This is a genomic window from Arcticibacter sp. (assembly GCF_053551015.1).
In genome coordinates this window covers 288,087-369,594 of record NZ_JBMQOB010000015.1, presented here as the reverse complement: position 1 = coordinate 369,594, position 81,508 = coordinate 288,087, and the positions used below count along the sequence as shown (strand labels likewise).

The 81,508-nt window shown below is 44.6% G+C and carries 66 protein-coding genes and 7 tRNA genes; 46 read left to right on the top strand and 27 right to left on the bottom strand.

The annotated features are described in order from the left end of the window. Window positions 1-81 precede the first annotated feature (81 nt). The 12 genes from ACO1NU_RS09900 to ACO1NU_RS09845 all read left to right on the top strand — a co-directional run bounded on the left by ACO1NU_RS09900 (window position 82) and on the right by ACO1NU_RS09845 (window position 13,222). Window positions 82-153, top strand: a tRNA-Thr gene (locus ACO1NU_RS09900). Between the two features lie 61 nt (window positions 154-214). Next, window positions 215-1,402, top strand: coding sequence for an elongation factor Tu (gene tuf / locus ACO1NU_RS09895; protein WP_448818305.1), 1,188 nt, complete (start codon window positions 215-217; stop codon window positions 1,400-1,402). Window positions 1,403-1,504: 102 nt separating this feature from the next. Next, a tRNA-Trp gene (locus ACO1NU_RS09890) sits at window positions 1,505-1,575 on the top strand. 15 nt (window positions 1,576-1,590) lie between these two features. After that, window positions 1,591-1,788: a preprotein translocase subunit SecE gene (gene secE / locus ACO1NU_RS09885; RefSeq protein WP_448818304.1), complete on the top strand. Its 198-nt coding sequence runs from the start codon at window positions 1,591-1,593 to the stop codon at window positions 1,786-1,788. A 12-nt stretch (window positions 1,789-1,800) separates the two neighbouring features. After that, on the top strand, window positions 1,801-2,343 hold the full coding sequence (gene nusG / locus ACO1NU_RS09880; RefSeq protein ID WP_448818303.1) for a transcription termination/antitermination protein NusG: 543 nt from the start codon (window positions 1,801-1,803) through the stop codon (window positions 2,341-2,343). A 71-nt stretch (window positions 2,344-2,414) separates the two neighbouring features. After that, on the top strand, window positions 2,415-2,858 hold the full coding sequence (gene rplK, locus ACO1NU_RS09875) for a 50S ribosomal protein L11 (RefSeq protein WP_448818302.1): 444 nt from the start codon (window positions 2,415-2,417) through the stop codon (window positions 2,856-2,858). A gap of 20 nt (window positions 2,859-2,878) precedes the next feature. Beyond that, window positions 2,879-3,577 (top strand): 50S ribosomal protein L1, encoded by a 699-nt coding sequence (rplA, locus tag ACO1NU_RS09870; RefSeq protein ID WP_407430226.1) that lies wholly within the window; start codon window positions 2,879-2,881, stop codon window positions 3,575-3,577. Window positions 3,578-3,579: 2 nt separating this feature from the next. Beyond that, on the top strand, window positions 3,580-4,098 hold the full coding sequence (gene rplJ, locus ACO1NU_RS09865) for a 50S ribosomal protein L10 (RefSeq protein WP_448818301.1): 519 nt from the start codon (window positions 3,580-3,582) through the stop codon (window positions 4,096-4,098). A 56-nt stretch (window positions 4,099-4,154) separates the two neighbouring features. Continuing rightward, window positions 4,155-4,532 (top strand): 50S ribosomal protein L7/L12, encoded by a 378-nt coding sequence (gene rplL / locus ACO1NU_RS09860; RefSeq protein ID WP_448818300.1) that lies wholly within the window; start codon window positions 4,155-4,157, stop codon window positions 4,530-4,532. Window positions 4,533-4,680: 148 nt separating this feature from the next. Then, window positions 4,681-8,487, top strand: a complete 3,807-nt coding sequence (gene rpoB, locus ACO1NU_RS09855) for a DNA-directed RNA polymerase subunit beta (RefSeq protein ID WP_448818299.1) — start codon at window positions 4,681-4,683, stop codon at window positions 8,485-8,487. 75 nt (window positions 8,488-8,562) lie between these two features. After that, a complete protein-coding gene (rpoC, locus tag ACO1NU_RS09850) occupies window positions 8,563-12,849 on the top strand; it encodes a DNA-directed RNA polymerase subunit beta' (RefSeq protein WP_448818298.1) in 4,287 nt (1,428 codons plus the stop codon). A 61-nt stretch (window positions 12,850-12,910) separates the two neighbouring features. After that, window positions 12,911-13,222 (top strand): DUF3467 domain-containing protein, encoded by a 312-nt coding sequence (locus tag ACO1NU_RS09845; protein WP_448818297.1) that lies wholly within the window; start codon window positions 12,911-12,913, stop codon window positions 13,220-13,222. A gap of 36 nt (window positions 13,223-13,258) precedes the next feature. On the opposite strand, the gene miaA is transcribed toward ACO1NU_RS09845, so the two are convergent. From miaA to ACO1NU_RS09820, 5 genes are all read right to left on the bottom strand, one after another. Further along, on the bottom strand, window positions 13,259-14,173 hold the full coding sequence (miaA, locus tag ACO1NU_RS09840; protein ID WP_448818296.1) for a tRNA (adenosine(37)-N6)-dimethylallyltransferase MiaA: 915 nt from the start codon (window positions 14,171-14,173) through the stop codon (window positions 13,259-13,261). An 18-nt stretch (window positions 14,174-14,191) separates the two neighbouring features. Then, on the bottom strand, window positions 14,192-14,842 hold the full coding sequence (locus tag ACO1NU_RS09835) for an IS1096 element passenger TnpR family protein (RefSeq protein ID WP_448818295.1): 651 nt from the start codon (window positions 14,840-14,842) through the stop codon (window positions 14,192-14,194). 77 nt (window positions 14,843-14,919) lie between these two features. Further along, window positions 14,920-16,332 carry a CCA tRNA nucleotidyltransferase gene (locus ACO1NU_RS09830; protein WP_448818294.1) on the bottom strand — a complete coding sequence of 471 codons (1,413 nt, stop codon included), beginning with the start codon at window positions 16,330-16,332 and terminating at the stop codon, window positions 14,920-14,922. A 120-nt stretch (window positions 16,333-16,452) separates the two neighbouring features. Further along, on the bottom strand, window positions 16,453-17,016 hold the full coding sequence (locus tag ACO1NU_RS09825) for an L-threonylcarbamoyladenylate synthase (protein WP_448818293.1): 564 nt from the start codon (window positions 17,014-17,016) through the stop codon (window positions 16,453-16,455). 205 nt (window positions 17,017-17,221) lie between these two features. After that, window positions 17,222-18,040 (bottom strand): 2,3,4,5-tetrahydropyridine-2,6-dicarboxylate N-succinyltransferase, encoded by an 819-nt coding sequence (locus ACO1NU_RS09820; RefSeq protein ID WP_448818292.1) that lies wholly within the window; start codon window positions 18,038-18,040, stop codon window positions 17,222-17,224. A 170-nt stretch (window positions 18,041-18,210) separates the two neighbouring features. Here ACO1NU_RS09820 and ACO1NU_RS09815 point away from each other — a divergent pair, with 170 nt between their 5' ends. Further along, window positions 18,211-18,612, top strand: coding sequence for an RNA-binding S4 domain-containing protein (locus tag ACO1NU_RS09815; RefSeq protein ID WP_448818315.1), 402 nt, complete (start codon window positions 18,211-18,213; stop codon window positions 18,610-18,612). Between the two features lie 99 nt (window positions 18,613-18,711). On the opposite strand, the gene ACO1NU_RS09810 is transcribed toward ACO1NU_RS09815, so the two are convergent. Beyond that, entirely contained in the window at window positions 18,712-19,311 is a 600-nt protein-coding gene (locus ACO1NU_RS09810; RefSeq protein ID WP_448818291.1) for an OmpH family outer membrane protein, read from the bottom strand. A 152-nt stretch (window positions 19,312-19,463) separates the two neighbouring features. Here ACO1NU_RS09810 and gyrB point away from each other — a divergent pair, with 152 nt between their 5' ends. Then, entirely contained in the window at window positions 19,464-21,422 is a 1,959-nt protein-coding gene (gene gyrB / locus ACO1NU_RS09805) for a DNA topoisomerase (ATP-hydrolyzing) subunit B (RefSeq protein ID WP_448818290.1), read from the top strand. 102 nt (window positions 21,423-21,524) lie between these two features. Here the strand turns inward: gyrB and ACO1NU_RS09800 are convergent, their stop codons facing one another. From ACO1NU_RS09800 to ACO1NU_RS09770, 7 genes are all read right to left on the bottom strand, one after another. Beyond that, entirely contained in the window at window positions 21,525-21,902 is a 378-nt protein-coding gene (locus tag ACO1NU_RS09800) for a group III truncated hemoglobin (RefSeq protein ID WP_448818289.1), read from the bottom strand. Continuing rightward, on the bottom strand, window positions 21,895-22,320 hold the full coding sequence (locus ACO1NU_RS09795; RefSeq protein WP_448818288.1) for an aspartyl protease family protein: 426 nt from the start codon (window positions 22,318-22,320) through the stop codon (window positions 21,895-21,897). The genes ACO1NU_RS09800 and ACO1NU_RS09795 overlap by 8 nt, the downstream gene beginning before the upstream one ends. After that, complete coding sequence (mdh, locus tag ACO1NU_RS09790; RefSeq protein ID WP_448818287.1) at window positions 22,320-23,246, bottom strand: malate dehydrogenase; 927 nt, start codon at window positions 23,244-23,246, stop codon at window positions 22,320-22,322. The genes ACO1NU_RS09795 and mdh overlap by 1 nt, the downstream gene beginning before the upstream one ends. A 93-nt stretch (window positions 23,247-23,339) precedes the next feature. Continuing rightward, window positions 23,340-25,622, bottom strand: a complete 2,283-nt coding sequence (gene tamL / locus ACO1NU_RS09785) for a translocation and assembly module lipoprotein TamL (protein ID WP_448818286.1) — start codon at window positions 25,620-25,622, stop codon at window positions 23,340-23,342. After that, window positions 25,615-30,672, bottom strand: a complete 5,058-nt coding sequence (locus ACO1NU_RS09780; RefSeq protein ID WP_448818285.1) for a translocation/assembly module TamB domain-containing protein — start codon at window positions 30,670-30,672, stop codon at window positions 25,615-25,617. Before ACO1NU_RS09780 ends, tamL begins: the two co-directional genes overlap by 8 nt. Window positions 30,673-30,842: 170 nt before the next feature. Next, window positions 30,843-31,823 (bottom strand): type I phosphomannose isomerase catalytic subunit, encoded by a 981-nt coding sequence (locus ACO1NU_RS09775; protein WP_448818284.1) that lies wholly within the window; start codon window positions 31,821-31,823, stop codon window positions 30,843-30,845. Window positions 31,824-31,887: 64 nt separating this feature from the next. Then, a complete protein-coding gene (locus tag ACO1NU_RS09770) occupies window positions 31,888-32,016 on the bottom strand; it encodes a hypothetical protein (RefSeq protein WP_448818283.1) in 129 nt (42 codons plus the stop codon). A 65-nt stretch (window positions 32,017-32,081) separates the two neighbouring features. Here ACO1NU_RS09770 and ACO1NU_RS09765 point away from each other — a divergent pair, with 65 nt between their 5' ends. Next, window positions 32,082-33,347: a DEAD/DEAH box helicase gene (locus tag ACO1NU_RS09765; RefSeq protein WP_448818282.1), complete on the top strand. Its 1,266-nt coding sequence runs from the start codon at window positions 32,082-32,084 to the stop codon at window positions 33,345-33,347. Between the two features lie 76 nt (window positions 33,348-33,423). Here ACO1NU_RS09765 and ACO1NU_RS09760 read toward each other — a convergent pair whose 3' ends face one another. After that, window positions 33,424-33,567 (bottom strand): hypothetical protein, encoded by a 144-nt coding sequence (locus tag ACO1NU_RS09760; protein WP_448818281.1) that lies wholly within the window; start codon window positions 33,565-33,567, stop codon window positions 33,424-33,426. 293 nt (window positions 33,568-33,860) lie between these two features. On the opposite strand from ACO1NU_RS09760, the gene ACO1NU_RS09755 reads away from it, so the two are divergent. Further along, entirely contained in the window at window positions 33,861-34,088 is a 228-nt protein-coding gene (locus ACO1NU_RS09755; RefSeq protein ID WP_448818280.1) for a hypothetical protein, read from the top strand. Window positions 34,089-34,101: 13 nt separating this feature from the next. Here ACO1NU_RS09755 and ACO1NU_RS09750 read toward each other — a convergent pair whose 3' ends face one another. After that, a complete protein-coding gene (locus tag ACO1NU_RS09750; protein WP_448818279.1) occupies window positions 34,102-34,992 on the bottom strand; it encodes a magnesium transporter CorA family protein in 891 nt (296 codons plus the stop codon). Window positions 34,993-35,134: 142 nt separating this feature from the next. Between ACO1NU_RS09750 and ACO1NU_RS09745 the strand changes: the two genes are divergently transcribed. The 3 genes from ACO1NU_RS09745 to ACO1NU_RS09735 all read left to right on the top strand — a co-directional run bounded on the left by ACO1NU_RS09745 (window position 35,135) and on the right by ACO1NU_RS09735 (window position 41,924). Next, entirely contained in the window at window positions 35,135-36,913 is a 1,779-nt protein-coding gene (locus ACO1NU_RS09745; RefSeq protein ID WP_448818278.1) for an aminopeptidase P family N-terminal domain-containing protein, read from the top strand. A gap of 235 nt (window positions 36,914-37,148) precedes the next feature. Then, a complete protein-coding gene (locus tag ACO1NU_RS09740; protein ID WP_448818277.1) occupies window positions 37,149-40,232 on the top strand; it encodes a SusC/RagA family TonB-linked outer membrane protein in 3,084 nt (1,027 codons plus the stop codon). A gap of 9 nt (window positions 40,233-40,241) precedes the next feature. Further along, window positions 40,242-41,924, top strand: coding sequence for a RagB/SusD family nutrient uptake outer membrane protein (locus tag ACO1NU_RS09735; RefSeq protein ID WP_448818276.1), 1,683 nt, complete (start codon window positions 40,242-40,244; stop codon window positions 41,922-41,924). Window positions 41,925-42,008: 84 nt separating this feature from the next. Here the strand turns inward: ACO1NU_RS09735 and ACO1NU_RS09730 are convergent, their stop codons facing one another. From ACO1NU_RS09730 to ACO1NU_RS09720, 3 genes are read right to left on the bottom strand one after another with little or no spacing between them, the layout of a single operon-like run. Further along, window positions 42,009-42,941, bottom strand: coding sequence for an EamA family transporter (locus ACO1NU_RS09730; protein WP_448818275.1), 933 nt, complete (start codon window positions 42,939-42,941; stop codon window positions 42,009-42,011). 8 nt (window positions 42,942-42,949) lie between these two features. After that, window positions 42,950-43,522, bottom strand: coding sequence for a DMP19 family protein (locus tag ACO1NU_RS09725; protein ID WP_448818274.1), 573 nt, complete (start codon window positions 43,520-43,522; stop codon window positions 42,950-42,952). Window positions 43,523-43,560: 38 nt separating this feature from the next. Continuing rightward, window positions 43,561-43,983, bottom strand: coding sequence for an META domain-containing protein (locus ACO1NU_RS09720; RefSeq protein WP_448818273.1), 423 nt, complete (start codon window positions 43,981-43,983; stop codon window positions 43,561-43,563). A 120-nt stretch (window positions 43,984-44,103) separates the two neighbouring features. On the opposite strand from ACO1NU_RS09720, the gene ACO1NU_RS09715 reads away from it, so the two are divergent. After that, entirely contained in the window at window positions 44,104-45,618 is a 1,515-nt protein-coding gene (locus tag ACO1NU_RS09715) for an ATP-binding protein (RefSeq protein WP_448818272.1), read from the top strand. A 56-nt stretch (window positions 45,619-45,674) separates the two neighbouring features. Here ACO1NU_RS09715 and ACO1NU_RS09710 read toward each other — a convergent pair whose 3' ends face one another. Then, window positions 45,675-46,910 carry an NADP-dependent isocitrate dehydrogenase gene (locus tag ACO1NU_RS09710; protein ID WP_448818271.1) on the bottom strand — a complete coding sequence of 412 codons (1,236 nt, stop codon included), beginning with the start codon at window positions 46,908-46,910 and terminating at the stop codon, window positions 45,675-45,677. 145 nt (window positions 46,911-47,055) lie between these two features. On the opposite strand from ACO1NU_RS09710, the gene ACO1NU_RS09705 reads away from it, so the two are divergent. Beyond that, window positions 47,056-47,505 (top strand): hypothetical protein, encoded by a 450-nt coding sequence (locus tag ACO1NU_RS09705; RefSeq protein WP_448818270.1) that lies wholly within the window; start codon window positions 47,056-47,058, stop codon window positions 47,503-47,505. On the opposite strand, the gene ACO1NU_RS09700 is transcribed toward ACO1NU_RS09705, so the two are convergent. Further along, complete coding sequence (locus ACO1NU_RS09700; protein WP_448818269.1) at window positions 47,502-49,358, bottom strand: DNA polymerase III subunit gamma/tau; 1,857 nt, start codon at window positions 49,356-49,358, stop codon at window positions 47,502-47,504. The genes ACO1NU_RS09705 and ACO1NU_RS09700 overlap by 4 nt on opposite strands. Window positions 49,359-49,494: 136 nt before the next feature. Here ACO1NU_RS09700 and rpsF point away from each other — a divergent pair, with 136 nt between their 5' ends. Genes rpsF through mtgA form a run of 4 tightly spaced genes read left to right on the top strand, consistent with a single transcriptional unit; the run spans window position 49,495 to window position 51,372 of the window. Continuing rightward, window positions 49,495-49,869, top strand: coding sequence for a 30S ribosomal protein S6 (gene rpsF, locus ACO1NU_RS09695; RefSeq protein ID WP_448818268.1), 375 nt, complete (start codon window positions 49,495-49,497; stop codon window positions 49,867-49,869). Further along, window positions 49,869-50,132 carry a 30S ribosomal protein S18 gene (gene rpsR / locus ACO1NU_RS09690; protein ID WP_106290311.1) on the top strand — a complete coding sequence of 88 codons (264 nt, stop codon included), beginning with the start codon at window positions 49,869-49,871 and terminating at the stop codon, window positions 50,130-50,132. The genes rpsF and rpsR overlap by 1 nt, the downstream gene beginning before the upstream one ends. A 16-nt stretch (window positions 50,133-50,148) precedes the next feature. Continuing rightward, entirely contained in the window at window positions 50,149-50,592 is a 444-nt protein-coding gene (rplI, locus tag ACO1NU_RS09685; RefSeq protein ID WP_448818267.1) for a 50S ribosomal protein L9, read from the top strand. Window positions 50,593-50,649: 57 nt separating this feature from the next. Beyond that, complete coding sequence (mtgA, locus tag ACO1NU_RS09680; RefSeq protein WP_448818266.1) at window positions 50,650-51,372, top strand: monofunctional biosynthetic peptidoglycan transglycosylase; 723 nt, start codon at window positions 50,650-50,652, stop codon at window positions 51,370-51,372. 13 nt (window positions 51,373-51,385) lie between these two features. On the opposite strand, the gene ACO1NU_RS09675 is transcribed toward mtgA, so the two are convergent. The 4 genes from ACO1NU_RS09675 to ACO1NU_RS09660 form a co-directional block, all read right to left on the bottom strand. After that, a complete protein-coding gene (locus ACO1NU_RS09675) occupies window positions 51,386-51,856 on the bottom strand; it encodes an ABC transporter ATPase (protein ID WP_448818265.1) in 471 nt (156 codons plus the stop codon). 35 nt (window positions 51,857-51,891) lie between these two features. Continuing rightward, complete coding sequence (locus ACO1NU_RS09670) at window positions 51,892-53,190, bottom strand: anaerobic sulfatase-maturation protein (RefSeq protein ID WP_448818264.1); 1,299 nt, start codon at window positions 53,188-53,190, stop codon at window positions 51,892-51,894. Next, complete coding sequence (locus tag ACO1NU_RS09665; protein ID WP_448818263.1) at window positions 53,187-54,170, bottom strand: hypothetical protein; 984 nt, start codon at window positions 54,168-54,170, stop codon at window positions 53,187-53,189. The genes ACO1NU_RS09670 and ACO1NU_RS09665 overlap by 4 nt, the downstream gene beginning before the upstream one ends. A gap of 300 nt (window positions 54,171-54,470) precedes the next feature. Then, entirely contained in the window at window positions 54,471-55,352 is an 882-nt protein-coding gene (locus ACO1NU_RS09660; protein WP_448818262.1) for a helix-turn-helix domain-containing protein, read from the bottom strand. Window positions 55,353-55,878: 526 nt separating this feature from the next. Between ACO1NU_RS09660 and ACO1NU_RS09655 the strand changes: the two genes are divergently transcribed. The 10 genes from ACO1NU_RS09655 (at window position 55,879) to ACO1NU_RS09610 (ending at window position 66,160) form a co-directional block, all read left to right on the top strand. Next, window positions 55,879-58,965 carry a SusC/RagA family TonB-linked outer membrane protein gene (locus ACO1NU_RS09655; RefSeq protein ID WP_448818261.1) on the top strand — a complete coding sequence of 1,029 codons (3,087 nt, stop codon included), beginning with the start codon at window positions 55,879-55,881 and terminating at the stop codon, window positions 58,963-58,965. A 30-nt stretch (window positions 58,966-58,995) separates the two neighbouring features. Then, window positions 58,996-60,615 (top strand): RagB/SusD family nutrient uptake outer membrane protein, encoded by a 1,620-nt coding sequence (locus tag ACO1NU_RS09650; protein ID WP_448818260.1) that lies wholly within the window; start codon window positions 58,996-58,998, stop codon window positions 60,613-60,615. Window positions 60,616-60,678: 63 nt separating this feature from the next. After that, a complete protein-coding gene (locus ACO1NU_RS09645; RefSeq protein ID WP_448818259.1) occupies window positions 60,679-61,008 on the top strand; it encodes an L-rhamnose mutarotase in 330 nt (109 codons plus the stop codon). 73 nt (window positions 61,009-61,081) lie between these two features. Continuing rightward, window positions 61,082-62,734 (top strand): alpha-L-fucosidase, encoded by a 1,653-nt coding sequence (locus ACO1NU_RS09640; RefSeq protein ID WP_448818258.1) that lies wholly within the window; start codon window positions 61,082-61,084, stop codon window positions 62,732-62,734. A gap of 176 nt (window positions 62,735-62,910) precedes the next feature. Next, window positions 62,911-62,986: transfer RNA gene (locus ACO1NU_RS09635), tRNA-Phe, on the top strand. 43 nt (window positions 62,987-63,029) lie between these two features. Beyond that, window positions 63,030-63,104: transfer RNA gene (locus ACO1NU_RS09630), tRNA-Val, on the top strand. Window positions 63,105-63,317: 213 nt separating this feature from the next. Next, window positions 63,318-64,235: an alpha/beta hydrolase family protein gene (locus tag ACO1NU_RS09625; protein WP_448818257.1), complete on the top strand. Its 918-nt coding sequence runs from the start codon at window positions 63,318-63,320 to the stop codon at window positions 64,233-64,235. Window positions 64,236-64,252: 17 nt separating this feature from the next. Next, window positions 64,253-65,872, top strand: a complete 1,620-nt coding sequence (locus ACO1NU_RS09620; protein WP_448818256.1) for a family 43 glycosylhydrolase — start codon at window positions 64,253-64,255, stop codon at window positions 65,870-65,872. A 95-nt stretch (window positions 65,873-65,967) separates the two neighbouring features. Then, a tRNA-Phe gene (locus ACO1NU_RS09615) sits at window positions 65,968-66,043 on the top strand. 42 nt (window positions 66,044-66,085) lie between these two features. Further along, window positions 66,086-66,160, top strand: a tRNA-Val gene (locus ACO1NU_RS09610). A 746-nt stretch (window positions 66,161-66,906) separates the two neighbouring features. Here ACO1NU_RS09610 and ACO1NU_RS09605 read toward each other — a convergent pair. Next, complete coding sequence (locus ACO1NU_RS09605; protein WP_448818255.1) at window positions 66,907-67,134, bottom strand: hypothetical protein; 228 nt, start codon at window positions 67,132-67,134, stop codon at window positions 66,907-66,909. A gap of 341 nt (window positions 67,135-67,475) precedes the next feature. Between ACO1NU_RS09605 and ACO1NU_RS09600 the strand changes: the two genes are divergently transcribed. The 6 genes from ACO1NU_RS09600 to ACO1NU_RS09575 all read left to right on the top strand — a co-directional run bounded on the left by ACO1NU_RS09600 (window position 67,476) and on the right by ACO1NU_RS09575 (window position 75,913). Next, window positions 67,476-68,024 (top strand): hypothetical protein, encoded by a 549-nt coding sequence (locus ACO1NU_RS09600; RefSeq protein WP_448818254.1) that lies wholly within the window; start codon window positions 67,476-67,478, stop codon window positions 68,022-68,024. Window positions 68,025-68,134: 110 nt separating this feature from the next. After that, window positions 68,135-69,721: a type I restriction-modification system subunit M gene (locus tag ACO1NU_RS09595; RefSeq protein ID WP_448818253.1), complete on the top strand. Its 1,587-nt coding sequence runs from the start codon at window positions 68,135-68,137 to the stop codon at window positions 69,719-69,721. Window position 69,722: 1 nt separating this feature from the next. Continuing rightward, window positions 69,723-70,946, top strand: a complete 1,224-nt coding sequence (locus ACO1NU_RS09590) for a restriction endonuclease subunit S (protein WP_448818252.1) — start codon at window positions 69,723-69,725, stop codon at window positions 70,944-70,946. 129 nt (window positions 70,947-71,075) lie between these two features. Then, on the top strand, window positions 71,076-73,943 hold the full coding sequence (locus tag ACO1NU_RS09585) for a type I restriction endonuclease subunit R (protein WP_448818251.1): 2,868 nt from the start codon (window positions 71,076-71,078) through the stop codon (window positions 73,941-73,943). A gap of 9 nt (window positions 73,944-73,952) precedes the next feature. Next, complete coding sequence (locus tag ACO1NU_RS09580; protein ID WP_448818250.1) at window positions 73,953-74,879, top strand: endonuclease NucS domain-containing protein; 927 nt, start codon at window positions 73,953-73,955, stop codon at window positions 74,877-74,879. A 437-nt stretch (window positions 74,880-75,316) separates the two neighbouring features. Beyond that, entirely contained in the window at window positions 75,317-75,913 is a 597-nt protein-coding gene (locus ACO1NU_RS09575) for a hypothetical protein (RefSeq protein WP_448818249.1), read from the top strand. 756 nt (window positions 75,914-76,669) lie between these two features. Here ACO1NU_RS09575 and ACO1NU_RS09570 read toward each other — a convergent pair. Both ACO1NU_RS09570 and ACO1NU_RS09565 read right to left on the bottom strand, forming a co-directional pair. Further along, window positions 76,670-77,659: a hypothetical protein gene (locus ACO1NU_RS09570; RefSeq protein WP_448818248.1), complete on the bottom strand. Its 990-nt coding sequence runs from the start codon at window positions 77,657-77,659 to the stop codon at window positions 76,670-76,672. A gap of 69 nt (window positions 77,660-77,728) precedes the next feature. Then, window positions 77,729-78,859, bottom strand: a complete 1,131-nt coding sequence (locus tag ACO1NU_RS09565) for a tyrosine-type recombinase/integrase (RefSeq protein WP_448818247.1) — start codon at window positions 78,857-78,859, stop codon at window positions 77,729-77,731. Window positions 78,860-78,912: 53 nt separating this feature from the next. Here ACO1NU_RS09565 and ACO1NU_RS09560 point away from each other — a divergent pair. The 5 genes from ACO1NU_RS09560 to ACO1NU_RS09540 all read left to right on the top strand — a co-directional run bounded on the left by ACO1NU_RS09560 (window position 78,913) and on the right by ACO1NU_RS09540 (window position 81,504). Then, window positions 78,913-78,985 (top strand) — tRNA-Phe (locus tag ACO1NU_RS09560). Window positions 78,986-79,132: 147 nt separating this feature from the next. Continuing rightward, window positions 79,133-79,498: an ISAon1 family transposase N-terminal region protein gene (locus ACO1NU_RS09555; RefSeq protein WP_448818246.1), complete on the top strand. Its 366-nt coding sequence runs from the start codon at window positions 79,133-79,135 to the stop codon at window positions 79,496-79,498. Then, window positions 79,479-80,207, top strand: a complete 729-nt coding sequence (locus ACO1NU_RS09550) for an ISAon1 family transposase (protein WP_448818314.1) — start codon at window positions 79,479-79,481, stop codon at window positions 80,205-80,207. The genes ACO1NU_RS09555 and ACO1NU_RS09550 overlap by 20 nt, the downstream gene beginning before the upstream one ends. Before the next feature lie 106 nt (window positions 80,208-80,313). Next, entirely contained in the window at window positions 80,314-80,784 is a 471-nt protein-coding gene (locus ACO1NU_RS09545) for a RagB/SusD family nutrient uptake outer membrane protein (protein WP_448818245.1), read from the top strand. A gap of 297 nt (window positions 80,785-81,081) precedes the next feature. Then, on the top strand, window positions 81,082-81,504 hold the full coding sequence (locus tag ACO1NU_RS09540; protein ID WP_448818244.1) for a VOC family protein: 423 nt from the start codon (window positions 81,082-81,084) through the stop codon (window positions 81,502-81,504). Window positions 81,505-81,508: the final 4 nt, after the last annotated feature.

Genomic DNA, 81,508 nt, shown 5'->3' with positions numbered 1-81,508 from the left:
TAACAATCAGCAGTCGGCAGTATGCCGTTTGCAGTTTTGTGTTTCAGGGTACTGAGAATCAAACTGCGGACTGACGGATAAGCCGATGTAGCTCAGCGGTAGAGCACTTCCTTGGTAAGGAAGAGGTCATGGGTTCAAGTCCCATCATTGGCTCGGTTAAGGTATATAATCAAATACAATAAAAATAAAATTAACCTACTAATTAGTATAAAAAATGGCAAAAGAAAAATTTGACCGCAGTAAGCCGCACTTAAATATCGGTACAATCGGTCACGTTGACCACGGTAAAACTACTCTTACTGCAGCTATCACTAAAGTATTAGCTGATGCTGGTTTATCTGAGGCTCGTTCATTTGATTCTATTGACTCTGCTCCTGAGGAGAAAGAGAGAGGTATCACTATCAATACTGCACACGTTGAGTATTCTACAGCAAACCGTCACTACGCACACGTTGACTGTCCAGGTCACGCGGATTACGTAAAGAACATGGTTACTGGTGCTGCTCAGATGGACGGTGCAATCCTTGTGGTTGCTTCTACTGATGGTCCTATGCCACAAACTCGTGAGCACATCTTGTTAGCTCGCCAGGTAGGTGTACCAGCTCTTGTTGTTTTCATGAACAAGGTTGATATGGTTGACGATCCAGAGTTGTTAGAACTAGTTGAAATGGAGATCCGTGAACTATTATCTTTCTACGATTTCCCTGGTGATGACATTCCAGTTATCCAAGGATCTGCTTTAGGTGGATTGAATGGAGATGACAAATGGGTTGCTAAAATCATGGAGTTAATGGACGCTGTAGATAGCTACATTCCAATTCCTCCACGTTTGACTGAGCTTCCTTTCCTTATGCCTGTTGAAGACGTATTCTCGATCACTGGTCGTGGTACTGTAGCAACTGGTCGTATCGAAAGAGGTGTAATCAACTCAGGTGAGCCTGTTGAAATCTTAGGTATGGGTGCTGAAAATCTTAAATCAACTGTAACAGGTGTTGAGATGTTCCGTAAGATCCTAGACAGAGGTGAAGCTGGAGACAACGTAGGTCTATTGTTACGTGGTATTGAGAAAACTGATATCCGTCGTGGTATGGTTATCTGTAAACCAGGTTCAGTAACTCCTCACACAGATTTCAAAGCTGAGGTTTACGTATTATCTAAAGCTGAAGGTGGACGTCACACTCCTTTCTTCAACAAATACCGTCCTCAGTTCTACTTCCGTACAACAGACGTAACTGGTGAGATTTCATTAGGAGAAGGTGTTGAAATGGTTATGCCAGGTGACAACGTTACAATCACTGTACAGTTGATCAACGCTATCGCAATGGAAAAAGGACTTCGTTTCGCTATCCGTGAAGGTGGTAGAACAGTAGGTGCTGGTCAGGTAACTGAAATCTTAAAATAGTAAGAACGAGCTTTAGGGCTTATTCAGAATACATTACAAAATACTCAGGTCAGCCTGAGTATTTTGTTCTAAAAAGTCTACAACCGGTTAAACGGTTGTTATACGGGCATAGTTCAATGGTAGAATAGAGGTCTCCAAAACCTTTGATCAGGGTTCGAATCCTTGTGCCCGTGCTAAAGTTTGCAAATATGGCTAACGTAGTTGAGTTTCTTAAAGATTCATATGAGGAAATGACCCAAAGGGTGTCATGGCCGACCTGGAGTGAATTGCAGAATTCTGCAGTGATCGTCCTGGTTGCCTCAGTTATTATCGCCCTTCTAATTTTGGCGATGGATGAATCTGTAGGTAACTTATTGAAGTTATTTTATAGATCAGTTGCTAACTAAATGAGTGCTATTATGAGTGATCAGCTGAAGTGGTATGTTGTACGTGCAGTTAGTGGCAAAGAAAAAAAGGTAAAGCAGTATCTTGAAGCCGAGATTAACCGTCTTGGTATTTCGCATTTATTACCTCAGGTATTGATCCCCATGGAGAAGTACTACCAGATGAGGGATGGAAAGAAAATAGCTAAAGAACGTAATTATTATCCAGGGTATGTTTTAATTGAAGCCGTGTTGGACGGTGAGTTGGAGCATATCATTAAAAATATTAACAGCGTTATCGGTTTCCTGGGAGACAAGAGCGGTAATGCTGTTCCGATGCGCCCGGCTGAAGTAAATCGTATACTCGGTAAAGTAGACGAGATGACTCAGCAGAGTGAAACTATGAACGTTCCTTATTACGTTGGCGAAAACGTGAAGGTAATGGACGGACCATTCAACGGTTTTACAGGTGTTATTGAAGAAGTTAATGAAGAGAAGAAGAAGCTAAAGGTGATGGTTAAGATCTTCGGACGCCGTACTCCTCTCGAACTTAACTACATGCAGGTAGAAAAAGAATAATATATTCTATAAGAACTTAAATGTTACAGCTTCCAACTTACTAACATTGAGTAATAAATAAATAAACAAAAATGGCAAAAGAGGTCAGTGCGTTAGTAAAATTACAGATCAAAGGTGGCGCCGCAAATCCATCACCTCCAGTAGGACCTGCATTGGGTGCTAAGGGTGTGAACATCATGGAGTTTTGCAAGCAGTTCAATGCTCGTACCCAAGATAAGCCAGGTAAAGTATTACCGGTTGTAATTACAGTCTATGCTGATAAGTCATTTGATTTTATCATTAAAACACCTCCGGTGGCTATCCAGTTAATGGAAGCTACAGGTCTTAAGAGTGGTTCTGCAGAGTCTAACCGTAAAAAGGTAGCTTCTGTAACCTGGGAACAGGTAGCAACTATTGCTAGTGATAAAATGCCTGACTTAAACGCCTTTACTGTAGAGTCTGCTATGAAAATGGTAGCTGGTACAGCACGTAGTATGGGAATTACCGTTTCTGGTAATGCACCCTGGAACAGTTAATTAATTAAATCAGTTAAGAAGTGGCTAGATTATCAAAAAATCAAAAGAAGGCACTCTCCAAAATTGAGGTTGGGAAGGCGTATTCTTTACAAGATGCTTCGGCTCTTGTTAAAGAAATCACTACAACCAAGTTTGATGCTTCAGTAGATATCGACGTTCGTTTAGGCGTTGATCCACGTAAAGCAAATCAGATGGTTCGTGGTATCGCAACTCTTCCTCATGGTACAGGTAAGACTGTTCGCGTTTTGGCTTTAGTAACTCCTGATAAGGAAGAAGAAGCTAAAGCTGCAGGAGCAGACTTTGTGGGTCTGGATGAGTATATTTCTAAAATAGAGGGTGGATGGACCGACGTGGATATCATCATCACCATGCCTAGTGTTATGGCAAAAGTAGGTAGACTTGGACGCATTTTAGGTCCGCGTAACCTGATGCCGAACCCTAAGTCTGGAACTGTTACAACCGAGATCGGTAAAGCAGTAACAGATGTAAAGGCTGGTAAGATCGATTTCAAGGTTGACAAAACAGGTATCATCCATACGTCAATAGGAAAGGCATCTTTCAGTGCTGATAAGATCTACGATAATGCTTTAGAAGTAATTCAAACATTGTCAAGATTGAAACCTTCAGCAGCTAAAGGAACATATTTCAAGAGCATTCATATCTCTTCAACTATGTCTCCTGGAATCCAGGTTGAAACTAAATCAGTAGGGGGAATCTAATCATGAGAAAAGAAGAGAAACAAGAAATTGTTCAGTCCCTTACCGAACAGATCAAAGAATACGGTAATTTCTACATCACCGATACTGCTGATCTTTCAGTAGCGAAGATCAATACGATTCGTCGTAAGTTTTTTGAAAACGGAATTTCGATTCAGGTTGCAAAGAACACCTTGATCCGCAAAGCAATGGAAGGCGCAGGTTTAGACTCAACTGAGTTTGACGGTGTATTAAAAGGTTCTTCTACCATTATTTTCACTACAGTAGCAAATGCTCCTGCTAAGCTGATCAAGGAACTTAGAAGATCTGGTGAAAAACCACTTTTAAAGGGTGCTTACATTGACAGTGCTGTCTTTGTTGGTGACGCCCAGCTGGATGCGCTTGCAACGCTTAAATCGAAAGAAGAGCTTGTTGGTGACATTATCGGATTACTACAATCTCCTGCTAAGAACGTTATCTCTGGACTTAAGTCTGGTGGTGCGAAGATTGCCGGATTAGTTAAAACATTACAAGAAAGAGGTTAAGTAGAACACCTGTAAGTTCTACACACAAAAAAGTATTATATTAAAATTTAAATACAATGGCAGATTTAAAAGCGTTTGCTGAACAATTAGTAAACTTGACTGTAAAAGAAGTTAACGAATTAGCTCAGATCCTAAAAGATGAATATGGTATAGAGCCTGCTGCTGCTGCAGTAGCAGTTGCTGCTCCTGCTGCTGGTGATGGACCTGCTGCTGCTGAAGAAAAAACAGCGTTCGACGTGATCCTTAAAGAAGCTGGTGGTCAGAAATTAGCTGTTGTTAAATTAGTAAAAGACCTTACTGGTCTTGGTCTAAAAGAAGCTAAAGACTTAGTAGACGGCGCTCCAAAAGAACTTAAAGCTGGTGTTACTAAAGACGAAGCTGAAGCTCTTAAGAAACAATTAGAAGAAGCAGGAGCTGTAGTTGAGGTTAAGTAATTTCTCAACTCAATAATTTTTTACTTTAGACTCCGGTTTTCACCGGGGTCTATTGTTGTTTGTATTATACCCAAGTTGTCCGACTTGCAACAGGGGTACTAGAATGCCTAAAGAAGTCACAGTTTTGATAAACTAAAATCGTAATCCATTGGCAACCAAAAATCAAAGCGAAAGAATAAACTTTGCAACCAGCAGACACGTGATCGATTATCCCGATTTCCTGGATGTGCAACTGCAATCTTTCAGGGAGTTTTTTCAGCTCGAAACTACCTCTGACAACCGTCACCAGGAAGGATTGTTTAAGGTTTTTGCTGAGAACTTTCCGATCTCTGACTCAAGAAACATCTTCGTTTTGGAGTTTCTTGATTATTTCATAGATCCGCCGCGTTATGACATACAGGAATGTATTGAGCGTGGTTTAACTTATAGCGTTCCCTTAAAAGCCAAATTGCGCTTGTCATGTAACGATGAAGAGCATGAGGATTTTGAAACAATCGTACAGGACGTATATCTGGGTACTATCCCGTATATGACTCCTAAAGGTACGTTTGTTATCAATGGTGCAGAGCGTGTAATTGTATCTCAGCTCCACAGATCCCCGGGTGTGTTCTTCGGCCAGAGCCGTCACACGAATGGTAGTAAATTATACTCCGCCCGAGTGATACCTTTTAAAGGTTCTTGGATCGAGTTTGCAACAGACGTGAACAACGTCATGTATGCTTACATCGACCGTAAGAAAAAGTTCCCTGTAACCACCCTGCTCCGTGCAATTGGTTATGATTCGGATAAAGATATTCTTGAGCTATTTGAACTTGCTGATGAGGTTAAGGTTAGTAAATCAGGCTTAAAGAAATTTATTGGCCGCAGGCTTGCAGCAAGGGTTCTTAAGAAGTGGGTAGAAGACTTTGTGGATGAGGATACTGGTGAGGTTGTTTCTATCGACCGTAATGAGATCATCCTTGAACGCGAGACTGTTCTTGATGAAAACCACATCGATATGATCATTGATGCGGGTGTGAAGAGTGTTATCCTTACAAAGGAAGATGCTTCTAACAACGCGGATTATTCGATCATCTATAATACCCTGCAGAAGGATACCTCCAATTCGGAGAAAGAAGCGGTAGAGCATATCTATCGTCAACTTCGTAACGCAGAACCACCTGATGAAGAAACTGCACGCGGTATTATTGACCGTTTGTTCTTCTCAGATAAGAGATATGATCTGGGTGATGTTGGTCGTTACCGCATTAACCGTAAGCTTAAACTGACGACTTCAGAAGAAACGAAAGTGCTTACAAAAGATGATATCATCGCTATCGTTAAATATCTGATCAAACTGATCAACTCTAAAGCTGAGGTGGATGATATTGACCACTTATCAAACCGTCGTGTACGTACGGTAGGTGAGCAGTTATACGCCCAGTTTGGTGTTGGTCTGGCTCGTATGGCCAGAACGATCCGTGAGCGTATGAACATTCGTGATAACGAGGTGTTCACACCAACAGATCTGATCAATGCCCGTACGCTGTCATCGGTAATCAACTCTTTCTTTGGTACCAACCAGTTATCTCAGTTCATGGATCAAACCAATCCACTTGCTGAGATTACCCACAAGCGCCGTTTGTCGGCCTTAGGTCCCGGTGGTCTTTCCAGAGAGCGTGCTGGTTTCGAGGTTCGTGACGTTCACTATACTCACTATGGTCGTCTTTGTACTATTGAGACTCCTGAAGGTCCGAACATCGGATTGATTTCGTCTCTTTGTGTACATGCGAAGATTAACAACTTAGGTTTCATTGAAACTCCTTATCGTAAGGTGGATAATGGCCGGGTTGTAGTGGAAGAACCTGTTATCTACTTGTCGGCGGAAGATGAAGATGGAAAAACCATCGCTCAGGCTAACGCTCACTATGATGAGAACGGGGTATTCCAAACTCCAAAAGTAAAGTCTCGTTTTGAAGGTGACTTCCCGGTAATTGAGCCGGAAAGACTTGACCTGATCGACGTTGCTCCTAACCAGATCACGTCAATTGCGGCTTCCTTGATTCCGTTCCTTGAGCATGATGATGCTAACCGTGCCCTGATGGGTTCGAACATGCAGCGTCAGGCAGTACCTTTACTTCGTCCGGAAGCACCTGTAGTAGGTACAGGTCTTGAAGGTAGAGTTGCACGTGACTCCCGTACACTGATCAATGCAGAAGGCTCAGGTGTTGTTGAGTATGTTGATGCGAATGAAATCCGCATCATCTATGATCGCAACGATGATGACAGACTGGTTTCTTTTGACGGAGAATCAAAATCATATAGCTTAATTAAATTCAAGAAAACCAACCAGAGCACTTGTATCAACCTGAAGCCTATTGTTACCAAAGGGCAACGTGTTGAAAAAGGTCAGGTGCTTTGTGAGGGCTATGCGACTCAGGACGGTGAATTAGCATTAGGTAGAAACCTGAAAGTGGCGTTCATGCCTTGGCAGGGTTTCAACTTTGAGGATGCGATCGTTATTTCTGAGCGTGTTGTTTCTCAGGATATTTTCACCTCTCTTCATATCGAGGAGTTCGAACTTGAAGTTCGTGACACGAAACGTGGAGAGGAAGAACTGACTCCGGATATTCCTAACGTTTCTGAAGAGGCGACTAAGGACCTTGACGAGAATGGTATCATTCGCGTAGGTGCTGAAGTAAAAGAAGGTGATATCCTGATCGGTAAGATTACGCCTAAGGGTGAATCTGATCCTTCACCGGAAGAGAAACTTCTTCGTGCCATCTTTGGTGACAAAGCTGGTGATGTGAAAGATGCTTCATTGAAAACGCCTCCTTCTATCAAGGGTGTGGTTATCGATACCAAGCTGTTTTCACGTGCTAAGAAGACTTCAAAGGCAGAAGAGAAGGCTCAACTGGAGAAACTGGATACTGCTCATAACAGAGCGGTGAAGAATCTGAAGGATAGCCTGATCGATAAGTTGTTCACTATTGTTAACGGTAAGACTTCTCAGGGAGTTTACAACGTGTACAAAGAGCTTCTTGTGCCTAAGGGTGCGAAGTTTACTCAGAAGATGCTTACTGAGTTGGAGTTTGCTAACATCAACCCAACAAAGTGGACTACGGATGAGGACAAGAATGAACTGATCAAGCAATTGCTGCACAATTATAATATCAAACTTAACGAGGAGCTTGGTGCTTACAAGAGAGATAAGTTTGCGATTAGTGTAGGGGATGAGCTTCCGTCGGGAATCGTTCAGATGGCTAAAGTTTATATTGCCAAGAAGCGTAAGCTGAAAGTAGGTGATAAGATGGCAGGTCGTCACGGAAACAAGGGTATTGTTGCGAAGATCGTTCGTGACGAGGACATGCCTTTCCTTGAAGATGGAACACCGGTTGATATTGTTCTTAACCCATTGGGTGTACCTTCCCGTATGAACCTTGGACAGATCTACGAAACTGTTCTTGGTTGGGCTGGTAAAGAACTCGGACTGAAATTTGCTACTCCGATCTTTGATGGTGCGAGTCACCTCGAGGTTGATGAGTGGATTGCAAAGGCAAAGCTTCCTTCTTCCGGTCGTACATATTTATACAACGGATTAACAGGTGATCGTTTTGACCAGCCAACAACAGTAGGTATTATCTACATGCTGAAACTTGGACACATGGTTGATGACAAGATGCACGCACGTTCAATCGGTCCGTACTCACTGATTACACAGCAACCTTTGGGTGGTAAAGCCCAGTTCGGTGGTCAGCGTTTTGGTGAGATGGAGGTTTGGGCACTCGAAGCATTTGGTGCAGCGAACATTCTGCAAGAGATACTAACCGTTAAGTCGGATGATGTGGTAGGTCGTGCTAAAACTTATGAAGCGATTGTTAAGGGCGAAACCCTTCCAACGCCTTCAGTTCCTGAATCTTTCAACGTATTGGTTCATGAGTTAAGAGGTTTAGGTTTAGATATCACGTTAGATTAGTTAAAAGTTTAAAGCTGGAAGCGGCTAGTACTGCTTCCGGCTTTATACTTTACACTTTTAACTTTAATAAAAGCTATGTCTTATAAAAAGGATAATAAAATAAAAAGCAATTTCACCTCGATTACGATCAGTCTGGCGTCTCCGGAATCAATTCTGGAGCGTTCAAGCGGTGAAGTTTTAAAACCTGAGACGATTAACTATCGTACCTACAAACCGGAGCGTGACGGTTTATTTTGTGAGCGTATATTCGGTCCGGTAAAGGATTACGAATGTCATTGCGGTAAATACAAGCGTATTCGTTATAAAGGTATTGTTTGCGACCGTTGCGGTGTTGAGGTAACAGAGAAGAAGGTACGTCGCGAGCGTATGGGCCACATCAACCTGGTTGTGCCTGTTGCACATATCTGGTACTTCCGTTCTTTACCTAATAAAATCGGTTACTTGTTAGGTCTTCCTACCAAGAAACTGGATCTGATTATTTACTACGAGCGTTATGTTGTTATCCAGCCCGGTGTTAAAGAGGCTGATGGTATCAACAAAATGGATTTTCTGACTGAAGAAGAATATCTGGACATCCTGGATACCCTTCCTAAGGAGAACCAGTACCTTGACGACAAAGATCCTCAGAAATTTGTTGCCAAAATGGGTGCTGAAGCTCTTGAGGAACTTCTTAAGCGTCTGGATCTTGATCAGCAATCATACGACCTGCGTCACCAGGCTGCCAACGAAACTTCTCAACAACGTAAGAATGAAGCTTTAAAGCGTCTTCATGTTGTAGAGTCTTTCCGTGGTGCACGTAAAAATATTGAAAACCGTCCGGAGTGGATGATCGTTAAGATCGTTCCTGTTATTCCTCCTGAGCTCCGCCCGTTGGTGCCTCTTGAAGGTGGACGTTTTGCGACATCAGATTTAAATGATCTGTACCGTCGTGTTATTATCCGTAACAACCGTCTGAAGAGATTAATCGAGATCAAGGCACCGGAAGTAATCTTACGTAACGAAAAGCGTATGTTACAGGAAGCTGTTGACTCGTTATTTGATAACTCACGTAAGGTAAATGCGGTTAAAACTGAAGGTAACCGTGCCCTAAAATCTCTTTCAGATATCCTGAAAGGTAAACAAGGACGTTTCCGTCAGAACTTATTGGGTAAACGTGTGGATTACTCTGCTCGTTCGGTAATTGTTGTAGGGCCTAGCCTGAAATTACACGAATGTGGTTTACCAAAGGATATGGCAGCCGAACTCTTCAAACCATTTATCATCCGCAAGATGATCGAAAGAGGTGTTGTGAAGACCGTGAAGTCTGCCAAGAAGATCGTTGACCGCAAGGATCCAATCGTGTGGGATATTTTGGAAAATGTGTTAAAAGGACACCCTGTGTTGCTTAACCGTGCTCCTACACTCCACAGATTGGGTATCCAGTCTTTCCAGCCTAAGCTGATTGAAGGTAAGGCGATCCAGTTGCACCCTCTTGTATGTACAGCGTTCAACGCGGATTTTGACGGTGACCAGATGGCTGTTCACCTTCCGCTAGGTCATGCTGCGATTCTAGAGGCGCAGATTTTAATGCTTGCTTCTCACAATATCTTGAACCCTGCGAACGGTACGCCTATTACGGTTCCTTCTCAGGATATGGTTTTGGGTCTTTATTACATTACTAAAGGCCGTAAGACTGACGATGATAGAGTGGTTAAGGGACAAGGACAAACTTTCTATTCTGCTGAAGAGGTGATCATCGCTTATAATGAGAAGAAGATCGATCTTCACGCGTTTATCAAAATAAAGGCCAAGGCGAAGGAGAAAGATGGTTCTATTGTTAGCAAGATCATCGATACGACTGTAGGACGTGTTCTGTTTAATCAGATGGTTCCGGAGGAAGTAGGATTTATCAACCAGTTACTGACCAAGAAGTCACTTCGTGACATTATTGGAGAAGTGGTGAAAGTTACCGGTATGGCGCGTGCTGCTCAGTTCCTTGATGATATTAAGGAATTAGGATTCCAGATGGCGTTCCGCGGTGGACTTTCCTTTAACCTTGAGGATATTAACATTCCAGAGGCTAAAGTTACCCTGATTGCACAGGCTACCAAGGAGGTTGAGGAAGTAATGAATAACTATAACATGGGTTTCATTACGAACAACGAGCGTTACAATCAGATCATCGATATCTGGACCCGTATCAACAATCGCTTAACTGCGAATGTAATGGATATTCTATCCAACGATAATCAGGGCTTCAACTCGGTGTATATGATGCTTGATTCCGGAGCCCGTGGTTCTAAGGAGCAGATCCGTCAGCTTGCAGGTATGCGTGGTCTGATGGCTAAGCCTCAGAAATCAGGTTCAGGTGGTGAAATTATTGAAAACCCGATTCTTTCTAACTTTAAAGAGGGTCTGTCGGTACTCGAGTACTTCATCTCTACACACGGTGCCCGTAAGGGTCTTGCGGATACGGCGCTTAAAACGGCGGATGCGGGTTACCTGACTCGTCGTTTACATGACGTTGCACAGGATATGATCGTGGGTGAAACAGATTGTGGTACGTTAAGAGGTATTTATACAACCGCTCTGAAGGATAACGAAGATGTGGTTGAACCATTATACGACAGAATCCTGGGTAGAACTTCATTGCACGATGTATTTGATCCGATCAGTGGCCAGCTTCTGGTCTCTGCAAATCAGGACATCACAGAGGAGGTTGCTGAAACAATCGAATCTTCTGCACTTGAAGGCATCGAAATCCGCTCTGTACTGACTTGCGAAAGCAAGAGAGGGGTTTGTGCTCTTTGCTACGGCCGAAACCTGGCTTCTGGTAAGCGGGTACAGGCAGGTGAAGCTGTCGGTGTAATTGCTGCACAGTCCATCGGTGAGCCGGGTACACAGCTGACACTTCGTACGTTCCACGTTGGGGGTACTGCATCGAATATCGCGGCAGAGTCTCAGATCGTGGCGAAGTTTGAAGGTGTTATCGAATTTGAAAATATCAGAACTGTTCCTTACGAAACAGAAGAAGGTCCGGTTGAGGTTGTTCTTGGCCGTTCTGGTGAGTTCCGTATCATTGAGCCGGTAACGGGTCGGATGATCATGTCAAGTAATATCCCTTACGGAGCTTACTTGTATGTGAAAGAAGGACAGAAATTGGTGAAAGGCGACAAGATTTGTAGCTGGGATCCATATAACGCGGTGATCATATCTGAATACACAGGTAGGGTAGCTTTCGAAGCGGTGATTGAAGGTGTTACGTTCCGTGAAGAGTCTGATGAGCAGACTGGTCACAGAGAAAAAGTAATTATCGATACCCGTGATAAGACCAAGAACCCGGTTATTCAAATTGCCGATGGTCAGGGTCAGATCGTGAAGGGTTATAACATCCCGGTAGGTGCTCACATTTCGGTAGACGAGGGTGCTAAGATTAAGATGGGTGAGGTTATCGCGAAGATTCCTCGTTCAACTGGAAAAACAAGGGATATTACGGGTGGTCTTCCACGTGTAACTGAACTTTTCGAAGCGCGTAACCCATCAAATCCGGCGGTAGTAACCGAGATCGATGGTGTGGTAACCTTAGGAGGTGTGAAGCGTGGTAACAGAGAGATCTCGATTGAGTCGAAAGACGGTCAGTTGAAGAAGTATCTTGTTCCATTGTCTAAGCACATCCTTGTACAGGATAATGACTTCGTGAAAGCAGGTATGCCTCTTTCTGATGGTTCGATCTCTCCTGCGGATATCTTATCGATCAAAGGTCCTGCGGCTGTTCAGGAATACCTGGTTAACGGTATTCAGGAAGTTTATCGTCTGCAGGGTGTGAAGATCAATGATAAACACTTCGAGGTTATCGTTCACCAGATGATGCAGAAAGTGCAGATTGAAGATCCGGGAGATACTCGTTTCCTTGAGAGGGATGCGGTGGACCGTTGGGACTTCATGTTGGAAAATGATGAGATCTATGACAAGAAAGTTGTTACGGATCCGGGTGATTCTTCTAATCTTAAAGCTGGACAGATCATCTCTGTACGCAAGCTGAGAGACGAGAACTCTGTCCTAAAACGTAAGGACATGAAGTTGGTAGAAGCTCGTGATGCTATAGCAGCTACATCAAGTCCGGTTCTTCAGGGTATTACCCGTGCGTCATTGGGTACTAAATCGTTCATCTCTGCAGCTTCCTTCCAGGAAACTACTAAGGTGTTGAACGAGGCAGCTATCAGTGGCAAACGTGATAACCTGTTGGGTCTGAAAGAGAACGTTATCGTAGGTCACTTGATCCCGTCTGGTACAGGTTTACGTAGCTATGAGCGTATTATCGTTGGTTCTCAGGAAGAATACGATAAGCTGATGGCCTCTAAGCTTGAAGAATCAGAAGCATAATCACAATCAAATAATATTAGCGAGTCCCCCTATTTTAGGGGGACTTTTTTATTTTTACACTATGGAAGAACAGAACAGAAATAACGAATTGAATATTGAACTGTCTGAAGAGATAGCCGAAGGGATATATTCGAATCTGGCGATCATCACACATTCAAGCTCAGAGTTTGTACTCGACTTTATCCGGGTGATGCCAGGTGTACCTAAGGCGAGAGTGAAATCCAGAATCATCCTTACTCCCGAGCACGCAAAGCGCTTGTTAGGTGCGCTTGCAGACAATGTGGAGAAGTTTGAGGAACAGCATGGCAGGATCAAAATTCAGGAAGAGGCTGCGCTTCCGTTAACCTTTGGAGGTCCGACCGCGCAGGCATAATCTGGAGGTTAATTTAGAGCGATCGTTCTGCTTTGATCAGGCGGCCTTTAACCTGGCGTCAATGAAGGAGATAATGGACGGATAATCGTCCGGATGGAACCACGTGATTTCGGAGTCTTTACGAAACCATGTGAGTTGCCTTTTGGCAAACCTCCGCGTGTTTTGTTTTATACGCTCCACTGCTTCATCAAGAGTGATCTTACCGTCCAAATGGTCGAATATTTCGGTATATCCGACTGTATTCAACGCGTTAAGGTTCCGATAGGGGAGAAGACGCTCAACCTCCTGAAGGAGCCCCTGTTCCATCATCAAGTCTACCCGTCTGTTGATACGATCATAAAGTTGAGGTCGCTCCATGTTCAGACCGATCTTTATAGGGCTGAAGTGTCTCTTGTTCCGGGCATTCTTAGCCCGAAACGAAGAATAGGGTTGTCCTGTCGAAAGGCATACCTCTAGCGCGCGGATAATGCGTTGTGGATTATCCAGATCTACTTCTGAGGCATAAGCTGGATCAACAGACTTCAGTTGAGACTGAAGAACTGCAATTCCTTCTTCTGTAAGTTTTCGATTAAGTGTTTCCCGGATAACAGGATCTACATCGGGGAACTCATCGAAGCCTTCCGTAACGGCCTTAACGAAAAGGCCTGAACCTCCAACGAGCACAGCAATAGGTTGCTTCTGAAAGATATTCTCAAGCGTGGAAAGTGCCTCGGTTTCGAATTTACCTGCGGAATAGGTTTGGTCTATTGAAATAGAATCGACGAAATGGTGCTTTACAGCCGCTGTTTCCGCCTCATTTGGTTTGGCGGTACCAATACTCATTTCTTTATAAAATTGCCTTGAATCGGCCGATACAACCTCTGTACGGTAATTCAAGGCAATCTTGATGGCAAGGTCTGTCTTGCCAATAGCTGTAGGGCCGGCAACGACGATCAGCGTATTTGAATTCATATCTGGGATAGAGGCCGACTAGTAGTCGTCCTTGTTAGCGGAGTCGTAATCATCGGAATCATAACCGTCGTTATCTGAGAATTCGTCCATGAATTCATCTTTTTCTTCTTCTTCGGCACCAGTAGTTCCACCCAGTTCGTCAACAGAGTCAACAGTATCCATATCTTCAGTCTCTTCCTCATTAATACCGTACTCTGTTTCGTTGAGGAAGTCAAAGTCTTCTTCATCGTCTGTAGCGACAGGGGGTACGGGAATCGATCCTGGCATCTTTGGAGCCTCACCAACGCTGCGTGTCAGGTGTGGATATTGCTTTCCTGCATCTTCGTCCAGAATCTTTACCAGTTCAACGTGGAAGTCGTAAGGACGATCGAAGTTATAAGTATAATAGAATTTCTGATGAGGGTCGTCAATGAAGCGGCTCAGCTTCGTATTCTCCATGAGTGCAACGCCTCTCTCTATTTTTCTTTGGCTTGGTAGATATGCTATCTCGTCACTTTTAATCCAATAGTCGTTACAGACATAGAAGGAAGACGACGTATCTGGTTTGTAACCGGTACTCTTGTGAATAGCGAGATGCAGGTCCTGAAATGTTTGAGTTGATTTAATATCAATCTCTCGGATAACATCATCGTAATCTTCAAAAGTTACCCTGAATCTGTAAATAGCCATGATAAATTTATGTTTTTATGCGAAATAGAAATTGGCGTATCATTAACGCCACCTACTTCATTATGTTTCAAGTTATTTTAAATACAATTTTTGACTGGATGAAGTCCCAGTTCCTTTCCCCGCGCGATCATGTAAGCGAGACCGTCCTCCCGTGAGTTTTTAATTTCGCCCTCCAATATGGCCTCACGTATCTGATTTTTGATGATTCCTACCTCGCGACCAGCCTTGATTCCGAATGTTTCCATAATGTCCAATCCTGAAACGGGAGGTTGCCAGTTCCGGATTTGATCACGTTCTTCGACGTCTTTAAGCTTTTGCTTTACCAGCTCGAAGTTGGCTCGGTATTTCTTCTTTTTATACTCGTTTTTGGTAGTAACGTCAGCATGGCATAGGAGCATAAGTGCTTCAATGTCTTCGCCGGCATCAAATAACAGGCGTCTTACCGCAGAATCGGTCACTATATCCTGAGCGATGACAATAGGTCGAAGATGAAGTTGAACGAGTTTTTGCACGAACTTCATTTTCTCGTTGAGAGGAAGCTTATGCTGGGCAAAGATCTTCGGGACCATTCGGGCACCACGATCTTCGTGACCGTGAAATGTCCAGCCGTGACTTGGATCAAACCTTTTTGTTGCAGGCTTGGCAATATCATGTAATATTGCTGCCCAACGCAGCCATAGATCGTCACTGGTTTCGCAAATATTGTCGAGTACTTCCAGCGTGTGATAGAAATTATCTTTGTGTCCCTTTCCATTGATATATTCCACACCGTATAGCTCCGTCATTTGAGGGAAGATAAGGTGCAGCAGCCCTGTGTCAAAAAGGTAGTTAAAACCAACAGAGGGTTTAGGGGAAAGTATAATCTTATTCAGTTCGTCTGTAATCCGTTCCTTCGAAACGATGCTGATCCTTTCCTTCGAGCTTTTGATCGCTTCTATAGCCCGCTCCTCGATCGTAAAACCAAGTTGAGAGGCAAAGCGGATTGCCCGCATCATCCTAAGAGGGTCATCAGAAAACGTTTCAAGTGGGTCCAGCGGCGTACGAATAATGCGGTCATTCAAATCAGTAATACCGTTAAAAGGATCTACCAATTCGCCGTAGCTTACCGTATTCAGGGATATGGCCATGGCGTTGATGGTAAAGTCCCTACGTTGCTGGTCATCTTCGAGGGTGCCATTTTCAACAATAGGCTTTCTTGAGTCAGAGCGGTACGACTCTTTCCGTGCTCCAACAAACTCCACCTCAAGATCTTTATAGCGAAGCATGGCAGTGCCGAAGCTCTTAAAAACAGACACGTTTGTTTTCAATTTATCGGCAGCCTTTTCTGCAAACTGGATTCCGTTTCCAATTACCAGTATGTCGATATCCTTGGATGGGCGTTTAAGGAAAATGTCCCGTACAAAACCACCTATAACGTAAGTATCCATCTCACATTCGTCGGCAAGCCGACTAAGTTTTTTAAATAGGGGATTGTTCAGGTGTTGTATCATAAAAACACGTTAGCCTTACCTCTTTCGTGAAAAGGGGAACTTACAGGGATTGCAAAAATAGTTTAATTTGATTATTTCGGATTGTATAATTTACATTTCGCCGTTATCGTGCTGGAAAGATTACCTTCTGATAAAGGAGAAGCGACCATCAGACTCCAGTTTCATGATCGTCGAAGATTTTTTGACGCTCATATCTTCCTGTTCAAGATTCACCACATAGTCTACACCATTGATCACCGCCTCAGACACCTCTGAGAAATTCGCCGGAGAGGGCTCTCCACTCAAATTGGCAGATGTCGATACAATCGGCTTCCTGAATCTTTGAATCAGCTGCTGGCAAAAATTATGGTTTGGAATCCTTATACCAATGCTGCCGTCCTGATGTACGACATTGTGAGCCAAGTTTTTTGCATTGGAATAAATGATGGTAAGAGGATTTTCCGCGTACTCAATTAATGAGTAGGCGATCTCAGGAACGTCATTTACGTATGATTGCAGTTTATTATCGCTATCCAGGAGAACAATAAGACTCTTCCCGGCATCCCTTCCTTTCAACTTAAAGATACGTTCAACAGCATCCGGGTTCGTTGCATCACAACCAATACCCCATATGGTGTCGGTAGGATAGAGGATGATTCCGCCTGACTTCAAAACTTCCAGCGCTTTTGTTATTTCTGCATGCATGCCAAGTGATATTTAAGTAAGACCATGGTAATTTCGTTTGGCTATCTGCATCACGGGAAGTTATGAAGAGCTATCAACCAAACAAAATATTCGGGTATGTTTCTATTGTAAGAAGATCTCCTGCACAAGCAGGAGCTTATGAAAACTGCGTAATTCCCGGCAGACTTGAGAGTCGCTAATGAATTACGCAGTGATAGCTGTATAATTAAACAGCTACGTTATGTTCGCGAAGAGCATCATTCAATGATGTCTTCTTATCTGTTGATTCTTTACGCTTACCTATGATTAGTGCACAAGGTACCTGGAATTCGCCGGCAGGGAACTTTTTAGTGTATGATCCCGGGATGACGACAGAGCGCTCAGGCACAACCATTTTGTACTCCACAGGCTCCGGGCCGCTTACGTCTATGATTTTTGTAGAGGCAGTTAATACGACGTTTGCACCAAGCACCGCTTCTTTGCCTACACGTACACCTTCAACGACGATTGCACGTGAACCGATAAAGCAGTTGTCTTCGATGATAACCGGTGCTGCTTGTACAGGTTCCAATACGCCGCCGATACCGACACCACCGCTCAAGTGAACGTTTTTGCCAATCTGAGCGCAGGATCCTACAGTCGCCCAAGTGTCGACCATAGTACCTTCGTCAACGAAAGCACCGATATTGACATAAGAAGGCATCATAATCACGCCTTTTGCAAGATATGCGCCGTAACGAGCAATACCGTGAGGTACAACGCGAACTCCAAGTTCCTTGAAGTTGGTCTTCAGTTTCATTTTATCATGAAAAACAAACGGGCCTACTTCAATCTCTTCCATCTGGCGGATAGGGAAGTACAGGATAACTGCTTTCTTGATCCATTCGTTTACGTGCCACCCTCCAGCAACGGGCTCGGCCACTCTGAGTTCTCCTTTATCGAGCATGTCAACAACGCGTTCAATAGATGTTGCATATTCGCTGAAAGTGAGGAGTGTTCTATCTTCCCAGGCGTCTTCGACGTGTTTTTGTAGTTTAGCAATCATTTCAATATATTTTTAGCAAAATAAAGGTTTTTTAAGGACTTTTGTTAGGTGTGGTGTCATTAATAGGACGCTGCGGTAGTAAAGGTCGTCGAAACATTGCTATCTCAGGGTCCTGCTTCGTCAGGGGCAAAAATATGTCAGCACGCGCAGAAAAACATAGAGGAGCAGGAATGGCTGAAAAAGAAAGACTTCGTATCGATAAATACCTGTGGTCAATCCGGATATTCAAAACCCGTACACTTGCGACAGAAGCGTGTAAAGCGGGCCGGGTGAAGTTGAACGGGCAGAACATAAAACCATCCTATGAAGTGAAGATAGGGGAGGTGTACCATGTGTCAAAAGGGATTGAACGCAAGCAGATTAAGGTGACTGGCTTGCTTTATAATCGGGCTGATGCAAAGACGGTGGTCGGCTTCTACGATGATATCACTCCTGAACAGGAAACACATGGTTTTAAATCGATGTTCCATGCACCGGCTCTAAAGAGAGACAGAGGGACAGGAAGACCGACGAAAAAAGACCGACGGGAGATCGATGATCTCCTGAGTGATGAAGAGGAAGGCGAATCTTGATAGACGGGCTCTGCTCGAGTCTATCGGGCGTATGGTTATGAAATAAAAAAAAGGCTGCAATCAGATTGCAGCCTTTTTTTATTTAGAAAGAACAAACGCTTATTTCTTATCTTTTGCGTATTTGTCATTCAAGCCTTTAACTACTTCTGTAGTCACATCCAGGCTTTCGTCTGCAAATAGTAATGAAGGATTGCTTTTTGAGTAAGTAAGAACCATTTTGTAACCTTTTTCTTTAGCATAAGCTTTCAGATACTCGGCAACTTTATCATACAGCTTTTCGTTTTCACCCGCAGATTCGTTTGCCAGGGCAGAACTTGCATTCTGGTTGAAGGCTTCAAGTTCCTGCTGTTTGCGGGCAAGACGTTGTTCTGTAGAAGCTCTCTCGTCAGCGCTCATTGCCTGAGCTTTCTGCTGGTATTCTGCTACCTCACGCTGAAATGCTGTACCCTTTGAGCTTAAATCTTGCTGCGCTTTCTTAGATTTTGCTTGTAGTCTGTCCTTGATATCTTTGAAATAGTTGTAGTTGTTAACGAGTGAATCTGAGTTAACAAATACTATCGGTTCTGCGGCTTTTGTAGCAGAGGCCGTTGTTGCCGGCGCACTTGTCTTCACTTGCTCTTTATTGCCACATGAAGCAACTACTGCAGCAATCATTAGTCCCGCTGTTAGTTTAGAGAATGTTCCGAATGATATTGTCATTTTTTAATTAAATTTCACGCAAATATAACCTTTCGAATGATCTATACAATCCTAAGAACTAGAAATCGGTTTAGGGGTGGCGCTTTATTCCCTTAAAATGCTGTTATTCCGCCTAAAATGGCTAAATTTGAGCTATTGTTTTAAGATAAAATATGAGCGAAGAAAAGGAAAACAAAACTAATTATTCAGCGGATAATATTCAGGTTTTAGAAGGCTTGGAGGCAGTGCGTAAGCGCCCCGCGATGTATATTGGGGATGTTGGTATAAAGGGATTGCATCACCTTGTATATGAAGTTGTTGATAACTCTATTGACGAAGCTCTAGCAGGGTATTGTACAGATATCAAGGTGACAATTCACCCTGATAATTCCATTTCAGTAGAAGACAATGGCCGTGGTATTCCAACCGGAATGATGGCTAAGGAGAAAAAGTCAGCTTTAGAGGTCGTAATGACCGTCCTGCATGCGGGAGGTAAGTTCGATAAGGATACATATAAAGTTTCCGGAGGATTGCACGGTGTCGGCGTATCCTGCGTGAATGCGTTGTCTACATTACTCGTTGCTACTATCCGTCGTGAAGGAAAAGTATTTAAACAAGAGTACAGCTGCGGAAAGCCCTTATATGACGTAAAAGTAGTCGGAGAATCAGACACAACAGGTACTACAATTACCTTTAGCCCGGATTCAAGCATATTCACGATGACCACGGAATATAAGTTTGAGACCCTGGCTGCACGTTTAAGGGAGCTTGCTTACCTGAATAAGGGAATCCGTTTATCACTCACCGACGAGCGTGAAAAAAATGACGATGGCTCATTCATGAGCGAGGAGTTCCATTCTGAAGGAGGCTTAAGAGAGTTCGTTAAGTTTCTTGATGGAACACGTACACCTCTGATACCTGAGCCTATCTATGTTGAAGGCGTGAAACAAGGTATCCCGGTGGAACTAGCCCTTCAATATAATGAGACCTATACTGAAAACGTCCACTCGTATGTGAATAACATCAACACTATTGAGGGAGGAACGCACGTCGCCGGTTTTAGAAGAGGATTAACCCGGACCTTAAAATCATATGCGGAGAAATCAGGTTTGCTGAAGAACGTTAAGGTAGACATCAATGGGGATGACTTCCGTGAGGGACTTACAGCTGTTGTTTCCGTTAAAGTGCAGGAACCGCAGTTTGAAGGACAGACGAAAACCAAGTTGGGAAACAATGAGGTAATGGGTGCTGTCGATATTGCTGTTGGTGAAATTCTCGGCAATTACCTGGAGGAAAATCCTAAAGAAGCCAAGCTGATCGTCGGCAAAGTTATTCTGGCAGCAACTGCACGTGCAGCGGCACGAAAAGCCAGGGAAATGGTTCAGCGTAAAACCGTAATGGGTGGATCCGGCCTTCCTGGTAAACTGGCTGACTGCTCTGACAAAGATCCTGAAAAGTGTGAGCTATACCTGGTGGAGGGAGACTCTGCGGGTGGTACAGCGAAGCAAGGTCGTAACCGGTATTACCAGGCTATTCTGCCGTTGAGAGGTAAGATTCTGAACGTGGAAAAAGCCATGGAGCATAAGATCTACGAGAATGAAGAAATAAAAAATATCTTCACGGCCCTGGGTGTTAGTATCGGAACAGCCGAAGATGCGAAGGCATTAAACATGGAGAAACTGAGATATCATAAGGTCATCATCATGACGGATGCGGACGTGGATGGTTCGCACATCACCACGCTGATTCTTACTTTCTTCTTCCGCTATATGAAGGAGCTGATCGAGTTCGGATATATATACGTTGCCTCACCTCCGCTTTACCTCGTAAAGAAAGGAAAAGAGCAGGCATATGCCTGGGACGACACAGAACGTGATGCGGCTATACAACGTCTGAAAGGCGCAGGAAAAGAAGAGAATGTTCATGTTCAACGATATAAAGGTCTTGGTGAGATGAACGCAGAACAGCTGTGGGATACTACCATGAACCCTGAAACACGTACTTTAAGACGTGCAACGATAGAGAACGCTGCGGAGTGTGATCATATCTTCTCGATGTTAATGGGTGATGAGGTAGCACCTCGTCGTGATTTCATTGAGAAAAATGCCCGTTATGCAAAGATTGATGCATAGTACAAACAGATTTTAAAAAGAAAGGCTGGATCCCCAACGATCCAGCCTTTCTTTTTATAGAAGAGTGCTCTTCTATATCTCATGCAGCCGCTTTTTAAGTGCTCAGAACGGCCCCGTTATTTTGTAAAGCATCAGGTCAGCAATAGACGAGGCTTTCTGTTTCGCCAGTAAGGCCATCTCTCCGCTGAAGTGTTGATCAACAACTTCATAAAAGATCTCCTTCCATCGGTCAAAGTGCTTTTGCTCCAGGGGGTGTATCTTATCGAGTTTGAAGTGAACTTCCATGGGATTGCCTTTGAATCCCTTCTTTCCAAAGAGAATAGTCTCCCAGAAATCGTACATCTTAGGGAGGTGATGATCCCAGTTTACGCGGGCCACATCGGTGAAAATATAGCCGATAAGTTCATCTTCCTGTACCTTGTTGTAAAACGAATTTACTAGAAGCTCGATGTCCTCTCTGCTTTCCAGGTCTTTATTCATGACTGAACGATATCTTTCTTAACGGATAATTGATGATCGCATTGTATTTGACCAGGATATCTCCGCCTATAACACCGATAACAGGGGTAACCGATAATGTTTCGTACGCAATGTTAATGGTTGAGAGATCGAGAACCGCCACTTCAATATCAGGAATGAGCAAGTCTCCGATATGAAGCTGTTCAAGAGACAATGTGTAGCTCTCCATCGAGTTGGTACCTAAGCCTGTAGATAGCTTGTCGCTCATCAGAAGAGTGGTCTCATCAACATAGGTTTCTACAGTTGATTTGTCAAGTACCGTTCTTGAAGCACCTGTATCAATCACTGCTTTAAACGTCTGATTAAACAAAACGACTTCCACCAGAGGGTGGAAGCCGTCATCATTCAGATTTAAAATTTCAATATTTACGTCTATCATTAAAAGCTCAGGACACTGTTCATGCTTCTGACGGCTTCAGCGCTCTTCTCGAAAGCAGCCTTTTCGTCGGCACTCAGGTTCAACTCAACGATCTGTTCCCATCCGTTTTTGCCGATAATAACTGGCACACCAATAGCGATATCCGATTGCTCGTATTCACCTTCGAGTGCAACGCTGCATGGAAGCAGTTTCTTTTCGTCTCTGAGTACACTCTCCACAATCGCTGCGGTTCCCGCACCAGGTGCGTACCACGCAGAGGTTCCTATGAGTTTGGTCAGAGTAGCTCCACCTACCATAGTCGCAGAAACAATCTTTTCCTGCTGCTCTTCACTTAGAAACTGTGTAACCGGTATGCTATTCCATGTAGCATGTTTGATCAGTGGGATCATCGTGGTATCACCATGCCCTCCAATCACCATTGCATTCAGATCAGCAGGTGAACAACCAAGTTCCTGACTCAGGTAGTATTTAAAACGTGCGGAGTCTAAGGCTCCACCCATTCCGATAATCTTGTTTTTAGCTATTCCAGACGTTTTCAGCGTGAGGTATGTCATCGTATCCATCGGGTTGGATACAACTACGATCACGGCGTTTGGAGAGTACTTCAGGATGTTTTCTGTAACGCCCTTAACAATGTCTGCGTTAGTGCCGATAAGCTCTTCCCTGGTCATTCCCGGTTTGCGCGGAAGACCTGACGTGATAACTACCACGTTTGAGTCAGCAGTGCTTGCGTAGTCGTTCGTGCAACCTTTGATCTTTGTATCAAAGCCGAGAAGGGCAGAGGTTTGCATCATATCGATTGATTTGCCTTCGGCAAATCCTTCTTTGATATCAAGGAGAACAAGCTCCTCTGCAAGCTCTTTTCTGGCGATATTATCAGTACAGGTTGCTCCAACGGCTCCTGCTCCAACTACTGTAACTTTCATGCTTTACGTTTTTAAGTGTTCTATAAAAGTTCGGCAATTTAACTAAATCTGATAAGCTATCGGATAGAAATCTTCTTAAACTGCCTTAAGATCTTAGAATGGATAGCCAATAGCAAGGTTAAATACCAGGTTATCTTTCCTCCACGCCTTGCTGCCAAAGTCTATGCTATCAAAGACCCAACGCTCACCTTCTGGCAACCAGGGCTTGCGGATAGGGAAGGCCAGATCCAGACGGAGAACCAAAATAGACGCGTCAATACGGACACCTGCTCCTGTGCCTACCGCCAGCTCCTTCATGAAATCTTTGGAGAACTTTGCTCCCGGGCGCTGAGTATCATTGTTTAACAGCCATATATTTCCGGCATCGAGAAAGAGAGCCCCTCTTACGATGCTGAACAATTTAGGCCTGAACTCGGTGTTGAACTCAAGCTTGATGTCCCCCGACTGGTCGGCCGATAATCTTTCGTCCTCTGTATCAATCGTCGCATCGCGGTAAGTGCCCGGTCCGAGAGAACGAGCTCTGAATGCCCTTAAGCTGTTGGTACCTCCAATAAAAAATTGCTTAACGAATGGCAATGCTCTTGAATTTCCATAAGCGTAACCGTAACCCAGGATCAGCCGGGTAGCCCATTGAGAGTTTAAGCCGATTTTATAATAATGTCTTAAATCAGCCTCTCCCTTGATGTACTGAGAATATGGTGTATCGAAGATTTTCTTCTCTTCAAGCTCTTTCGCTCCTTGAATCAGTCCCAGGATGTTGGCAGACATATCCACGTTCCCATTAAAGTAGAACGTGTTCTTCTGCGCTTGCCGGTGGGTATTCGTGAAATTGAAGTTGTAGGTCGGACCAATGATAAACTGATCAGCTACAGCATTTCGATACGTAGAGTTGGTGGCCGCAAGAGAATCGTATTGTTCCGATCTGTAGGGTGCATGTACATAGGTCAGGTTGAAAATGTTCAATTGATGCTCCTTCTCAATACTTTCCTTCCAGGAATAACCAAAAGATGTGCGGAAGGAATTCAACTTGTAACTCTTCTGACGTTCAAGCCTGTCAAAACCGAGGGTTATTCTGGTACGCGGAATAAACGCACTGGATGTATTCAGCTTAAACGGCGTGATAAACCGGGGTATACTCAGGCTAGCTTCAGCTCCATATCTGAAGATGTTCTCACCGCTGTTATTTCCTGAAAATTGCACGTCTGTGGCTACGTATGTTGATACAGTAAGAAGTTCAGCTCCTCTAAAGGTATTCCTGTTCTTCCAGCTCAACGTAAATTCAGACCCCGTGAAGTTCGCGGAGTTGGTGCGTCCTGTTACCTCTGCACGGATAGATTTCTTCGGCATCGGTGTGAGGTAGTAATACGCATCCAACGCAGCAGCGGCTGTATCGGAATCCTGAAACTGGTTTTTTACAAACTTAAATGTGCCCAGGCTGGTAAGTCTGCTTAATGATAAGTTATGATCTGTACGATTGTATATATCCCCCTTGTTGAAAAACATGGTCCGTTCAAATACCTGTGGTTTGAACATTTTCGAACGGTCAATAACATAAAAATCTTTGAACAGAACAGCTTCAGGCGTACGACCTTTCATCGTGTCTCTAAGCTTGAAGTTCGGATAGATATAAATATTGTTGATCGTGTAGGCGTCCCTCGCCTTGTCTGTTGTCTCGTTTTTCACGTTCATGAACAGATCCACACGGTGACGCTCCGAAGTGCTGTCCACCTGTATGATCAGGTTTTCGGGACTGAAATAATAGAAGCCCTGTTCTTTGAGTTTGCTGTCTATCCTTTCGCGTTCTCCCTTAATTACATCAAGATCGTAACTGTCACCAACCTTCAGGAAGCTGTTTTCTGCCGTAGCATGAACAGCTTTACCCAGCACTGAGCTGTCGGTAGTGAAGTTGACACTTCTGATCAGATACCGGGGGCCTGCAACTGCGTTATAAGTAAGCGACGCCTTTTTTCGCCGGATGGTGGTGTCGGATGTAGTTGTAGCCAAAAAGAAACCTTTGTTCTCGAGCCTGTTCGAAACCAGATCCCGGTTGTAATCTACCTTTACACTACTGAAAAGTACAGGTGGCTCGCCATATTTTTTAATCCACTTCAACGGCCCTTTCTTTGCATTTTTCGTGATGTTATAAATCCATAGCTTAGGTCTTAAACCCAGAATAGAAGAGTTCGGTTTTGGCCGCAACAGGCTGGTAAGATCAGGCTCCAGAACTTTCTTGTCTTTCTTCTTAATGTCCTTGTCCTTAATCTCTACCTTTCCTCCGGTGTAGAGGTAATCCCCCTCGGGAACATGCTTGGTCACATTACATGCAGCAAGTGCTACGCAACTTACCAGAAAACAATATATATGCTGTTTAGTCATTCTCTTTAGCTGTTTCTTTTGCAGATTTCTGGGCGCGCTTACGTCTGCGCTCCTCTCTCTTCTCTTCTCTTGTTTTGACGCCGAAGATTTGTTTGAACTTGTTATAGTCCATCGTGATCACAAACCCGATACCTGTCTCCACTACCTGACCTTGAAGTGCCACCTGATACTGGTTCTTCTGATAGGCCCGGAGCAGATAGCGACCGTTTTTGCTTAGCTGGTATTCAGCCTGGATATCGCCGGCGATGTTACTGGTTTTACGGTTTTGCTGGCGTGGACCTTCCAGCTCAAAGTTGCTGCCTACTGTTACTTTTAAGCGGTCATTCAGCAGTCGTTTAGATAATCCCACGTTCAGATCCGTACGGTTGGCCATTTGTCCTGTGGTATAATCTTCGGTGGACTGAAGATCAAACTCCAGTTCTACTCCTGCAATCATATCTCCGGCCAGATTATTCAGCTGATCAGAAAGCAGTCGGCTTACACTCTGACGGGCCGCAGACTCGATACCACCACCGCCTGCACTACTTGCAAAGGGATTGTCGGAGATGAAACGGTTCAGAAGAAGCACGGCGAATACCTGTTTATTCAGTTCCGATGGCTCGTTTCGTAGCTGAGTCAAACGTCCGTTTACATTGTCGATAACCGCGGTAGAAACATTGTAATTATCTTCCGGTAAAATGATGTCGAAGGAAATAACAGGCTTCATCAGCTCACCCTTCAGCATCAGGTTGACGTTGAACGGCAGTTTCTGCTTGTAGGTATTCAGTTCAGTTTGAGGTGCTCCTCCCAGTTGCTGCTCTACCAGATCGAGAGGGGCAGTCTCCGCAACGTAGATTGCAGTAATATCAGCATCTGCCATTAAAGGCTCACCATTCCAGGTCAGCGTACTTCCTTTTTTGATCTCGAAGCGGCGCTTCAGGAAGCTCAGACTCAGATCATAGGATCCTTCTTCCACCGTCAGGTTACCCGTCAGACTGATCTTTCCGCTCGGATCAATACCCCCGTTTAGCTGTGCCGCACCCTTTAGCTTCAGCATATCGCCGTTGGCAGGATCAACAAGTACATTCAATTGGGCCTCTTTGTCAAGTTCAATATTTAATGAAACGTCCATACCCGTAACGGCAGAGGTGTTGAGTGTATCAGCGGGGTCCTTGAATACCTTCGCCAGTTGCGGATTGTCTTTATCCACGAACTCCACAATACCTTCCCGGTCTTCAATTCCAGGGTCAGTGGCGGGAAGTACCAGCGTGAAATCCGTTTCCGGATTGATCTTCAGGGAGCCATCCACAGCCGGCGCGTCCATCGTTCCCTTGATTCCCAGTCGGGTGTCAATAAAGAGCTTTCCGTAAAACAGATCATTGTCTAGCGCAGTGGAGTTGATCACCTTAAAGTTGTCGGCATTCAGACGCAGGTCAAAACCGAAGTCCGTATAAGTCTTTGTTTTGATCATTCCCGCAAGCTCCATCGTATTGTTAGCCGAGTCAATCAGCGCAAAGTCGGTAAAGCTGATGCCCTCCGCGTTAAAGCCGATACGTGCATCATTATCAATTCTGAAGTATGAATTCAGCATCGACACATTAAACCCAACATCATTGAAATTGATGTCCCCACGAACTGCAGGAGCAGAGGTCGTTCCCGTAATGTCGAGTTTCCCTTTCAGGGCTCCCTTAGCATCTTTGACGCTTCCCATGGTAAACCCTTCAATACTCTTCATATTCAGGTTCGCGATGTTAAGATCCAGATCAAAACTGCTGTTGTTTGTATAATAGTAGCCGTTCAGATCTACCTGGTTGCCTTTGCCGGTAATCGCTACGTTTGCAGCAAATGAATTTGCCTGTTCGTTGTTGACCTTCAATGCGATATTTCCTACAGTGTCACCTCTGAAGCTGAAGTCGCTGATGTTGAGGTCTGATGTAAAGACCGGACTCGTATCAAAGTTCCGCACCGTCGCATTTCCATTGATTGTGCCTCCCGCTAACAGTGAATCCTGCTTGGCTATGTTGGTAAGTGTTTCAATCTGGAAGTTCTTGAAGTCCAGCAGTAGCGGATTGTTCAAGCCCGGAGGACTCGTATTGATGCTTAGCTGCTGATTGTTATTGGACAGTACAAAGTTAGTAGCCTGTATGCCCTGGCTGCCAAATTGAATATTATTGTCCTGGCTCACGTTCCAGGCTGTCTTGTTAAGCACTAAGCCGTCCGGGTTCAAGCTGAATTGAAAAGCGTCCTGCAGCGCTTTCAGCGCACCGGCAATCCGATAGTCAGTATTGCCTTTTTGATCCTCGGTTTTAATCTCTGTGGTGATAATATTATTGCTGACATCCCCACCCACACTGGCCTTTAGCAGCTGAAAAGATCCGGTATTGATCTTGTCAAGCGTAGCCAGGTAGTTGATCGCGCTGTCTGCGGTATTCACCTTCAGCTGGAAGTTATTCAGATCGTTCGTGCCGTAAAGAATGCGCGGAATGGAACCATTCACATTCAGCTGTCGTGCGTCGCTGTCAAAATTACCCTGTAGCACAATCGTAGCCAATTCCTTCAGGTCAGGCGCAAACTGCTGAATAATCGGTCCGTTTGAAATTTTCGCATTGAAGTTCAGACGCTGAGGGTCGTATTTGACGGGCTTCGCTGGCTTAGCTGTAGAATAGTACCTTCCGATCAGATCCTGCATCGCTGTTCCCAACTGAGTCAGCTTGTATTTACCTCTTATATCTGCAGACATGATCTCAGACCGTAGCCGCAAGGAGTTGCTGTCGGCACTCGCTGTAGAAACAATGCTAAGTGTGTCCATCTGGATGCGTTCTCCGCCTCTGGCGAGCAGAGCCTCCGTCAGTAGGATTCTTCCATTCAGATAGTCCGGATCGGCTGTAGGCAGGTCTGCAGACAGTTTTCCATGGAAGCGCATGTCTTCATTCATCAGTCGCAGCTTCTGCATATTGATGCTGTCTACATTCAGTTCCATTTTGATGGCAGGGTAGCGCTTCGACATATTTGCAGCAGCTGCCAGATCGAACCTGATGTTTTGATCATCCATATTCGCCTTAGCCTGAATGTTTCCGCGGTTTGCACTACCATCAATGGCCAGATTACGATAAGTATATCCGTTAAATTCTGCTTTTACCAGTTTGGCGACGGCCTTCGCACGCATCGTCTTCGGGTCAAGACCATTGCCCACCACGTTAGCGGCAAGAGTAATGCGTCCCAGACTGTCATTGCTGATCATCCGTCCCACATCAAAGTTGAATATCCGGACATTCGCCCTGTACGATTCGTTGCCTTTAACACGGGCATTGTAGCTGGCAATCGCCTTAGCGCTTCCAAACGTCGATGCCAGATCAAGATCGGTGCTGAAATTAGTAATCCCGCCCTTAAACTTGCCGCTAAGGCGGATATTCTCAGGGATGCGAATGTTTGCAGGGATAGTTCCCCGCGGTATCAGCGCAAGGATGTCCGATCTCCGGGTTCTGAATTCGTCAATATCGATATCAAGCCATGCTCTGTTCATATCAGGCAAGCCCCTCGTCTTGGCCGAGGCCTTGAAATTGGTACCTCCCAGCCCGGAGATTTCCAGGTTTTGTATCTCCAGGTTCTTCACCTTTCCTTTAACCTTGCCATTGATGTTCACCACGGCATTCTCGTACCCTTTCAAAGGCATCGTCTTAGCCATGTCGGGTGCAAGCAACAGAATATCCCTAAAGCCAATCCGTGTCTTCTGCAGATTAGCATCAATGCCGAGCTCTCCGAGGTTGCTTGAAATGCTGGCAATAGAAGGATAGGTAACGCGTATATTGTTACTGATGGTCGTCGACGGGGTCTGCACCAAAAGGTCTTTCAGGTAAGCTTCCTTGCTGCCGTAAAAGAACTCTGTTTCGAACTTCTTCAGGCTGAAACCGCTTTTGTCACTGAAAGATCCCTCGTTAACCTTTCCTGAAATAGAATCAATGGTATACGCCAGATCGGCAACGTTCAGATTCAGATCCTTGATGTCAAGGTGCGCAAAATCCATTCCCCGCCTCTGAACTGGCATGTTAAAATTATCAAAGCGTATGTTGTTATTTGCCAGAATCAGGTCGCCTGCACTAAACCGCCAGTTATTCACAGTCGCCTCAGCTGCCTTTCCGCTTTCTTCTACTACAACCTTCGCCTGTTCGCTTTTACCCAGCTGAAATAGAATATTAGAGTTGCTTAGGTCGATCTTATCCAGTACGATATGCTGCTTGCGCAAATCGAGCTTATCCGATTCAACCTTCAGTTTACCCAGCTTCACGTCTGCCTTCATAGCCGAAATGTCATTCTGATAATAGACGTTTATCTGTGAAAGGTCGAGCGTGCCCAGCTCCAGGTCAAGATTCATCGGCTCGCTGGCTTCAGCTTCATGGACAGCTTCGGGCTTACTCTCTACTGCGGGTTTGCTTTGAACCATTCGCGCATCTACTGCAGAAAGCTTGATTTTTGGTATGCTGAACTTCATCTTATCCAGGTCAAACTCCTTTACCCGGGTATCGAAGTGCCCGATAGAGAACCGGATATCGCTTGCCGCAGGCGCATCCTGGTAGCTGATCTTAATCCTGTCAAGGTTAATTTTATCAAGCGAAAACTTCATTGTCGATGTAGTATCGACAGGCTCAGGTTCCTTTTTCTGTTCGCTGACAAATGCTTTAATAATATAATCGAAATTGAAAAGGCTGTCGGGGCCACGCTGGATGTTTGCGGTGATGCCACGGAGGTCAATTTCATTGATCTCCAGTTGGTTGTCGAGGAGTTTTAAAAGACTGATGTCAACTTTTAGGGTATCTCCTGCAAGCAGTGTGTCCTTCTTCTGATCCTCAAAATAGATGTCTTCCAGTACGATGAGCTTTGGGAGATTGAGGCTTATTTTGTTGATTTCAACCTTCGTGCCAATCTTGCCTTCCAGATAATTCACCGCTTTGTTTTTGGCAAAGTTCTGAACGGAAGGTACCCTGATGAGTACAAACAACAGCAAGATCAGGAAGATGATTATCCCAATAATCCAAAGAAAGATTTTTAAGGTTAGGGTACCGATTCTTCTCAAGTGTTCAAAATTTAGTTCAGTATTATAATTTTAAAACCGGCTAAATGTTTGAAAATTTAAAAGATAATCTGCTAAAATCCTTTCCTCTCAAATCTCGTGTTCAGGGAGTACATGTCAGATACGGAAAGTACACGTGCTCCATCGTGTCATTCTGAGATTTTCTAAGAGAGCTATGCGCTGATATATGACTCCAGTATCTTGAATCCTGAAGACGTTTGAAGGGTCACCTCCTTGATCGTAGCAGGGATGAGTATGGAATCGCCCATCTTTACCTCAAGCGGCTGTCCGGCGTATTCAAGTGTGTAAGATCCTGCCACGCAAACATGAATAACAAAGGAGTCTATAGAGTAGTCCCTGGTCACGTTTTCTGTATAGTCCAGAATATGAGTAGTAAAATAAGGACAGCTCACTACTTCAACCGCCTCATTCTGTTTTTCCTGGTAGAGCGACTTGTATTCTTCATGAAAGTTGTAGTCAATTGCAGCCAGGGCTTCTTCAGTGTGCAGTTCTCTTTTATTGCCTTTATCATCTACGCGGTCAAAATCATAGATCCGGTACGTGATGTCTGATGTCTGCTGGATCTCCGCAATAAGCAGTCCCTTGCCGATCGTATGTACACGTCCCGCAGGCAGGAAGAATACATCTCCCGCTTTTGCTTCTTCTTTGTTCAGAATGTCGTTCAGCTGACCGCTGTTAAACTTCTCCAGATAAATATCCCGATTCAATGGCTGGTTAAATCCCGTGATCAGGCTTGAGCCCTCGTCTGCCTGGATGATATACCACATCTCGGTTTTTCCGAAGGAATTATGTCTCTCCCTTGCCAGCTCATCATCAGGATGAACCTGAATGGAAAGGTCATCATTGGCATCAATGAACTTTACAAGCAGGGGAAACTCATTGCCAAATCTTTCATAAACACGCTGACCCACCAGCTCCTGCTGGTAGCTCTCCAGAAGTGCTGCAAGTGATTGCCCTGCCAGCTCTCCATTTTCCACTACCGATACGTCACTCTTTACGCCGGATATCTCCCAGGTCTCCCCACAATTGGGCAGAGGAGCAAAGTCTTTTTTTAGAATATCGCGTATCTTCTCACCACCCCAGATCTTGTCTTTATATATCGTTTTGAATTTAAATGGATATAGAGTTGCCATAGCTTGTTTCAGTTCAGATTTGTTGCCACAAGTATAATTAAAAATCAGTATTCTTCATGAAAGCTCAGACTTGCAGATTGCCCTGAAGAAGGTTCTTCACAACCAGGAGCCTTAGCCAGAGTGAACTTCTGTAAAGAAAGTTCAGCAACTTATAGAGCACCTCACCGTGTCCGGGCGTTTCAAAATTACTCATTTTCAAGAGCTTGCCAGTATCTGCAATAAATAGCGTATCTTTGCAGGATATAAAAAATCAACAATTTGTTATTCAAAGAATTAAATCTCATTGAGCCACTTCTAAAAGCTCTGAGTGCCGAAGGATATACTAATCCCACCCCCATACAAGAGAAAGCCATTCCAGTAGTATTACAGAAAAAAGACCTTTTGGGCTGTGCCCAGACAGGTACTGGTAAAACTGCTGCTTTCGCATTGCCTATGTTGCAGCTATTGAACGCGCAGGTTGCGCCCAGAAATGTGCGCCGCAACATCCGCGCATTGATTTTAACTCCAACCCGCGAGCTTGCCATTCAAATAAGAGAAAGCTTTGATGCCTACGGAAAGTTTACAGGTATTAAGCAAACCGTTATCTTCGGAGGTGTATCTCAGGGGAAACAGGTTGAAGACCTCAATAGAGGTGTAGATGTTTTAATTGCTACACCTGGCCGTTTACTTGACCTCGTTTCTCAACGTATCGTTAACCTGCAGCATATCGAAATCTTCGTTTTAGACGAAGCAGACCGTATGCTTGATATGGGCTTTGTAAACGATGTAAAGAAGATCATCGCGAAGATTCCGGTAAAAAGACAAACGCTGTTCTTCTCAGCAACTATGCCTCCTGAAATATCGCAGCTTGCTAATACCATATTAACCAATCCGGTTCGTGTGGAGGTTACGCCAGTGTCATCAACTGCTGAGAAAATCACCCAGGCTGTTTATTCCGTAGAGAAAAAGAACAAGCCCAATCTGCTGATTCACTTGCTGCAGGATAAAAGCATTGAAAACGTCCTGGTGTTTACTAAAACTAAACATGGTGCAGATAAGCTCGTGAAGATTCTTGCTAAAGCGAATATAGTGGCCGAGGCCATTCACGGAAATAAATCTCAGAATGCGCGTCAGCGTGCGCTGACCAATTTCAAGTCGGGAGACCTGAGAGTACTGGTTGCCACGGATATCGCGGCACGAGGTATTGATGTGGATGAATTGAAGAACGTCATTAACTTTGAGCTTCCGAATATTCCGGAGACCTATGTACACCGTATCGGTCGTACAGGCAGGGCAGGAGCAAGCGGAACAGCATGGTCATTCTGCGACGAAGAAGAACGTCCGTTCTTAAACGACATTCTCAAGTTAACGCAGCAGGAGATACCTCTGGTAGAAGATCATCCTTATCCCCTTTACTTTAATAAGCTGGTAGTACCATCATCGGTTAAAAAGACAAAAGTGAAGGAAAGTTTCAGGTCTTCCAGAAAGAAGAGCTCTCGTCCCAAGGAAAAGCCGCAATCGTTTCACCGTAAAGCGACTTCTTAGGATTGCTAATTGTAAAATAATAAAAGGGACTTCATCGAAGTCCCTTTCGTTTTTCATAGGTAGGTCGTTATATATACTAAGCAGCTTGCTTAAGGCTGTGTGTTTGCTTGTTTGCTTTGTTTCTGTAGTTTTTAAGGTCTGCCTTCAAAAGCTCCATTAACTGGATATCGAAACTTTGAGTCAACTTATCGATGTGGGTTGTAGCTGTTATCTTTTTCATGATGTCAAGTTTAATGTTTGATGTTAGACCTTGTACCAATAACATGCCAAAGTCATAGTTGTATCATGGAAATGTTTATAACGTGCTCATTGTTAAAGATAAAAAAGTCATTTGATCACTTTTCTTCATGCCCCTACGCAGCTCAGCTAAATGAATTATCTTATTTTCTGATCAGTGTTGTCTTTACCGTACAACTGTAGTTCTGCCTCTCGAAGCAACAGTGCCTCCTTGCTGCTTACGGAATATCCTAAAACATTAGCCACCAAACGAGGTTGTCTAGAAAAAAGAAGACAATGGAACAATTTGATATGCAACTCATGCTGAAAGACGGTGCGTTTGCCGACTATCAGGTAAAAACAGATAAGGATTCAGGGGTATTTGATGTCTATAGCGGCGACTCTCTGATCGCCTCCTTCAAGGACGACGGTCAGGGTTCATTTTCCCTGAGCGACAATCCCGGAGATGCCGATGACGATCTTCAGCGAAGAATGATTGAACAGCTAAAAGGCTTCTCGGCATAGCCTCCTGCCTTTGCTATAGCCATCTCTTACGCCGGAACCAATAATATATGGCCACGGTGATGGCAGCCATTAAGAGCAGTACCCCCGGATAAGCCCAGGGGTACTGTAACTCCGGCATATATTTAAAGTTCATTCCGTAAATGCCCACAATAAAGGTCAGGGGCATAAAGAACACTGAAAAGATGGTCAACACTCGCATCGTCTCATTCGTCCTTTGCGAAGCTGTCGAAAAATAGGTGTTCAGAAGCTGATTGATGTTGTCATTTAAGCTCTCATAAATAGTCGTAAGTCTCACATACAGGTCCCTGGTGTCGCGCGTATTGACGTTTCCCTGATGATCATCGATGTTTTCAATAATATCCCGCGACAGCATCAGCATACGCTTCAGCAGGTCAATCCTTCTTCTCAGATAATAAAGTCCCTTCAGGATCGGCTTGTTCCGGCTGCTGAGAAACACCTGCTCTTCATAGTAGTCGATAGACTTGGCCAGATCGTTCGATGGCTCATCATACGTAGCCAAACAGGCTCGCGCCACTCCATTCAATAGCTGATGCGTGTTTTTGAGCATCGAAGCTCTTTTGATCACAGGCTCCAGAAGAGGCTGAGGGTACCGGTGAATAGTGATAAAGAACGAAGCTGAATAAAATATGGCCACTTTATTGGTGAGTTCCTGAACGGTATCTGCCTCAAGGAATTCCTGGTCGGTATATACTCGGAAGATGATAAAAGCATATTCCTCCAGCGATTCATACTTCGGTAAATGGCCCGGTTGCAGACAATCATGCACCAGAGCAGGATGCAGCCCGTAGGCGGCGGCAATCTCCTGAAGCTCGCCATCATCGGGACAGTTGATGTCTATCCAGTCGTACCCATGTTCTTCCTTGTTGCAAATTTGTATGGTCATAATCTTTCTAAACGTTCTCCGGCGTGTATAGTTCTGAATCCTAAACCTGTTTTCAATAATAAGGTCATATCTCAATTTGAGATGTCAGCTTTTCCGATTGCAGTGTTCATATTTTGTAAATTGCACACTTAATATTTTGAAGATGACATATCAGGAAAAACTATCAGGAATCCGGCGCCAGATGCTCAATGATAAAGTGGATGCATATATTATTCCCTCTGCAGATCCGCACATCAGTGAATACCTTCCTGATCGCTATAAATGTATTCTTTTCGCCTCAGGGTTTACCGGATCAGCCGGAACGCTGGTCATTACTCAGGACTTTGCGGGACTCTGGACTGATGCCCGCTATTTTGTGCAGGCAACAGAACAACTGCACGGCAGTGGGTTTGAGCTGGTAAAACTAATCGCCCAGGGTAGCCCCGAATATACCGGCTGGCTGGCTGGAAACCTGAATTCCGGTGACTCTGTGGCGTTCGACTCTAACCTGATCTCTTTGCAGTTGTCGCAGACCATACACAATGAACTTTCTGCGGCTGATATAAATATTGTAGAAAATAAGGATTATCTCGATAGTCTGTGGGAAGACCGTCCGGGACTTCCTGCATCTCCTGCATTTTTATTAGATGATGCCCTGACTGGAGAAACAGTGCCTTCCAAGCTCGAACGCATCCAAAGGGAGCTGAAAAGGAAGCGTGCAGATGTTCATCTGATCTCTTCGCTCGATGATATCGCATGGGTGTTTAATATCAGAGGTGCAGACGTTAAATGCAACCCGGTGACCCTGGCTTTTGCTCTCGTGTCTCCGAAAGTCACCGAGCTCTTTATCGATATCGCAAAGCTCAGTGTCAATGACCGGGCCCGTCTGAAAAGCTGGGGAATAGAACTGCGGCCTTATCAGGATGTTTACACTGCCGCTGCAGCGGTATCATCTTCCTCCGCTATCCTGATCGACCCGAAGAGAACCTGCTTTGCGCTTTACCGTCAGCTCCCCGCTGAAGCTAAGATTATCCAGGATACCAACCCAAGCACCAACTTCAAAGCCATCAAGAACGAGACGGAGATAGCCAACATCCGCGACACGATGGTTCGTGATGGAGTAGCACTTACACGATTTTTCAGATGGCTGGAAGAAGCGATGGTGAAAGAAGAACAGACAGAAATCTCAGTTGCCGAAAAACTATATACATTCCGGGCAGAGCAGGATGGCTTTGTAGGGGAGAGCTTTGATACCATTGCCGGCTATGCTGAACATGGTGCGCTACCTCATTACAAAGCTACCATAGAGAGCGACTCCCGTTTGATGAACGACGGTTTATTCCTCCTCGACTCGGGAGGCCAGTATCTTCGTGGTACCACAGACATCACCAGGGTGGTGTCACTGGGCAATATCACTCAAGAAGAGAAAACCGATTATACACTCGTACTGAAGGCCATGATCGAAGGCTCAACAGCACACTTCCCTAAGGGTACGAAAGGTTATCAGATCGATGCCATTACCCGCAAGCCTTTATGGGATCACCTTCGCAATTATGGTCATGGTACCGGTCATGGAGTAGGATATTTTCTGAATGTTCATGAAGGGCCGCAGGTCTTCAATGCCTCTAATCTGCTGATCGACGTAGAACTGGGAATGGTCACATCCGTGGAGCCGGGTATTTATCGTCCTTCAAAATATGGCATCCGAATCGAGAACCTGGTGCTTACCGTTCCCGATCAGTCCACTGAATTCGGGGAGTTCTATACATTCGAAACGCTTACGCAATTTGTGATCGAAACAGAAGCGGTGGATAAGCAGCTTCTTGATACAAAACATATCCAATGGCTGAATAGCTATAATGCAGAGGTATTCCGGAAGCTAAGTCCTTTCCTGCAGGGTGAGGACCTGAAATGGCTTGAGCGCAAAACCAAAGCGATATAAGCACTTAATAGAATTAATGTAAAAAGGCTGCCCAAAAGGCGGCCTTTTTTTGCATTAATCTCTTTCTGAATAATATAAAATATCAATATATTGCAGGATGCTACAGGACGCCAACCTGTAATGTCTAACTAACCGGCAGTATAAACCATTTATCTATCAACATCTATGACATAGCTGACGAATGAATAAGCCAGTATCGACCAATTTCTATCTAACGTAGTTTAAACCTAATTTTATGACCAAATTCTTTGCACTCTTATGCCTGATGCTTTGTCTCTCAGGCTTTCAGGCAAACGCTCAAAGCAGACAAGTATCGGGGAAAGTCTCTGATATCAAGACCAACGAACCTTTGATTGGCGTATCCGTAAGGTTGAAGGGTACCAACATCGGTACCAGTACCGATGTCAATGGAAACTTCAAACTGACGCTGACCGGGTCTAGCCCTGTTCTTTCGGTCTCCTATACCGGCTACCAGTCTAAGGAAGTACAGGTAGGCAGCAATCAGAGCTTTGACATCAAACTGCAGGAAGATGCTCAGGCTCTCGACGAAGTCGTCGTAGTCGGATACGGAACGCAGCGCAAATCACAGGTAGCAACGGCCGTAGCTTCGGTAAGCGGTGAAGCCATTGCCGAGCGTGGAACGGTAAATGCCCTTCAGGGTGTTCAGGGACAGGTAGCTGGTGTGGATATTTCCGCCGGATCAAACAGGGCCGGAGGTGGTTTCAATATCCAGATCCGCGGACAGAATTCCCTGGCAGGCGGGCAGCCTCTCTATGTTGTTGACGGGGTCATCGTACCGGATATCAACTTCCTCAATCCGCAGGATATCTTTAAGATGGACGTGCTGAAGGATGCCGCCTCTACCGCTATTTATGGTTCGAGAGGATCAAACGGTGTGGTTCTCGTTACCACTAAAGGTGGAAGTACCGTAAAAGGCGCTCCGTCCATCTCTTATGATGGTTATGCCGGTATCCGGCAGCTCGCACGCATGCCCAACTTTATGAGCGGAGATGAGTGGTGGGAATATCGCCAAAATACCTATATCTCCCCCGAATTGCTGGCCGGCAGAACAAATTATACCAATACCATTGGAAGCTTTGACAATCCCACTATTCTCACCCGACTGGCTGATAAAGACTATACCAATTGGACAGACCTGGTTACACAAACAGGTGTACAGGCCAATCACTACGTAAACATCTCCGGAACAAGCGAAAATGCAAAGATCAGATATGTTGCCGGTGCGGGATATCAGAAAGAAAAGGGAAACTTCTTGCAGGAAGATTTCAGTAGATATAACATTAAGTCCAGCATTGAAGCGGATCTTACCGATAAATGGTCTGCGGGTCTAAGCCTCAACTATTCCATTTCAGAGACAGAGCGGGGTAGCGATGTCGCCATCCGTAACGCCTTTGCTATGGCGCCCATCTTCAAGCCTTACGATGAGGCCGGTGAGCTGGTGTTCAGACCGGGACAAATTCCCTTGAACGCAAATACAACTACCAGTTTAACGAGCACCGTGAACCCCCTTCTGGAAATCCCCAATACGCAGAACAACACACGCCGCAACTTTGGTGTAGGTAGCCTCTTCTTGCAGTTTGCTCCCGTAAGCTGGATTACCGTCCGTTCTTCTTTTCAGCCAAGCGTTTCCAACACAAGGAACGGTCGCTTCTGGGGATCTCTGACCACCGAGGGAGATGGATTGTTGCCCGATGCTCAGCGGGTCAACCAGCAGAACTTTTCCTATATCCTCGACAACATGATTACTGTTAAAAAGGATATCAAAGATCACAGCATCACATTTACTGGTCTGCAAAGCATGCAGAAGGACCAGTTTGAACAAGATTCTGTCCGCGTGAACGACCTTCCTTTTAATTCTTCTTACTATAATCTTGGTTCTTCTTCCAATCGTCAGCTGGCAAGCAGCCAGTACAGCGAGTTCTCCCTCATTTCTTATATGGCAAGAGTGAACTACTCATTCAAGAACCGTTACCATGTTATTATCGCTTCACGCTGGGATGGTTCATCCCGCCTGGTGGAGGGAAACAGATGGTCTTCTTTCCCTTCTATAGCCCTGGGATGGCAAATGGCAGAAGAGGAGTTCCTCAAGAAATACGGCTTTATCTCTGACCTGAAGCTTCGCGTAAGTGCCGGAAAGGCGGGTAACAACAATGGGGTACAACCTTACGGAACACAGGCTACTCTGGGCAGTCCCTCTTTCTATGATTACGGCGGCACACAGTCGCTTGGATATGTAGCCAGCCGCCTGCCCAATACAAGCCTCACATGGGAAAGGACGCGCGAGTATAACCTGGGTCTTGATTATGGCTTCCTCCGCGGTAGAATCAGCGGTAGTCTGGATCTCTATGATAAGGAATCAAGTGGCTTGATTCTGAACCGCCTGATCGCGGTAGAAAATGGCTTTCCTTCTATCATCGATAACGTCAGCTCGGTCCGTAACAGGGGTATTGAGTTCTCTCTTCGTACCATCAATGTTTCCACGAAGAACTTTAACTGGACAACCTCCATCAACTTCGCACGCAACAAAAACGAGATCCTCGAACTCTTGAACGGAAAGGAAGACATGGTAGGTAATAAATGGTTTATCGGCCAGCCAATCAACGTCAACTATACCTACATCTACGACGGCATATGGCAGGAATCGGAGCGTACTCAGGCAGCGGTATACGGACAGTTTCCCGGACAGGCTAAAGTCAGGGATGTGAACAATGACCAGAAGATCAGCAGCGCAGACGACAGGGCTATTATCGGTCAGAAAGATCCGAAGTGGACCGGTGGTTTCTCCACTCAGCTCACCTGGAAGGATTTTGATCTTTCGGCCTCTATGTTTGCCCGTCAGGGTCTTCAGGTCTATAGCCCTTTCCACGCTCAATACGGAAACTATGCAGACCGTGGAACGCAGAAGGTTTATTACGACTACTACATGTCCGAAAATCAGGTTACACCTACCCGTACCTCAACCGCTTATCCAATGCCTAACAATATCGGCCCTTACTGGAGCGGTATTTCAGGGGTAGGGTATTACAAGGATGTATCATTTGTTAAAGTTCAGAATATCACGCTTGGCTATTCCCTGCCATCATCCATGCTGAAGAGTGTAGGTGTGAAGAGCCTGCGGGTTTACGCCAATGTCTTGAATCCGTTTGTATGGACCAAGTATGACGGATTTGATCCTGAAGGCGCAAATGGCATTGATCCCAATGTAAATGCTACCAACAACAACGATTCTACCGGTTCATTGAATAATGTCGCACCATCAACCGTCACTTACCAGTTCGGTGTCAACCTAAGATTTTAAATTACTGATATGAAAACATCGAAAATATATTTCCTGCTGCTACTGCTGCTAAGCCTGGGGAGCTGTAAGGACTATCTCGAAGAAGAGAATAAATCGAACATCATAGCCGAAGACTATTATAAAACACAGGAAGGCTACGAGAAGCTCATCAATGCAGCATATTCTACGCTGCGTAACGTCTACGCCTACACAGGTACAAGCAGTGCCTATATGTTCAGCGCCGGGACCGATATGTATGTAGAGGGAAGAACCGGAGATCAGCCTAGAAGCCTGAGTGAGTACCGGAACCTGAATCCCGACGATCCCTACGTGCTCAGCTTTTATACCAACCTGTATAAGTCCATCCAGACCTGCAACACCGCCTTGTACTTCAATGCGAATACAGCGGAGACAGCAAATCTGCCTGTCAGAAAGGGCGAAATGCAGTTCCTCAGAGCATATTATTATTTCTTGCTGGTGCAGACCTTTGGCGGCGTACCACTGGTGACAGACCGGATCACCGTTCCACAGTCTGAATTTAAGCGTAATTCTGCTGAAGAGATCTATACGTTTATCCTGAGTGAAATGAATGCCGCTCTTGAACTGGTGCCTGAAACATCTGCACAATACGGTCGCGTCACTAAACGTGCCATTCGCCACTATCTGGCCAAGGTCCACCTGACCCGCGGCTATGAGAGCTTTGGTACTGCCCAGGACTTCCAGACAGCTGCTCAGTTTGCTGATGCAGCGATAAACAATCAGAAACTGAATACCTCATTCGAGGACCTGTTTTATCCCGGAAATGACCGCGATCCGGAGATCCTTTTCTCTATCCAGTACGATGCGACCTCCTTGCCTACATCTACAACCGGCGGTAACGGTCAAGGAAACTTCTTCGGTCCTTATCAGGGCGGACAGGGTGCCGTACAGGGCTATCCATGGAGAAATTATGCATTGGTGCCAACCATGTATCTTTTCGATACCTTCACAGAGAACGATGCACGTTTCGACGCTACTTTCATGGTCTACCACTATGCGAGGTATTATGACTATTACGACAAAAAAGCCGACCGAGCCAATCTGAACATCCGCTTCTATTACAAACCCAAGTGGGATACCCGCACGGAAGCTCAGTGGAAGGCTGAAGATCCGGCGCACCGCAATACTGCTACGGTAATACCGTATTCTTTGGCATGGGAATCATCGCAGAGAACGGTCGCTGATAATGCCAGTCCGACCGTAAAAAAGTTTGACGATCCGAAGTCGCAATTCTCCGTAGGTAACGGATCCAGCAGCCGCGACCTGTTCCTGGCGCGCCTGGGCGAAACCTACCTGATCGCAGCAGAAGCCTATTTTAAAGCGGGGAACAGCAGCCTGGCAGCTGAGCGCATCAACGAAGTGAGAAGACGTGCTGCTAAACCGGGCAGAGTGGCAGAGATGACCATTTCTTCGGCCGATGTCAGCATCAACTTTATCCTTGATGAACGTGCTCGTGAGCTTGTAGGTGAATTCCACCGCTGGTTTGACCTGAAGCGTACAGGTACGCTCATTGAAAGAACCCGCACGCTGAACAGGGATATCAAAACCAACTGGTTTGATCAGGGAATCAATCCCTTCCTGGGTGCCGATGGACAAGCCAAGATCCTGAGACCCATACCAACTGCAGCACTCGATCTCAATAATGCAGAAGTGCAGCAAAATCCGGGATACTAGACCGGAATATTTGTAAAGCAAAAGGCTCATCAACCGCAGGTTGATGAGCCTTTTTGTTTCTATTTCTATTCGGGCAACGAAACCCTAAGATCTTTTGAAAATGCCTCTGTACTTCGTCAGGTTGATAAGGAGTACACTGCCCAGAATAATCGCCAGGCCGACAATCTGTATAGCAGATACGCTTTCGTTCGCGAATAAAACACCGAGTAGGACAGCAATCACCGGATTAACGTATGCGTAGGTGCTTACCTGCGTGGCCGGTCTCACCTGAAGAAGCCATACGTATGCACTAAAGGCCGCGATCGATCCCATCAAGATGAGATAGACCAGGGAAGACCACGCCTCAAAGGAAACTGCAGACCAGGAGATGGTCGTCCACTCCTGCAGGGTCACACTGCCCGGGAGAAAAGCCAGCCCGCCAAAAAGCATCTGCCAGCCTGTACTAATAGCGGCCGATCCACCTTTGGAATTATATTTCGAGTAAAGGGAGCCTGCAGACCAGGACATGGATGCCAGGAGCAAGAGCAAAATTGCCGGCAATCTGTGCTGATCGCCACCACCGGAAAGACCACCGCTTAGCTGATTCCAGAAAAGTAGAATAACGCCGGCAAAGCCGATCAGCAATCCGATGATCGTACTCGGCGTATTGAAGTTGATGCTCCATTTCGATCGGTCAAAGAGGACGAACCAGATAGGGGAAGAGGATACCATGATCGCTACGATTACGCTGGGGATATACTGCTCTGCCCAGATCACTGCTCCGTTTCCGACGAAAAGCAACATAAAGCCTGTTACGGCAGAAGGCAGAATGTATGCTCTGTCGAGAACTTTTTCACCTCTGAGGGCGCACCATCCCAACAGCAGTAAGCCCGCCGTGACAAAGCGCATAAAGCCCATTAAAAAAGGCGGTATCTCATGAACCGCCTTTTGAATAAAGAAATACGTTGAGCCCCAAACCACATAAACCGTAGCAAAGGCGATAATGACAAAGAGTATCGGGGGTTTTCTATTTTCCAAATGACCGTTTAATTGTCTGTAAAATCGTGACTGTTGTTGCGAATATAGTCAATCTTCAGTTTTTGGAGGTCTTCCCGATCATACAAAGCGAAAAATTTCTCGTCGAACTCTTTCCAGTTGGTAGAACCCGATCCTTTGCTGCGTTCCTCATTCACCTGTCTTAACAGCTCGGCAAATAAGGGAGCCCGCAACTCACGGAAAGCTTCTTCAGCATTTGCAGCGAAATTCCCTGCAGTACTCGTGAAGAGCTGATGGAATCCACCGTTGTTCACTTCTGCTTCAATCTGCCAGACCGTATAAATAACCTTTCTGCCGGAAGAAAACTTGTTGAATACAGCTGTTTCATCACTCAGGTCTTTCTTCATTTTAGACAGCATATTGTCTTTAATGAGCTGAACCAGACTTTCATCCCGAACTGACCCGATCTGTTCTGCCGTCAGTGAGCTCTGAACCTCTCTGTTGGCATAGTCGATTAGCTCAGAAGAAAGCTGCGCCTCCATTTTTTGCGCAAATGCCGGAGCCATAATGAAAAATAAAAAGCCGACTATATAATAGGCATAGTGATTAGCTCGTACTTGCATTTTCAATAATTTAGGAAACACAAGATACGATTATAAAATCAATTTCCTACCGAACTGCCATTAAATGTGGCCAAAAGCTGATCTCCCTTATACAGTAATAAACGGTCTCCTTCCACTTTGTAAGTGTCTGTTGATCCAAGAGCCTGCATAAACGCATTCTCTACGTTGAGGGCCGGGCAAGCCATCTTGGTTCCCATTAAACCTTCAAGTTTCAGGCTCTTGCCATTTACTGCATAGTTTCCTCCAAAGCCATTGCATCCCGCTTTTCCACGTACCTCGCCAGGCCTGTTGCCGAACTCGATAAATGCTCCGGATGTTCCGGCATCAACATCTCCTGCCGCAACCAGTGTCCAGGTCCGTGATAACAGCGAGGAGCTGCCCGCCGTTTCCTTCTTTGATGCACAGGCTGTGAAAATGAAAAGTCCGAGGACAAGGGCGGTAATTAGTTTCCTATTCTTCATGAATTAAATTTTTTGTTCGACATTTGCTCAACATAATCTTGTAACATAGATCTTCTGTCGGCCGTTATACTAACCCATACGTCCTTAGTCGGGAATATGTAACATTTTATCGATCCAGAAGTGCAGAAAGACAGAACGCAAATGATTTGGCGGAAGCTAGCTAACTACGAAGCTTTCATGAATGAGCTCTACCGGAAAGCTCCTGTAGGTATATTTTTCATGAATAAAGACTACCGGGTTTTTTTTGCTAATGAGGCTTCGCATAAGATGTTTAACAAAAACAGCACCCGCGATATTGAAGGTAGAAACCTCTTCGAACTCGTTCCTGACCTGGAAGGTGATCATGTACGCAAAATGTTTCAGAATGTGCTTGATTCAGGAGAGGCTTTTTCAGATAAAGAGCTGGCTATCAATTTTGTCCGTGATGGGAAAAAGGAAGTTCTGTATTACAATGTCCTGATTGAACCGGTGCGGAATAAACGGAATCAAACGGTTGGCCTTACTGTGATATCTGTAGAATTGACCGAGGAGGTGCTCAACCGCCGACGCCTGGAAGAGAGTCAGCAGCGACTGAACCTCGCCATTGATGCGAACCGCTTAGGAATCTGGGAATTTGACCTGGTGGGAAATAATTCGGTCCGCTCTAAACGATACGACGAAATATTTGGTTACGATCAAGGTGCTCCGCTCTGGTGGGGCAGACAGGACTTCGTGAGGCATATTCTGGAAGAAGACCTCCCGATCTACCAGGCGGCCTTTGAAAGAGGTCTTGAATGTGGTGATATGGTAGCAGAGATCAGGATCCTCAGCGCAAAGGGTGAGGTCAGATGGATCAGTGTCAGAGGGGTCATCGTTAAAGATGAGTCGCAGACGCCGGTCAAAGCTATTGGTATTACAGTAGACGTTACTGAACGCAAGCGCCAGGAGACCCAGAAAGATGAGTTTATCAGTATTGTGAGTCACGAGCTCAAAACTCCCATCACATCTGTAAAAGCCTATACACAAATCCTGAAGCGGGAACTAAGCAAGCTGGACAATCCACAGATCAGCATGATGTTCGACCGGATGGACAGACAATTAAATAAACTTACCCGGATCATATACGATCTCCTTGACGTAACCCACATGGAAGGAGAGAAGGTCCGCTATCATCACACCTGGTTTTCATTCAATGACCTCATCGAAGAGGTCATCAGCGAGATGCAGGTTGGCGTTAGTACCCATACCATCAGAGCAATCAAGGGTGGCCAGGATCAGATCTATGCAGATAAGGAGCGTATCGGGCAGGTGCTGGTTAACCTGATCACCAATGCGATCAAGTACTCGCCGCGATCCAATGAGGTCATCATACGTACCTATCCCTCAGATACCGTGTTGTTGTGCGGGGTACAGGACTTCGGCTTCGGTATCTCCGATCAGATGAAGGAGAAGCTTTTTGAGAAGTTCTACCGTATTCAGAACAACGAACACAGTACCGTATCCGGTCTCGGCCTGGGACTATATATTACACGCGAGATTCTCGAACGTCAGAACGGCAGGATCTGGGTAAACAGCACACTAGGCGAGGGTTCTGAATTCCTCTTTGAACTACCCCTTGCCGGACCCTCCGAACCTCCCGCTGAAAATAACGTATAAAGCAAATGGGCTGAACCATTAATGATCCAGCCCATTTTTATATGCTTAAACTATCTTTATTTAGCCAGTTTAGCTTTCAGGTTTGCGTCAATCGCATCAAGGAATTCCTCAGTGTATAAGTAATCTACACCGTGTTCGACTTTAGCTTTAGCAGTGATAGCCAAATCTTTAGTCATCTTTCCACTTTCAACTGTCTCGATACAAACTTTCTCCAATGTATGGCAGAAGTCGATCAGCTCCTGGTTGCCATCTAATTTACCACGGAATTCCAGACCTCTGGTCCACGCGAAAATAGAAGCAATCGGGTTGGTTGATGTCGGGTTGCCTTTCTGGTGTTCACGGTAGTGACGGGTTACAGTACCATGTGCAGCTTCTGCTTCCATAACCTTTCCATCCGGAGTGATCAGGGTAGAAGTCATCAGTCCCAAAGAACCGAATCCCTGAGCAACAGTGTCAGACTGTACGTCACCATCATAGTTCTTACAAGCCCAAACGAAGTTTCCGTTCCATTTCAAAGCAGCAGCTACCATGTCGTCGATCAGACGGTGCTCGTAGATCAAGCCTGTTTTGTCAAACTCAGCCTTAAATTCCTGCTCATAAATCTCCTGGAAGATGTCCTTGAAACGGCCATCATATTTCTTCAGGATCGTGTTCTTTGTAGAAAGGTACAAAGGCCATTGTTTCATCAATGCCTGGTTGAAACAAGCACGTGCAAATCCTTTGATAGACTCGTCAGTATTGTACATTGCTAATGCAACGCCATCACCTTTGAAATTATACACTTCGAAAGACTGCTCTTCACCACCATCTTCAGGAGTGAAAGTAACAGTCAGCTTTCCTTTACCTTTAGTAACGAAATCTGTAGCACGGTACTGGTCACCAAAAGCGTGACGGCCGATGCAGATAGGTGCAGTCCAGTTAGGAACCAGACGAGGAACGTTATTCATCAAAATAGGCTCGCGGAATACTGTACCATCCAGGATGTTACGGATTGTTCCGTTCGGAGACTTCCACATCTGCTTTAATCCGAATTCTTCAACGCGTTGCTCATCCGGAGTAATGGTAGCACATTTGATACCCACACCATATTGTTTTATAGCGTTTGCAGCGTCAACAGTGATCTGGTCATTGGTCTCATCACGTTTCTCAACACCCAGGTCATAATACTTAATATCAAGCTCCAGGTATGGAAGGATCAGTTTATCCTTGATGAATTTCCAAATGATACGAGTCATTTCGTCGCCGTCCAGTTCAACTACCGGATTCGCTACTTTAATTTTTTGCACTGACATATTTGAATTTGTTTTGAGTAATTGTTCAGATACACAAAGATATAAAAATTGGTCACACAGAGAGATTCAAGCCCTTTCAAAACCTATTTGTGACAAACATTTCACCCTTTCACTTGCTTTTATACATATCAAACCTATTTATACTATGAACAACGAAAATACACCATTTCCTGAGCTGAACGATGATCAGACAGACAGGAACAGGACCCAGAAAGATGACCTTGGAGCAGATGTCGGCAGGGAAGACCTGGTATATAACGAAGAGGAAGAAAGCTATGAAATTGACGTAGCTAGTGAAGATCCCGACTACGATCACCCGGATCCTTACGATACTTCCGGCAGGAACGGAAGTGACTTTGATTCAGACTTCGATGAGGCCAATATTACCGCCAACGACGAGTATCGCCGCACCAATGATGGAGAAGATCCTGCAATTAGTCCCGAATACGGAATGCATATTGACAGCGGAAAGATCGTAGAACTGAACGAAATAGATGAAGAACTGGCTCAGACGCCGGAAGATGAGCGCGACGATCTGGATGAGGAAGGCTATCCTAAAAATGACGAGCCCGATAAAGACGGCAACTTCGTCTAATTGATCTCCAGATTGAATTTCTTACGGAATTCATCCAGCACAGGGTTCTTGGTAGCCATGTGCTGGTACTTTTCATGGGCGGTGTAAAGCCGCTTCTTCTCATTCCTCTCCGCCTGGCGAAGAATCAGATCGATGCCAAAATTACGTAGCTGCACCCGCAGGGCATTGAGCAAGTCTACCTTTTCAAGGGTAAGCAATTCCTCCTGTATCCGGTTTTCAATCGTAACCTCTATCTGAAAATTATCGCGCAATACCGGCGTGTAACTGGTCATAAGCGTATAGAGGTTGATCTTATTTTGTTTCAGTAATTCCTGGGTGTACCGGTTCCAGGTGCTGATCAGTTCTGCTTCGGTAAAGACTTCTCTCGAATCTCCCGAGATATACTTAGGGCCATTATCTTCCTCTTCCATCACAGGGGCCGAAATGTCATTCAGGCTTGGGATCAGTGATGCGACTGCCTTCATCGGTTTGATGGCAATCTTCGGCCTTTCCGGTGATGCCAGCTGAGGTGTGTTAACCGGTGCCGCAGATGCTGTCGCTTGGTTGACCTGTACAGCTGGAGCCGGTGCCGGCGGTGTAGGCGGTGCAACTGGCTTTTCGCTCATCGGAACGGAAGGAACCACAGGCGCCGCCTGTGTTGGAGCTGGCGCCGTTGCCGGAGCCGTTTGCTGCGCAGCCGGAGCTTGTGGTGCCGGTGCTATCCCGTTAGCTGATTTTTTTTTTGCTGCTTCAGTAGTACCGGAAGCAGCGAGATTTAAAGCGGAATGAATGTGGCATATCTTAATCAGCGAAATCTCTACCTGCAGCCTCTGGTTCTTACTGTTCCTGTAGTTCAGGTCACACTGGTTGGCAATGTTGAGGCCCGAGAGCAGGAACGACGCCGAAGCTTTTTTGGATTGTTCCAGGTACTTCGTTCGGATTCCGTCACTTACTTCGAGGAGTTTCAGCGTAGCGCTGTCTTTACCCACCAGCAGGTTCCTGAAATGCGAAGCAAGGCCGGTAATGAAGTTATTTCCGTCAAAACCATTCGTCAGGATCTCATCAAACACCAGTAGGGTAGATGCTACGTCCTGATTCAGCAGATGATCGGTGATCTTAAAATAGTAATCGTAGTCGAGGATGTTCAGATTCTCAATAACCGCCTTGTAGGTTACATTCCGGTTGGAGAAACTGACAATCTGGTCAAACATCGAGAGCGCGTCCCGTAAACCACCGTCCGCCTTCTGCGCAATCACGTGCAGGCCGTCCTTATCGAAAGCAACCTGTTCCTTATTGGCGATGGAAGCCAGATGGGAAGCCATGTCGTCCACCTTGATCCGGTTGAAATCGAAAATCTGACAACGGGAAAGGATCGTAGGAAGGATCTTATGCTTCTCCGTTGTTGCCAGGATAAAGATGGCGTAGGATGGAGGTTCCTCCAGCGTCTTCAGGAAAGCATTGAACGCCGCCTGGGAGAGCATGTGCACCTCATCGATGATATAGATCTTGTATTTGCCGGCCTGAGGCGGAATGCGCACCTGTTCGGTCAGGCTTCGGATGTCGTCAACCGAGTTATTGGAAGCAGCATCCAGCTCATGAATATTGAAGGAATTTCCGTTGCTGAATGCGCGGCAGGACGGACAAGTTCCGCAGGCCTCGTTCTCGGAAGTGATGTTCTCACAATTGATCGTTTTAGCCAGAATACGCGCGCAGGTTGTCTTTCCTACACCGCGTGGACCGCAGAATAAAAAAGCCTGAGCAAGCTGATTATTCTTAATGGCGTTTTTTAAGGTATTGGTGATATGTTGCTGACCAACAACGCTTTCGAAAGTCGCTGGCCTGTATTTTCTTGCCGATACCAAAAAATTATCCATCGCTACGAAGATACGGAGAAGGCCGATGATGTGCAAGACTGCGAAGAATCAGAATGGAATTTGTTTTTCTCGTTTGATTCTGCTACATTTGCACTCCCTTATTTAAAGGGTAAATAACTGATAATTAAATTATAAAATGCAACAGTACGAAACAGTAATCATTCTTACCCCGTTGTTATCAGATGAAGCTGCGAAAGAGGTGTTAGCCAAATTCCGCGGTGTTCTTACAGATAACGGAGCCGAGATTGTCCACGAAGACAATTGGGGTTTGAAGAAACTTGCGTATCCTATCGAGAAAAAGACTACAGGATACTATCACCTAACTGAATTTAAGGCTCCGGGTGAATTAATTAACAAACTGGAGATTGAATTAAGACGTGACGAGCGAGTTATGCGTTTCTTAACGATTTCTCTTGACAAGCATGCACGTGCGTACAATGAAAAGAAACGCAGTGGAGCATTCTTGAAGAAAAACAAACCTGAAAATCAAACTGAGGACGCTGCAAAATAATGGCAAGAGAAACAATTCAGTACGTAACAGCCCCTAAAGTAGAGGATACACGTAAGAAATATTGCCGTTTCAAGAAGAACGGTATCAAATATATCGATTACAAGGATGCAAACTTCCTTTTGAAGTTCATTAACGATCAGGGTAAAGTATTACCACGTCGTTTAACAGGAACATCATTGAAGTTCCAACGTAAAATTGCTCAGGCAGTTAAGCGTGCACGCCATATTGGTATATTGCCTTATGTTACTGATTCATTAAAATAAGAGGAGGTAGATCAGCATGGAATTAATTTTAAAACAAGATATTAAGAACCTCGGCGAGAAAGACGATGTAGTAAACGTTAAGCCAGGTTTCGGACGCAATTTCCTTATTCCTAAGGGATATGCAATTCAGGCTACTCCTTCTGCAAAGAAAGTATTAGCTGAAAACCTTAAACAAGCTCAGTTCAAACAAGAGAAGATCAAAAATGACGCTCTTGCTGTAGCTGCTAAGTTAGAAGGCGTTAAGTTATCAATCGGCGCTAAGGCTGGTGAAAGCGGAAAGATCTTCGGTGCAGTAAATACCATTCAGGTAGCTGAAGCATTGAAAAAAGAAGGTTTTGAAGTTGACCGTCGCCGTATCACTTTCGAAACTGATCCTAAATTCGTTGGCGAGTATGTTGCTAACTTAAACCTTCACAAAGAGGTTAAGGTTCAGGTTCCTTTTGAAGTGGTAGCTGAATAAGTTAAACCAAGAACTATAAAAGGCGCTCCATAACAGGGCGCCTTTTTTTGTAATACAATGGCTCGTAAAAAATCCAGGTCTTCTGCCAAATCTTCCTTCTTCAAACTGCCCAACCTTATCAGGTGGGCCAAAAAGATAGTCCTCTATTTCGTAGGCATCAGTGTTCTTTGGGTGCTGCTTTACCGGTTTATCAACCCTCCTGTTACCTGGCTCATGGTACAACGTGCGGTAGAGCGTAAATGGGATGGTAAGACATGGAAGATCGATCATGAATGGCGTGACTACGATGAGATGTCGCACAACCTGAAGGTGGCTGCGATCGCCGGCGAGGACGCAGGCTTTCTCAATCACTGGGGCTTTGACGCCGGTGCGATTCAAAAAGCCTATCTGAAGAATAAGGCCGGTAAACCGATTAGAGGAGGGAGCACCATCAGTCAGCAAACCGCCAAGAATGTTTTCCTTTGGGGAGGACGATCCTGGCTGCGCAAAGGTTTTGAAGCTTATTTCACTATGCTCATCGAGATCTTGTGGAGCAAAGAGCGCATACTGGAGGTCTACCTGAATGTGATTGAAATGGGCGACGGGATTTATGGAGCAGAGGCTGCCTGTCTGAATTACTACTCCAAAACAGCCGAAAGCCTGAGCAAAAGGAAAGCCGCGCTACTCGTAGCCGTTTTCCCAAATCCAAGAAGATGGACACCTGCCAGTCCCACCCGTTACATCTACTATAAGCAGGGACTTATTCTTCGCAATATGCGGCACATCAAGCTCCCGGACTAAAAGCAGGGATGATTTATGCGAAGACGCGTGCGTGCCAGCTTTCTTTAAAAGACACTTCCCATTTAGCGTCAAGCTCTCCCTTGGTTTGTACCATATTATTGAACACAACCGTGTCAGCGTTTATCTCACCCGCCTGGACCAATGCTTCAAACTCCTCACGCGTACATGAGTAAACCTCACCATCCTTCTTGTAAGCCATATTGAAGCGATCAAACATGTTAACACCGTATTGTTTCTCGATGTCTCTGATGAAGCCTGCAGAACGGTCTATCGAGCATCCTGATGCGGTGGCCTGTACCTCATCCACCAACAGGATTAAAAACCGGCCATATCGCAATTCACCCTTTGCCTTCAGCTGCGCGCCGTGAGCTTCCCATCCCGCTGCAAATGCGTTCAGGTCCTTTACAATTTGATGTTGCTCCTCCGCTGTAAAGGCGCGGTTGGACTGGTAGATCCAAACTCTTGATTGATCAGAAAATTCCATACCTCAAAGATACGCAATCCGACTTTATCCTTATCTCAGCTCAATGTATTGTTTTTCCTGGTCCAGGACATCACGTTTGATGGTGGACGCCTGTGGCGCAGTTCATTCGCCATATAGGCAACGTACGGTTTCGCTTCCCGGAAGAAGCTTTGATAACCCTCGCAGAGATAGTTGAGATGCGGCTCTCCGTCTGGGGTATGGAGAAAGCGGTTCTTCGGACACTCGCCGCGGCAATAGCGATAGACGTCACACGTTCTGCACGAAGTGGGCAGATCACGATGCTTGTTCGTTCCAAACTGTTGTTGTTTTGCCGATAACACCGCTGTTTTCAATAAGCCATCCTGGATATTGCCTGTTCTATGCTTGTCGTACACATAGTGATCGCAGGAGTACAGGTCCCCATTATGTTCCATGATCAGCGCGTCTCCGCAATGTTCCGAAAAAGAGCATATACCGGGAGGCAGGTCGAGTTCGTTAGCCAGCATAGCATCGAAGGTCTGTACGAAATAAGTGCCCACGTCCTTTTTAATCCACTCCTTGAAAACTTCCGTCAGGAAGTTTCCGAACTGCGGGGCAGACACCGACCAGGTCGTCAGGCTAGTGCTTCCTTCGTATTCAGGCGGCACCAGGCCGTGAAACGCATTAGCTGCTTCCGATGCCCGTCGTTCCACCACAGGTATAAACTGCATATAATGACTGCCGACGTTCTTCAGGAATCTGTAGACTTCAAGGGGTTTTCGGCTGTTTAGGTTATTAACCACCGTGAGCGTGTTGAACTCAACCTCATGCTTCCTTAGCAATTCCAGACCCTTTATCACCCTGGAGAAGGTACCCTCGCCACCGCGGTTTTTTCGGTAAGCATCATGCAGCTCCTCGGGACCATCGATGGAGAGGCCGATAAGAAAGTTATTCTCTTTGAAAAAGCGGCACCATTCATCATTCAATAAAATTCCGTTTGTCTGCAGCGAATTAGAGATCTGCTTCCCGCTTCCGTATTTCTGTTGCAGCTGGAGCGCATGCCTGTAAAAACCGAGTCCCATGAGCGTTGGCTCGCCTCCCTGCCAGGCGAATGTTACTCCTTTTCCGGGCTGTTCATGGATATACTTCCGCGTGAAGACATCGAGAGTCTCCCGGCTCATCCGGAGACTGGACGTTTCGGGGTACATTTTAATCTTATCCAGGTAGTAGCAATAGGAACAATCCATATTACAAACGGGCCCGGTAGGCTTAGCCATTATGCTGAAGCCCGGCATATTGTTCGTGCACATGTTTCGTGTGATGATATTTGCGTTTTTGGTTTTTTGAGGTTCCTTTTGGCCCGCCTTGCTTATCATTTTTTGAAAGACACTTTGTAACCGCGACCTAGTAGTTCCGTGGTTACTGTGGACTTCTGCTTAGGTATTTTTGATGGACTCGTTTGATCCTCTTTACCTTGGACGTTTTCAAGATGGTTATGCAGTCTCCTCAAAAGTTTATTTCCGACATAGCCCATTCCAAGCATGTTTTCATAACGTAGCGGATAGCTTTCACAGTTAACATCTATCGGTTCGGCGGTTTTATCGGATACTTCTTCTGCCTGGAAGGCGGCAATCAACGCACTGGGACTGAATTCTTTGTTGTTTATGAGTACATACTCATCCGTTTGTTGAAGCTTATTGTACATCAGCAACGACATACTTAACAGCAGCATACAGCCCGGCTCTTCGGTACCTTGCAGTGTAATAACCTGTTCAGCAAGTGTGTCTCCCGTTAAAATATCCAGATCGACCACGTCGAGATATTCCAAATATTCCTTGCGGAAATCAAAAGCGATCAGCATCAGCCTGATCCGGAACAAAGTAGCCTTTGCAGGGATGCCCGGCGCTTTGCGAAGGTCTCTGGAAGGATCAAAGGCGCCCAGGCTGACCTGTATATTGCCGCTTTCATCTTTGCTAACGTGGTGACTTATCTTTAATACCTCGTTTAACGGATGTTCTGCATTGAAGTTCATACCTATAAGTTCCTGCAGGTCCGCATCGTGCAGATCACGCTGTCCCATTGTGCCGCTCAGGCTATTGCGCAAAGCGCGATAGACAAACTGCGTAGTGCGACTGGCTGCTTTCCCGTCGCGGTGAATGTAGGCAGGCGCAAAGGCACGACGGATCACGGCAGCAGAGGAGCTGGAAACGCCAAATTCGGTGGAGGCTTTGATGCTGTCTTGCGTTTGCTTAAACTTCCGCGGCTTCCCTTGGATAATGTTCTTATTTCGGTAACTGCGGTAAACGACTGAACCTGCTGTACCGCGAACCATTCCTTTGCTGTCGACATAAGCCATGAGTGATAAGGTTTAGGCAGGCAATGTAGAAAAAGCAAGAGATAAAAAACTGGAAACCTGAAATTTAGAAGGAAAATAAATTGCAATTGGAGAGCGTTGTGCATAAACATTTTCATGGCTCTTCTCTCAACGCGTCAGATATGAGGAGTAGAAGAAATATAGATTTTGCCCTAATGAGTCCGACTATTAGTACTTTAAGTCGGACTCATTACGGTAAAATAGTGCGTCCTTTGGGGAGACATTCAGAGGGGGATGAATAGAAGAATAGACAGAATTCTCCTTCCTTTGATATATCTTGGTCTAAGAATAGACTATTCTGTTTTGCTTCATGTACTCCCCGGGTGTTATTCCTGTTATCTTTTTAAAAATTCTCGAGAAATAGGGTAAATGTTCGAATCCGGTTTCGATAGCGATATCGTCCAGTAGCATATTCGTTGTAGTCATCAGATATTGAGCTCTTTCAATTCGCTTTTCATGAATAAAAGAAATCGGCCTTTCTCCGGTATATTTGTAAAAGAGTCTTGAAAAGTAATCCGGATGCAGATTTTGTCGTTCAGCCAAATGTGCAACTGTCAGGTTTGTATTCAGGTTGATCTGAATATAACTAATAGAATCAAGAACTTTTGAGGAGATAGTCGTCTTGTGGTCTTGCCTGAAAGTATCAGATAGTAAAAATCTTGAAATTAATTGTAAAATAATTCCCTGCGTTTCCATAAATGCTGACATGCTCTGCAGGTTGTTCAATTCCTGATATTCTTTGTAAAATATGTTCTTTTCGTAGACTCTTGGGTTGTTAGAACGATTGATTCCCCTTCCTGGATTGATTTTTACTAATCTCTTAAAATTCTCGGCGTCAGGCGCTTCAGCTTTTACCTTGATCAGTGTCCTGTTATTGGAAAACAGTGAAACGCCGTTGGGCGAGTCTTCGAAGAACTGAATGAAGAACTGACTCAAATACGCTGTGCAGTGCAGGTTGCATAGCGTAAAACTAGGTATCATGTAAAGAAACCCGGGTTCTAACAGAATATTTTCATTTGCATTGGAAATCGTTCCCTCACCCTCATCTATATAATACAAACGATAGTATGGACTTATAACATTCTTAAAGTTCCATTTGTCGTCCAGTTTCACATAATCTACGTGAAGAAGAGAAAACGAATGTTTCAAAATTTTTCTGGCCATTGGATAGATCTGATTTGTGGAAAAACGTCTGATATGTATACTTCTGTACTACTTGGTGTCTTTCGCCTGGAGGTTTACTTATTTGGTTAATGAGTATTGAATATAGTAAATAGCTTGCTGATATCCATTTGGTATTATAAAAACAATTGACGAGTTGATCGGCTGCTCTCCGTTAGGTGTCGGATTTGTATAAAACAAAGTCTAGTTTATGCAATGGTGGGGGAATGATAAGCAGGTAACTTCGTTGAACCAGACAATCCTGAACCAAGATGTTCAGGATCATTGCATAACTAACCAAGATTAAAAGTCTATGATGCCACAACTTAGTGATTCGTCGTAAGCACGACCCTGTACATTTCAATCCCGTCGCTAATCAATTTAAAAGGGTCCTTCATTTGGGGACAAGAATTCCTTTTGCCTGAATTTTTTTAGCCGCTGTTACCGGCCACATTTAAATGGAATATTAAGGACGGCCAAAAATAGTTCTCCAGACAGCTTTATTCCTCAAAAAAATTAAACTAATACGATGATAAAGTATAAAAATTTGCTCAGGATCTTCACCGTTTGCATTTTCCAAACCTGTTGGATATTGATTGCCGGTTCGGTAATAGCAAGCGATCAAAAGAAATCCTTTTTCGATAATGATTTGCAGAACGTTATTGTGAAGGGAAAAGTCACCGACTCAAACGGTGAGCCTTTGGTTGGTGTGACTATAAAAGTTAAAGGAACCTCCAACGGAGTGACAAGTGATGTAGAGGGGAAGTTTTCTATAAAGGTTTCGGATGCAAGCGTTGTTTTAGTTTTTAGTTATCTCGGCTTCAATCCCGTGGAAAAAAGGGCCGGAGATGCCTCTGTTATCCACGTTGTGATGCAGGCTTCAGACCAAAGTCTGGAAGAGGTTGTAGTGGTTGGTTATGGAACCCAAAAGAAAGTAAACCTTACCGGATCCGTGTCCACGGTATCAGCAAAAGAAATAGAGAATAGACCGATTACACAGGCCTCCCAAGCTCTGGCAGGTTTGGCGGGAGGAGTGACCGTCACGCAGGGTGCCGGAAGGCCGGGAAATGACGGTGCAAGCATCCGCATCCGGGGAGTAGGTACGTTCTCGGGTGCAGGAAATGAGCCTCTCGTACTGATTGATGGGTTAGCAGCGTCGATCAACGACATTGACCCTAATAATATTCAGAGTATTTCGGTGTTGAAGGATGCTGCTTCAGCATCAATCTATGGAACCCGTGCGGCCAACGGGGTTATTCTGGTTGAAACAAAAAAAGGTCAGCAGGGAAAGTTACAGGTAATCTACGACAGTTATGCTGGATGGCAACAGGTAACAGAAATGCCGGATTTTGTGGAGTCGGCCACCTATGCAGCATTAAAGAATGAGGCAAACAGTAACGAAGGGCGGTCTGCTGCATACTCGGAAGAAGAAATTATGAAATTTCAAACCGGCTCTGATCCGGATAACTATCCCAACGTTCCGCACCTTAAGAATTTGTTGACGTCCAATAATGGTTTTCAAACCAGCCATACTGTTGGATTCACGGGAGGGACGGATAAAAGTACGTTTATGTTTTCATCCGGTTATTTGAAGCAAAACGGCATTGTAGAGAAGAATAGCTATAGCCGGTATAACTTCTTGCTGAACTTCAACAGCCAGATCAAAGATAATCTCGCTCTGAAAGTTAATCTTAACGGTTATACAGGTAACACGGATGAACCCCGGCAGTATGAAGGCGATATGACCAGTATCATTAGATTCGCCGTGCGGGAGGGTCCTGTGTATGCCGGTTTAAAATCGGATGGTACGTATGGCTACCAGGATAACTATAGTCCCGAGGCTTGGCTGTCAAGCCCCTCGTTCGTGAACAGAAAGAACAGGAATTTCCTTGGAGGCGCAGAGTTGGCGTGGACTGTCGTTAAGAATCTTACTTTGAGTGGTAAGGCAGGTTATAAATATTACAATTACGACGACAACAGTTATGCCTCAGATTTTACATTCAACAGCAACAAAACTGTCGGTCCCAATAACCTTTCTGTAAGTTCAGGAAATAATAATCTGGTGACTTTGCAGGCACTTGTTCAATATGCAAAGGCTACAGGTAAGCATAACTATACGATGCTCGGCGGATATTCACAGGAAGAATTTAGGGAAGACTGGACAAGTGCCTACAGGGACAATTTTCCTAATAATGCCTTGTATGAGCTTAATGCCGGATCCTCAAGTAATATGCAATCTTCCGGGTCAGGTTCGGAATGGGCTTTAAGGTCATTCTTCGGACGCATCAATTATTCCTTTGATCAGAAATATCTTTTTGAGGCTAATGCGAGATATGACGGTACTTCCCGGTTTCCTGAGAAAGGGCGCTGGGGGTTCTTTCCATCAGTATCCGCAGCATGGAGGCTTTCTGAAGAATCGTATATAAAGGATAATCTCAGCTGGGTGAATAACCTGAAACTCCGCTTATCATGGGGTGAGCTTGGGAATCAAAATATTGGGAATTATCCTTTTCAAAATGTGCTAAGCCTCGGCCAGAATTATTCCTTTGGGGGCACGCTTTATTCAGGGGCCCGCCTGACTCGGTTAGCAAACCCCGATATTACCTGGGAAACAACGAGAGTAGCCAATCTGGGATTAGACGTTTCGGTGCTAGGAAACAAGCTGAACCTCGTGTTTGACTATTTCGATAAAACCACCTCAGATATATTGTACAGTATCTCTGTCTCAAACGTCCTTGGTTTAGCCCCTTCTGAAGCTAATGCTGCTACAGTCAAGAATACAGGCTTCGAAGTGATGTTGAATTATCAAACTTCCATTCGTCAGTTGAATATAGGATTGACTCCTAACTTTTCCTATATAAAAAACCGTGTTACAGCATTAGCAGGCGGACTACAGCAAGATATTAATAAGGGATTGTTTGTAGGTCATCCAATTAACTCTACCTATGGATACGAAGCAGACGGCCTATTTGTGGATGATAATGACATAGCTAATTATCCTGCGCAACCGTATTCTGCTCAGCCCGGCTTTGTAAGGTATAAAGATATCAATGGTCCTGGGGGAGTTCCGGATGGGATTGTTGATGCGACTTATGACCGCAAGGTAATTGGCTCTTATTTTCCGAAGTTTTCTTACGGATTTACGATGAACGCGGAGTTCAAGGGCTTTGATTTCTCTATGTTATGGCATGGGCTTGGAGGTTTTCGCCGGCAAATGGGCTCATATCAGGCATTTGCTTTTTATAATGGCGGCCAGATTCAGACGTGGCAGGCTGAGGGACGGTGGACGGAAGCTAATCCAGATCGGAATGCGATATATCCAAAGCTTACCAGTTTAAATAGTGGGGCAGGCACGATCATGCCCTCTACTTATTGGGACAGAAATGCCAGTTTTATCCGTTTGAAAAATATTCAGCTCGGCTACTCATTTTCGAGTAAGCTGACGGAACGAATGAAAATCAATAAACTGCGGCTATTTGTAAGTGGCCAGAATTTGTTTTCTTTCAAACACTTCTATCAAGGCTGGGATCCTGAAATGGGCCAGTCTACCGGAGATAACACTCCATTTTACCCCATTACAGGTATATACACCTTTGGTTTGAATGTGAAGTTCTGATCTTTTTTAATGTCTTAACTATTGTCAACAATGATGCTTAAAAAATATACTCAAGTATTGCTGGTACCCTGTATGGTGCTGCAATTCCTTCAAACAGGATGTAATAAAGACTTTTTCGATAAGCAGCCGCTTGATGCTGTTTCCGACGCTACTTTTTGGAAGTCGGAAGGTGATGCCAAACTTGCCCTGACAGGTTGTTATTCGACATCCGCCGGATGGCGCGGAGAAGATTTCTGGACACCCCGAGCTTTACTAAATCTGGATATAATGGCCGGAAACGGATCGGAGAAAGAGCTTATTCCGGATCATGTGACGGACGGGACGCTTACCTCATCTTACTGGGTAACAGGGGCACACTGGCAACATGCATATGAGCGGATAGCGGCATGTAATAACTTTCTGGACCATATTGGGAGTGTCAGCATGGATGAGGGACAAAAAGGGGTCATGACGGCTGAGGTAAGGACTATAAGGGCTTACGAATACCTTAATCTTACTTTGTTCTTTGGAGATGTTCCGCTGGTTAAAACGGTCCTGTCCATTCAAGAGGCTAACAGCGTGTCTCGCACCCCTAAGGAGGAAGTGTGGTCGTTTCTTGAAACTGAGCTGAAGGAAAGTGCTGCTGTCTTACCAGCTACTCGTCCTAATAGTGAAATCGGACGAATTACGTCAGGTGCTGCTCTGGCTGTTTTGGGGCGCTTGCAAATGCTTGAGAAGAAATGGAGTGACGCCGCTGTTACGTATAAAGCGATAATAGACAGTAAAGTCTATATTATTGAGGCCAAGTATAGGGAGCTGTTCTGGGAGACGAATGAATTTAGTAAGGAGATTGTGCTGAGCTCCCAATATCAGGTGGACACTTACTCGCATGTGCTGCTTCAATACCTTTATCCGGAAACATGGGGAGGTTGGCATCAGTATTCTGTCTATAATGAACTGTTAAAAGAGTTTGAATGTGTCGATGGCAAAACAATAGCCGAATCGCCCTTGTATGACGTGAACAATCCTTATAATAACCGGGATCCAAGATTGGATTATACAGTTATGATATCCGACAGGACGACGTTCAAAGGTCAGACCTATATCGCCCGGCCTAATACAAATTCTCCTGACAGGTTTAACAAATACAATTGGAGCGGATACAGTATCAATAAATTTATGGATGAGAGCTTTTCTGGAAATCTGATGAATTATGGCGGAAACTGGATTGTCATTAGGTATCCGGAAATTCTGTTGAGTTATCTGGAATCCAGGTTAGAGTCGGGAGCAGCTATTGATCAGGCATTGTTGAACGAAACTGTTAATTTGGTCCGGGGACGATCCTCAGTGAACATGCCGGCCGTTGTTGAAACAGACCCTCAAAGATTAAAAACCATTATCAGGAGAGAACGGAGGGTGGAATTTGCCTTCGAAGGTTTGAGGTATTTCGATATTCTCAGATGGGGTATCGCTGCTGAGGAATTGAACCGGCAATTTACAGGGATGAAGTTGACAAACACTCCGGCGACTTATAAGGATTATCCGGTGGATGATGAAGGCTATTTCCTTTATCAGAAAAGAAGCTTTAAAAAGGGCGTAAACGAATTATGGCCGATACCGCTTTCTGAAACTCAGCTGAATAAGAACCTGGTTCAGAATAAGAATTACTGATTCGGGATCTTCAAATTGGATGAAAATTGCCCGATGCATATAAACGCTGTAACACAATTGTAAATGAAGAGATATTGTCTGGCACTAGACTTAGTGGACGATCCGCAGTTGATTGATGAATATGAATACTGGCACAAGAACGGTTGGCCAGAGATCCGGGAAAGCATTATAGATAGCGGTATTAAGGAGATGGAAATATACAGAACCGGAAACAGGCTGTTTATGATCGTTGAAGCAGAGAATGATTTTTCCTTCGAGCGTAAATCTAAGCTGGACGCAACAAACAACAAAGTTCAGGAATGGGAGAGCCTAATGTGGAAATTCCAGCGCCCCTTGCCCTGGGCCAAAGATGGTGAGAAATGGATGATGATGATGCGGATTTTTCAGCTTTGAGTTTCACTTAAGAAGAAGAATGATTGTAGCATATGTCACAGGTAGACACATAGATAGATTAAAAACTAATCGTATGAAACGCAGAGAATTATTAAAACATTTGGCAGCAACTATCCCGGCATTGGCCTTAGCAGATGAGATCAACGCCGCCAGTCGTATTTTGAAAGGTCTGGGAGGGGAAGTGGAAACATCCTCGTTCAAGCCAACATGGGAGTCATTGTCGAACTTTAAAACGCCCGACTGGTTTAGGAATGCCAAGTTCGGAATTTGGGCGCACTGGGGACCTCAATGTGAAGCCGAATATGGAGACTGGTATGCACGTGAAATGTATATGGAAGGAAGTCGGCAGTATAAGTACCACCTTGAAAAATATGGACACCCTTCCAAATTTGGATTTAAAGATATTATCAACGAATGGAAAGCTGATGCATGGAACCCGGAGGAATTGCTCGCTCTCTATAAGAAAGCAGGAGCCAGGTATTTTATGGCACTGGCGAACCATCATGATAATTTCGATCTATACGACAGTAAATATCAGAAGAACTGGAACTCTACCAAATTGGGGCCTAGGAAAGATCTTGTAGGTGGATGGGAAAAAGCAGCCCGGAAAAACGGGATGCACTTTGGAGTAAGCGTTCATGCTGCTCATACCTGGAGTTGGATGGAGACTGCTCAGCGCGCAGACAAGACCGGGCCGTATGCGGGAGTCACTTATGATGGAAAGCTGAGGAAGGCGCAGGGAAAAGGGACATGGTGGGAAGGGCTGGATCCGCAAGAACTTTATGAACAAAACCATCCTCTTAGTCAAAATAGTAACGATAACGGAATGATTCATAAACAGTGGAACTGGGGAAATGGTGTAAGTCAGCCTTCTAAAGAATACTGCGATAAGTTTTTTAACCGTACGATCGATCTGATCGATTCTTACAATCCGGATATGGTTTATTTCGACGATACCGCGTTGCCATTATGGCCTATCAATGATGCCGGGCTCCGGATAGCGGCTTATTTGTACAATAAAAGTGTTAAAAGGAATGGTTCTCAGGAGGCAGTGATATTTGGTAAGATTTTAGATGAACTACAAAGGAAATGCATGGTTTGGGATATTGAGAGAGGACAAAGCAATGCAATTGAACCCTATCCATGGCAATCAGACACGTGTTTAGGCAGCTGGCATTATGATCGTAGCATCTATGAAAACAATCGTTATAAAAGTGCCAAAACAGTGATTCATACGCTTGCCGATGTCGTCAGTAAAAATGGCAACCTTTTATTGAGTGTTCCGGTAAGAGGCAATGGTTCTATCGATGAACGCGAGCGCGTTATTGTTGAAGAGATCGGAGAGTGGATGGCTGTAAATGGAGATGCGATATATGATACGCGGCCCTGGATGGTATTTGGAGAGGGTCCTGCAATGGAATCCGCCGCTCCCCTTTCAGCTCAGGGTTTCAATGAAGGAAAAGGTAAGGCATTTTCATCTTCCGATGTCCGATTTACAACTAAAGGCAATGTGCTGTATGCTATTGTTTTGGGGTGGCCTGAAGATAACAGGGTTAAAATCAGGTCTTTGAAGAGAGGGAGCAATGAGGTGAAAAGGACCATTAGTGGTGTAAGCATGTTGGGAAGGGACGAAAAGCTGTCCTTTACACATGATGGGGACGCACTCACGATTAGTTTACCAGATAAGAGTAAATTGTCGTATGCTTTTTGTTTGAAGATTGTCTAGACTATTACGGATCGCTCTTTAGTACGGCGATCCTTTTTAAATCTGAAACTTTTAATTTTTAATTACCTCATAATCAAATGAGAACTTCTCAAGAACGGATATGTGGCCCATTTATTTGAAAAAAAGTTTTAGAAATTAGAAAAAGAACCTACATTTGCAGACCCAATCACGGGAATGGTATCATAGCTCAGTTGGTAGAGCAAAGGACTGAAAATCCTTGTGTCGCTGGTTCGATTCCAGCTGATACCACCAAAAAAGCCTTTCAGCACACACTGGAAGGCTTTTTTTACATGAAGGGAGTTTAGCTCAGCTGGTTTAGAGCACTACCTCGACAAGGTAGGGGTCACTGGTTCGAACCCAGTAATTCCCACGATATACAAAGCCTTCCGCTTGCCGGGAGGCTTTTCTGTTTTTAGGAGTTGCTCATTGCAGCACCTGTTCCCTAAATTTCCGGAATTACTGTGCAGGGCTTTTCCGGCAGGTGGCCGTAGATGTTAGCCGCTTCATTAAAAAATACCGGGCCTTATACCTTCAGTTCGAATACTTTACTATATTTATTGCGCTAACCTCTAAACCAAAAAATATGATCAAAAAACCGATCGCCCTCTATGTATTGATAATTTTGGCCGCGCTCGCTATATCGAAGCCTGGTTTCTCACAGCAGCAGTCGACCTCAGGCCCCTCCGCTTCAAGAGTAGTGGAAGACGGTGGAACAGGTCCATACAGCGCTATCATGCTTTCGGAAAGCACGCTTACCACGCATACCATATTCCGCCCGAAAGACCTGAGTAAATTTGGCAGTAAGGCGAAGCTTCCTATCATTGCCTGGGGTAACGGAGCCTGTGCAAATTCACCCTGGGAGCACCTGAACTTTCTTTCGGAAGTTTCCTCTCATGGATTTTTTGTAGTAGCCATTGGTCCCATGCCTGCCGAAGGGGAGAAAGGCAGCGGCAGATCGAAGTCATCACAGCTTACCGACGCTATTGACTGGGCAATTGCACAGAACAGCGATAAGAATAGCCCGTACTACAACAAACTGGATGTGAAGAAAATTGCGGTGAGCGGCATGTCATGCGGCGGCCTGCAGACCCTGGAGGTATCATCAGATCCAAGAGTAAGTACTGTTGTGGTTTGCAACAGCGGTATATTCAATACGCCGGGTAATGGCATCAACAATATGCCAAGCCTCACAAAAAATAATCTTCAAAAGATCCATACGCCTACCTTGTACCTGCTCGGCGGGGAAAAGGACATCGCGTATGCGAACGGAATGGATGATTATAAGCAGATCAATCATGTACCGGTATTTGTAGCGAATATGGACGTTGGCCATGGGGGTACCTACATGCAGCATCACGGTGGAGAGTTCGCTAAAGTGGCCACAGCCTGGTATAAATGGCAATTGAAGGGCGACAAAGAGGCGGGCAAGTTGTTCTCCGGCAATCCGGCAGGACTGGCACAGAACTCCCAGTGGAGGTTTGAGAAAAAGAATATGCCTTAGTTCACACAAGCTTTATTATGTACGAATTTTCGAATTTTCTATCCGGCGCCTCCAAGGGGCGCTTTTTCTTTGTAATGATCGCATTCATCTGTGCGGTTAGTCCCGCTGCCGCTCAGAAGCTAAATATCAAGAACGATGTGTTCTGGAAGACCAGCCAGGGAGACGGTATTTACAGCCAGGGCGGAGGTATTTTCAGGTTCAAAGATCCTGGCAGCGGCAAAGAGCAATATTACTGGTATGGCGTCCACTACAAGGAAGCAGAGACTTACCGGAGCTCCCCTGAGCGGACATTACCCCGGGCAAGTTTCGAGTCTGTGACCTGCTATACTTCAGAAGATCTGGTGAACTGGAAGTTCGAAGCCGACGCGATGACAAAAGCAGAAGCCCTGCCCGACGGAAGATGGAACTGGGTAGGCCGGCTCGGAGTGGCCTATGTCAAAGAAATAGGTAAATACGCCATGCTAGTCCAACATGGGGGAGAGGTGCTGATCGCCCTTTCAGATCGTCCAGCAGGACCGTTCAAATGGCATCAGAAGATTAGTATGCTGGACCGCATCGGAACTACGAATACCGGAGATCAGACCGTCTTTACGGATGAGGATACCGGCAAATCCTACCTGGTTTATTCTTATGGCAGGGGTAGAAACAAGATCTACGTTTCGGAGATTGGGATGAAGGATGGAAAAGTAGACTTACTTGATTGCGTTAAGATATTTGAAGGAGCAAGTCGTGAGGGAAATTGCATGTTCAAGTACAAGGGCAAGTATTACATGGCAGCCTCTAACATCTACGGATGGGATGGTTCCCTGGCCTATTACCTGATAGCTGACGATGTAAGAGGGCCCTATAAGCCGCATAACGAGATGTTGGTTATGGATGGTGCCGAGAAGGATTATGCGCACGTTTCGCAGACCGGATTTTTCGTGACCCTAAAGGGGACTAAGCAGGAAACGGTGGTTTATTGCGGTGACAGGTGGTCGAACTTTGCCGGCAATGGCTTGGGCTATAATGTCTGGGTTCCGCTGTCGTTTAACGGCGATCGTCCCTATTTCAATTCCCTGAGTTCATGGAATCTGAATGCCCGGACAGGAGAGTGGGATGTGGCAGTGGACAATAACTATGTGAGTAATGGAAGCTTAGAGGCAGACCGGAAGCGGATTCCTAGTGTGGTAAAGCCTAAGCAGACGGCACTTACCGGTTGGGATACCAGGGTGCTGAAGGGTAGTGCGATCTCTCTGGACAGTTTGGCTTCTCCCGCGTTGAACTATTTCAACACGGAGGAGGACAGAAGGAAGGTGACAGGAGAGAAGAGTCTCCATATTAGTGATATGGTGGATTTCGAGCGGAATGTGTCGCAGGTGATCAGTTCTTCGCCTTATGTAAAATTACCTGATGGGCTTTATACGCTGAAGGCTACGGTCAAGAGTACGGGTCGTTTTGAGCTACTGGAGATGTACGGGGAAAGTGGAGGTAAGCGAAAGGTGTACAAGTTACAAGGTGCGAATTCAGATTGGAAGGTAGTTGAGTTGGTGGATATACCTGTAAAGAACGGTAAGGTGGAAATTGGCTTTAAAGCGGCAGGAAAGGGTGGGGCGTCTTGTCAGATGGATGATGTTTCGCTGATTCGGACGCGATAGGCCTTTTTAGCCTTCGAATGTTAAAGTTTGATTTTTTGTTGATCAAGGAGGAGAAATCAAAAATTAAATTATATTTGCAGCCCCAACACGGGAATGGTATCATAGCTCAGTTGGTAGAGCAAAGGACTGAAAATCCTTGTGTCGCTGGTTCGATTCCAGCTGATACCACCAAAAAAGCCTTTCAGCACACACTGGAAGGCTTTTTTACATGAAGGGAGTTTAGCTCAGCTGGTTTAGAGCACTACCTCGACAAGGTAGGGGTCACTGGTTCGAACCCAGTAATTCCCACAAACGAAACCTCAGAGAAATCTGGGGTTTTGTTGTTTGGGGCGATTTGATGTGTTGCTGTGCTCCTTCAGGTGTCTTTCATCTCTTCCTGATGACGTTGCGCACACTAAAAGTAGGGAATGTTGATGAATAATCGTAGTGTTGGTGCTACTTTTCATTTTGGCGCATTAGATGGCGCGTCTTATGTGCTATGATTTTCTAGCTTGAACAGATTATGAGGCTGGTTTTATAACGCAAGAGCGATTGGATCTGTGTGTGAGAGATGTAATAACAAATTGTGTTGTCTCGCTCACTAAGGCGTTATAAGTAGTGGGTTATAGGAAGATTTCCAACCGGACTATATGTAGTTAAGTATACTGCTTCTAGGGTTATTATGTATTCAAGTTGTCCCAAAATGAAGGTAATCTTCGAAGTAGTTTGGTGCTAATCTGCGGTGATTTCGCTGTAGGAATAACATGACCTTTGGAGTAGAATGGTGTTTTCCTGTGGCCGTCAGTCGTCTATTATGTTGGTGCAACCTTTCAGTAGTTTACCACTTCAAGTTGCTTGAGAATCCTGCTTTACTTCATATTTTATGTTAAGGTTATATCGTGATTAAGGAATTGCCTTGGGGATTGCTAGCGTCGTAGCTTGAAGGTATGAGAACTTCACTGTTTCGATTGCATGTGCTTTTCATTCTTATGGGTTTCTATAGTAAAGGTTTCCTTTCTATAGATTGTTTCTATATGTTAAACCAAATGAAAGCCTTAGCCTTCATACTTCTTAAATGCGCGATTCACCAAGGTCGCAGTCATATTGCCCATATATATCACCGCAAAGAGCCACATTCCAAATCCTAGTAGATCTTGCGCCCAGTTGCCCTCGACATTCGTCAGTGAGGAGAAGAACTTATATACCAGGGTTGTTACTGCAGTGGACAAGAGTACAGCTACAACTATAGCTATACCCTTGAAAGTTGTACGTAAGGTTTTCATGCGGTAAATGTAATGATTTGCTTATTTGATTGATGAAAGAGAGAAGGAACAAATCAACAATGGGACGTAACTGAATGTTGAAATCGATTTTGTACTGGGATGTACTTTTAGAACTGCCAGTAATGAGGATTGAACTGTAATGCTAGTGGTGCGTTTTCATTTCTTCAAGATGTGAGCTTAATTTGCTTGGTATTTGAAGTATAATTAGTATATATGACACCAATGACTAAACTCAACTAACTGATTAGTAAATTAATAGGTATATTAATTAGTTCTATATAATGGTACAGATTAAGTATGTTAGTGATGATAATTAGGACAACTATATTATCTTTGCTGGTATGGAAATTGAAGACAAACGATTCGACCAAAAGGTCGATCTATTTATCGAAAAGGTTAGGAAGCTGGGATATCACAGCAAAAATCGATTTGAGAAAGTTGATGATAAACAGTATCGTTCATTAGAAGGTGAACAATCCTCCTTTAAATTTAAGGGCGATTTCGTGATTGTATCTAGAGACCTTTATGACGGATTAAGCAATAAAAGCAAGGAGATAGTGATCAAAATCCAACAGGAGCTCTTGTTGAACAACCCGCTCTGGGAATTGAAGGATGCAAAAAGCGGAAGTGTAAAGACAGCACTTGCTGAACTCAAGCGGAAAGGTATCATACTAGGGATCCATGGTAGTAGTATTTATATAGTCAATCCCGCAAAGATAAGAAGAGGGAGTGCTTTAGGGGGATTGATGGCTCTTTTTAATCTAGCACATGAAAGATGCTTAAAAAGAAGTAAGTGGAAACCCGCCTCGAGGGATATTAAAGTGTTAGAAGCTCCCCTACAACGAGCGATGCCAGGTCAAGGAAGAAGATTGGCTGAATCGAACGAGTAGCAAAAATAAGTCCTATCTAAATCTTAACAACACGACAGTTAGACATCGTGATAATTGTTGTGATTGATCATCAAAATGATCATATTGCTGCATAATTCTTAATTGTTCAAATGTCTGAAGATCAGAAGAAACAACTGGAGCAACAGCTCTGGAATATAGCTAATACCCTACGCGGCAAGATGGATGCCGACGAATTCCGGGATTATATCCTGGGATTTATCTTTTACAAGTATTTAAGTGAAAAGATGCTGATGTACGCGAATTCGATCCTTGAAGAGGATGGAATACTGTATAATAGTCTCGATGAGGGTACGGAGGAGGGTCAAGCTTATCTGCAGGCCGTACATGAAGAGGCAATAGACAAACTCGGTTACTTCTTGAAGCCGTCTGAGTTGTTCAGTGAGATTGCCAGGCGTGGGAATGCTAAAGTAGAGGATGGAGATGGTGACGGAGTAAGTAACTTTATACTTCAAGACTTAACGGATATCTTGAAGAATATAGAGAAGAGTACTATGGGTACGGCTAGCGAAGACGACTTTGATAATCTTTTCGAAGATCTGGACCTTACATCCACAAAGCTGGGTAGAACAGAAAAAGCTAAGAATGATCTTATCTCTAAGGTTCTTGCTCACCTTGACAAGATTGACTTCAAGCTTGAAGATACCAACGCAGATGTACTGGGTGATGCTTATGAGTACTTGATAGGACAGTTTGCCAGTGGTGCTGGTAAGAAAGCGGGGGAGTTCTATACGCCTCAGCAGGTATCTACCGTACTTGCGAAAATTGTAGCTACAGATAAGACTAAGCTGAAGTCGGTTTACGATCCTACCTGCGGATCGGGTTCCTTGCTGTTGCGGGTAGCCAAGGAAGTCGAGCATGTATCCAACTTCTACGGTCAGGAGCTGAACCGTACGACATATAACCTTGCCAGGATGAATATGATTCTGCATGATGTTCATTATCGGCAGTTTGATATCAAACAGGAAGATACGCTAGTTCACCCGCAGCATCTTGACCTACGTTTTGAGGCGATCGTAGCTAATCCTCCTTTTTCTGCTCAATGGAGTGCCAGTAGTGTTTTTACAACTGATGATCGCTTTAGTGAGTACGGTAAACTCGCCCCTGGTAGCAAAGCAGACTTTGCCTTCGTTCAGCACATGATTTATCATTTGGCAGAGAACGGTACCATGGCAGTTGTGTTGCCGCATGGTGTCCTCTTCAGGGGAGCAGCCGAAGGGCATATTCGGAAGTTTCTGATTAAAGATAGGAATTACCTGGATGCGGTGATTGGTCTTCCTGCTAATATCTTTTATGGTACTAGTATTCCTACTTGTATTCTTGTCTTCAAGAAATGTCGCAAAGCGGATGATAATATCCTGTTTATTGATGCGAGTCAGCAATTTGGTAAGGTTGGAAATCAGAATCAGCTTAGGGAGGAGGATATTGATGGGATAATCCGTACTTATAGGAGGCGAGAGGTGTCGAGTAAGTACAGTTATGCTGCGACTTTGAAAGAAGTTGAGGAGAATGAATATAACCTTAACATTCCGAGGTATGTTGATACCTTTGAAGAAGAAGATTCTATTGACCTCAATGAGGTAGCCGCCGATCTGAGGGATCTTGAAGCACAAATCCGTGCATCAGATAGCTTATTAGTCGATTACTGTACGGAATTAGGGCTTGATTCACCGATTTGATATGGAAGAAGGTACTAGTACTCCTGTATTAAGATTTTGTGGATTTTCAGAAGACTGGCGGATAGTTAGACTAGGAAGCGTCTTGACTATCCTTAATGGATTTGCTTTTTCAAGCAGCCATGCTGTGGAGTCAGGTGTCAGATGGGTGAAGATAGCTGATGTGGGTATCCATAAGATGAAGAAAGACAATCTATCCTATTTACCTGTTAGCTTTACAAGGAGCCACAGTAAGTTTATACTGAAAAAAGGTGATTGTGTGATTGCATTAACTCGTCCGATTCTAAATAGCAGGCTAAAAATAGCAATGATTGATGATGAATTTGACGGAGCTCTGTTAAATCAGCGAGTTGGTAAGATTATTACTTCAAATCATCTACCGTTTATATATTATCTATTGCAGCAAGACAGGTTAGTCACTATAATCGAGAGCAATATTGCTGGTTCAGATCCTCCAAATCTATCTCCAAACGAGATTAATGGTATCCAAGTAACCGTTCCCATTTTAGCAGAGCAACAGAAGATAGCAGCCTTCCTAACAGCTGTTGATAATAAGATCCAGCTACTCGAAAAGAAGAAAGGCTTGCTTGAGCAGTACAAGAAAGGTGTTATGCAGAAGATCTTCAGCCAAGAGATCAGGTTTAAAGATGATCATGGGAAAGATTATCCAGATTGGAAGGAGGGAAAGCTGGCTGATGTAGGTATTATTATTGGTGGCGGAACGCCAGACACATCAATTGAGAGTTATTGGCGGGGTGAAATCAACTGGTTCACACCGACTGAATTGAAATCGAAATATGTAGAAAGTAGTGTTCGTAGAATATCTCAACAGGGATTGATTAATTCGTCTGCGAAACTTCTACCTCAAGGTGCTGTTTTGCTCTCTAGCCGTGCGACAGTTGGGGATGTAAGTATTGCATTAACAGACTGCTGCACAAATCAAGGTTTCCAATCAATTGTAGTAAGCAAATCAAACGTCAATGAATTTGTATATTATTGGCTTAAGCTAAATAAGCATCAGTTGCTAAAGAATGCGAGTGGATCTACTTTCCTAGAGATAAGCAAAGCTGAGCTAGGCAAGCTTAAGATCAACGTTCCATCTCTACAAGAACAAACGAAAGTTGCCAACTTTCTATCAGCTATTGACGATAAAATCAAGTATGTCACCACTCAAATTGCATTAACACGGGAGTACAAGAAAGGACTCCTTCAGCAGATGTTTGTATAAGCAAACACTCCTTGCAAACTCTTAAGAGATTCGATATGTTTGTAATAACAGTACCTACTTGCATACCATCAGAACTGCAAGTGGGTCATTCTTTATAGCTATGGCAACAAGCAGAGAGCACAGTAGTCAATGACCCACCAATCCGAACAAGTACTTGAAGAGAACCTAGTCAGGCAACTGATCGCCTTAGGATATTCATTCGTAACCATCAGGAATGAGTCGGAACTACTCATTAATCTAAAGGGCCAGCTAGAGAAGCACAACCAAGCATCATTCTCAGAGACTGAGTTCGCGAAGATACTTAACCACTTAAATAGGAGTTCCAGCGTATTCGACAGGTCTAAGATCCTCCGTGATAAGTATGCCTTACCAAACGACGACGGCACCACTACTTACATTGAGTTTATCAATCAGGATCATTGGTGTAAGAACGAATTCCAGGTAGCTCATCAGATCAACATGGAGGGCAGCTACAAGAATCGGTATGATGTTACTATTCTCGTAAACGGACTGCCAATAGCACAGATAGAATTGAAGCGCCGTGGGCTTGAGCTAAAAGAAGCGTTCAATCAGGTCACACGATACCATAGACATTCGTATGCTGCCTCGCAGGGATTGTTCCTGTATGTTCAGCTGTTTGTGATCAGTAACGGGGTAAACACCAAGTACTATGCTAACAATAGGATACAGGATCTTAACTTCAAGCAGACATTCTACTGGTCGGATGTAAATAACAGGAACATCACGCAGCTTGAAGCATTTACAGAGGTGTTTCTTGAACCGTGCCATTTAGCCAAGATGGTGACCCGGTACATGGTTCTCAATGAAACATACAAGTCTTTGATGGTGCTGCGCCCTTACCAGTACTATGCGGTTGAGGCGCTGATTGACCGGGTAAAGTTCAGTCATAAGAACGGATATATCTGGCATACTACCGGATCAGGAAAGACGCTTACATCCTTCAAGACAAGCCAGCTGTTGGTGAGCCTTCCCAAGGTTCATAAGGTGGTGTTCGTAGTAGACAGGCGAGATCTCGACTATCAAACGAATAAGGAGTTTAATAGCTTCAGTAAGGGAAGTGTTGATGAAACCGACGATACTCAATCGCTGGTTAAGAAGTTCAGCGATGACACCAGGTTAATTATAACGACGATTCAGAAGCTGAATAACGCTGTCTTTAATAAGCGTTATCTCAGCAAGATGGAGAAGCTCAAAGATGAGCGGATCGTCTTTATCTTCGACGAGTGTCACCGCAGTCAGTTTGGTGATACGCACCGACGCATTAAAGCTTTCTTCAATAATCACCAGATGTTCGGATTTACGGGAACGCCTATTTTGGCTGAGAATGCGACGGGCAGTATTGGGTCAAGGCGAACTACTACTGATTTGTTTGACGAGTGTTTGCATAAATACGTGATCACCGACGCTATTAAGGACGACAACGTATTGAAGTTTTCGATTGAATACGTTGGGAGATACAAGGACAAGGTTGATAGGCCAACTTATGTTGATATTCCGGTGGAGGACATCGATACTAAAGAGCTTCTTGAAAGTCCGGTTCGTTTAGAGAAAATAGCCGACTATATTATAGAAAATCATGATCGGAAGACGCATTCCAGGCGTTTTACGGCTATGTTCTGTGTTAGCAGTATTGATTCGCTTACGAAGTATTATGATCTCTTTAAAGCGAAGAAAAAGGACGGTAGACATAATCTTCGAATAGCCACTATATTCTCTTATGGCGTTAATGAAGATGATAAGGATGCTAACGGAATCCTTGAAGAAGAGGAGGTATTCAGCATGGCAGCAGAGACCGTCCCTTTATACAAAACTCAACACAGCAGGGATTATCTTGAAAGCTGTATAACGGATTATAATTCTCTATTCGGAACCAGCTTCAATACACGTGACAGTCATTCGTTTTATCTCTATTATAATGATATTGCCAAGAAGGTTAAGGAGAGGCAGATTGACCTGCTTCTTGTAGTGAATATGTTCCTGACCGGCTTTGATAGCAAGACGCTGAATACGCTGTATGTAGATAAGAACCTGAAATACCATGGACTTGTTCAAGCCTACTCCAGAACGAATCGTATACTGGATGATGTGAAGTCTCAGGGGAATATTGTATGCTTTAGGAATTTGAAACAGGCTACTGATGATGCTATCGCTATGTTCTCTAATAAGGATGCTCCGGATGTCATTATTATGGAGCCTTATGAGGACTATGTTGCCAAGTTTAATAAGGCTTATGAAGAGTTATTAAAGATCGCTCCCACAGTTGACAGCGTGAGTGATCTTGTGAGGGAGCCAGATAAGCTGGCATTCGTGCAGGCGTTTCGTGAATTGATGCGGGTCAATAACGTGCTAACAAGCTTCTCCGACTTTCATCCGGACCATATTGATATGGACCTACAGGCTTTCGAGGATTATAAAAGTAAGTATCTTGATCTTTATCAGAGTACTAAAGCTCAGCCGAAGGAGAAGGTGTCGATACTGAACGATGTTGATTTTGAACTGGAACTTATACATCGGGACGAGATCAATGTGGATTACATCCTGGCACTGCTGGCTAACCTTACCGACGCCGACGAGAAAACAAGAAAGCAGAAGGTGAAGCATATTACCGACCTTATTGATGGAACAGTTCAACTTCGGAGCAAGAAGGAGCTAATCCAGAAGTTCATTGCCGAGAATATGCCACATATACGAAACTCTGAAGATGTGACCTCTGAGTTCGGTGCCTTTTGGGATAAAGAACGTGTTGAAGCCTTTCAACGCCTTGTTGCGGAGGAAAGTCTCAAGCCGAAAGAGCTGCAGGACGTGATTGAAGGCTATCTGTACACGGAACGGGAGCCGCTCGGTGATGAGATTGTGAACTTGCTTGTAGAAAAGCCTAAGATCCTCACCAGGAGAGCCACTATTAACCGCGTGTTAGATAAGGTGGTTAAGTTTGTCAATACGTTTTTCGATGGAGTTAATAACACTGCTGCCTAAGGAAGATATATGAAGAACTATTATCGAGTGATGTTAGGGCGCGCGAGCGTATTTGCACGGGAGTGTTTTGAATGGGGCTTTATAGGTGCTGATTTCGGCTTTGATTTTGATCTTGCCGGGCGTCTTTCAGATAATTGGAAAGACTTCAATAGGGAGTTTATCCCATTCTTTCTTAACAAGTTTCCGGAAAAGACAAAGGTTGGGGCCGGTTTGGCTTGCGGAGCTTTGCACACTGTAGCCAAAGGAATCAGTATAGGTGACATTATCCTGTCACCCACTGGATCTGGAAGCTATTATGTTGGTGAGGTAACGGGGGATTATATATATACTCCGGGTCAGAATTTGCCTCATAGACGCCCTGTTAATTGGTTTCATCAAACCATCGACCGCGCGGAAATGAGCGCGGAGTTGAAGAATTCTACAGGGTCAGTAGGTACAATCTCGCTGGTGTCAAAGTATGCAAGTGAAATAGATAGTTTAATCGTTGGATCAGAGTTGCCGCCAATCGTCGCGACCGACCTGTCCATTGAAGATCCTACCGTATTTGCTTTGGAACGACATTTAGAAGACTTCCTGGTTCACAACTGGAAGAATACTGAACTCGGCAAGAAATATAAGATCTATGAGGACGAGGGAGAGCAGGTAGGAAGGCAATACCCGAGCGATACAGGTCCTATAGACATCTTGGCCATCAGTAAGGATGGTGCCGAGTTGTTGGTAGTAGAGTTAAAGAGGGGTAGAGCTAGTGATCAGGTCGTTGGACAAATACAGCGATATATGGGATATGTATTGCAGGAACTTGCGGAGCCTGGGCAGACTGTAACAGGGATCATCATTGCGCTTGAAGATGATATTAAGATCAAGAGAGCTTTAGCAGTAGCTAGTAATATCTCTTTCTATAGGTATCAAGTTAGCTTCAAGCTGTTTAAAAGCTAACTCGAAGATGTTCTAAAGGTAGTGATTTGACATGAGGGTCTTAGGATAGCTGACTCTCAACGTGAGTCTTTTTTACTTGGGAGAACGTAGGTTCGTGTTTCTAGTAGAGCTAAGTATAGTCTAGTTTATGTTGTGTAAGTTCACTTCTTCAAGCAAGGTGCAAAATTGTTTTCGTCCATCTTGAATTTAAAAGCATTCCTGCCCCGCGGTGGTTAGTATGTTTGTAGTATAGATCATATTTGAGAGATCGAGTGCCTTCGGTTAGATAGTTAATGGTTTGAGTAAGAACATGATTCGAATAGTGTGGAAGTTTCTTTAGTGGAATAGTCGTTGTATTTATCTGTACTTCAATTATATGTACGTTTGTTGTGTAAACCTATTGTTTACAACTTTGTATATATGTTTCGTTATTGTTTACAAATATCCCATATTTGCATATGGGAAAGATCGCGCTACATCATCAGATCGCTGACAAGGTCTTGGAGCTTATGAGTCAAGGCACACATGGCGAGGCCAATGCCGAAAAGTTCAATAGCAATACAATCGTACAAGTGAAGCAAACTGATAAGTCGTTTCGACTAAACGGGGAGATATTCATTTCGTCTGCAGACTTGTATGATGGTCTATCTGCAAGTGCGATCAAGCTTGTAATTCAGATTCAAAGGGAGCTGGTAATGAACAATCCGCTATGGGAGTTTAAGCAAAAGAACAATCCGAGAATGAGGAGTGCTCTTGCACAGCTTAAGCGAAATAATATCATCGAAGCAATAAAGGGGACGGACATGTTCATAGTTAATCCAGCTAAAATCCGCAAAGGTAAGCCCCTATCGGTTTATGGAGCTCTATACGTGTATGCTCGTAAACATTACCTCAAAGACAGGAATTGGCGTCCCTCAAGTGATGATATTAAGCGTTTTAAAATAGCAGCTGATGTAACGTTATTTCCCTCTGAGCTATTTGTGCAAAGGCCAGCTGCGTTGGAGGATGACAGCCAGGAACCCGGAGAAACGTTTAATGTCTCACATTCATCTTAGTTAAGTTTTGGCTAAGATGTAGATGTGAGCTCCTGCCCCCGGGGCCTTGTTCCGGAAATGCTAGCCGGGGCTTCTTATCGAGGTGGTTTGGTATCACCGACACTCTCACCATCCTTAACAATCCCATTGCCGACACTCTCATCATGCAACCTGAGCTGCAGGTTTATTATAGACCCGGTATTAGGTTGCTGGTATGATAGGAATTCCTGTATTCTCTCGAAAGGTAAGTCCTCGACATTTAAGAGTCGTTCTTCTTTAGTTAAGAAGTCAAGGAACTGACTGTGAATTTCACGCATACTGACTTTATATGTCGTGATTAGATGGGCGTCATCTTTGGCCTTCGAAGGTGACGCGAATGGTCTACTAACTCGCTGTTCATTCCTCTTGTTTGATATTCCGGGGTGATATCGGCCATCATTTAAGCGTACTTCTAGCTCATTGCGGAGCAGTTTGAGGATTTTATCGCGTAACTGAATTGTCTTTGCACGATTGGGGTACAATTTGAGTCCGATACAATTACCATTGTACTGCCTAATCCGCTTATCGTCATAGTAGAATTCAATGTATACTCTCTTATTGATGTCACTGGAGCTTCTGATTATAGGAGGGGAGTAGTAGCCGTGCATGGTTAAGGTTGATAAGACTAATAAGCTAATTTAAGTTGAACGCTCTTCTTGAGCAAGCCATTCATCATGTTGGTTATCAAGGTGTGATGATCCGTGACTTAGAGCGCTGGATACATAGTATGTCTGGTTGCTAACTTTCTTGTAGTTCGAATCTGACGTGATGTATTCCGTCGAGAAACCCTTCTAAAACCAGTGGCCTTGCATGAGCAAGTTTAATGAAGTACGTTTCTTTGCGATATTGCTTATGTTCGCTTCTATATTCGATGATAAAGGCTACGCTATTTTCATTCAAGTTCCCCGCTATATCATAGATTTGACCCTCATCATCAATCAAGGACGACGCAACGGTGCCATTGTTGAATGATAAAGTGAACGGTTCTTCTGATTGGTGTGTACGTTCGACGTCTTGATGATCTGTTGGGATCACCGTGATCCGCTTTACAAGCCAGGTCCCATTCATCGTCGAAGAATCATTACATGCGTTCCATTTAGCAATCTTTAGTTCAGCTTTCTCGGCGTGACTGATGGCGTCATTTAGGTCAAGTCCTAATTTAGCATTTTTACTTTCTAGATCTTGAATTTGCCGTAGGTTCTGCTGTTTTTCCTTTGTCGATGTCTCTGCTTCAGTGGATAAGGTCTTGTTTTGCAGCTCCAGCTTGTCATATTCGCTTTGTAGTGCCCGTAATGTATCCACGGTAGCACTTTCTGTTCTAATGAGTTCTTTGAGGCTCGCTCGTTCTATTTTAAGTTCTTCACGCAACTGATTGAATCTACTAATAGGCATCGAACCGTCGTTAGTGGCTTCCAGTATTCTTGTATCGTTATCAGCGTTGACCCATGCTTGCAGGTATCTGATGAATCCTTTCACAAAGGGCATGGTAAGAGTATAAGCTATTGCTAAGACTAGCGGTATGAAGAAGTTATAAAGGAAGTTGGTGTTTGCTTGAATGACACCCAGGTATGAAGTGTATCTATCTAAAGGAAGCTCGCTTTGCTTGTAGAACAGCAATGTCACTGGTATCTGGTAATTACAAAAGAGCCATGAAATTACGAATGACACGATAAGAGGATTAGAGGCCCGGCTTTTTACTTCGCTTAGGAAGTCCTTGAATGTATCCATGATAGGCTAGGTTTGAAATAAAGGTATATGTTTTAGGGAGTACTTTATACTTCTTCTTATTATTTAAGGCTACAGCTCTGGTAAAAAGCTCTTTAACTCATTGATGTTTTCTTCTCCAAGACCACGGAGGTAGTTTAATGTCACGATCATATTGCTATGATGGAGCATCTTTTGAAGAATATGTAAGGACTTTGTTTTTCGGAAAACGTTCACTGCAGCTGTATGCCGGAACGAGTATATAGTTTGATTCTCTTGTATGAGATTCAAAGACTGGAGCCTTATCTTAGCTCTTGCCCACTGCGTGTTTAGATAGAAAGCATTATAAGGTTCAAGGTTGCCGCTTAAAATGTTTGCATTCGGGTTTAAGTTTTCGGAGATCCGTTCTCGAAGGGCCAGTTGGACGTAGGACGGTACGTTTATCACTCTAATACGCTTACTTTTGTTCTCATTGCCGCTAAGATGGATTGTTGTGAGGTCCTGACTGATATGTCTGACGCAGAGTAGCCTCGCTTCCTGGTGTGGCCTAAGAAAGCACCCGTAAGCGAGGAGGCATGCAAGATGTAGGTTGGGATAGTTGGCTCTCAAGAACTCAAGTATTGCCTTTAGCTGCTCCTTACTATATATCTTATGCAAGTGTGCTTTTTGCTTCATTTTAGGTATCTCATCCAGTAGATTATTCCTTACTTTCTTCATACGAAGGAGTTCCTTGAAGAAAACACCCAATACTCGTCTCTTATTCATATAATGGGTGCCTGAGCTGTTGAATTTGTTCAGAAAACCCTCTATTTTCCGACTTTCCAGGTCTGATGATGGCTTGTTCAGAACTTCGACCGGTAAGAAGGCAAATAACTGAATAATGATACCATTTAGATCTCGCTTGTAGGTGGCGCTTAAATCAGACCGCAGCTTAATCTGAAGGATAGCAGTCAGGTCTTCCTTCAAGGTGCTCGTCTCAAGTATTGGAGTATCAACCTCTACTTGGTCGGGGTTCCATCCTTTCTTTAAGGCACTCGTAAATTCAAAGGCCAGGCGCTTAATTAGCTTAAGACGGTCCTTGTAAGTTGTGCAGTAGTTTGGTGCGATCTTCAAGTTGAGCTTGTTGCCGTTATACTCCCTGTATCGAACTCCATCAAAGTAATAAGTAATGTAGGCTCTCTTCTCCATGTCCTCGGAGATAACGATCTTGGGTTCAGTATACATGATTTGGCGCTTTAGTTGGCGCACGTCGCTTTGAAGCGATGAAAAACAGCCTTGGTATCATAGCTCAGTTGGTAGAGCAAAGGACTGAAAATCCTTGTGTCGCTGGTTCGATTCCAGCTGATACCACAAAAAAGCCTTTCAGCACACACTGGAAGGCTTTTTACATGAGAGGGAGTTTAGCTCAGCTGGTTTAGAGCACTACGGGATCAATGCCAAAAGTTGTGGGGCGGATCATAAAAAGTTAGCTTTACATTTTTAATTTCTTTACTGTTCATGGCCTCCGATACCACCTCCCTGCTCCGATTATTTCTCCCTGATTTCATCCTGGAGAACTTTGAATTTACTGGTTCTATTGAAGAAAATGATACGCTTCATATCCACCTGGAAGAAATCAATAAATTACCCACAGAATGGGCATCCATTAAAGTAGAGTCAAAAGGTTTCTTTCCAGAAATCACGGTTCAAGACTTTCCTATCCGTGGACATAAGGCGTTTTTTCATATTAAGCGGCGGCGATGGCTGGATCTGGAGAGCGGCAAAGTGATTTATCGAGAATGGACTTTAGTGGAAAAAGGAACGCGATTGACAGGGGAATTCGCGGCTTTTTTAAAAGAAATCAATCGATACCGCTCCCAATAGCGTTGAAACCATTAGTTCCTTTTATGGGGTAAAGGTCAAAAACCTGCTTCGTCAGTATCGTGATAATCTTAGTGATTTTAAAAGCTGGGATCAAAAGCCCCATGCAAAGAAATGGCTCTTATATCCCCAGAACCTGGGAGAGCAACTCTCTATTGATGAAACCAGTTTATCCCATGGAGAGCTTTATACCATCGTGACCAATAAAGCAGCAAAGGGTAAAAAAGGAGCCATAGTAGCCTTGGTAGCTGGCACCAAAGCAGAAACCGTGATTTCCGTATTGCAAAGAATTCCAGAAAGAATAAGAAAGAAGGTAAGAGAAATTACCCTGGATATGGCAGGTAGTATGGAAATGATCAGCAAACGTTGTTTTCCGCAGGCAGTCAGGGTGACCGACCGTTTTCACGTTCAGAAACTGGCTACAGAGGCATTGCAGGAAATGCGCATCAAACAAATCTCATCAAATGAAATATCATCCTGCAAGGACGATTTCCTGGAAGAAAAACCTTATTCTCAATACAGTCTTTCGGGATTAAGTGCCTCCACAATTGAAGCTCAGCTTGTCGGTTTACACCGTACCTACGCCGAACTCTGGGGCTACAGCGGAGATCAGGGCTTTGTAGCCGCATGGCACATCGGCACGGACATCGCCAGTGCCGGTTCTACACAAGGGGTGGAAAAATCGGGATTAATGCAAAGGGCTTCCGTGTAGCTGCGAATTCGCCACTCGCCGTGAGTACAAGAACAATCCGTACTGGTGACAGGGTTATTCCGTTCGAAGCTGATAGCTTGCAAAACTGGTATCCTTATCCAACAAAATGGGGGGATATGATCCTGCAGATGATTTCGGCTTTGCGTTGATCAAAGATTTTCCGGCCATGCGTCTTGGAGAAACGTATCTGCTGCGCGCTGAAGCCCGTTTCCGTCAAAACAATCTTGCAGGGGCTGCGGAAGATATCAATGTTTTGCGCGACAGAGCCTTCAAACTTGCCAGGGTTGCACAAAGTAATCCTAATCTTGGGAGAGTAACCGCCGCCGATATCAACATCGATTTTATTCTTGATGAACGCGCCCGCGAGCTTATTTCAGAAGAGAATCGGAGGATGACCCTGGTACGTACGAATAAGCTGAAGGACAGGATCGCGAAGAACGGCGATGCGGGGCCGGCTAACAAGATCATTGCCGGGTTCCAGGATTTCAACACGTTGTTGCCTCTGCCGCTGCAGGATATTCAACTGAATAATAAATCTGGTGAGTCATTGGTGCAAAATCCGGGTTATAGCAAATAACAAGCTTGTACCTGCAAAAGAGTACCTGAATTACTAAATGACGCTGAGCCGGAAGGCATTCGCTGAATACCCTTTATCAGGGCTGCTGTTGAATGACAGAGCTCTGGTAAAGGGTATTCGCGTTTTAAAAGAGCTTGTATGGTTTCGGGTAAGCACGGCGATTTTAAGGAGATGTTCCTCTGGATTCATGATGATTTTTCCGTAAATTGCTCTGTGCGAGCCGTTGAGTTTAGATGTTCGGATGGTGATAGATGCTACGGTATTAACATGTTCTGATAATTCATTAATAACATCGAGATGGAAGAAACAACAAATGAACAGATGGAGCAGTCGTCAGCAGATGACAAGACACCCAGAGTAACCGGAATAGGAGGCATTTTCTTTTTTACAGAAAACCCGAAGGAGACTCATCAGTGGTACGCGAACAATCTGGGTCTTACAATAAACGACTGGGGATCTACATTCCAGTCGCGTAACTTCATCAAACCTGAAGTAGTTGAATCCCTCCAATGGTCAACATTCAAAAACGGTAGCGAATATTTTGCTCCTTCAAGCAAGGATTTTATGATTAATTACAGGGTGCAGCATATTGAGGCACTGGTAGAAAAACTTCGTGAAAATGGTGTGGCGATTCTGGACGATATCGAAAGCTATGAGTACGGAAAGTTTGTACACATCATGGATCCGGAGGGAAACAAGATTGAATTGTGGGAACCCTGATTTT

Bases quoted from the DNA above. Each gene is read 5' to 3' on its own strand.
- ACO1NU_RS09820 (WP_448818292.1), bottom strand. From the start codon at position 18,040: ATGATTGCTAAACTACAAAAACACGTCGAAGACGCCTGGGAAGATAGA.
- tuf (WP_448818305.1), top strand. From the start codon at position 215: ATGGCAAAAGAAAAATTTGACCGCAGTAAGCCGCACTTAAATATCGGT.
- ACO1NU_RS09600 (WP_448818254.1), top strand. From the start codon at position 67,476: ATGGAAATTGAAGACAAACGATTCGACCAAAAGGTCGATCTATTTATC.
- ACO1NU_RS09565 (WP_448818247.1), bottom strand. From the start codon at position 78,859: ATGTATACTGAACCCAAGATCGTTATCTCCGAGGACATGGAGAAGAGA.
- rpsR (WP_106290311.1), top strand. From the start codon at position 49,869: ATGGCAAGAGAAACAATTCAGTACGTAACAGCCCCTAAAGTAGAGGAT.
- ACO1NU_RS09735 (WP_448818276.1), top strand. From the start codon at position 40,242: ATGAAAACATCGAAAATATATTTCCTGCTGCTACTGCTGCTAAGCCTG.
- ACO1NU_RS09665 (WP_448818263.1), bottom strand. From the start codon at position 54,170: ATGGCTTATGTCGACAGCAAAGGAATGGTTCGCGGTACAGCAGGTTCA.
- ACO1NU_RS09770 (WP_448818283.1), bottom strand. From the start codon at position 32,016: ATGAGTAATTTTGAAACGCCCGGACACGGTGAGGTGCTCTATAAGTTG.
- ACO1NU_RS09640 (WP_448818258.1), top strand. From the start codon at position 61,082: ATGAAACGCAGAGAATTATTAAAACATTTGGCAGCAACTATCCCGGCA.
- ACO1NU_RS09835 (WP_448818295.1), bottom strand. From the start codon at position 14,842: ATGGCTATTTACAGATTCAGGGTAACTTTTGAAGATTACGATGATGTT.
- secE (WP_448818304.1), top strand. From the start codon at position 1,591: ATGGCTAACGTAGTTGAGTTTCTTAAAGATTCATATGAGGAAATGACC.
- ACO1NU_RS09655 (WP_448818261.1), top strand. From the start codon at position 55,879: ATGATAAAGTATAAAAATTTGCTCAGGATCTTCACCGTTTGCATTTTC.
- ACO1NU_RS09675 (WP_448818265.1), bottom strand. From the start codon at position 51,856: ATGGAATTTTCTGATCAATCAAGAGTTTGGATCTACCAGTCCAACCGC.
- ACO1NU_RS09775 (WP_448818284.1), bottom strand. From the start codon at position 31,823: ATGGCAACTCTATATCCATTTAAATTCAAAACGATATATAAAGACAAG.
- ACO1NU_RS09810 (WP_448818291.1), bottom strand. From the start codon at position 19,311: ATGACAATATCATTCGGAACATTCTCTAAACTAACAGCGGGACTAATG.
- ACO1NU_RS09830 (WP_448818294.1), bottom strand. From the start codon at position 16,332: ATGATACAACACCTGAACAATCCCCTATTTAAAAAACTTAGTCGGCTT.
- ACO1NU_RS09575 (WP_448818249.1), top strand. From the start codon at position 75,317: ATGGGAAAGATCGCGCTACATCATCAGATCGCTGACAAGGTCTTGGAG.
- tamL (WP_448818286.1), bottom strand. From the start codon at position 25,622: ATGACTAAACAGCATATATATTGTTTTCTGGTAAGTTGCGTAGCACTT.
- nusG (WP_448818303.1), top strand. From the start codon at position 1,801: ATGAGTGATCAGCTGAAGTGGTATGTTGTACGTGCAGTTAGTGGCAAA.
- ACO1NU_RS09590 (WP_448818252.1), top strand. From the start codon at position 69,723: ATGGAAGAAGGTACTAGTACTCCTGTATTAAGATTTTGTGGATTTTCA.
- ACO1NU_RS09540 (WP_448818244.1), top strand. From the start codon at position 81,082: ATGGAAGAAACAACAAATGAACAGATGGAGCAGTCGTCAGCAGATGAC.
- miaA (WP_448818296.1), bottom strand. From the start codon at position 14,173: ATGAATTCAAATACGCTGATCGTCGTTGCCGGCCCTACAGCTATTGGC.
- gyrB (WP_448818290.1), top strand. From the start codon at position 19,464: ATGAGCGAAGAAAAGGAAAACAAAACTAATTATTCAGCGGATAATATT.
- ACO1NU_RS09660 (WP_448818262.1), bottom strand. From the start codon at position 55,352: ATGGCCAGAAAAATTTTGAAACATTCGTTTTCTCTTCTTCACGTAGAT.
- ACO1NU_RS09670 (WP_448818264.1), bottom strand. From the start codon at position 53,190: ATGATAAGCAAGGCGGGCCAAAAGGAACCTCAAAAAACCAAAAACGCA.
- rpsF (WP_448818268.1), top strand. From the start codon at position 49,495: ATGCAACAGTACGAAACAGTAATCATTCTTACCCCGTTGTTATCAGAT.
- ACO1NU_RS09815 (WP_448818315.1), top strand. From the start codon at position 18,211: ATGGCTGAAAAAGAAAGACTTCGTATCGATAAATACCTGTGGTCAATC.
- ACO1NU_RS09705 (WP_448818270.1), top strand. From the start codon at position 47,056: ATGAACAACGAAAATACACCATTTCCTGAGCTGAACGATGATCAGACA.
- ACO1NU_RS09570 (WP_448818248.1), bottom strand. From the start codon at position 77,659: ATGGATACATTCAAGGACTTCCTAAGCGAAGTAAAAAGCCGGGCCTCT.
- ACO1NU_RS09800 (WP_448818289.1), bottom strand. From the start codon at position 21,902: ATGAATAAAGACCTGGAAAGCAGAGAGGACATCGAGCTTCTAGTAAAT.
- ACO1NU_RS09545 (WP_448818245.1), top strand. From the start codon at position 80,314: ATGGGGGGATATGATCCTGCAGATGATTTCGGCTTTGCGTTGATCAAA.
- ACO1NU_RS09720 (WP_448818273.1), bottom strand. From the start codon at position 43,983: ATGAAGAATAGGAAACTAATTACCGCCCTTGTCCTCGGACTTTTCATT.
- ACO1NU_RS09760 (WP_448818281.1), bottom strand. From the start codon at position 33,567: ATGAAAAAGATAACAGCTACAACCCACATCGATAAGTTGACTCAAAGT.
- ACO1NU_RS09700 (WP_448818269.1), bottom strand. From the start codon at position 49,358: ATGGATAATTTTTTGGTATCGGCAAGAAAATACAGGCCAGCGACTTTC.
- ACO1NU_RS09710 (WP_448818271.1), bottom strand. From the start codon at position 46,910: ATGTCAGTGCAAAAAATTAAAGTAGCGAATCCGGTAGTTGAACTGGAC.
- ACO1NU_RS09605 (WP_448818255.1), bottom strand. From the start codon at position 67,134: ATGAAAACCTTACGTACAACTTTCAAGGGTATAGCTATAGTTGTAGCT.
- ACO1NU_RS09795 (WP_448818288.1), bottom strand. From the start codon at position 22,320: ATGATAGACGTAAATATTGAAATTTTAAATCTGAATGATGACGGCTTC.
- ACO1NU_RS09725 (WP_448818274.1), bottom strand. From the start codon at position 43,522: ATGCAAGTACGAGCTAATCACTATGCCTATTATATAGTCGGCTTTTTA.
- ACO1NU_RS09580 (WP_448818250.1), top strand. From the start codon at position 73,953: ATGAAGAACTATTATCGAGTGATGTTAGGGCGCGCGAGCGTATTTGCA.
- ACO1NU_RS09595 (WP_448818253.1), top strand. From the start codon at position 68,135: ATGTCTGAAGATCAGAAGAAACAACTGGAGCAACAGCTCTGGAATATA.
- ACO1NU_RS09745 (WP_448818278.1), top strand. From the start codon at position 35,135: ATGACATATCAGGAAAAACTATCAGGAATCCGGCGCCAGATGCTCAAT.
- rplJ (WP_448818301.1), top strand. From the start codon at position 3,580: ATGAGAAAAGAAGAGAAACAAGAAATTGTTCAGTCCCTTACCGAACAG.
- ACO1NU_RS09650 (WP_448818260.1), top strand. From the start codon at position 58,996: ATGATGCTTAAAAAATATACTCAAGTATTGCTGGTACCCTGTATGGTG.
- mdh (WP_448818287.1), bottom strand. From the start codon at position 23,246: ATGAAAGTTACAGTAGTTGGAGCAGGAGCCGTTGGAGCAACCTGTACT.
- rplK (WP_448818302.1), top strand. From the start codon at position 2,415: ATGGCAAAAGAGGTCAGTGCGTTAGTAAAATTACAGATCAAAGGTGGC.
- ACO1NU_RS09825 (WP_448818293.1), bottom strand. From the start codon at position 17,016: ATGCATGCAGAAATAACAAAAGCGCTGGAAGTTTTGAAGTCAGGCGGA.
- ACO1NU_RS09555 (WP_448818246.1), top strand. From the start codon at position 79,133: ATGGCCTCCGATACCACCTCCCTGCTCCGATTATTTCTCCCTGATTTC.
- ACO1NU_RS09585 (WP_448818251.1), top strand. From the start codon at position 71,076: ATGACCCACCAATCCGAACAAGTACTTGAAGAGAACCTAGTCAGGCAA.
- ACO1NU_RS09740 (WP_448818277.1), top strand. From the start codon at position 37,149: ATGACCAAATTCTTTGCACTCTTATGCCTGATGCTTTGTCTCTCAGGC.
- rplL (WP_448818300.1), top strand. From the start codon at position 4,155: ATGGCAGATTTAAAAGCGTTTGCTGAACAATTAGTAAACTTGACTGTA.
- rpoC (WP_448818298.1), top strand. From the start codon at position 8,563: ATGTCTTATAAAAAGGATAATAAAATAAAAAGCAATTTCACCTCGATT.
- ACO1NU_RS09750 (WP_448818279.1), bottom strand. From the start codon at position 34,992: ATGACCATACAAATTTGCAACAAGGAAGAACATGGGTACGACTGGATA.
- ACO1NU_RS09755 (WP_448818280.1), top strand. From the start codon at position 33,861: ATGGAACAATTTGATATGCAACTCATGCTGAAAGACGGTGCGTTTGCC.
- ACO1NU_RS09620 (WP_448818256.1), top strand. From the start codon at position 64,253: ATGTACGAATTTTCGAATTTTCTATCCGGCGCCTCCAAGGGGCGCTTT.
- ACO1NU_RS09645 (WP_448818259.1), top strand. From the start codon at position 60,679: ATGAAGAGATATTGTCTGGCACTAGACTTAGTGGACGATCCGCAGTTG.
- ACO1NU_RS09845 (WP_448818297.1), top strand. From the start codon at position 12,911: ATGGAAGAACAGAACAGAAATAACGAATTGAATATTGAACTGTCTGAA.
- rplI (WP_448818267.1), top strand. From the start codon at position 50,149: ATGGAATTAATTTTAAAACAAGATATTAAGAACCTCGGCGAGAAAGAC.
- mtgA (WP_448818266.1), top strand. From the start codon at position 50,650: ATGGCTCGTAAAAAATCCAGGTCTTCTGCCAAATCTTCCTTCTTCAAA.
- ACO1NU_RS09625 (WP_448818257.1), top strand. From the start codon at position 63,318: ATGATCAAAAAACCGATCGCCCTCTATGTATTGATAATTTTGGCCGCG.